The organism is Rhizobium sp. 10PS4 (assembly GCF_032464805.1).
GTDB lineage: Bacteria > Pseudomonadota > Alphaproteobacteria > Rhizobiales > Rhizobiaceae > Rhizobium > Rhizobium laguerreae.
In genome coordinates, this window is sequence record NZ_JAWDIW010000017.1 from 57672 (window position 1) to 147211 (window position 89540).

Consider the following 89540-nt stretch of genomic DNA (forward strand, 5'->3'; position numbering starts at 1 on the left):
ACCCCGCAGCCTGGCGGAAGAACATCAGCACGCGGCCGTTCGGCGCCCAGGTCGGGCCCTCATTGTGGAAGCCGGTCGTCAGGATGCGCTCGCCCGAACCATCCGGCTTCATCACGCCGATCGAGAACTTGCCGCCGGCCTGTTTGGTGAAGGCGATGAGATCGCCGCGCGGCGACCAGACCGGCGTCGAATAGGAGCCGTCGCCGAAGGAAATGCGGGTCTGGCCCGAGCCATCGGCGTTCATCACGTAGATCTGCGGCTTTCCGCCGCGGTCGCTTTCGAAACTGACGCGTGCGCCGTCAGGCGAATAGGAGGGCGACGTGTCGATCGCCGCCGTCGAGGTCAACCGCGTCGTCGTGCGCGAGCGCAGGTCCATCGTATAGATGTTGGAATTGGCATCCTGCTGCAGGCTCATGATCACCTTCTGACCATCCGGCGAAAAGCGCGGCGAGAAGGTCATGCCGGGGAAATTGCCGACGACCTCGCGTTGCCCGGTTTCCAGCTGCAGCAGATAGACTCGCGGCTGCTGGTTGGCAAAGGACATGTAGGTGACTTCCTGCCGGCTCGGCGAGAAGCGCGGCGTCAGCACGAGATCGCTGCCATCCGTCAGCATTCGCACGTTGAAGCCGTCCTGATCCATGATCGCCAGCTGGCGCTTGCGCTGCTGCTTGGTGCCGGATTCGGAGACGAAGACGACGCGCGTGTCGAAATAACCTTCCTCACCGGTGATCTGCTTGTAGATCGCATCGGCGATGATGTGAGCCACACGGCGCCAGTTCTCCGGCTGCGTATAGAATTGCTGACCGGTCATCTGCTGTCCGGCAAATGTATCCCATAGGCGGAATTCGGCACGAAGGCGGCCATCCGCTTCCTTGGTAACCCGGCCGGTGACCAACGCCTGGGCATTGATGACCTTCCAGTCCTCGAAGCGCGGCGAAGCGTCGGGATTAGAGATCTTCTCGATGAAGGCGGTTTTGTTGATGGGTGCGAAGAGACCGGACCGCTGCAAGTCGGCGGCGATGACTTGCGAGACCTGCGCGCCCATGTCGCCCTGGAAATCAGTCACCGCGATCGGAAGCGGCTGGATATTACCCTTGTTGATATTGATCTCGACAAGCGCGTTCGCCGGAGTCGTAAAGACTGCGGCCCCGACTAGACCGGCAACGACCATCAGGGCGCGGATGAGGGAACACTTGACCATATCAAAACAAGCCTTTCAGCACTTTATAGGTTCAGTTGGCTGACATCGAAGTTCAAAACAACTTCCTTCCAGACATCGTATTTGTCTTTTGGAAGCATCGTGTAAGGAGCTGCACGGACAATTGCGCGAAGAGCTGCGTCGGTAATGATTTTACGTGTCCTTTCGCTGCCACCGCTGACCTCCGCATCGGGAGTTCCGATAATGCGACCGTTCCTATCGAGGCGCACACGGAACCTTAGATGAACGCTGGCGGCGTCCTTCAGGTCCGCAGGGAGGGCAAAACGATTTGTGATGGCATTTCGCATCCCATCGATAACGGGCACACTTAAAATTTTTGCTTTTGAGTCAGTTTTTTCCCGACTCATCGTCTCCGCATGTCCATCAGGCGGCAGTGAGAAAGCAGCCATTAACATCGCCAGCGCCCCGATAGACTTCGCGAAATGGGATAAGCTGCTCAGCATCTAGATTCCAAAATCGCTTGCGTCGAAGGTGAGAAGCATCTCGTTCCAGCCGTTCTCGCCCTCATACTTATCTGCTGGTAAGTTCTTGAGGGGAGATGATTTCATAACAGCGCGATAAACGCTGCTCTTAAGAGCCTGACGAGTCGACTCCGGCCCACCTGTCGCAATGACCTCTGGATCACCAACGACATTTCCGGCCTGATCAAGCTGGAAACGAACCTGAAGATGAACATCGCCCGCGCCCGCCAGCCCCTGAACAGACGACCAATTACCGGAGATCTGACCACGTACGGCGTCAACCTCGCTCTGGCTAAGTTTGGCTCCGCCATTGCTCTTCTTGTTCCCCAGCGATGCTTCTTGCGTCGAGCGCTTGGCCCCACCGGCGGAAGGATCGGCCTTGTTGAGCAGCGCGGAGATTTCATCCGCGTTGAAGTCGCTCTTCATCGATGAAGCCGATTTCGCCACTTCCTGCTTCTTGTCCGCCTTCTTCTTGTCCGCCGGTGTGTCGGCGGTCTTCGGCTGATCCGCAGTCTTTTCCGGCGGCTTTTCGACGGGCTTCTGCGGTTCCAGCGGCTTCACCTGCGGCTTGGCGACGGGGGTCGGCACGTTGTCCGGCAATGCTTCCGCATCCGGCTTCGGCGGCTCCTCCGGCTTGGCCTGTTCTTCCGGCGGTTTTTCCTCCGGCTTCGGCGGCGTCACTTCGACAGGCTTCGGTGGCGGAATGGAAGCGACCTCCTTCGGCTGCTCTACTTCCGTTTCCTCCTTGACGATCTCCTTCACGTCATTCGGCTTAGGATCGATCTTCGGCATCGGCTTGTCGCTCGAATTCGCCGCCGCCGCTTCGGTATTGCTGGGCTTGGCGTTCGGGACCGGAGGCGTTTTCAGGTCGACATTGTTGTCGCCGGCATTTTCGGCGGGCTGTGCGATCGGCGGCCGCGTCGTTGGTACGGGCGCGGAAGTCTCCTTCTTCGGAGCTTTCTTGTCGCCTTGCTGCATCTGGGTAATGGATTCCACCGGCACCAGATCGACCGGCATCGCCTCGAAATCCTCTACCTTGAAGGATTCAGGGGCGCCGAGCGATACCATCGCCCAGGTGAGCACCAGGCCGTGCAAAACAGCAGATGTGATGACACTGGCCTTCATTTTGAGCGCTATTGGTCCTTCTTCTGCTGCGTCACGAGGCCGATATTCTTGAAGCCTGCGCCCTGAATACGGGCCATGACGTCGGCGATGACGCCATAAGGCGCGGTCGCGTCGCCGCGCACGAAGATACGTTCGTTATAGCCGGTAGTGGCGATCGCCTCGAGCTTGGCGGCGATCTCCGCGGCCGGGATCGGCGTTTCCTGCAGGAACACCTCGCCGTCGTTCTTGACGGAGATGGTGATCGGCTGCGTCTCGGAATTCAGCGCCTTGGCCTGCGTTTCCGGCAGGTCGATCGGCACGCCGACGGTCATCATCGGTGCCGCGACCATGAAGATGATCAAAAGCACCAGCATGACGTCGACGAGCGGCGTCACGTTGATTTCGGAAATCACGGCCCTATTCCGACCGCCGCGACGACGGCGTCCGCCGCCTCCGCCGCCATTGCCTCCAACAGCCATACCCATGTCAGAATACTCCGTTGCTTACTGAGCGGCAGCGCGTGGCTGCAGTTTCTCGTCGATCTGGCGCGAAAGTATGGCGGAGAATTCATCCGCGAAACCTTCCATGCGGCCCGAGAGCTTGCCGGCATCGGCAGAGAACTTGTTGTAGGCGATAACTGCCGGTATAGCGGCGACGAGGCCGATCGCGGTGGCAAGTAGCGCTTCGGCGATACCGGGCGCGACGACCGCAAGGTTGGTCGACTTCGAACCAGCAATCGCCTGGAACGAGGTCATGATGCCGACGACCGTGCCGAAGAGACCGATGAACGGACCGGCCGAGCCGATGGTCGCGAGCGATCCAAGACGGGCGCCGAGAAATTCGGTCTCACGAGCGAGCGTCACGTCCATCGCACGGTCGATACGCATCTGCAGGCCGATCGGCGAGCGGGCGCCGCGTTCGAAGGATTTCTTCCACTCGCGCATGGCGGCGACGAAGATGGCCGCGAGCCCTGTATTGTTGCGTTCCGACAGCGAGCGGTAGAGTTCTTCCAGCGACTGGCCCGACCAGAACACCTGCTCGAACTTGTCGAACTGGCGCCGCGCGCGGCCATAGGCCAGGTATTTGTCGATGACGATCGCCCACGTCCACACCGAGGCCGCGATGAGCCCGAGCATGACGAGCTTGACGACGATGCCGGCCTGCATGAAAAGCGACCAGAGGCTGACGTCCGTCGTTGCTGCTGCCAATCCTACTTGTTCCATTGGTCCAAAATCCCCGAATCCAAACGCCCGGTGCTGGACCGGGCGGCACAAACTGATCTCGCAAGAAGTGTCCGGCGGCCGCCGCCCAAAGCCCTGGTCAAACTTCCAAGCTCATCTTCCGCCTTCTTGCCGTCAAATTTGGTCAAAGGAAGGCGTGCACCGCACAAACCCCGACTTTCCCAGTAAGACACTATTATGGTTAATAGATCGTTAGTGCCGGACTGTGACAGTAAGCCTGTGTTTGGAAGATTTCGTTCCATGGACTACTTGACCGGAGCAAGGTCCGGCTGTCGAAAGAGCGCTCATCCTGCGGCGCGGGAATTCCTTCACATAAAACTCAAGTTCTGACAAGACCTGAATTTCATGCGATTCTGACTACAACGGCGTGCTGCCCTCCAGGAATTTCACCGCCAGCGTTTCCGGCAGCCGCCTCGGCCGCCCCCGGGCGTTGATGACGGCGATGATCACCTTGGCGGCGATCAGCAGCGTTTCGCCCGAGCGGATCTGCTGATTGAGCACCATCTTGGCGCCGCCGGCTTTTTCCGTATGCGTCAGGATCGTCAGCACATCGTCCATGCGCGCCGGGCTCTTGAAGTCGATCTCCATGCGGTGGACGACGAAAACCAGCCCCTCCTCGTCGGCGCTGACGAGTTCGCGCTGCTCGACGCCGAGGCAGCGCAGATAATCGGTGCGGCCGCGCTCCAGGAAATGCAGGTAGCGGGCGTGATAGACCAGGCCGGAGAAGTCCGTATCTTCATAATAAACCCGCTGGACGAGGCGGTGTCCGGCCTCCGTCAGCTCTCCCGAAATGGAAAAAGGGCGTTCCGTCATAATTTTCTCCAAACTCAGGTGCCCTGTTTGGCGCAACGCTTCCAGACAGGCAAGCATTGAATGCCAGACCGGCAAGCATTGAATGATTGTCACAATTCCTAACTATTCCCGATAATGAGCGACCAATCAGGAGACGATGCGATGAAGATTGCGGTTATGGGCGGAGACGGTTTCATTGGTTGGCCAACGTCGCTGCATCTCTCCGATGCCGGGCACGACATCCATATCCTCGACAATCTCTCGCGCCGCTGGATCGACACCGAACTCGGCGTGCAGTCGCTGACGCCGATGGATTCGATCCAGGAGCGCACACGCATCTGGCATGCCGAAACCGGACGCCGCATCCACTTCAATCTGATCGATCTCGCCAAGGATTACGAACTCCTGAAGAACTGGCTTTCCGAACATCGCCCGGATGCCGTCATCCATTTCGCCGAACAGCGGGCCGCGCCCTATTCGATGAAGAGCGACCGCCACAAGAACTACACGGTCAACAACAATGTCAGCGCCACGCACAACCTGCTGAACGCGCTGACGGAGCTCAATCTCGATACCCATCTCATCCATCTCGGCACCATGGGCGTCTACGGCTATTCGACGGTCGGGGCGGCGATCCCAGAGGGTTACCTGCCGGTCGGCATCGAGACCGCAGGCGGCGAGACGGTCAGCCAGGAGATCCTCTATCCCTCCAATCCCGGCTCGATCTATCACATGACCAAGTGCCTGGATCAGCTTCTCTTCCAGTTCTACGCGCGGAATGACGGCCTGAGGATCACCGATCTGCACCAGGGCATCGTCTGGGGCACACATACCGAGCAGACGCGACGCCACGCGCAGCTGATCAACCGTTTCGACTACGACGGCGATTATGGCACGGTGCTGAACCGCTTCCTCATCCAGGCGGCGATCGGCTATCCGCTGACGGTGCACGGCACCGGCGGCCAGACCCGCGCCTTCATCCACATCCAGGATTCGGTGCGCTGCATCGAGCTGGCATTGAAAAACCCGCCGGCCCGCGGCGCCCGCGTCGAGATCTTCAACCAGATGACGGAAACCCACCGGGTGCGCGACCTCGCCGAGATGATCGCCCGGATGAGCGGCGCCAAGATTGCCTGGCTGCCCAACCCGCGCAAGGAAGCCGCAGAGAACGAGCTGATCGTCCGCAACGAAAAATTCCGCGATCTCGGCCTCGAGCCGATCACGCTGGAAGCCGGCCTGCTCGGCGAGATCGTCGACGTCGCGAAGAAATTCGCCTATCGCGTCGACCGCTCGCGCGTGCCGGCCGTCTCCGCCTGGACCAAGGACATCGCCGCGACGATCAATCACGATCCGGAAGGCAAGCGGCTGAAGTCGGTTTCATGAGTGCTGAGAGATGACGAAGGCTAGGAAGGTCGCGGCTTGCTCCCTCTTCTCCCCAGCGGGGGTCCGAAGGACGGGTAGCAACGCTTTGCCGTCTCTCCTTCGCCGGAGCAAGATATATCGGGGCAGCGGAATCCGATGAACCCCTCCTCCGTCTTCGCCTATGTCACACTGGTCACCAATGCCGATTACGCCATGGGCGCGACCGCGCTTGCCCGCTCCTTGCGCCGAACCGACACTGGGGCTGACATTGTCATTCTCCACACCGGCGGCGTCGATGCTGCTGCCCTTTTGCCCCTGAAAGCGCTCGGCTGCCGCCTGATCGAGGTCGAGCACCTGCCGCTCTCTGCGGCCTTCAACGAGCGCCACGCCCGCGGTCAGCTCCATTCGACAGCTCCTTTCACCAAGGGCCGCAAGCCGGATTTCCATTCGCCGCTCGACAATTTCTGCAAGCTCAGGCTCTGGCAGCTCGTCGAATACCAGCGCTGCGTCTTCATCGACGCCGATGCCCTCGTGCTGAAGAATGTCGACAGGCTCTTCCTCTATCCGGAATTTTCCGCCGCCCCAAATGTCTACGAAAACCTCGCCGACTTCCGCCGGATGAATTCCGGCGTCTTTGTCGCCACGCCTTCGCATGACACGTTCCGGCACATGCTCGAAAGGCTCGACAGGCCGAACGCTTTCTGGCGGCGCACCGATCAGACCTTTCTCGAGACATTCTTCCCGGATTGGCACGGCCTGCCGGTTTATTTCAACATGCTGCAATATGTATGGTTCACCATGCCGGAGCTTTGGGACTGGAAGAGCATTTCGATCCTGCACTACCAGTATGAAAAACCGTGGGAAAAGGATCATCCCAAGGCAGCGCGACTACAACCTTTGATCGATCTGTGGCATCGTTTCCACGATGGCGGCGACGTGCCTGAGATCACGGCGCTGGACAATCCGGAAGGGGCAGCATGAAGGTACTGGTATCGGGTGGAACGGGTCTCGTCGGCCGGTATGTCGTCGAGGAACTGCTGGCCGCCGGATATCAGGTGATCGTCGGCGGGCGTCGCGCGCCGTTGCCCCGCCTCTTCTCCCGCCCGGTCGAGTTCGCAGCGCTTTCGCTCGATCCCGACAAGGATCAGATCGATGTCTTCGATGACGCCTATTTCTTCGTCCACGCCGCTTTCAGTCATGTTCCGGGCAAATATCGCGGCGGCGAGGGCGACGATCCGAAGACATTCCACAGGTTGAACCTCGACGGCACCGTCCGGCTTTTCGAAGCCGCCAAACGCGCCGGCACGCGCCGCTGCGTCTTCCTGTCCAGCCGCGCCGCCTACGGCGAACATCCCGAGGCAATCGAACTGGCGGAGACGATGCTGGCCAAGCCCGAAACACTCTACGGCCAGGTCAAGCTCGATGCCGAACGCGCGCTTGCCCATCTCTCCACGCCGGGTTTTGCCGGCGTAAGCTTGAGGGCAACCGGCGTCTATGGCGATCTCTCGCCGAACAAATGGGACGGCCTCATCGCCGATTACCTCGCCGGCCGGCCGGTTGCTGCCCGCCTGGGAACGGAAGTTCACGGCCGTGACCTCGGACGGGCGGTGAGACTGATGCTGGAGACGGAAAGCACTCGCATCTCCGGCGAGGTCTTCAACGTCTCGGACATGTCAGTCGACACGCGCGATATCCTTTCACCCATCCGCCGCGAGACGGGCTGTCGGCACGCGCTGCCGGCCCCTGCCGATAGCGCCGCACTCAATCCCATGAACACTGCGAAAATCCGTGCGTTCGGCTGGACGCCCGGCGGAGCGCCTCTGTTCGACGAGACGATGCAGCGGCTGGCCGCTGCGCTGCCTAAATCCCCAAGACACAGGTCCACGCAAGTCTGACGTTGCAGAATGCGCCCGAATCGCAATCGGGGCCCGAATTAAAAATCGGGGAATTGTTCATGCAGGTCGCAACCACGTCTGCCTCCATCATCTTGCGCGGCGCGTCTTCGACAGCAGCCATTACAGCCGCCGGAAGCGAGACCGATCAGGGCGTGCTGAAGCTGCAGCGCGCCACCCAGGCGCTGCAGCAGCTGCGCCAGACCTTGGCGAACTCGGGAGACGAGGCCAAGGCGAAGGCACAACGCAAGCTCGAAGAGGCAAAACAGCAGCTGGAGATGCTGCGCAGCTCCAACATGGCGCCTGAGGTGGTCGCCCGGCTGGCCGCCGAACTGGCGCGCAAGGTCGGCACCGCCGCCTCCGAATTCGCATCATCAGTCGCGACCGGCAGCCCGGCAACGGCTGTTCCGGTGGATGCAACCACGGGCGCTGAGGCCGTCGCAACGAGCGGGGCCGCTGCTGCGCTGACGGATACTTCGGGAGAAACTGCGGCCGGCGAGACCGGCTCGCAGGAACCGGACGCTGCCGCCAACGCCCGCAAGGCCTATGCGAGCGTCGCCGAGGATGCCCCGAAATTTTCAGGCATTTCGGCCGATGATCGCGAAACGATGGAAGAGTTCAAGGCGGTGGTGCGCGAACTCAAGCAAGTGCTCGAAAAGGCGATGCGCGAGTTGCGGCAGCAGGACCGGCAGGCCGGGGCCAATATGGCAGGCTTCTCCATCGCCACGGCGACAATACCGACAAGCATCGTTGTCTGACCACCGCTGCCGCCGGCGGCCGAGGCGTGAAACCGTCGCATCCGGCATTTGCATCGGACATCCTGCCGTCTATGCTCGGGTAAATCTCTCAGAACCGGCAGATCCAATGACCGCGAAAGAATTGAAAGCGCAGCTGCGCGACGAACGGCTGTCCGCCCGCGACGCTATCCCCGCCGAGAAACGCGCCTCCAAAAGCCTAGCAATGGCCGACCATGCCGGCGAGGCCGTCGGTTTTGCGCTGGATACGATCGTCTCCGGCTTCCTGCCGATCCGTTCGGAAGCCGATCTCAGGCCGCTGATGGCGCGCTTTGCCGTGCGCGGTGCGCGGCTCTGCGTACCGGCGATCCTCGATCGGCAGACGATCGTCTTTCGCGAGCTGGCGGAAGGTGCGCCCCTCGTCGATACCGGTTTCGGCACGGTCGGCCCCGGCTCAGATGCCGCCATTCTTGATCCCGAGATCATGCTGGTGCCGCTTTCGGCCTTCGATGCCCGCGGCCACCGCATCGGCTACGGCGCCGGCCACTACGACCGCGCCATCAGCCGGCTAAAGCAAAAAGGCCTGCATCCAAAGCTGATCGGCATTGCATTCGACTGCCAGGAAGTGGCACATGTGCCCGACGAGCCGCACGACATAAGCCTGGATGCCATCCTGACAGAAAGCGGCCTTCGCTTTTTTGCCTCTTGGATTGGATAGGGAATGCGGCTGCTTTTTCTGGGTGACATGGTCGGCAAGACGGGACGCACGGCGGTCTGGGACCGCCTCCCCGGCCTGATCTCCGACCTCAAGCTCGATTTTGTCATCGTCAACGGCGAGAACGCCGCCGGCGGCTTCGGCATCACCGAGGACATCTTTCTGGAAACGATCAATGCCGGCGCCGACGTGGTGACGACAGGCAATCATGTCTGGGACCAGAAGGAAGCCGTCGCTTTTGCCGGCCGCCACGATCAATTCCTGCGGCCGGCCAACTATCCGCAAGGCACGCCCGGCCGCGGCTCCGGCCTCTTCTATGCCAGGAACGGCGCGCGCGTGCTCGTCGCCAACGTCATGGGCCGGGTCTTCATGCATCCCGAACTCGACGACCCCTTCAAATCGGCGGAAGTCATCCTCGACGCCTGCCCGCTGAAGGAGCAGGCCGATGCGATCATCTTCGATTTCCATGCGGAGGCGACCAGCGAGAAGCAGTGCTTCGGCCATTTCGTCGACGGCCGTGCCAGTTTCGTCGTCGGCACCCACACACATGTGCCGACCGCCGACGCACAGATCCTGAACGGCGGCACCGCCTATATGTCGGACGCCGGCATGTGCGGCGACTACGACTCCTCCCTCGGCATGGACAAGGAGGAGCCGCTCAATCGCTTCATCTCCAAGATGCCGAAGGGCCGCATGGAAGCCGCGAACGGCCCCGCGACGATCTGCGGCGTCGGCGTGGAGATCTCGGATACGACGGGGCTTGCCGAAAAGATCGCGCCGCTCCGGCTCGGACCGCGGCTGGCCGAGACGGTGCCGGAGTTCTGGCGATAGAGCATGACGCCGAAAAGTGTGAGCGGTTTTCGGGCGACATAATGCTCTAACTCTTTAATTTAGAATAGCCACGCCGCTAACACGCAATTGTGAGCATCCTCCGTCTGGACCACCGTGACCTCATGCCGCATCCTCCCGCCACAAAGTGAAAGCGCCGGAGGGGTGGCATGAAGCCGCGATATCTTGTCCTCGCTATCGCATACCTTGCGGCCTTCGCCGCGCCGAATCTTGCCGGGGCACAAGAGCAGCGGCCACCGGTCAGCCAGTGCCAGGCGATCGCGCAAACCATCCCCAAAGTGACCTTCGCAAGCTTTTCCGGCGCCCCGCCGCTGGTGCCTGCCGTCTCCGAGGGCGAGGACGTCAAACTGACCTTCCTCGGCCATTCGACCTTCGAGATCGATACGCCCGGCGGCATCGTTATCGCAACCGACTATAATGGCTGGTACAGGCCGGCAACGCCGCCCGATGTCGTGACCATGAACAAGGCGCACACGACCCACTATACCCTGACCCCCGATCCCGGCATCAAACATGTGCTGCATGGGTGGAGCGACGTTCCGGGCGAGAAGGCCGATATCAATCTCGTCGTCGGCGATGCCTATATCCGCAACGTCCCCACGGATATCCGCTTCAGCTACGGCCTCGGCGGCGCGCATGAGAACGGCAATTCCATCTTCATCTTCGAGATCGCCGGCCTCTGCATTGGCCATCTCGGCCACCTGCATTATGAGCTGACGGATGCCCATTATACCGAGATCGGCCGCCTCGACGTCGTCATGGTCCCGGTCGATGGCGGCTTGACCATGGGCGCCGACAGCATGAGCCGCGTCATCAAACGGCTACGCTCGTCGCTGATCCTGCCCATGCACCGGCGCGGCCCGCCGGTCGAAACCTTCGTCTCGATGTTCGGCAAGGATTTCGACGTCGCCAACGCACCCGATGACAGCATCACCGTTTCGATGCGCACGCTGCCGAAAAAGCCGCTGATCTATGTCTTCAATGGCGTGCGGTAGTAAAAAGGCCCGGCGGCGCCGGGCCTCGCGCATCAGGCGAACTGCAGATGGCGCTTGATGCCGACATCCGGCATCTTGTCGTCGTCGAGATTGGCCTTGGCGATCTCCCAGCCGAATTTCAGCTTGTTACCTGTGGAAACCCAGATCTCGGCATCGTCGACATGGAGGGAAAGCATGGTGAGCTTGGGGTCCTTCTTGCCGCCGTCATACCAGGCTGCGACGATCGAACTCCAATATTCCTCGATCTTGGAAGGGTCGGGGCGCACGTCGATCACGCCGGCAAGACAGGCGTGATAATCGTGATCCTTGCCGATGACGCAGAAATGCGCGCGGCTGCCAGGCTTGATGACGCGCACGATGTCGGCGTCGGTCTTGGTGTAGAACCAGATGGTATTGGTGGTGGGATCGGCATGCGGCGCCATCGGCTGCATGTGCATATCCAGTCCGGAAATTCCGAGCATGCCGGCATGAACATCGTTGACCTGATCCCAGAGCTGACGTGCTGGATGTTCCTGCGCCTCGCTGAGACTTGCCATGACCGTTCCTTTCCCTTGGATGGAGTTCGGTTGAAACGTCATCCTCTCACCTTTGTTCCGAACTGCTTTTTCCTTGAACGGGTGCCGTTTCGCTCTTATAAGGCGGCCCATTCCGAACAATGAGACGTGAACAGGGGTGCCATGGCTGGCCATTCACAGTTTAAAAACATCATGCACCGCAAAGGCCGTCAGGATGCCGTGCGGTCGAAAATGTTCTCCAAGCTTGCGCGCGAAATCACCGTTGCCGCAAAGGCCGGCCTGCCCGACCCGACGATGAACGCCCGCCTTCGCCTAGCGATCCAGAACGCCAAGGCCCAGTCCATGCCGAAGGACAATATCGACCGCGCCATCAAGAAGGCAGCCGGTGCCGACGGCGAAAATTATGATGAAGTCCGCTATGAAGGTTATGGCCCCGGCGGCACGGCGATCATCGTCGAAGCCCTGACCGACAACCGCAACCGCACCGCCTCCAACGTCCGCTCGAGCTTCACCAAGGCCGGCGGCGCTCTCGGCGAAACCGGCTCCGTTTCCTTCTCCTTCGACCATGTCGGCGAAATCACCTACAAGCTTTCCGTCGGCGATGGCGACAAGGTGATGGAAGCCGCGATCGAAGCTGGCGCTGACGACGTCGAGTCCGACGAAGACGGCCACTACATCACCTGCGCCTTCGAAGCCCTCGGCGAAGTGGCAAAAGCGCTGGAATCGAGCCTCGGCGAAGCCGAAACCGTCAAGGCCGTCTGGCGTGCCCAGAACAACGTGCCGATAGACGAGGAAAAAGCCCAGTCGCTGCTGAAACTCATCGACAGCCTGGAAGACGATGACGACGTGCAGAACGTCTATTCCAACTTCGAGGTCTCGGAAGAAGTGCTGGCGAAGCTCTCGGCCTGAATTTCCTCAGACGATCGTCGATGGAAAACCCGGCCGTGACGCCGGGTTTTTAGTGCCAGTGAATGTCCGCGTGCATAAGATGCCCGAGGCGCCGCCGGAAACCCTATGCGGCGGCCCGCATGAAATTTCCGAGCCCTGCAAAAAGCTCCACGGATTTCAGCCGCGCCTCGATGTCGTGGATCGGCATCGAGATGATCACCTCGTCGGCCTGCGTTTCCCGCAGAAACTCCGTCAATTTCGACTCCGCCGTCTTCGGCGAGCCCACCACGGCATAACGCAGCGTGTGTTCGACATTCATCTTCTCCATCGGCGACCAGAAGCCCTCCATGTCGGTCACCGGACGCGGGAACGGGCCGCGGACATTGCGGCGCAGATTGACGAACTGCTGCTCTGCGGAGGTGAAATGGTAGCGCGCCTCCTCGTCCGTCGCCGCCACCGCACCCATCACGCCGACCATCACATGGGGTTTGTCGAGCGTCGCCGAGGGCTGGAAGCGGTCGCGGTAGATCGCGATCGCATCGAGCAGCATGTCGGGTGCGAAATGCGAAGCAAAGGCATAGGGAAGCCCCAGCATGCCGGCAAGCTGGGCACTGTAGAGGCTGGAGCCGAGCAGCCAGATCGGGATATGTGAGCCATTGCCGGGAACCGCGAGGATCGCCTGGTTCTCGACCGGCGTATCGAGAAGTTGCTGCAGTTCCACAACGTCGTTGGGGAAGCTGTTTGCGCCGGCCTCGAGGTTGCGCCGTAGCGCCTGTGCCGTACGCATGTCCGTTCCCGGTGCGCGCCCGAGGCCGAGATCGATACGGCCGGGGAAGAGCGCCTCCAGCGTGCCGAACTGCTCGGCGATAACAAGCGGCGAATGATTGGGCAGCATGATGCCGCCGGAGCCGATGCGGATGCGCTTGGTCGCAGCGCCGACATGGCAGATGACGACTGATGTGGCAGCGCTGGCGATCCCCGGCATGCCGTGATGTTCGGCAAGCCAGAAGCGCTTGTAACCGAATTCCTCGGCCTTCACAGCCATCCGCGCCGAGCCATCGAGGGACTGGCGCACGGTGCTGCCTTCGGCAACGGGGGAAAGGTCGAGTATGGAGAAGGGAACCATGGGAAACCTGCCGGGCAGTTGAACGATGCCGTCTATGTAGGTTCGCGCCCGCACCATTCCAAACCATGGACGCAAACAAAAAGGCCGCGCGAGCGCGACCCTTCCGTAAGGTCAGAAACGATCGTTTACCGGTGACGGCGCAGCACATGCACCTCGGCGCTCGGCTGGTGGTGGCCGGGCGGCAGCGTGAAATTGCCGAGCTGGCGGTCCATTTCCAGGGCTTCCGTCGCCAGCCGGTGGATCGCCGCCGTCGTCTCTTCGACCATCGAGGCGTTCTGCTGCGTCATCGCGTCGAGTTCGGCAACGGCGTTATTGATCTCGCGCAGCGTATTGGCCTCCTCGCGGGTCGCACTCATGATCTCGTTGATCTGCCCGTTGATCGCCTCGACATGGGCGCCGATGCCCGTCAGGGCAACGCCCGCTTTTTCCACAAGCGTAACGCCGCTTTCGACCTCATGCGTCGATTTCTGCAGCAGGCTGGAAATCTCCTTGGCCGCACTCGACGAACGCTGGGCCAGCTCGCGCACTTCCATGGCGACGACGGCAAAGCCCTTGCCGGATTCGCCGGCGCGCGCCGCCTCGACACCGGCATTGAGCGCCAGGAGGTTGGTCTGGAAGGCGATGTCGTCGATGACGGAGATGATCGTGTTGATCTGGCGCGAAGAGACCTGGATTGCCTCCATCGCTGCGATCGTCTCGCGCATGATCTGGCCTGAGCCGGTCGTCTCCTTCTTGGCGTCGCGGGCGATGCGCTCGGCCTGCTCGGCTCGCTCGATCTGCCGGCGGACCGACTGTGTGATGGCGCTGATCGCATTCGCCGTCTCGGTGATCGAGCCGGCCTGGCGCTCGGTGCGCCCGGCAAGTTCGTCGGCGCCGGTGCGCATCTCCTCTGAGCCGGCGCGCACCGCCATCGAGTTGCCGCCGATGGCGGTCATGGTTTCGCTGAGCGTCGCCAGCGCCTCGTTGAAATTGACGCGCAGGCTTTCAAGCTCGTTCGGGAAGCGGGTATCGATCTGATAGGCGAGATCGCCGTTCGCCAGATGATGCAGGCCCTCGTCAATCGCCTCGACCACCTGCTGCAGCGTCTTCGCCTCGGCCTCGCGCTCGGCCAGATTCTGCTGGCGGTCCTGCTCGGCCTGCAGGCGCGTCTCTTCGCTGGCGGCTTCGAGTTCACGGCTTTCGATCAGCGAGTGGCGAAAGCGGTCGAGCGCATTGGCCATCGTGCCGATCTCGTCCTTGCGGTTCAGGCTGCCGATCTCGCTGTCGAGCTTGCCGTCGGCGACATCGCGGGTGACGCCGGCAAGCCGCGCAAGCGGCGAAAACAGCAAATTGGTGACGAGCCCGGTCGTGACCGCCATGACGACGAGCACGCCGATGCCGATCATCGTCAGCAGGGTGGCGATCTCGATCGAGCCGGCATTGAGCTCGCTCAACAGCACACTTTCGACCACGAGGAAGCGGTCGCCGCGATAGTCGATGCCGCGGACATAGGCGCGGGCCGCTCCGTCCGCCCGGTCGAAATCGGCAACCGTCATCGCCGAACTGGCAAGCGCGCTCTTGATGAAGGTGAAGGGCGTCGCATCGAGCGTCGCAAGTTTGCCGCTTCCGTCGAGGCCGATGGCGGAACCATCGCCGGAGACGATCGCCGCTCGCGCCGTGCTGCCCTGGACGATGCCCTTGGCGAGGATGCCGGTGACGATATCGTCGCGCACCTTGAAGAGGATGATACCCTTGGCCGCCCCAAGCTTGACGATCGGCACGGCATAGAAAATCGCCGACTTGCCGCTGCCGGCATCGACGCGAAGGCCGGAAAAGCCTGTCGGCGCGGCGTCATCGGTCGCCTTGGCGGTATTCTCGATCGCCTTGGCGAAAGCGATGCCGGCGCCGGTCGCCTTCCAGGCGTCCGACTTCAGATTTTCGGCGAAATCGTCTTCCTTCTTATAGGAATAGAGCACGGTACCCTCGAGATCGACGATCAGCAGATCGCTGAAGGCGGTATCCTCGAGGTCGCGGGCGACTTCGCCCTGCGTCTTCTCGTGGCTCGAATAATAAAAGCCGCTCGGCCCTTCCGGCTTGATGAGCTTCTCGCGCTGGTCGGCGGGGTTGGGATTGCCCGCTATGAAAACCTTCTTCAGCTCGGCCCGGGCGTCGCCCGCGGTCTTCTCGATGGTCTTCCAGCCGCTCTTCAGATTGGTGATCGACATCTGCAGCGCCTCGATGCGCGCGATGGAATTGGCCTGGTTTTCAAGCTGCGTCAGCTGGTCCTGCAGCATGTCGCCGCGAAAGATCAGCACGCTTTCCTTGGCCTTCAGCGCCTGCTCGTCGGAAATGCGGCTGCTGGCGAAATAGGCAAGCACATCGATGACCGCGATCGACAGCACGGTCAGCAGAATGAATGTGGCGATGACCTTAAAGGACAGGGATTGGAATCTCCGAGCCATGTACGACGAACCCCTTCTGAACGCGCCTGCCAAGCGCGGGCACGCACCGCAGCCTGATCAACTGGCCTATAAACAGAACATCGGGGCTTAAATCCTCGCGAAAAGAAGCCCCTCTCGTATTCGATGACCAGAATTCAGGCATCTGTTTTAATTCGCGGTAAATGGCAGGGCCGAAATCCGGGAATGTTTTTGTTTTGTTCACATATCAATGGCAGTTATTTCGCAATCGCTATAGGTTGAACCATGCAAAATACGATTCGCATCGTCGGTATCGATCCCGGGCTTCGCCGCACCGGCTGGGGAATCATCGAGACATCAGGCAATTCCCTGCGGTTTGTGGCATCCGGAACCGTGACTTCCGATGGCGACATGGACCTTGCCTCCCGCCTTTGCCAATTGCATGACGGCTTGGCGGAGATCGTCCACAGCTATAAGCCGGATGAGGCGGCCGTCGAACAGACCTTCGTCAACAAGGATGCAGTGGCGACCCTGAAGCTTGGTCAGGCCCGCGGCATTGCCATGCTGGTACCGGCGCGCGCCGGGCTGCCGGTCTCCGAATATGCCCCGAACGCCGTGAAGAAGGCCGTCATCGGCGTCGGCCATGGCGAAAAGCAACAGATACACATGATGTTGAAGATCCTGATGCCGAAGGTCGAATTCAAGGGCAACGACGCCGCCGACGCCTTGGCGATCGCCATCTGCCATGCGCATAATCGCGGCAGCAACCGGATGCGGCAGGCATTGGCCGGATAGCTTGTTCTTGACTTGTTCCATCGGTAAGGATAATTCTTACTATGAAGGAGCAACAAGATGCGTGTTACGTCCAAAGGGCAGGTCACCATTCCTCGTGATCTCAGGGAACTTGTCGGCATCGAGGCCAATAGCGAGGTCATTTTCTCGATAGAGGGCGGCAAGCTCGTTCTTTCGCCGAAGAACGGCAAGCAGGAGATCGAGGATCGGGGCCGCCTGGATCGTTTCATACAGACGATCCGTCGTCTCGAGGGCACGGGCGATCAGGAGATCGATGCCGAAGACCTTATGTCGATGACCCGTGATCGCTGATGGCCACACTTGTCGATACGAACATACTTGTCGATCTGGCCGTGGTCGGTTCGGACTGGCACGGTTGGTCGCGTCGAAGGATGCTTGACGTCTTCAAAGACGGTCCTGTCCTCATAAACCCGATCATCTATTCCGAATTTTCCGTTCGGTACGACGACGTGGACGAAGTCGATCGACTGCTGCCGCAGGATGAATTCCGCCGCGAGAATCTGCCTTGGCCGGCTGCATTCGCCGCTGCTGCGGCCTTCCGACTTTACCGTCGCGCCGGCGGTGGGCGCGAACGGATACTGCCCGATTTCTTCATCGGCGCGCATGCGGTGATAAGGGGCTACAGAATTTTGACCCGCGATCCCAGCGGATACCGCTCCTATTTCCCCTCCGTTGACCTTATAACCCCCGAAACGCATCCTTGAGAGACCGCGACCCATGATCGGCAAGCTGAAAGGCACCATAGACGAGATCGGCGAAGACTATGTGCTCGTCGACGTGCACGGCGTTTGCTACGTCGCCCATTGCTCGGCCCGCACCCTGTCCAAGCTCGGCTCGGCCGGCGAGGCCTGCGTGCTGTTCATCGAGACCTATGTGCGCGAGGACCAGTTGAAGCTCTTCGGTTTTATGACGGCGCTGGAGCGGGAATGGTTCAACCTGCTCCAGAGCGTCCAAGGCGTCGGCGCCAAGGTGGCGCTCGCCGTGCTCTCGACGCTGACGCCAGGCGAACTTGCCAATGCGATCGCCCTGCAGGACCGCGCCGCCGTCTCGCGTGCGCCAGGCGTCGGTCCCAAAGTGGCGATGCGCCTCGTCACCGAACTCAAGAACCGGGCGCCGGCCTTTGCCGGCGAAGCGATCAATATCGCCCTCAAGCAGGAACTCGGCGAAGGGGTCGCGGCCGCGCCTGTCGCCGATGCGGTTTCTGCGCTGACCAACCTCGGCTATTCCCGCGACCAGGCGGCAAATGCGATTGCCGCGGCAATGAAAACCGCAGGCGACGGCGCCGACAGCGCCAAGCTGATCAGGCTTGGATTGAAGGAATTGGGGCGGTGATCTCCTTGAATATATCGCAATTCCTTACTAAACTCGAATGGTAAGGAGATCCGCATGAATATCTACTACGGTACGATGACATCGAAGGGCCAGACAACAATCCCGGCTGAAGTTCGTGAATTGCTGAATCTGAAGTCCGGCGACAGGATCCGCTACATCAACCGCGATGGCGAAATCATCATGAAAGCCAAAAACAAACGCGCCATCGACCTTGCAGGCAAGTTTCACGATCCGAACCGACCGACGATCACTTTGACGCAAATGGACGAGGCGATTGGGGAAGCCATCGCCGATCACGTGACTAGTGCAAGATGATTGGCCTCGACACCAATATTATGCTGCGCTTCCTCCTGAAGGACGATGTCGTCCAGACGGAGAAGGTCACAACGCTCTTCGCGAGCCTGTCCGATACGGCACCCGGCTATATCAGTTGCATCACGCTGATGGAATGCGCGTGGTTCTTGAGACAACGGATCAAGCTGAAGAGAGAACAGATCATGGAGGCGATTTCGGACTTGTTGGACTCGGCCGACCTGATCCTTGAAGATGAAAGAGTAGTCGAGGAGACGCTCGCAATCATGGTGCGGACGAATGCAGAATTCGCAGATGTCTTCATCGCCCTTCGTAATCGTGATGCGGGCTGCGTGACAACCAGGACATTCGATGCCCAAGCCGCAAAAACCATACCTGGAATGGAACTTTTGACATGAGCGAATCCGCCCGCCTGATATCGCCGGAAAAGCGGGGCGAAGACCTTGATATCACGTTGCGCCCGCAATCGCTGGACGAGTTCACCGGCCAGGCGGAGGCGCGCGCCAATCTCAAGGTCTTCATCGAGGCGGCGAAAAACCGCGGCGAAGCGCTGGACCATGTGCTCTTCGTCGGGCCGCCCGGCCTCGGCAAGACGACGCTGGCGCAGATCATGGCCAAAGAGCTCGGCGTCAACTTTCGCTCGACGTCGGGCCCGGTTATCGCCAAGGCCGGCGATCTCGCTGCCCTGCTCACCAATCTCGAGGAGCGTGATGTACTCTTCATCGACGAAATCCATCGCCTCAATCCGGCCGTCGAGGAAATCCTCTATCCGGCCATGGAAGATTTCCAGCTCGACCTGATCATCGGGGAAGGCCCTGCCGCTCGCTCGGTGAAGATCGACCTGTCAAAATTTACGCTGGTGGCGGCCACCACCCGCCTCGGCCTGTTGACGACGCCGCTACGCGACCGTTTCGGCATTCCGGTGCGCCTGAGCTTCTACACCGTCGAGGAGCTGGAACTGATCGTGCGCCGTGGCGCGCGGCTGATGAACCTGCCGATCACCGAGGAGGGCGCCCGCGAAATCGCAAGACGCGCCCGCGGCACCCCGCGCATCGCCGGCCGGCTGCTGCGGCGCGTGCGCGACTTCGCCGAGGTGGCAAGAGCGGAAGCCGTCACCCGCGAGATCGCCGACGAGGCGCTGACCCGCCTGCTGGTCGACAATGTCGGCTTCGATCAGCTCGACAAACGTTACCTCAACATGATTGCCGTCAATTTCGGCGGCGGCCCGGTCGGCATCGAAACCATCGCCGCCGGCCTTTCGGAGCCGCGCGACGCGATTGAAGATATCATCGAGCCCTACATGATCCAACAGGGTTTCATCCAGCGCACGCCACGCGGCCGTGTTCTGACCGCAATCGCGTGGAAACATCTGGGAATGCAACCGCCCAAGGATATGGAGGCTGCGCAGTTCCGGCTGTTCCAGGAGGACAACTGAGTGATCACCCGCCGCGGATTTTTCAAGGTTCTGGGCGGCGGTGTCGCAGGCGTCATGTCGCTCGGTGGCTATGCCTTCGCCTATGAACCGCTCGCGCGGCTCGCCATCACCCGCTATCGGCTGACGCCGCCCGGATGGACGCCAGGGCTCAAGCTGCGCGTCGTTGCGCTCGCCGATCTCCATGCCTGTGAACCCTGGATGTCGGCAAGCCGCATTGCCGCGATCTGCCACAGGGCGAATGAACTCGAAGGCGACGTCACCGTCCTGCTCGGCGATTACGCCGCCGGCATGAACATGGTGACGCAGTACGTGCATTCGAGCCAATGGTCGAAGGCGCTCGCCACCTTGCAGGCCCCTCTCGGCGTCCATGCGGTCATGGGCAACCATGATTGGTGGGAAGATAGGACCGCCCAGAAGAACGGCGGGATGGAAACATTCGGACATCGGGCTCTCGCCGACGTCGGCATCCCGGTCTATGGCAACCGCGCCGTTCGGCTCGAAAAGGATGGTCGCGGCTTCTGGCTGGCAGGCCTCGAAGATCAGCTGGCGCTGCTGCCCGGCAGGAAATGGCGTCGCACGCAGATGCGCGGCCTCGACGATCTCGAGGGAACGATGGCTCAGGTTACGGACGATGCGCCCGTCATTCTGCTCGCTCATGAGCCCGATATCTTTCCACGCGTGCCCGAGCGTGTCTCGCTGACGCTATCGGGCCACACCCATGGCGGACAGATCCGCCTCCTCGGCCGTTCGCCGATCGTCCCCTCGCGTTACGGCAACCGCTATGCCTATGGCCATATGATCGAGGAGGGGCGTAATATCATCGTTTCCGGCGGCCTCGGCTGCTCCATCGCACCGGTGCGCTTCGGCGTGCCGCCGGAAATTGTCGTCATCGATCTTGGATAAGAATGGCATGGCCAAGCGCACTCTCATCCGCCTGAATGCGGGCGGTGAGCGTTTCAACTATCGCATCGCCGGCCTCGGCTTTCGCGACGGCCACGTGCTCGTCCATCGCGCCGTGCATGAGCCCTTCTGGACCTTTCCAGGCGGCAGGGCGGAAATCGGTGAGACGTCGGAGGAAACGCTCAAACGGGAGATGGTGGAGGAACTGGGCGTTGAGGTGACCGTCCATCGGCTGCTGTGGATCGTCGAGAACTTCTTCCGCTACGAACAGCGCGACTGGCATGAACTCGGTCTCTATTACTTGATGGACCTCCCGCCGGAATTCCCCTTTTTGTCCGGCGAGATCATCCATCGGGTCGAGGACGGCGATAACCATCTCGAGTTCAAATGGGTGCCGGCAACGCGTAATGCCCTGTGCGCACTCGACATCCCGCCCTATTTCATCGCCGATGAAATCGAAAACCTTCCCGTTGTGCCACGTCATCTCGTCTGGCGGGACGGCGATCTCGACGGCAAAGACTGATGTTACGGCGCCCGGTGCTGTAGCCAAAAGCGCTTAAAGAGGAGATGCGCCGATGCCGACCTTCGATCCTCTCAGGCCATTCCGCAAACTTGCCTATAACAACGCCCTTGCCAACCGCCGGCTGCTTCAGGCCTGCGCGACATTGAAGCCCGGCGAATTCGAAGCGCCGCGCACCAGCTTCTTCCCCTCGATCAAGGAAACCGTGAACCATATCATCACGGTCGACTGGTTCTATGTCGACGGCCTGGAAGGCGGCACGCTCGGGCTCAAGGCCTTCGAGGTAGACGAACCATTCGATGACGTTTCCTCGCTGGCAGAAGCGCAGGCGAAGGTCGATCAGCGCCTGACGGCGCTTTGCGAGGCCCTGACGCCGGAGAGGCTCACCTCGACCATCAGCCTCCATCGCGGCGACCGCATCCAGGAGGAGCGGATGGAGGACGTGCTCGCCCACCTCTTCCAGCATCAGACCCATCATCGCGGACAGGTGCATGCGATGCTCTCCGGCACCAGCGTCGCTCCGCCGCAACTCGACGAATTCATTGTTGCCGACGATGCCCGATTCCGCGGCAGCGAACTCGCCGCGCTCGGCTGGAGCGAAGAAACGCTGATGCGTTAGCGCCGGGGCGAGCGCTTTAAGTCTCTATCTGATGCCTGTCGTGGTCCCAAAACCGCCGCACAGTTTTGAGCGACATGCACTAATTCTGCAGCCGCCTCTTCAGCCCGTCGATGATCGTCTTGGTCAGCAAGTCGTAATTTTCGTCGAAGTGATGATCGCCGGGCAGCTCGATGACCTCGGCGCCGCTATCCCTAACCGCCGGACAGGCGACATCGTCATCGTCGTCCTTGCCGTAGATGCATTGCACGAGCTTCGGATCGATGTTCTTCAGATCGCCGACGGGATCGCCTCCCGCCCCTTCCGTCTTCTGGCCGAGCCAGCCGAGAACGGAGATGACGTAGTCCACTTGGTGCGAAAGCGACAGCAGCGACAATTGCGCCACCGCCGACTTTTCGGCTGGCTTGAGCAGCTGGTAGGTGGCGGGCACGACATCGGCACCGAAGGAATAGCCGACGAGCAGCACATGCTTCACCTTCCACTGCTTGCGGTAGAAATCGATGATCTTCGAAAGATCGGCAGCGGTCTCCTCCGGCTTGCGCTCGGACCAGAAATAGTGGAGCGAATCGACGCCGACGACCGGAATACCCTCCTTCTGCAGCGTGCCGCCGACCTCCTTGTCGATGTCGCGCCAGCCGCCGTCGCCGGAATAGATCACCGCCATCGTATCGAAGGCCGGCGTTGCCTCGAGCACCGCCAGCGGCAGGCCGAGCGGGTTGCCGAAAGCGCCGGAGGCGGTGACGAGATCGTCGAGCGTATCGGCAAACGCCGTCTGCGCGTCGTCGGTGGAATCGCGGATCTCGATCTCGTCATGGGCCTTCTTCAGCGCCTCGGCATGCGCCCGGCCATCCTTGTTGGCATCAGGCGTGAAGACGGTAATGATCGGGTCCGGCAGGATGCCGTCGCTGAGGCCATAGATGGTGCGTTCGCCGACCACCTGCTTCGACGCCGGCGTGCAAAGCTCCTTGGCAAGCGGAATGCCGGCGACCGGATTAACGGCAAGTGTCTGGCCGATCGTCGCATCCGGTGTTTGCGCCGCGATCGCCAGCGCCAAGGCCCCGCCCTCGCCGATGCCGGCGACGATCGGCAGGTGATAGGCGCTGTTGCCGGTCGCGCGCTGCACTTGCTGGCTCAGCGATTCGATGTCCGAGACCATATAGATGCAGCCGTCGTTGAGGCTGACGTCGTAGCGGCTGAGCGCCTGGATATAGGATGGAAAGTCGACGCCGATGACGACGGCGCCTTCGGCGACCAACCTGTCGGCTTCGCCCTTCTCATAGTCGCCCCAGCCGGCCGCATCCGAGATCAGCATCACCGTGCCCTTCACCTCCCCCTCCGGCAGGAAGATGTGCGGCGACAGAATGAGCCCGGTTTCGAAGCTCTGCGTGGTTTCCTCGGCGGCATCAGCCGGTGCGGCCGCGAGCATGCAGGCGCATGCCGTGGCAAGAAGGATTGTCCTGATCATTTTCTCACTACCCCTTTCAATCCGCCCCCAATCAGAAATGTCGCGTCCATCAACGCGATCATCGGATTGCCTCCTCCGGAGACTGCAAGATAGCGCGGTTGCCAATGCGGATGAAACTTGGATTTGAATGCCCGAAGGCCTTTGAAGTTATAAAAGCGCTCGCCGTGTTCGAAAACGGTGCTGCCAATGCGGTCCCAGACAGGCGCCGCCTCGCGTTTCGACATGCCGGAGAGCGGCGCCATGCCGAGATTGAAGTGGGTGAAACCCTGCCCGCGCAGATATTCCATGATCTGCACGAAGAGAAAGTCCATCGAGCCCTTCGGCGCGTCCGGCGAGAAACGCATGAGATCGATCGTGCCCTCCTGTCTGGATTCGGTCACGAGTATATTGGCGAAAGCGACGATCCTGCCGTCCTTTTTCAGGATGCCGACCGGCTGCGACGAAACATAATCGGAATCGAAGGCGCCGAGCGAAAAGCCCTTTTCCTTGGCATTGTGATGCTCGAGCCAGGCCGTCGAAACGGCGGCAAGGTCATCGATGACCGAAGACACGTCCTGCGGTTCGACGACGGCGAATTGCAGCCCGTCGCGCTGGGCGCGGCTTGCCGTCTGGCGAAGGTTCGCCCATTTGCCGCCTTTCATCTCGAAGGTCCTGAGATCGGCCACCGCCAGTTCGCCGAGCTTGAAGGCGCGCAGGCCGGCATCAGCGCAATGGGACAGCAGCGCCGGCGATATCTGGTAGAACACAGCCCGGCAGCCGGCGGCACGCGCTGCTTCGACGAAACGCCAGACGAGTTCCTGCACGGCACGATGGTCGCCGACCGGATCGAACAGCGCGATCCAGGAGCGGCCCTGCCGGCCATACATGATGAAGGCATCGCCGTTTTCGGAGAACATGATGCTCTTGTCGCCCATGCGCACCAGATTGGCGTCCGCATTGTCCTGCTTCATGACGATCTCGACGGCACGCACCAGCGCCTCGTCCGTCGCCGGTTCCGGCCGGAAGCTTGCCGGACGGAGCAGGCTGAAGACGGCGATCGCCGACGAGATGATGGTGATGCCGAGCACGGCGCGCAGCCCGCGCGGCGCCTCGGCGGTGAATTCGAACTGCCACCAGAGCTGGTTGCTGTATTCGACGTCGCGATAGACGAAGAGCAGGATGACAACGGCGCCGACGACGATCACGGCGATCGCCATCAGCCAGGACGCCGTCAGCGCCTGGTTGAGCAGCGAGGCCTGGCGGGTAAAGAGCCGGCGGCTGACGAAGAGCCCGAAGATGAGGAAGGCGAGAAAAGCGGCTTCGACGAGCGCGACCGCCTTCAGCAGCGACAAAGTCAACGCGGCAAGCGCCGAGAACACGGCCACCCACCAGGCGCCATCGAGCCGCTGGCCGAGGCCGCGCGCGGCGACAACGAGGGCCAGCCCCAGCAGGCTGGAGAGAAAATGCGCTCCTTCGACCATCGGCAGTGGCAGATAGTTGGAGAGGAATTCGAGGTTCTGGTCCGGCGTCGGCGTGACGCTTGAAAACACCAGCATGACGCCGAGCAGCAGTGCGAGAGCCGACAGCAGCTGCGGCATCAGCCGCCCGCCGATGCGCCGCATGCTGGAGGCGGCCGGATGGTCGACGAAGCGCCGCAGCTCCGCCGCCGAGACCGCGAGCACGGCGATCAGCAGCGGCAGCACATGGTAGACCAGCCGGTAGAGCACCAGCGATCCGAGCACGGCATCGATGTTCACCGCGCTGCCGAGCGAGGCGATGATCACGGTCTCGAACACGCCGAGCCCGGCCGGAACGTGACTGAGCACGCCGAGACCGACGGCGATCGTATAGACGGCGAGGAAGACCGGCCAGCCGATGGCCGTCTGCGGCAGCAGCACATACAGTACCGACGCCGAGGCGGCGATATCGAAAGCGGTGACGAGGAACTGCCGCGACCAGGTACGCGAATCCGGCAGGCGGATTGCCACAGGCCCAAGATCGAGCACGCGCCCGTCACGGCCGATAATCATCACCGCGCCCAGAATGGCGACGATCGAACCGGCGATCAACCGCAGGAGGAAGGCGCTGACCCCGATCAGCGGACCGATCTCGTCGGCGATGACGATGAGGGCGATCGCCGCAACGCCCGCGAGCCCGAGACCGAAGGACAGCGTGACGAAGGCGATGATGCGGCCGATATCCTCCGGCGAGAGCCCGAGGCGGGTATAGGCGCGGTAGCGGATCGCACCACCCGAAAGCGCGCCGAAACCGGCGGTATTGCCGACGGCATAGGCACTGAACGCCGTCAGCGCCACATGCGGAAAGGGCAGCTTCTTGCCGATGTACTCGATGGCGTTGAGATCGTAGAAGATCAGCGCGAGGAAACTGAGCGCCGTGAAGAACAACGCAAGCAGGATCGCGCTCGGCCTGGTGGCGGCCAGCGCACCGACGACGTCGTCATAGCGCACCTCGTTGGTGAGCTGCATGATCGCGTAACCGACGAGGCAGAAGACCACGAGTGACGCGGCTGCCAACAGCGGTGTTCTGTACCGTCTGAAGAGCCCGCCGAAAGAAAACCCGTCCGTTTCTTCAATCTCTTCCAAATCGCCGTGCCCCGACATTCGCGTACCTACTGTGACTGCCAGCTGGGCGGGTATCATTTCAGATGACGTAACATGAGAGGCATATAAGCTCTATGAAGCCATGCCGCCGCTACCCCAGCCCTGCCGCCTGCGCCTCAATCATCCTCAATTGGGGCGAATTTGCGCAGACGAGCGTCGCGGCACATTGCATTTTCGTAAGCTTCAGCAGAGCCTTGCCCTCAACGAGATTCGAGACGCGGGAGAACGGTTCGATATGCAAGATGGCCCGGCCTTCGTAATACTTGCCCTCGGACGTCTGCTGCTGGGCGGCCTCTATGTCGCTGGCGGCATTCATCATTTTTTCGTTATCGTGCCGCTGACCGACGCGATCGAAGCTCGCGGCGTCCCTTTTGCGAAAGGAGTGCTGGTCTTGGGCAGCATGTTCCAGATCGTCGCCGGCATCCTGCTGATGCTCGGCCTGTTCGTCGCGGCAGCGGCATTCGGTCTCATTCTCTTCACGCTGGCGGCCACCGTCATGCTGCTGAATTTCTGGGACATGCAGGGAACGGCGCGCGACAGCGCGATCAATACCTGGAAGACAAACATGGCGATCATCGGCGGTCTGCTGATCGCAGCCGCCGGCGCGATGTAAGGCGGTTCATGCCGCCGGCTCGGCGCCTGCCCGTGCATGCGCGGCGTAGCGCGCGACGGCAGCATCCGCCTCCGTCGCGGTCGCCCGCTACCTGCACCGTCGGCTCGGCTATGACGGCGCGCGCTACAGCGCCACGCGTCTTTCGAGAGCCGCAGGACGCTGTAGCACTTTCGATTGTTTCAGGATTTCGCGGCCGGCTTTTCCACATGGCCGCCGAAGCCCGCGCGCATCGCCGACAGCACCTTATTGGCGAATTCGTCATTGTCGCGCGAGGAGAAACGGCCGTAGAGCGCAGCACTCAGCACCGGCGTCGGCACGCTTTCGTCAATTGCCGCCATGATGGTCCAGCGGCCTTCGCCGCTGTCCGAAACCCGGCCCGCATATTTGGCCAGTGCCGGATCGGCATGCAGCGCATCGGCTGTGAGATCGAGCAGCCAGGAGGTGATGACGCTGCCGCGGCGCCAGACTTCGGCGACATCCTGCAGGTTGAAGTCGTATTGGAAATGTTCCGGATGGGCGAGCGGCGCGGTTTCCGCATCCGCCTCGTGCGAGGCAGCGCCGATATTGGCATGTTTCAGAATATTGATACCTTCGGCATAGGCAGCCATCAGGCCGTATTCGATGCCGTTATGCACCATCTTGACGAAATGACCGGCACCATGCGGGCCACAATGCAGGTAACCCTGTTCCGCGGTGCTGACCGCGGCCGCTTCGGGGCTCCGGTTCGGCGAGGCTTCGGTCTTGCCGACGCCGGGCGCCAGCGTCGCGAAGATTGGGGAAAGGTGTTCGACGATGCCCTTCTCGCCGCCGATCATCAGGCAATAACCGCGCTCAAGGCCGAAGACGCCACCGCTGGTGCCGACATCGACATAGTGGATGCCCTTGGTGATGAGGTCGGCGCCGCGGCGGATATCGTCATGATAATAGGAGTTGCCGCCGTCGATGACGATATCGCCATTCTCAAGCAACGGCACCAGGCTCGCCAGTACCTTGTCGACGATCGCCGCCGGCAGCATCAGCCAGATCGCGCGCGGATGGGCGAGCTTCGAGACGAATTCCGCGAGCGAAGCACTGCCGGTCGCGCCGAGGCCTGCGAGCTCGGCAACGCTTTCCGGCCTTGCGTCGTAGACAACGCATTCGTGACCGCCTCGCATCAAGCGCTGGACCATATAATTGCCCATGCGGCCCAAACCAACCATGCCAAGCTGCATAATGAATCTCCTGGAAACCGAAATGAAGTATCGAATCCGGAAATTAGCACCCGCGGTGTGACAGGCAAGCGAAGTCTCGGTCATATTGACGAATGCGACTATTGCGCCTCGCGCACCAGATGCACGATACCAGCCGGATTGACGATCCAGGCGCCGCGCAGATCCTCCGGCAACGCCTCGATCGGATCGCAGCGAATGACACCGGCCCTTTCGAGATGCGCGGCAGCCCTCTCGAGATCCGGTGTCATCAACTCCAGCCAGAGCTCGGCCTGGCTCATCGCCGGCACCTCGTCGATCCAGAGCCGGATCGGCCCGAGAGCGAACAGCGCCGCATCCCCTTCGCCGATCTGCTTGAGGCCGATGACATCGCGATAGAAGTCGACCGTCGCCTGATACTGGTGCGGCGGCACCTTCATCGCAATATCGACGCCGCCATAAAGAAGTTCCGTCATGAGCTTTCTCCTCAAACGTCCGGCGCGCTGGCCGGCTCGCCCTTCATTTCGCTGAGGAACATGCCCTCGCGCAGATTGATGCCATATTCGACGAAGGCCTTCATGCTGCAGAGCATCTGCGTCCAGCCTTCGCAGTTGAGATAGGTGCCGCGCCGGCCGGCCTCGTCCTCGCGCCAGCCGCTCTCCGCAATCGTCACCAGCGTGCCACCATCCTCCAGCGCCTTGAAGTCCATCTCCACCAGCGTCTTGTACGTCGCCTTGTCTTCGCCAGTGCCGCCATCCCAGCGCAGCACGATGCGGCTTTCCGGCACCAGATCGACGACCTCGACCGGCGCATCTTTCCACCAGGTCACCGTCGTGCCCTTCACGAGCGGCGCGCTCGCTCCGCCGATCGTGGTGAAATAGCTGCTGAGTTTCTTCGGGTTGACGACGGCGTCGAAAACCTCGGCGACGGGGCGGCCGATACGGCCGGAAACGCGGATTCCAAGAGACATGACACTTCTCCTCTTCTCCAGTGGGTCTGTTCCATTGTGTTTGGCGCCATTATGTTATAAAAACATAACATGTCAAGCGAATCAACCGACGACCCCGTTTTCAAGGCGCTGGCGCATCATCGCCGCCGCGAAATCCTCGATCTGCTCAAGGACGGCCCTCGAACCACAGGGGCCCTTTGCGAGATGTTTCCGGAGATGGATCGCTGTACGGTGATGCAGCATCTGAAGGTACTGGAAGAGGCTGACCTGCTCATTGCCAGGAAGGAAGGCCGCGAGCGCTGGAACCATCTGAACAGCCTGCCGATCAAACACATCTATGACCGTTGGATCAGCGCCTATGCCGGCCATTCCCTGTCGATTCTCGACCGGCTGAAGGGCGACCTCGAGGGCCAGTCCGAATGATGATCCAGCCGCCCCACAGCTTGCCGGTCGGTCAGCCGAAGCCTTATGCTGGCGAAAACGGCACGGGATCAGGCAGATGACGATATCGGGGGCCGGCATACGCCGCATGCGGCTGCTGCGCAGCATGAAGCAGGAACATCTCGCCGAACTCCTCGGCGTCAACCAGGCGACGGTCTCGCGCTGGGAGCGCGATCAACTCGCTCTCTCGCCCGAACAGGCCATCAAGCTGGAACGGATTTTCGCCTCCCCGCAACATGCAGCAGTCGACGCGGCGCTGAAGCGGCTGGTCGAGGATTCCGTCCGGCCGGTGCATCTGATCTGCGACCGCACCCACCGGCTGCTCTCCGCCTCTCGCCCACGACAGGCGGAGTGGCGGGCGCCGCTCGGCGCCTTTCTCGGCCGTTCTCTGTTCTCTTATGCCTCCGCCGAAATCGCCGCCGCCGAGCAGTCGCTAAAGGAGCGCGGCTGGCATGAGGGCAGGCTCTCGTCGCTGACCCTCGATACCGGCGCCAACGGCAATGCGCTGCTGCCGATCGCAGCCGGCCGCGTGACCTGGGAACGGATCATGCTTTCCGATGGCAGCGCCGGCCGCCTTGTTACGACCATCGGCTAAGCCTCAAGCTTTCCTCCACGCCCATGCATAATTTATGCGTTGTCCGGAGACGTCAGTCTTTATAGCGTCCGCCGCCGAACGGTCAGGGGACGAAGTGATGACGATATTGGTAACGGGAAGTGCCGGCCATCTCGGCGAGGCGCTGATGCGAACTTTGAGGGCGGAAAGCCGCTGGGTGCGCGGTATCGATATCAAGCCCTCGGCTTTTACCGACATGGTCGGCTCGATCAATGATCGCGCCTTCGTCAGGCAGACGATGTCAGGCATCAGCCACGTCATCCATGCCGCGACGCTGCACAAGCCGCATGTGGCAACCCACGACAATTACGATTTCCTCGAGACCAATATCGCCGGCACACTGAACCTGCTCGAAGAAGCCGTCGCCGCAGGCGTTGTCAGCGTCGTCTTCACCAGCACCACCAGTACCTTCGGTGCAGCACTGACCCCGGCTGCCGGCAAACCGGCGGCATGGGTGACCGAGGACGTGCTTCCCGTCGCGAAAAACATCTACGGCGTGACGAAACTCGCCGCCGAAGGTTTGTGCGAACTCTTCGCCCGCAAATTCGGCCTGCCGGTGGTCATTCTCAGAACGTCGCGCTTCTTCCCCGAAAACGACGACGATCCTGACATTCGCAACAGCTATTCGGCAGAGAATGCCCAGGCCAACGAGCTTCTTCACCGCCGCGTCGATATCAGCGACGTGGTCGGCGCCCATCTGCTGGCGCTCGAAAAGGCGCCGGCAATCGGCTTTGGCCGCTACATCATCTCCGCCACGACGCCGTTTTCGGCAAGTGATCTCGCCGCGATCCGGCGCGATGCGCCTCACGTCGTCGAACGACTGTTCCCAGGTGCAGGCGCCCTTTACGCATCACGCGGCTGGAAAATGTTCCCGACACTCGACCGCGTCTACGTCAACGAACGCGCAAGGCGGGAGCTCGGCTGGCAGCCGCGATATGATTTCCGTTTCGTGCTTGATTGCCTGCGCGACAACAGGGAGTGGCGAAGCCCTTTGGCGCTGAATGTCGGCTCCAAGGGCTATCACGACGAGGTCTTCGCCGAAGGACCTTACCCGGTATGCCAAGGACAAGACGACGATCGCCGCTGAGAGCGAAATCGTTGCTCTTTCCGACAAGAACCTTCCTGATGCTCGCTGTCGATCCCGCGTCTTCGCTGAAAATAGAAGGAAAGGGTGCGATCCACGACCACCGATGGATGTTTACGATCCTGGGTGCCTACAAACGTAGGTGGGCGCCGTGTGTCCAGGCCCACGGGCCTGGCCAGGGACAGCTCCCTTTGGATCGAGTATGGCCCCAGGGATTGTGGTTCCTGTCGAGAGGCGCAGACCGCATGGCGATATATAAGGTCGTTTGTGCTGGCGCGCCAGTGGCGACGGAAGGCGGCCCCTATTTAATTGAGATCAATTGAGTTCGGGGGCCGGCCGGCCGTTCAGCTTGTCGGTGATGCCGCGGATGCGGCTCGAAACCTCACTGAGCGCCGCGGCTAGGTTTTCCTCGGTGCGGGCGGTCGCTGCAAGCACCGTATCGCGGTTGCCGCGCAGCGTCTCGAGCTCGGCTTCCAATCCGGCGACGCGGCGCGTCAGTTCGGAAATTTCATCCACAACCATGATGCCGGCCATGACGGTGATCCTGAGATCGCCGATTTCCCCGAACTGATCCTTGAGATGGCCGACATAGCCGTCGAAGCGGTTGGCGAGATCGGTCAGGTGATCCTCCTGCCCTTCTTCGCAGGCCATGCGATAGGCCTTGCCGTCGATCGTAACCGTCACCTGCGCCATGCGAAACTCTCTCTCATCAGCGATCCAGAACCGCGCGGATCGTTTCCATGGCCGTCACCAGCCGCCGCGAGACCTCGCGATTGACCTCTTCCAGCCGGTTGGCGCGGAATTCGGCCTGGTCGAGCTCCTGCGCCAGCCGGGAGCGATCGGCATGCACGCGCCGCACCTCGCCCTCGATCTCGCCCTGCTCGCGCTGGCGCTCGACGCGCATGTCGACGGCGTTTTCGAGGCTCGATATCGCCTGTCTCAATTCGTTGAGCGCTGCTTCCATGGTTTTGCCTGTGGGCATCATGTCTTTCCGATTCCCGCGCAGGATCCGCGAATCGGCACGCCGCGCCGATCCTGCGTTTTCAAAAGGATATGCCGCTCGTAAACGGCCCGTCAATAAATCCTGTCACTTGCCCACCGGCCTATCCTGTGGATGAGCGTTTTACACATGTCCGCCACATCAGATTCGTCATTTGTACAATCGCGCGATCAAATGTCAAAAATCGCCGCTGCACGCCCGGATTTGGCCTGCCATTTATTGACTTGCCCGTCCCAACTGCTATGTCTCTGCCGCTTTCACTCGATGGTCTTGGAGGCTCGAGGCCATCCCCCGACACCCGGAACTTGCGGAAAAGCCATGACCTCTCCCGAACAACACGACCGGATGGCGAATGCGATCCGTTTTCTCGCCATGGACGCCGTTGAAAAGGCGAACTCCGGCCACCCGGGCATGCCGATGGGCATGGCTGACGTGGCGACGGTCCTGTTCACCAAATATCTGAGGTTCGATCCGAAGAAGCCGCACTGGCCGAACCGCGATCGCTTCGTGCTGTCGGCCGGCCATGGCTCGATGCTGCTCTATTCGCTGCTGTATCTGACCGGCTATCCCGATATGACGATCGAGGATCTGAAGCAGTTCCGTCAGCTCGGCTCGAAAACCGCCGGCCATCCGGAATACGGTCATGCCACAGGCATCGAAACGACGACCGGTCCGCTCGGCCAGGGTATCGCCAATTCCGTCGGCATGGCGATTGCCGAACGCAAGCTGCGCGAGGAGTTCGGCTCCGATCTCCAGGATCACTATACCTATGCGATCTGCGGCGACGGCTGCCTGATGGAAGGCATCAGCCACGAAGCCATCGCGCTCGCCGGCCACCTGAAGCTCAACAAGCTCGTCCTGTTCTGGGATAACAACTCGATCACAATCGACGGCGCCGTCTCGCTGTCGGATTCCACCGACCAGGTCGCCCGCTTCAAGGCGGTACACTGGAACACGATCGAGATCGACGGTCACGATCAGGCCGCCATCGCCGACGCGATCGAAGCGGCCCACAAGTCCGACCGCCCGACCTTCATCGCCTGCAAGACGATCATCGGCTTTGGCGCCCCGAACAAGCAGGGCACCCACAAGGTTCATGGCAACCCGCTCGGCGCCGAGGAAATCGCCGCCACCCGCAAGGCGCTGAACTGGGAATCCGAAGCCTTCGTCATCCCGTCTGATGTGCTCGACAGCTGGCGTGCAGCCGGCGCTCGCTCGGCCGACCTCGTCAAGTCCTGGGAAGACGGTCTTGCCAAGGCTCCGGCCAGGGCCGAGTTCACCCGCCGCATGGCAGGCGATCTGCCGGAAGGCTTCGACGCCGCGATCAGCGCATACAAGAAGAAGCTCGCCGAGACCAAGCCGACGGTTGCGACCCGCAAGGCTTCGGAAGACGCGCTCGAGGTCATCAACGGCTTCCTGCCGGAAACGCTCGGCGGCTCCGCCGACTTGACGCCGTCGAACAACACCAAGACCAGCCAGATGCATTCGATCACCCCGACGGATTTCGCCGGTCGTTACATGCATTGGGGCATCCGCGAGCATGGCATGGCGTCTGCTATGAACGGCATTGCGCTGCATGGCGGCCTCATCCCCTATAGCGGCGGCTTCCTGATCTTCTCGGATTATTGCCGCCCGCCCATCCGCCTTGCTTCGCTGATGGGCATCCGCGTCATTCACGTCCTGACGCATGACTCGATCGGCGTCGGCGAAGACGGCCCGACGCACCAGCCGGTCGAGCAGCTCGCCGGTCTGCGCGCCATCCCGAACCTGATGGTCTTCCGTCCGGCCGACGCCACGGAAACGGCGGAATGCTGGCAGATCGCCATCAAGACGCACAACCGTCCCTCGGGCCTTGCTCTGACGCGCCAGAACCTCACGCCGTCCCGCACCGAATACAGCGAAAAGAACCTCTGCGAACAGGGCGCCTACACGCTGGCCGGCAATGCCGACGCCAAGGTGACGATCTTCGCCTCCGGCTCGGAAGTCGAAATCGCCGTTGCGGCGCGTACGGCACTCGAAGCCAAGGGCGTCACCGTCCGCGTCGTATCGGTTCCCTGCACGGAACTGTTCTTCGAGCAGCCGGAAGCCTATCGCAAGGAAATTCTCGGCAACTCGCCGGTCAAGATCGCCGTCGAAGCCGCCGTTCGCGAAGGCTGGGATGCGTTCATTGGACCGGAAGGTACCTTCATCGGCATGAAGAGCTTCGGCGCTTCCGGCCCGGTCAAGGAAGTTTACAAGCATTTCGGCATCACCGCCGACGCCGTCGTTGCGGCCGCCGAAGCAAAGCTTTAATGAGGGCGCCTTGAGGCGCTCTCCATCTCCTCAATTCCAAGCCCTCGCTATCGGGCCCTACTCTATCGGGAGTGAATGAACATGACAGTCAAGGTTGCCATCAACGGTTTCGGCCGCATCGGCCGCAACGTCCTTCGCGCCATCGTCGAATCCGGCCGCACCGACATCGAAGTCGTCGCCATCAACGATCTCGGCCCGGTTGAAACCAACGCCCACCTGCTGCGCTACGACTCGATCCACGGCCGCTTCCCGGCAACGGTGAAGGTCGAGGGCGACACGATCATCGTCGGCAACGGCAAGCCGATCAAGGTCACGGCGATCAAGGATCCGGCAACGCTCCCGCACCGCGAACTCGGCGTCGACATCGCGATGGAATGCACCGGCATCTTCACCGCCCGCGACAAGGCTGCCGCTCACCTGACGGCCGGCGCCAAGCGCGTCATCGTCTCGGCGCCTGCCGATGGTGCCGACCTCACCGTCGTCTTCGGCGTCAACCATGACCAGCTCACCAAGGAGCACTTGGTCATCTCCAACGCGTCCTGCACCACCAACTGCCTGGTACCGGTCGTGAAGGTTCTCGACGACGCCGTCGGCATCGACCACGGCTTCATGACGACCATCCACTCCTACACCGGCGACCAGCCGACGCTCGACACGATGCACAAGGATCTGTATCGCGCCCGCGCGGCCGCCCTTTCCATGATCCCGACCTCGACGGGTGCAGCCAAGGCAGTCGGCCTCGTTCTGCCGCATCTGAAAGGCAAGCTCGACGGCACCTCGATCCGCGTTCCGACCCCGAACGTTTCGGTCGTCGACTTCAAGTTCGTCTCCAAGAAGGCGACCAGCGTTGGCGAAATCAACGAAGCCATCATGGCTGCTGCCAACGGCAAGCTGAAGGGCATCCTCGGCTACACCGACGAGCCGCTCGTCTCCCGTGACTTCAACCACGACAGCCACTCCTCGATCCTCGCAACCGATCAGACCAAGGTCATGGAAGGCAACTTCGTGCGCGTCCTGTCCTGGTACGACAACGAGTGGGGCTTCTCCAGCCGCATGTCCGACACGGCAGTCGCTTTCGCCAAGCTCATCTGAGCGCTCTTGAGGCATCGACATGCAAGCGGCCCGGGAAACCGGGCCGCTTTTTGTTGCCGTGCCTCCAAACGAAGCCAGCCTTCCCGCACTGGCATCTTTTCGCCCCTTGCCCGGGTGAGATCTGTTAGAATACGTCGCCCTGGACATTCCAAAATGCCCAGTTTCCTCACGCCGCATCGGCCACCGGCCAGGTACGGAACGCCAATACCGTGCGTCAGCACTGTCGCCCGCATGAAAATGAGAGAGATGGATGGATTACTTTACCGTTGAAATCGCCGGCCGCGCCATTGCCAGTTTTCGCTCGGAAAATCACGAGGAAGCGACGCATTTCTTCGAGGCGGAAGACTTTCGCGACGATTTGACCGTCCTGGAATCCGAAGGCCAGCCTCTTTGGGACCGCAAAGCGACCCTGAGCCTGCGCAAGGCAACGGCCGAGGAAGCAAGCGAAGTCGAGCACGCCTATGAATTCGACGACGATCCCGAACGGACCATCGAGGACGAGTTCGTCGTTTTCCTGGTCCCGGTCGCGGATCTGACCGACGAGGGCGAGGACACAGAAGACTGAGCGCCGATCCGCACCGGCTTCGCTGCACGGGTTGGCAATCCGCTGGCCAAGCGTGCTAGATTGAAGAAATACGCAGCGCTGCACAATGGCTAATGAGCCAAGGGAGGTGATAAATGGCAGAGGCACAAAAGCGCTTGTCCCATACCACTCTCAAACGGCGGCAGCGGTTTCACCCCAAGCGGGACGTCAGACCTGCCGTGCTGGCAAAGGCCAATCGTCTGGTCATCTCGGCTGCCGCGTTCATTGGCCTCTCGTTTCTCGCCATCGTCATACTTCAGGCAGTGTTGGGATAGCAGAGCAAGGGCCGGCCGGCCGCTTCCGGCACAAACGACAGCCGGCGGCTCTCGCTGGCCGGCCGGCATTTCCACCCGATATCGAAATATCTCAGCGCTCATTTTCCCCTCTCCGCATCCGCGCGTGCAATCCAGTCTTCCCGTGATTGGACAAGGCAAACGGGCCGCGTGAAAGGAGGAGCGTGTCTTATGTTGTTGCCATTCGCAGATACCGGCAGGAAAAATCCGAGCCTGTCTCTTTTGCCCTGCTCTCGCCTGATTTTCCTATACATTCTTTATAGAGACTTTCTCCCGTAGCATTCCGTGTCGGTTGGCCGTCCGGCAGCTCAGCAGCATGAAGCAGCATCGCGACGAGGTTAAGCCGCAAGGCCTACCCTTCTTTGACGTTTTGCCGTTTACTGACGGATCGCCGCGCGTGACGGAGGGGTTGAATAAAGGCGGATCGGCCGGGGCGGCTGTGTTCGCAAAGCAGTCGATGGAAAGGGGTGGGCATGGAAGCGTTCTATATCGTGGTGCTGGTTTCGACGGCACTCGTGCTTCTTGCCGCTTTTTCGAGCCTGCTCGCCTTCCGCTTCGGCGCCCCCCTGCTGCTGCTCTTCCTGATGATCGGCCTTGCCGCCGGCGTCGATGGCCTCGGCATCGAGTTCAGCAACAATTATCTCGCCTATATTCTCGGCTCCATCGCGCTGGCCGTCATCCTGTTCGATTCCGGCTTCGGCACGCCGATACAGGCCTTCCGGCTGGCGGCCGTGCCCTCTCTGGCGCTCGCCTCGGTTGGCGTGCTGATCACCGCCTCGCTCTTTGCCTTCGCCGCCATGTGGCTTTTGAATTTCACCTGGCTGGAAGGACTGCTGCTCGGCTCGATCGTCGCATCGACGGATGCCGCCGCCGTCTTCTTCCTGTTGCGCATCGGCGGCATCAACATCCGCGACAAGGTGCGCTCGACGCTGGAAGTCGAATCCGGCACCAACGACCCGATGGCGATCTTTCTCACCATCGCCCTCGTCGAGGTGCTGGCGAGCGGCGAGCGCTATGCCGGCATCAATATCGGCATGCTCGCCATGTTCGTGCAGCAGATGGGCCTCGGCGTCATTCTCGGCCTGCTCGGCGGCATGATGATCGTGCTGATCGTCAGCAAGCTCGATACCGATCGCGGCCTGACACCGATCTTCGTGCTGGCGCTCGCTCTTCTCGTCTTCTCCTTCACCGGCGCGGTTGGCGGCAGCGGCTTCCTCGCCGTCTATGTTGCCGGCATCTACGCCGGAAACCGCAAGATGCAGGCGATCGGCACCATCAAGCGCTTCCAGGACGGCATGACCTGGCTGGCGCAGATCATCATGTTCCTGGTGCTCGGCCTGCTCGCCACGCCGTCGCAATTCCCTGCCATCATCGTGCCGGCCATCCTGCTCGCCCTCTTCCTGATCTTCGTTGCCCGGCCGTTGGCGATCTGGCTGTCGCTGCTTCCCTTCGATTACACGCAGCAGGAAATCGGCTTCGTTGCCTGGGTCGGCCTGCGCGGCGCCGTCTCCATCCTGCTTGCCATCATGCCGATCCTCGGTGGGCTTGAGAACGGCCAGATCTATTTCAACACCGCCTTCATCATCGTGCTGGTCTCGCTGCTCCTCCAGGGCTGGACGATCAAACCCGTCGCCAAGAAGCTCGGGCTGATCATTCCGCCGCGCATCGGCGCCGTCGACAAGGTCGAGGTCGACCTGCCGGGCGCGGCCAACCACGAACTGCTCTCCTACCGCGTCATCAAGGATAGCCCGGTGCTGCGCGGCGAGCGCATTCCGCGCTGGGCGACCCCGTCGCTCGTCATCCGCGACGGCAAGTCGATGCGCTATCAATATGCCGGGCGGCTGCGCGAGCACGATCTCGTCTACCTCTTCATCGTGCCGAGCTATTCCCGCCTCCTCGACCGGCTCTTCGCCAGCCGGGCGCCTGTCGATGACGACGATGCCGAATTCTTCGGGGCCTTCGCGCTCTCTCCCGCCCGCCCCGCCGCCGATCTCGACGCCGCCTATGGCCCCGGCCTGCTCAACGAATCCGAAAAGGGCCTGACGATCGCCGAATTGATGCGACAGCGTCTCGGCGGCAAGGCCGATTATGCCGACCGCGTCCGCCTCGGCTCGATCATCCTCATCGTCCGCGATCTCGACGAGCACGATCACATCACCTCCGTCGGCATGTCGCTCGAAGCAGTCGAACCGGCAATTACGCTGCCGATCTTCCTCAATCTCAAGGACATCATCCAGCGCATCCGCGACCGGCTGAACGGACGCCGGAAGCGGGAAACCGCGGCCTCCGAAAGCACGCTGAAACCGCCGGCCGGACGCGACGAAGGCACACGCGAAAACGGCCGCTGAACGCCTTGCGTCTCGAATGATCCTTGCTATGTTCGGCGCAACTTTCGCCAACCACGACAGGATCCTCCCCATGCCTTCTTTCAAGACCCTCGACGATCTCACAGACATCCGCGGCAAGCGCGTTCTCGTCCGCGTCGACCTCAACGTCCCGGTGAAAGACGGCAAGGTCACCGATGTGACGCGCATCGAGCGTGTGGCGCCGACGATCCTCGAATTGTCCGAAAAGGGTGCCAAGGTGATCCTGCTGGCCCATTTTGGCCGGCCGAAGGATGGCCCTTCGCCGGATCTGTCGCTGTCGCTGATCGCCCCTTCCGTCGAGGAAGTGCTTGATCATGCCGTGCTGACGGCCTCCGACTGCATCGGCGAAGCCGCCGCCTCCGCCGTTGCCGCGATGAATGACGGCGATATCCTGCTTCTGGAAAACACCCGCTTCCACAAGGGCGAGGAAAACAACGACCCCGATTTCACCAAGGCGCTTGCCGCCAACGGCGACATCTACGTCAACGACGCCTTTTCGGCCGCCCACCGCGCCCATGCCTCGACCGAGGGTCTTGCCCACCACCTGCCGGCCTATGCCGGCCGCACCATGCAGGCCGAGCTGGAAGCACTGGAAAAGGGCCTCGGTGATCCCGCTCGCCCTGTCGTCGCGATCGTCGGCGGCGCCAAGGTCTCCACCAAGATCGACCTGTTGATGAACCTCGTGAAGAAGGTCGATGCGCTCGTCATCGGCGGCGGCATGGCCAATACCTTCATCGCCGCCCGCGGCACCAATGTCGGCAAGTCGCTCTGCGAACATGATCTCGCCGAAACCGCCAAGCAGATCATGATCGAGGCGGCCACCGCCGGCTGCGCCATTATCCTGCCCGAGGATGGCGTGATCGCCCGCGAGTTCAAGGCGGGCGCCGCCAACGAGACGGTCGGTATCAACGCCATTCCTGCCGATGCCATGGTGCTCGATGTCGGCCCGAAATCCGTTGAGGCCATCAATGCCTGGATCGAGCGCGCCGCAACCCTGGTCTGGAACGGCCCGCTCGGCGCCTTCGAGATCGAACCCTTTGATACCGCGACGGTCGCTGCCGCGAAATACGCCGCTGGGCGCACCGTAGCCGGCAAGCTCACCTCCGTTGCCGGCGGCGGCGATACCGTCTCGGCGCTCAACCATGCTGGCGTTGCCGACGATTTCACCTATGTCTCGACCGCCGGCGGCGCCTTCCTCGAATGGATGGAAGGCAAAGAGCTTCCCGGCGTCGCCGTCCTCAACGCCGCCGGATAGTCGGCGCGACTGATTCCGCAGATTTTACATGTGGATAGACCGTGGAAGAAAAGCAGCTTCCGCGGTCTTTTGCTCAGAGGATGAAAAAAATCCCAAATTTTCAAACGATTGAATTGAATTCAATCGTTTCAATGACTTAGCCTTCCATTTTCCTCGCTATAAACTTCTGTTATCCGCGTTCTATATTCCTCAAGTGCCGATGTTTATTGTTGTGGAGAGAACGAAATGAGCGAACGACTGGAAGACATTGCAGTGCAGATGGTTACGGGCGGCCGGGGGCTGCTCGCCGCCGATGAATCGACCTCCACCATCAAGAAGCGTTTCGACACGATCAACCTCGACTCGACCGAAACGAGCCGGCGGGACTACCGGGAGATGCTCTTCCGCTCCGACGAGGCGATGAAGAAATATATCTCGGGCGTCATCCTTTTCGAAGAGACGTTGTTCCAGAAGGCCGCGGACGGCACGCCTTTCGTCGATATCATCCGCGCCGCCGGTGCCATCCCCGGCATCAAGGTCGATACCGGGGCCAAGCCGATGGCCAAATATCCCGCTGAAACCATTACCGAAGGCCTCGACGGCCTCGGCGAGCGCCTCGCCAGATATTATGAAGCCGGCGCCCGCTTCGCCAAGTGGCGCGGCGTCATCGCCATCTCGTCAACCTTGCCGACCCGCGGTTCCGTCCGCGCCAACGCTCAGGCGCTTGCTCGTTATGCCGCACTTTGCCAAGAAGCCGGGATCGTTCCGATCGTCGAGCCGGAATGCCTGATGGACGGAAAGCCGGGCGACCACAATATTGACCGCTGCGCCGAAGTGACCGAATCCACGCTGCGCATCGTTTTTGAGGAACTGGCCGATGCCCGTGTCAACCTCGAAGGCATGATCCTGAAGCCGAACATGGTGATCGACGGCAAGAACGCCCGCAAGGCCTCGGTCGCCGAAGTTGCCGAACGCACCGTCAAGGTGCTGAAGGCGACCGTTCCGCCCGCTGTTCCCGGCATCGCCTTCCTCTCCGGCGGCCAGACGACCGAAGAAGCGACAGCCCATCTTTCGGCGATCAATGCCAGCGGCGACCTGCCCTGGTTCGTCACCTTCTCCTACGGCCGCGCCCTGCAGGACAGCGCGCTCAGAGCCTGGAACGGCAAGCAGGAAAACGTCGCTGCCGGCCAACGCGAATTCACCCACCGCGCCGAGATGAACAGCCTGGCCGCCAAGGGCAACTGGAAGAAAGACCTGGAAAAGGCCGCCTGAGCTTTTGGAGCTTAGGATTTGGGGAGGTGACGGCAAACGCAGCGTCGCTGTTCTTGCTCTTTCCTCCCCTCCCTCATTCCTGTGCTCGTCACAGGAATCCAGTGCGCCCAAGTCCTTGGGCGCGGGAGAATTCTTTCCTTGTATGAGAGTCAATCACGGCGCGGACGCGCCGTGGCTGGATTCCTGTGACAAGCACAGGAATGAGGGAATCCGGAGAGGCGCCATCCTTTCCCATCCGACGAACCGCCAGGGAAATTGCGTAAAAACTCAGCCCAGCGCGCAAGACATCCACCCTCATTGTCACGGCGACAAGAAACCACTTCGTTCCCTCGAAAACCGTGATTACTCATAGCGCCCTGTCACAACAGGAGCCGCCATGAACACCCTCTCCTACGTCACCGTCGATGTCTTCACCTCCACCCGCTTCGAGGGCAATCCGCTTGCCGTCATCTCCGATACGCGCGGTCTGAGCGATGCGGCGATGCAAAAGATCGCTACCGAGTTCAATTATTCCGAAGTCACCTTCGTCCTGCCGCCGGAAAACCCGCAAAATTCCGCCCGCGTGCGCATCTTCACCCCGACGATGGAAATACCCTTTGCCGGCCATCCGAACGTCGGCACCGCCTATGTGCTCGGCCAGCAGGCGGAGATTTTCGGCAAGCCGGTCGGCGATACGCTGCGTTTCGAAGAAAAGGCCGGCATCGTCGAAATCAGCCTGAAACGCAGCGGCGGAAAGGTTGCTGCTGCCGCCATCCGCGCGCCGCAGCCGCTGACGATCGGCGACACCATCGCCGCGGAAACCATCGCCGGCTGCGTCTCGCTCGATCCCGGTGTCATCGTCAGCACCACCCATGCCCCGGTCTTTGCATCCGTCGGCCTGAATTTCGCCGTTGCAGAAGTGAACGGGCTCGAGGCGCTGGCCGCCGTCCGCCCAAACCTTGCCGGGTTCCAGGCAGCTGCCGGCCGCCAGGCGACCAGCGGCCACGACTTCTCGCTCTTCCTCTATGTGAGGAGAGCCGAAAATCCATGGAATATTCGCGCCCGCATGTTCGCGCCCCTCGACAATGTGCCCGAGGATCCGGCAACGGGCAGCGCTTCAGCCGCGCTTGGCGCCTATCTCGTCTCGCTTGCGCTGGAGGCCGATATGAAAGTCCGCATCACCATTGAACAGGGCGTCGAAATGGGCCGCCGCAGCGTCATCACCCTTGATGTCGTGAAATCCGACGGCATCGTCACCGATGTCGTCATCTCGGGGGGCTGCGTTTCCGTCATGCGCGGCGAAATTAGCTTGCAAGACTGACGGTCGCAGCCCGGACAGTACCCCTGCGTTCCACGTAATCCGGGGTTACATCAGGAAATCGCGCGAAAGCAGAGCCACTGCCCATACGGCGAAAGCGATCAGCGCGAGCTTCCAGAAATCCATTCGCCGCCTGAGGCCGGGAAGCCCGAGCGGTTTGATCACTTGTATCGCCATGGCAAGGATGAGCAGCAAGGCTATCAGCTTTGTCATGCTTTATTTTTTCCGTTTTTCGGAATGTCACAGGACGGACATTTTTCCGCGCGAACAAGAGGATCGCGACACGCCGTAAAGATATTCCGGGGCACAATCAATCATCTTGAGGCTGGGCTGACGCAGGTCCTGCCTTATGTCATTGCAAATCGCTAAGACCGAGTCTGGGGAAATGAAGAGAAATCTGCTGTCCGTCGCCGCGCTGCTCTTTGGCACGCTCTTCCTTTTCATGGGCAACGGCCTGCAGGGCATCCTGCTTCCGGTGCGCGGCAATCTCGAAGGCTACGCAACGACGACGCTTGGCCTGCTCGGCACCTCATGGGCCGGGGGCTTCGTCATCGGCTGCCTGGTTGCGCCGAAGATCGTGCGCCGCGTCGGCCATGTGCGTGCCTTTTCCGGCTTCATCTCGGTCATCGCCATCATTGCGCTGGTCAGCGGCATCATCATCGATCCGATCTGGTGGGTGGTCCTGCGCGCCGTCACCGGCTTCTCCACCGCCGGCACGTCGATGATCATCGAAAGCTGGCTGAATGAGCGCGCCAGCAACGAGAGCCGCGGCATGATCTTCTCGCTCTATATCGGCATCACCCTCATCGGCGTCGTCGGCGGCCAGATGATGATCCCGCTCGAGGATGTGCGCACTCCGGTGCTGTTCATGATCTGCGGCATCTTCTATTGCATCGCCATGCTGCCGACGACGCTGTCGACCGCCGCTTCGCCGCAGCCGTTGAAGGCGGTGCGCCTCGACCTGCCGGCGCTCTATCGCAACTCGCCGGTCTCCTGCCTCGGCATCTTGCTCGTCGGCATCGCCAACGGTGCCTACGGCACGCTCGGCGCCGTCTTCGGCGCCGGCGCCGGCCTCTCCGACACCAGCATCGCCGTCATGATGAGCGCCACCATCTTCGCCGGGGCCGTGATGCAGCTGCCGGCCGGCCGGCTTTCCGATCGCATCGACCGGCGTTACGTGCTCGCTGCCATGTCGGGGATCGCCGCCCTTGCCGGCCTGCTGATCTTCCTGCTCCACCCGACGTCCCCCGCCTTGCTGATCGGGCTCGTCGTCCTTTACGGCGCCGTGGCGAATACGCTCTATCCGATCGCCGTCGCCCACGCGAACGACTTCGCGGCATCGGAGGATTTCGTCAAGGTCTCTGGCGGCCTGCTGCTGCTCTATGGCATCGGCACGGTGATCGGCCCGACGCTCAGCGGTCCCGTCATGTCGGCGATCACACCACATGCGCTTTTCCTCGTCACCGCCATCGCCCATGTGCTGATCACCGTTTATGCCATCATCAGGAGCCGCATCCGCGCCGCGGTCCCCGCCAGCGACCGCGACGCCTACACGACGATCCCGACCGGCACCTCGGCGATCCTGACACCGCAAAGCATGTCGCTTGCCGATCGCGGCGCCGGCAAACCTCCCGAAGCCGAAAAGTCTCCCGAAAGCGACGATCCTGCTGTAAAGTTTGGTTAGGCAGCGAACGGAGGACGAACCATGAGCTTCATCGATGATGACCGGCCGCAGAAGAAAGTCGCCCACGAGATCGGCGCCGATCTCTCCATGCTTTCGGTCGACGAATTGAAGGCGCGGGTGGAATTGCTGAAGACGGAGATCGCCCGTCTTGAGGCCGAGGCCGCCCGCAAAGCCTCCGGGCGGCAGGCGGCGGAAAGCTTCTTCCGCTCGTGATCCGATAAAAACCCCGAAAAACAAGGCTATAGGCGGATAAAATAACACGCCTCAAGTCTTAATCTGGCACAATGTTAATAAAATATTAAGCTTTATAAGGTATTACTGTATTCATCCGGATTTCCTCTGGATCTCAGACAGTTTTCCAAGCGGTGAATTGGTCTGATTTTTCTCCCTGTTTTACCTTGAGAGCCGCGTTTGCGGCTCTTCTTTTTCCTATGGCCGGCGCACTTCCACGAAACTGTGGAGATTAACCCTTTCTTAAGAAACGGCTTGCGCATTTGGGCTAATGATACCATCTTAAAGTCATAAAGACCGGCCCTGGAAACTTTTACGTCGGTGCCGGCGTTACCTGAATATATGTAGCTGCGTGCGAACAGGGACTATAGCGATGTCGGAAGTTGGATTGAACACGATCAGTTTTGCAGGCCGCGCCGCTGCATCCTCGCAGTTCAAGGCACTTTATGCGGAAGGCATGTCGCTGGTCGAAGAGACTGCCGCCTATCTCGACGGTCAGGGCCGCGCCGCTTCCAAGGTTCTGCCGCGGATGGCTTCGGTTCTCTACGCCGCGGAATCGATGCGTCTCACCACCCGCCTGATGCAGATGGCCTCCTGGCTGCTGTTGCAGCGCGCCGTCAACAATGGCGAAATGTCCCGTGACCAGGTGCTGGCTGAAAAGAACAAGGTTCGCCTCGACGGCTTCAACGTCGACCGCGCCGCACCCGGCTGGGGCGACCTGCCAGAATCCTTCCGCGACCTCGTCGAACGCTCGCTGCGTCTGCAGAACCGCATTGCCCTGCTTGACCGCGAGATCTACCGCCCGTCCGAAGCGGTGATTGTTCATGACAATCAGAACAGCGTCCAGGCCCAGCTTTCCCTGTTGCAGACCGCCTTCGGCAACAACTGACCGGACTTGCAAGAATTCGAATACAAACCGGCTGCGTCTTACGCGGCCGGTTTTTTCGTTTTGCCGCTCAACACCGGCATCCTTGGAGCGTCCTTTGCACGTCCGAAAAGACGCGCGGCGCTGTAAGCTATTGCGAACGCAAAAAAGCCCGGCGAAACCGGGCTCTTCAAATTCCGTCGAGCAAAAGCGATTAGAGGCCGAGGCCGCCGAAACGCTTGTTGAACTTGGAGACGCGGCCACCGCGGTCCATGAGCTGCTGGTTGCCGCCCGTCCAGGCCGGATGCGACTTGGAATCGATTTCGAGGTTCATGACAGCGCCTTCCGAACCCCAGGTCGAGCGGGTTTCGTACTCAGTGCCATCGGTCATGACCACCTTGATCATGTGATATTCGGGATGGATGCCTGCCTTCATAACAATCTTCCTGCGATACCGGAGTTCAATTTGCCGCATGCAGTTGCGGCCAACGAACCGATTGAATAAATGAAGCCGCAGTCGGATGGCTACGGCTTCCCATTAGGATGCGGTGCCTATACATGAAGGACGCCTAGATAACAAGAGCCAACAGGCCGCATTGCGCGGGTCCTGCGGGCGATCGGAGACGATTTGGCAAAGCAGGCACGGGCTGAGGAAAACAAGACGCGATCGCTGCGATCGCTCGGCAGGCTGACGCCCTATGTCATGCGTTATCGCGGCCTGGTGGCCGGTGCGCTGATGTCGCTGGCGCTTGCCGCCATCACCTCGCTGGCGCTGCCGCTCGCCGTGCGTCGCATGATCGATCACGGCTTCACCCAGTCCGACGGCCGCTTCATCAACAGCTACTTCGCCATGCTGATGGTCATGGCCATCGTGCTCGCGGTCGCCAGCGCGCTGCGCTATTATTTCGTCATCACCATCGGCGAGCGCATCGTCGCCGATCTTCGCCGCGACGTCTTTTCCCATGTGACCAGGCTGTCACCCTCCTTCTTCGACGTCAACCAATCCGGCGAGATCGTCTCGCGGCTGACCGCCGATACGACGCAGATCAAGTCCGCCGTCGGCGCCACCGCCTCGGTAGCGCTGAGGAACTTCATCCTCTGTATCGGCGCCATGGGCATGATGATCGTCACCTCGCCGAAGCTTTCGAGCCTCGTTATCGGAGCGATCCCATTGATCGTCTTCCCGCTCGTCGCCTTCGGCCGCTCGGTGCGCAAGCGCTCGCGTGCCGCCCAGGATACGCTGGCTCATGCCTCCGCCTTCGCCAACGAGACGATTGGCGCAACCCGCACCGTCCAGGCCTTCAACGGCGAGGATGCCGCAGCGACGCGCTACGGCACCGCCGTCGAATCTGCCTATGAGGCGGCCCGCGCCGCCATCCGCTCGCGCGCACTGCTAACCGGAATCGCCATCACGCTGATCTTCGGCAGCGTTGTCGCCGTGCTCTGGTTCGGCGCCCACAGCGTGCTTGCCGGCACGCTTTCGGCCGGCACGCTCGGCCAGTTCCTGCTCTATGCCGTCATCTCCGCCGGTTCGCTGGGTGCGCTGTCGGAGGTCTGGGGTGAACTCTCGCAGGCAGCCGGTGCTGCAGACCGGCTGACCGAGCTTCTCGACGAGGTCTCGCCGATTACAGCCCCCGCCAGCCCTGAGCCGCTTCCGTCGCCCAGCCGTGGCCGTGTCGAATTTTCCGGCGTGCACTTTGCCTATCCCTCGCGCCCCGGCAAATCGGCGCTGTATGGCTTAAGCTTTGCGATCACGCCAGGTGAGACCGTCGCCATCGTCGGCCCTTCCGGTGCCGGCAAGAGCACCGTATTCTCGCTGCTGCTGCGCTTCTACGATCCGCAGCAGGGCAGCGTGAAGATCGACGGTGTCGACGCGCAGCTGACAACGCCTGATGAACTGCGCCAGCGCATCGCCATCGTGCCGCAGGACGTCACCATCTTTGCCGCCTCGATCCATGACAACATCGCCTTCGGCCGTCCCGGCGCCTCGCGTGACGAGGTCCGCGCCGCAGCCCTTGCCGCGCAGGCCGACGAATTCATCGCCCGGCTGGACCAGGGCTATGAGACCGAGGTCGGCGAACGCGGCATCACGCTCTCCGGCGGCCAGCGCCAACGCATCGCCATTGCCCGCGCCATCCTGAAGAACGCGCCCGTGCTGCTGCTTGACGAGGCAACCTCCGCGCTTGACGCCGAAAGCGAGACGCTGGTGCAAAAGGCGCTTGACGGTCTGGTGGACGGCCGCACGACGCTCGTCATCGCCCATCGCCTGGCAACGGTGCTGAAAGCCGACCGCATTCTCGTCATGGATCAGGGCCGGGTCGTCGAGGAGGGCACGCATCAGAGCCTGATCCGCCATGGCGGCATCTATGCGCGGCTGGCGCGGCTGCAATTCGACGCCGCCAACGAGGATGTGCTCGCTGCCGCGAAATAGCCGGCGCGCACTTCTCCCGCCAACAGCGACTAAAGTTTGAACCCGCCGCGCTTCTCTGCGGTTGTCTTTCGCGCGTCCTGCCCTAAGCTCTTCATTCCCCGGGTGGGGATATTGCTGCTGAAATCCTTGGGAGGAGATAGGAATGGCGCTTTCCGATATGACGCGACGTGCGGGCCTTGCGCTCGGTTTCGGTATGCTTGCGGCCATTGCCGCCGGCGCCTCTGCCACCGCTGCGGATTTTCCCGATCGCGCGATCACCATGGTCGTGCCCTTCGCGGCCGGCGGCTCGACCGATGTCGTCGCCCGCATCGTCGCGCAGAAGATGTCGGAGGATCTCGGCCAACAGGTGATCGTCCAGAACGTCGCCGGCGCCGGCGGCAATCTCGGCGCCGGTAACGTCGCCCGCGCCGAACCGGACGGCTACACCATCCTGATGGGCACGGTCGCGACCCATGCCCTCAATCCGCTGATCCTGAAATCGACGCCATATGACGCCGAAAAGGATTTCGCACCGATCTCGCTGCTTGTCGTCGTGCCGAATGTGCTGGTCGTCAATCCGGAACTGCCCGCAAAGACCGTGCAGGAACTGGTCGCCCTGCTGAAGGCCGAACCCGACAAATACAGCTACGCCTCATCGGGCAACGGCACGCCTTTGCATCTTTCCGGCGAACTCTTCAAGTCCATGGCCGGCGTCAGCATGCAGCACATCCCCTATAAGGGTGCCGGTCCGGCATTGAACGACGTCATCGGCAACCAGGTGCCGATCATGTTCGACAACCTGCCCTCCTCGTCGAGCCACATCAAGGCCGGCACTTTGCGGGCGCTGGCGGTGACCACGGCCGAGCGCGCGCCCTCCTTCGCCGACGTACCGACCGTCGCCGAGTCAGGCATTCCAGGTTACGAGACCTATACTTGGAACGCGCTTTTCGCCCCGGCCAAGACGCCGAGCGAGGTCGTGACGCGCCTCAATGCCTCGGCTAAAAAGGCGCTCGCCGACCCAGCCGTCGCGGAACGGATGAAAGAATTCAGCGCCACCATCGTCGGCTCAACGCCGGAGGAACTCGCCGCCCATGTGAAGGCCGAACTCGCCAAATGGGGACCGGTCGTCAAGGGCGCGAACATCCAGATGGAGTGACCCAGACTGTATGGGCGCCGGCGCCCTCATTCGCTTGCGTCCAATGGAAACGGTGACGATTGGACGCTAAGCAACCCAATCCTGATTAAGGCAGTGGAAAAGCTCGCCATTTTGATCTAGCTTCCGCTAAGCTGATGGTTGCAATTCAGCGTTTTGGGATTTCGGGAGACATCTATGTATAAATTCGAAGTCTATAAGGATAAGGGCGGGGAGTTCCGCTTCCGCTTCAAAGCATCGAACGGGGAAGCCATGTTCTCCTCCGAGGGCTACAAGGCCAAGGCGTCCGCCATGAGTGCCATCGAATCGATCAAGAAGAACACGCCAAGCGCCGAGATCGTCGATCAGACGAAGGCCGAATCCTGAGCAGACCGGCAGCGGCGGCGTAATTGCCGCCCTGCCCTTTCGCGCCCGTAAGCAGCGCCGGTGCCTTTGAGCCCGGCCCGCTTGCTTGCGATTTTCGGCGCCATTTTTCTTTTTCGCGTATTTTTTTTGAAAGCCATGTCGAAAAGACCGGTGGCCGCGCCTCATTGTTTTGGAACGGCTCCGCCGCTCCGCCGGGCTTCACGGCTTTCGGGATATCGGTCCCCGATGCCGGCATGCCCGGATCAACGTCAGCAACGAGATCAGGAGTTTTCCATGCAATATGCTCTCATCATTCGCGAAGCCGCCGAGGATTTCGCCCGCCGCAGCGATCCCGCCTATCGCGACGGCTGGGTCGCCTACAGCCAGGCGCTCGCTCAGGCAGGGGTCATGACTGGCGGCGCCGGGCTGACAGGCCCGGAGACCGGCACGATCGTGCGCCGCAAAGGCGAGGACCACGATGTGCAGGACGGCCCCTATCCGGACGGCAAGGAACAGCTTGGCGGCTTCTATCTGATCGACGTCCCCGACATGGACACTGCGCTCGAATGGGCAACCCGGGTTCCGATCTCCGACAAGGGTTCGGTCGAGGTGCGCCCGCGCCTGCAGATGTGAGGTGGTCATGCCGCCCGATGCCGGACGCGCTGCCGAAAAGGTGGCGCGTCAGTCCTACGGCAAACTGATCGCCTTTCTCGCCGCCCGCTCGCGCGACGTGCCGGCGGCAGAAGATGCATTGTCGGAAGCGCTGGCTTCGGCGCTTCGCGTCTGGCCGGAGCGCGGCATTCCTGGCAATCCGGAAGCCTGGCTGCTGGTGGCTGCCCGCCGCAACCTCATGCAGGCTGCTCGCCACCGCACTGTCGAGGCCAATGCACAAACGACGATATCGGTCGCCTTCGAGGAGGCGGAAGAACGCATGAATGCGGCCGGCAGTGCCGTCTTTCCCGATGAGCGGCTCAAACTGCTCTTCGCCTGCACCCATCCCGCCATCGACAGCTCCGTGCATACGGCGCTGATGCTGCAGACCGTTCTCGGCATCGAGGCGAGAACCATCGCACGGACCTTCGTCGTTTCGCCGGAAACAATGAGCCAGCGGCTGGTGCGAGCCAAGGTGAAGATCCGCGATGCCGGCATTCCCTTCGCCGTTCCGCCTCGCCCCGCCTTGCCCGGGCGGCTCGCCACGGTGCTTTCGGCGATCTACGCGGCCTACGGTCTTGGCTGGGACGGTCTCGACGGCGAGGAAGAGCGCCATTCGCTCGCCGGCGAGGCGATCTGGCTCGGCCGCGCGCTTCTGGCGGTGCTGCCGGATGAACCGGAAGCGATCGGCCTGCTGTCGCTGATGCTCCACTGCGAAGCCCGCCGCAACGCCCGGCGCGACGATAGCGGCCGATATGTGCCGCTGGACGAGCAGGACGCGGCCGCGTGGAACGCGATCATGATTGCCGAGGCGGATGCACTGCTGCGCAAGGCCAGCGGCTTCGATCGTTTCGGCCCCTTCCAGTGCCAGGCGGCGATCCAATCCGTGCATGCAGCGCGCCGGCTGTCGGGAGCGACCGACTGGCAGGCGCTGACGACACTCTACGCAGCGCTGGTGATGATGAAGCCGACGCTGGGTGCGCGTGTCAGCCAGGCTGCGGTGATCGGCAGGGCCCTGAGCGCCGCTGCCGGCCTGGAGCGGCTCGACAAGCTCGATCCGCGCGACATCGCAAGCTACCAGCCCTACTGGGCGGTGCGTGCCTTTCTCCTGACCCAGGCCGGCGATGATACCGCGGCAGCCGATGCCTATATGACAGCCATCGGCCTTAGCGACAGCCCCGCCGTGCGCGATTTTCTCACCGGCCGACTAAAGGAAGCGCGGCAGGCGATATCAAGTTAATCATTTCTCGGTCAGCTTCAGCTCGATGCGGCGGTTGGTAGAGCGCGCATCCGGCGTATCGCCAGGCGCGATCGGCTGGAATTCGCCGAAGCCTGCGGCAACCAGCCGGTCGGCCGGCACGCCCTGTGCGATCAGGAATTTCACAACCGAAATCGCGCGCGCCGAGGAGAGTTCCCAATTGTCGCGATAGCGGCCCGTTCCGCCAAGCGGCACATTGTCGGTATGGCCATCGACGCGCAGCACCCAGTTGATCTCGGGCGGAATTTCCTTGGCGAGATCGAGAAGGGCGGTAGCAAGCTTCGCCATCTCGGTCTGCCCCTCCGGGTTGAGATCGGCACCGCCCGAGGGAAACAGCACCTCCGACTGGAAGACGAACCGATCGCCGACGATGCGGATATTCTCGCGGTCCGAAAGGATCTCACGCAACCGGCCGAAGAAGTCGGAACGGTAGCGGTTCAACTCTTGAACGCGCGCGGCGAGCGCCACATTGAGGCGGCTGCCGAGATCGGCGATCTTGGTCTGCGAGACTCGATCTTTCTCCTCCGAGGCCTGAAGGGCTGCTTCGACGGCGGCAATCTGGCTGCGAAGCGCTGCGATCTGCTGGTTCAGCAGTTCGACTTGGCTGAGCGCCCGCTCGCTCACCTGCTTCTGCTCGTCGAGCTCCTGCGTCATCGAGCCGATCCGCTTCTGCGCCGCATCTTGACCACCCGAACCGGCATTCAGCAGCGCCTGCAGCCGCGACCGGTCACCTTCGGCGGTGGCAAGCGAGGCCTGCAGATTGGCGACCGAATCCTGGAGATCCTGGTTGCTGCCCTTTTCGAGCGCGAGAAGCTGAGTCAGCTCGTTGATCTGGCTGTTGAGACGACTGAGCACCTCATCGCGTCCGCTAATCTCGCGGCTGAGGATGAATTGCCCGACGACAAAGACCGTCAGCAGGAACATGATGGAAATGAGCAGCGTCGACAGTGCGTCGACGAAACCCGGCCAGTAATCCACCGTGCGTTCGCGGCGCCGGTTGCGGGCAAGAGCCATGGCTTACTTGCCCTCGCTCTTTTCTGCCTGGCTGGCGCGGTCGCGCAAGCGCTCGCCCCTCTCGCCGCCGCGCTCCTGCACGCCGATGCGTTCGGCAAGCCGGTCGAGCGTGCGACGCATCGCCTTGGCCTCGTCCTGCTGCGCCTCGATCCAGTCGCGCAGCATCTGCTGCTCGTTGCGCATGTTCTTGACGAGGCCCTGAATGCCTTCGGCAAGGCTTGCCATGGCGGCGACGGAGCGCTGGCTGCCGGCGCCGCCCTCTTCGGAGACCTTACGCAGATAATCGGAGAGCGCGCGCATGTCGTCCGAGGAAGCGCCGGCAACGGCGTCGAGAGCCGGCGCAAGATCGGAGCCGACATCCGTGACCGAGGACAGCCAGTTTTCCAGTTCCATGTAGAAGCGGTTCTGCGCGCGGCCCGCCTGCAGGTCGAGAAAGCCGAGAATGAGCGAACCGGAAAGGCCGAGCAGCGAGGAGGAGAAGGCCTGGCCCATGCCCGAAAGCGGCGTGGAAAGCCCTTCCTTCAGCGCCGAGAGCACGTCTCCAGTACCGTTCGAGCCGGCATCGAGGGACTGGATGACAATGCTGATCGAACCGATCGTGCCGATGAGGCCCCAGAACGTGCCGAGCAGGCCGAGGAAGACCAAGAGGCCGATCAGGTAGCGCGAAACGTCGCGCGATTCGTCGAGGCGGGTGGCGATCGAATCGAGAATCGAACGCAGCGCTGTCGTCGACAGTGCCAGTGAGGACTTGCGGCTGCCGAGCAGCGCCCGCATTGGCGCAAGCAGCCGCGGATTGCGGTTGACCTTGTCGGCGCTGCCGGCGGCGCGGAAGGAATTAAACCAGCGCACCTCGGGTCGAAGCGCCAGTACATGATTGAAAACAAGAATGATTCCGACCGCGAGAACGCCGAGGATCAGGCCGTTGAGGCCCGGATTGTGCATGAAGGCGGTCTGCGTCTGCCGGAAGAGGATGGCGGCGATAAAACCGACGATGACGAGGAAAAGCAGCATCGTCCAGAGGAAGGGCATGGGGCTCGAAAGCCTGTAGGCATAAGTGCCCGCCGTCTTTTCGGTGGAGCCGATCTCCGCCACATTCACATTTTCCATAGGTTACGCAGCCTCCGGATTCCCTGCTGGCGGAGACTAGAACAACATTGTGCCGAATTGAAGTATGCCGGGGAGAAAACCGTGACTTTACAACAGCCAGATTTTCGTTCGGTCACTTGGCGGGAACCGGCCGCTTGACGACTTCGATCAGCGCCTTGTGGATAATCTCGTTGCCGGCGACGATTGTGCCGCTCTCCAGCATCGTTGCGCCACCGTCCCAGTCGGTGGCGAAACCGCCGGCTTCGCGGATGAGCAGGATGCCGGCCGCCATGTCCCACGGCGCAAGCTCGGCCTCCCAGAAACCGTCGAAACGTCCGGCCGCGACATAGGCGAGGTCGAGGGTCGGCGAGCCCAGGCGCCGGATGCCCGCCACTTCGCCCATCACGTGGCGAAGCTCGACCAGGAACTTGCCGTGATTGCGCTTGCCGAGCGCCGGCACGCCGCAGCCGATGACGCAATCCGACAGCGCCCGGCGCGCGGCGACGCGCAGGCGCCGGTCGTTAAGGAAGGCGCCGCCGCCGCGCTCGGCGGTATAGAGTTCGTCGGTCGCCGGATTGAAGACGACGGCTGCAACGATCTCGCCATTGCGTTCGAGCGCGATCGAGACAGCGAAGGCCGGGATGCCATGCAAAAAGTTCGTCGTGCCGTCGAGCGGGTCGACGATCCAGCGATGCGCGCCGTCGGTGCCCTTGATTTCCTCGCTTTCCTCGCCGAGGAAGCCATAGGTCGGACGCGCCTTGAGCAGCTCTTCCTTGACGATCTTTTCGGCCTTGCGATCGGCGGTGGAAACGAAGTCGCCCGGTCCCTTCACGGAAACCTGCAGGTTCTGCACTTCGCCGAAATCACGTCCCAGCGACTTTCCTGCCTTGAGGGCAGCCTGAACCATGACATTGAGAAGAGCTGAACGGGCCATCGGCGCATTTTTCCTTGGGACTGATACGGGGCGCGCGCGCTGCCAGGGGCGGGAAGTGTCCCTGAACATGCATGACAGGCAGCGCTGCAAAGATTGGCGGCCTCAAGACCACAAAATCAGGGAAATTTCAAGGGGAGGCGTGCATGGCTGCCCTGCGGTGCCGGAAACCGGCGACATTGCTCCGTTTCATCGAAATCGATCTCAGAACTTCTGCTGCGTTATCAGCACTTCGCGAGCGATCTGATCGAGCGGCAGAATACGGTCGACGCCGCCCTTGGCGATCGCCTCCTTCGGCATGCCGAAAACAACGGAACTCGCCTCGTCCTGCGCCACCGTGTAGGCGCCGGCCTGGTGCATTTCCAGCATGCCGCGCGCGCCGTCGTCGCCCATGCCGGTCATGATGATCCCCATGGCGTTCGAGCCGGCCGAGCGCGCCGCCGAGCGGAAGAGCACGTCGACGGAAGGCCGGTGTCGAGACACCAGCGGCCCGGTCTTGACGCTCACATAGTAGCGCGCACCCTGGCGCTCGAGCAGCATGTGCTTGTCGCCTGGCGCGATCAGCACATGACCGCGCAGCACCGGATTGCCATCGACGGCTTCCTTGACCTCGACCTCGCAGAGCCCGTTCAGCCGCTTGGCGAACGCGGCGGTGAATTTCTCCGGCATATGCTGAACGATCACCATGCCAGGTGCATTGGCGGGTAGTTCCTCCAGGAACTCGCGCAGTGCTTCGGTGCCGCCGGTGGAGGCGCCGACGCAGACGACCATCTCGGTCGTCTTCGCCATGGCCCGCCCCGTCGGTGGCGGCAGCATCACATCGGCCGTCAGCTTCTTGGCCGGCCCTTCCACTGAGGCGGAGCGAATGGTTCCGGCGGCGCGGCGGACGTTGGAAAGCCGTGCATGCGAGGCGCTCTTGACGACTTCGCGAATGCGCATCGCATCGTCGGAAAGGCTGTCGGCGGCGCCGATCTTCGATTTCAGGATGACGTCGACGGCACCTGCCTCCAGCGCCTGGAGCAGCGTTTCCGAACCCGCTTCCGTCAGCGACGAACACATCACGACGGGGATCGGCCGCTGCGACATCAGCTTGCGCAGGAAGGTGATGCCATCCATGCGCGGCATCTCCACATCGAGCGTGATGACATCGGGGATCTCTTCCTGCAACTTCCGCGCCGCCATGAAGGGGTCGGATGCGACCGCCATGATCTCGATATCGGGATCCTGCTCCAGCACATGGGTCAGCGTCTGGCGGATGCTGGCGGAATCGTCGATGATGAGAACGCGGATTTTCTTAGCCATGAGTGCCCCTAATGCATGCCGTCCAGAAGTGCGCAGCGGTTTTGGGATGACGCGATGCGCTTTAGATACGCTGAAACACCGTATTCGAGACCTGCTTCAACGGCAGATCGAAGCCGGTGATCGATTCGGAGTGACCGATGAACATGTAGCCGCCCTTGGCCAGGCAGGCGCAGAGGCGGTTGAGCACACCGGCCTGGGTCTGCTTGTCGAAGTAGATTAGCACGTTGCGGCAGAAGATGACGTGCATCGGTTCACCGATCGGATATTTCTCGTCCATCAGGTTCATGCGGGCAAAACCGATCTTGCTGCGCAGTTTCGGCGTAATGCGCACCTCCCGCCGACCCGGCTGCTTGGCCGTCAGCACGTATTTGCGCTGCAGATCGCGCGGCACGGGTGCGATCAAGTCTTCCGGATAGATGCCGCGGCGCGCCGTCTGCAGCACGTCGGTGGAAAGATCGGTCGCCAGTACACTGTAGGAGACGTCGTTGCGGCATTCGGCGAATTCCGCCAGCACCATCGCCATCGTGTAGGGTTCCGCCCCCGTCGAGCAGGCCGCACTCCAGGTGCGGATGGTCCGCACGCCGCTATTGGCGATCGCCGGCAACGCCACGCTCTGCAGATAGTCGAAATGCTTGGCTTCGCGGAAGAAGTCGGTCTTGTTGGTCGTCACCACGTCGATCAGGTAGACGGTTTCCTGGGCGAGGCCATCCTCATTGAACAGGAAGTCGCAATAGTCGTCGAAGGTCGCGTGGTTGGTTGCGCGAAGGCGGCGCCTCAGCCGCCCTTCGAGCATCGTCAGCTTGGTCGGCGGCATCTTGATGCCGCTATAGTCGTAGATGAACCGGGCAAGCTTGTCGAAATTGCGCTTGCTGATCCGGTCGCCCGGCAATTGGGTTTCCACCGCTGCTGCCATACTCATAGAATGCAGTACTCCGAATTGATGCGCGGATCAGGCCGCCGATTGCAGTACCGAGGCGTCCTCGCGCGACAGCAAGCGTGCAAGATCGATGATGACGACGAAGCCGTGTTCACGGCGAAAGACGCCGGCGATATAGTCCGAGCGCCAGCGCACGCCGATATCGGGCGCCGCCTCAATCTGCTCGCGCCGGAACGGCGTGACCTCGAAGACCCGGTCGGCGACGAGGCCGAGGGTCAGAAGCCGGCTTTCCATCGGCACGTCGAGGACGAGCACCCGCGTATGCGGCGTCGGCACGGTCTTCGTCATGCCGAGCTTCAAGCGAAGATCGATCGTCGGCACGCCCTGCCCGCGCACGTCGCGCAGACCGAGCAAATAGTCAGGACCATTCGGAATCTTGAAGGCCTCCGCATAGTCGAGGATTTCCCGCACCACCTCAACCGGCACGGCGAAGATCTCCTCGCCGAGGCTGAAGGTCACGAATTGCGCTTCCAGGGAGGTCGTGGCCATGATCATGCGCTTTCCTTGAATTCGGCGTCCCCATCATCGGGACCGCCCATGGAGAGATCGAGAGCGAAGCCTTTCGCCCGCGCCTGCTGACCGGCGACGCTGTTGGCGGCTGGTTTTTTGGCCCCCGGCTTGCGGGCGGTGGCCGGAGCCGGACTGCGCACCGTCATCCTGGCAGCTGGCGTGCGGTCACGGCGGCCGCCCGCCATATCGACCTTGAAGAAGGCGATCGACGTCTGCAATTCCTCGGCCTGGGAGGCGAGCTCTTCCGAGGTTGCGGACATCTGCTCGGAGGCGCCGGCATTCTGCTGCGTCACCTTGTCGAGCTGCTGGATCGCTTCGTTGATCTGCGAGGCGCCGATATCCTGTTCGCGGCAGGCAGCGCTGATCTCGGAGACCAACTCCGCCGTCTTGCGGATGTCGGGCACTAGGCGGCCGAGCATGTCGCCCGCTTCCTGGGCGGCTTTGACAGTATCACCGGACATCGCGCCGATTTCCGCAGCCGCCGACTGGCTGCGCTCGGCAAGCTTGCGCACCTCGGAGGCAACGACCGCGAAGCCCTTGCCGTGCTCGCCGGCACGTGCCGCTTCCACGGCGGCATTGAGGGCAAGAAGGTCTGTCTGGCGGGCGATCTCCTGGACGATGCCGATCTTCTGGGCGATCGTGCGCATCGCATCGACGGCGCGGGAGACGGCTTCGCCGCTCGCTTCGGCATCCTTGGCCGACTGGCGGGCGATCTTCTCGGTCTGGGCGGCGTTATCTGCGTTCTGCTTGATGTTGGAGGCCATCTCTTCCATCGAGGCGGATGCTTCTTCGGCGGACGCGGCCTGTTCCGTGGCGCCCTGCGACACCTGCTCGGAGCTCGAGGACAGTTCCTGGCTGCCGGCCGAGACGTTTTCGGCAGCTGAGATCGCATCGGCGACGACGCCGCGCAGGCGCTCGACCATCTGCTCCAGCGCGATGCCGAGCATATCCTTCTCCGAAAGGGGCTTCGGAGAGACAGTCAGGTCGCCGTTCGAGATCTGGTTGGCGATCGTTGCGGTGGTGCGCAAGTTCGCCGTCATCCGGCTCATCGAATGGACGAGATCGCGGATTTCGTCGTTGCTCTTGTGCTCGATGTTCTGTTCGAGATCGCCGATGCTGACGGCATCGGCAAGGTTGACGGCCCGCTTTAGGCCGCGCGAAATGTTGAGCAGGATCCAGATTGCGGCCGCCGACGAGACGATGATCAAACCGATCGTCATCATGACAAGCAGATTGCGCGACTGGGCATATTGATCGTTGGTGGCGGCATCGGTTTCGGTGACATTGCCGGTCACCGTGTCGTTCAACTTGGTGAGGATGCCGAGAAGCTGGGTCGTCACCTGCTGGCCTTCGCCCATCGAGATGGCGCCGGCCTGAGTGTTGGACTCCGTCGTGTTCTGCGCGGCGAGACCGGCGACGCGATCCTGCAGCGCTGTCCACTTGCCGTAGAGATCGCCGAACTGACCCATGCCATTCCTGATATCAGGGTCTTCCGAAGCAGCAAGGCGAGCCTGCAATGTCTTGATCTGCTCGCGCTGCTGCGAGATCTCATCGACATAACCGGCGATCTTGGTCGGATCGGTGTTGATGATCGCATCCTTTTCGGCGCGGATCGAGCGCATCACGGCATCGGAGAGATCGCCGGAATCACGCAGATTGGCGACCGGACCGGCAACCATGATCGAGATCTCGCTGTTCAGCGACGAGAGATTGTAGATCGAGAGACCGGCCATGGCACAGGTCAGGAGAACGATGAAACCGAACACCAGGCTCAGTTTGAGTTTGATCGTGAAGCGCATTCCAAAACCCCTTTAGGACTGCAGCGGATATCCCGCGAATTGACACATTGTGCCGCCGTGAAAACGCTTCATGCGTAACCGGCCGAGCCGGTGTGTCCCGGCGCGTCCATGCACCGGCCATAACGGGGCCGCTGTTGTCGCGGCCCCAATGCCTGCCTGCCGGTAAGCGCTTATGCGCTTTCCCGGAAATCATCATCGGCCGTATCCGGCCCTCCCATCGACATGTCGAGGGCAAACCCCTTCGCGCGGGCCTGCTGGCCCGCGACGCTGTTGGCGGGAGCCGTCTTGCCGGCAGGTTTGCGCGCTGCGGCCGGAGCGGGGCTGCGGACGGTGAGTTTTGCAGCCGGCGCGCGCTCGCGGCGCCCGCCCGCCATATCGACCTTGAAGAAGGCGATCGACGTCTGCAGCTCCTCGGCCTGGGCAGCGAGCTCTTCCGAGGTTGCCGACATCTGCTCGGAGGCGCCGGCATTCTGCTGCGTCACCTTGTCGAGCTGCTGGATCGCCTCGTTGATCTGCGAGGCGCCGATATCCTGTTCGCGGCAGGCAGCGCTGATCTCGGAGACCAGCTCCGCCGTCTTGCGGATGTCGGGCACCAGGCGGCCGAGCATGTCGCCGGCATCGGCTGCGGCCTTGACCGTATCGCTCGACATCGAGCTGATTTCGGCAGCTGCCGACTGGCTGCGTTCGGCAAGCTTGCGCACTTCCGAGGCGACGACCGCAAAACCCTTGCCATGTTCGCCGGCACGAGCAGCTTCGACGGCAGCGTTGAGCGCCAAGAGATCGGTCTGGCGGGCGATTTCCTGGACAATGCCGATCTTCTGGGCAATCGTGCGCATCGCGTCGACTGCACGCGTCACCGCTTCACCGCTGGCTTCCGCGTCCTTGGCCGACTGGCGGGCGATCTTCTCGGTCTGGGCAGCGTTATCGGCGTTCTGCTTGATGTTGGCGGCCATCTGCTCCATCGAGGCAGAAGCCTCCTCCGCCGAAGCGGCCTGTTCGGTGGCGCCCTGCGATACCTGTTCCGAACTCGCCGAAAGTTCCTGGCTGCCGGAAGAGACATTGTCGGCGGCCGACAACGCGTCGGCGACGACGCCGCGCAGGCGTTCGATCATGGTATTGACGTTGCCCAGAAGTTCACCGATTTCGTCATGGCTGGTGATATCGGCCATCTTCGTCAGATCGCCTTCCGACACTTCGCGAACCACGGTGTTTGCACGGCTGAGGCCTTTGCTGATCGTGCTGGCGATCCAGAACGCGGTGAAGGCAGCAATCAGCAGGGCAACGGCGGCGACCGCAACCATCATTGTGCGCGTCGTCGTGTACTGCGCTTCGGCGCCGTCGTCGGCTGCCTTCATGCGCTGCTTTTCAAGTGCCAGGATTTCGCTGAGCGTCGAGTCGATGTCGTTGGCAGCGACCCGAGCCGTCGTCATGGAGATGGCATTCGCGCCCTCGGCATTGCCGGCCTTCATATATTCGCGGATCTGATCGTCGGCTGCCGTGAAGGTCTTGGAAAGTTCGGCGATACGCGCCCAGCGCGCCTTGCCCTCTTCCGTGGCCAGCTCCAACACCTGGCTGAAGGCGTCGTTGAGGTCCTTGCGGGCCTGATCGCCCTTGGCGACTGCGCCGGCCGTCTCGTCCGCGGTGCGGGCGGCGAGCAGGTTCTTCTGCTGGCGGATCTCCTCAAGCTGGGCAATGTTGATCTGCTGCGCGAGATCGAGGCGGGCTGCCGGACCGGAGAGAAGCTTATCGATCGTCTCGTTCAGCGATCCAAGGCTGAAGATACCGTAAGCGGCGGTGCCTACGAGCATCAGAATGATGAAGGTGAACGCGGTCACCAGTTTCGTCTTGATTGTCAGTCGCATCGTCAAAACCCCTCGTTAAATTCATCCAGCGTCAATTGACGGCTCCCGCCGCATCTTGCCTCGATGAAAAGATCGCCTGCAGATTGGGGAGAATGATGAATTCTCCGCCCCTCTTCACCAGGCAGTTGATGTAATCGGCGCGCCAGCGCATGCCGACGCTCGGTGGCGCCTCGCTGGCGGACTTTGCAAGCGTCGTCACCTCGTTCACTTTGTCGGTCCTGAGGCCGACGAGTGTCTGCTCGCCCTGCAGATCGATTTCGATGACGATGAAGCGACTGTCGATCGTCGCCTCTGCTGCTTCCATCCCGAAGGCGAGACGCAGATCGGCGAGCGGAATGACTTTGCCGCGAAAGTTGATGACGCTGGCGACGAAGGGCTGGCTGCCCGGCACCGCGGTCTCGGGAAGCAGGTCCAGGATTTCCTGGACGATGACCGCTTCCAGCGCGAAGGTTTCGCCGTTGAGATCGAAGGTCAGGACCTCGACTTCCTCGGCATAGCTCCAGTGATTGTCGAATCGTTTGGCTGTTGCTGCTGTTGCGCTCATCCTGCCACCCGCAATTGCGCCTCCTGTTGCTGACCCGCGGCAACCAGGTGCCCGACGTCGAGAATGAGGGCGACGCTGCCGTCGCCGAGAATGGTCGCGCCCGAGAAGGTCGCGACGTTGTTGTGCAGTTTCGACATCGACTTGATGACAGTCTGGTGGTCGCCGATGATCTGGTCGACGACGAGGCCGACACGCTCCGTGCCGGTCGAGATGACGACGACCTTCTGGTGCACGTCGGGCTTGGTGCCGGTGCGGAAGAGATCGCGCAGGCGCAGGAACGGCACCAGGCTGTCGCGCAGCGAGATGAAGCTGCGACCGCGCGAGCGGAGATCTTCCTCGAGCGACAGTTCGAGGCATTCCTCGACCGCCGAGAGCGGAATGACGTAGCGGCCGGAGCCGACGCGTACCAGCAGGCCGTCGATAATGGCGAGCGTCAGCGGGATGCGCAGGGATACCTCCGAACCCTGCCCCGGGACGCTGGCGATATCGATCGCACCGCGGAGCGCTTCGACCGTCTTCTTGACGACGTCCATGCCGACGCCGCGGCCGGACAGATTAGTGATCGCCGCCGCCGTCGAGAAGCCGGGAGCAAAGATCAATTGCAGCAGCTCGGAGTCGGAAAGCGGCTGGCCGGGCTGAATGAGGCCGGAGGATTCCGCCTTGGCGCGAACGCGTTCGCGATTGATGCCGCGGCCGTCGTCCTTGATCGAGATGATCACCTCGCCGCCGACCTGACGGGCAGAAAGCGTCACCGTACCGGCTTCGCTCTTGCCGGAAGCAAGCCGGTCAGCCGGCGTTTCGAGGCCGTGATCGATTGAGTTGCGCACCAGATGCACCAGCGGATCGGCCAGACGCTCAATGACGGTTTTGTCGACTTCGGTGCTCTCGCCCTCCGTCACCAGCTCGATCACCTTGCCGGTTTCGCGAGCGAGATCGTGAACGAGGCGGCGGAAACGGGAGAAGAGGGTGGCGACCGGCACCATGCGCAGCACCATCATCGTGTCGCGCAATTCGCCGGAGAGACGTTCGATTTCTTCCGAGACGGAGCGCAGTGCGATGTCGGCGCTGGCGCTCGCGAGCTGGCTGAGGCGCGATTGCGCGATGACGAGCTCTCCGACGCGGTCCATCAGTTCGTCGAGACGTTCGGCCGGAACGCGGACATTCTCGGCCGCCTTCGCCTGGCTGACGGCGGCAGGCGCCTCGCGCTTGGCCGGAACCGCCTCCACAGGACGGAACTCCGGGACGGCGGCCGGCTGAACGGGCGCCGCCGATGCCGCGGCGATAGGCGCAGGTGCAGCCTTTTCCTCGACCGGAGCGGCGGTTGCCGCTGCCGACGCGTCGATCTCCTCAACGCTGAGTTCCATGTCATCGAGCACGAAGATGAAGACGTCGTCGATCGCCGAGCGGTCCTGTTCGCTGGTCAGCGTCACGTCCCAGGAAATGTGGAGTTCCGTCGGAGCCAGCGCGTCGAGGGGCGGAATGGCCGAGGTGTCGGCGCGCACGGTGCATTCGCCGAGATCGCGCAGCTCGTCCAGCAGGCCGAGCGGGTTGGTGCCGTTGGCCATCGAATTGGCGGGCAGGCTGAAGCGGACGCGCCAGCTGTTCTTCTTCTTCTTCGCCGCTGCGTCGCGCACGGCTGCGGGTACGGAAACAGCGGCCGGCGCTGCTTCCTTGCCGCCGACGGCAGCTTGCAGCTGCGCCAGAAGTTTATGCCCGATATCGCCGTGATCGGCGTCCGGCTGGTCGACCAGGGCCCGCATGTGGTCCTGGGCGGCGAGAACGGCGGCGACGAGTTCGCTGGTCGCCGCGACCTCGCCCTTGCGGACACGGTCGAAGGCCGTTTCGCAATGATGGGTGAAGGCGGCAAGCGCCTCGAAACCGAACATCGCGCCGGAGCCCTTGAGCGTGTGGAGGCCGCGGAACACGGCGTCGACGAGATCCTTGTTGTCGAGCTGGTGGGTCAGGTCGAGAAGACCGGCCTCGATCGCTTCGAGGCATTCGGCGGCTTCGGTGCGGAATACGGCAACCGGATCGAGCGTACTCATCGTCCGAGAACCTTCTTCACGATCTTCACCAGGCTTTCCGGGTCGAACGGCTTGGTCAGCCAGCCTGTGGCGCCGGCGGCCTTGGCACGCGCCTTGAGATCGGCGTCCGATTCCGTCGTCAGGAAGATGATCGGAACACCGGCCTGCGCCGGCAGCTTGCGCAGTTCCTCGATCATCGTCAGCCCGTCCATGACAGGCATGTTGAGATCGGTCACGATCAGATCGAAGCTGCTTCCCTTAGCCGTCGCCAGGCCCTCTGCCCCGTTGACCGCCTCGGTGACGCTATAGCCGGCATTGGTCAGCGTGACCTTGGTGGTCAGACGGATGCTGGCGGAATCGTCGACAGTCAGGATATTTGCACTCATAACGTCACCTCTTTATGCAACCAGAAATTTGCGTCTTCGTGATCGAAGGATTCGATGAAACCTGCGCGTTCAAGTACCTTCAGGACAGAGCCGCTGGCTGGCGAAGAAAGTTTGAACGTCTTTCCCTTGGCTTTTGCTTGGCGGCGCGAGGATTCGATGAGTTGAACGAAACTCAGATCCGCTTCCGCGCCTTCGGGAATGCTGACGATGATTGTATCATTGCTGCGAAATTCATCAGTAACCTTTGAATATAGTTCGGGAATGTTGCGAATATTGAGCACGTCCGGCAAAATTATAGATTCGTAATATTGTTTTTGAGTATCCAATGCAGCCTCCTGGGCCAGGGAAATACTTGATGACCCTAAAAGGACTCTCACGGCAGCGTTAATGCAGAGTAAACAGCGGTTGTAGGAAACTGCCGTATAGCGCGTTCCGCGACTCCCAATTCTCATCCGGGATAAGTTATATTTTTTCCTCAAAATTTAGAAATAAATAAAGTAAAAACAGCATGTTGAACTACCCCGCGCGACAGTGACGCTTTCACCGGCACCCCATCGACATCTTTCGTTAATCACAACGCTGGCGAGTCCCGGCGCGTTTACCGGACGTTTCCATCCTGCTCGTAAAAATAGAGTCGAATTGCCTGTATTTTGAGAAAAGGTATAAAATTGGCATACGCTCTGGCACCATCGAACGCTGTAGCCTACACGTCAGGGCGGGACATCAGCCAGACCTTGGAATCTGCTCGTAGCGAGGTCGAGGAACGTTTCCTCGAAGGCGGCACCGTGTTGCTGTCGGTGATGGATGTCCTCAACCGTCTGTTGAACTCGCTCGAGAGTGTCACCACGGCGCTCGATAACAAGGAGGCGAGCGACACCAGCGCCGATCTCCGCGCCACGGTGGAGAGCCTGATGGCGCTGCCCGTCACCGAGGAAAACCGGCAGCAGGCGCTGGTCTCGCTGGCGCATACCGGCAGGGAACTGCGCAAGCACGTCGCCGACATGCAGGAGACGATGCGTTATCTGAGAACCTTCGCGGTCACCGTGAAGATCACCGGTGCCGGCCTTGCCGAATTCGCCGGCTTCGCCCAGGAGATCCTGGAGCGCATCTATTCCGGCACCGATGAGGTCAATCGTTTCGCCACGCACCTCGACAGTCTCGACAAGGAGGTCAAGCTCGCCGCCTCCTTTGGCGCCGGTGTTTCCAAGAGCTATGCCGATACTGTTCCGGCCGTCGCCGGAGCCCTGCGCGATGATGCCGCCAAGATCGCCGGACACCGCAAGGATCTCGGCGTCATCGCCCGCGAGGTCGGCGCAATTGCTCGCGCCGTCCAGGGCAAGGTCGCCTCGACGCTGTCCGCCCTGCAGATCGGCGATATCACCCGCCAGCGCATCGAGCATGTGCAGGCTACCTTTTCGCTGCTTGAAGATTTCTTTGCCGGCGAAGATGGCGCCAGACTCGACGCCGGCGCGCGCCAGCGCCTCCAGAACGTCATTCACCATCTGACAGCGGCGCAGATGAGCGACATGTGCGCAAATTTCCAGCGGGAGTCTGAAAACGTCGTCAAGACTATCGCGAGTTTCGACCACGACATGCGGGAGATTCTCAAGCTGCGCGATCAGATGAGCGGTCAGAGTGGCGAGGCCGGCGGCAACTTCATGCGCGCGCTGGAATCCAGCGTTTCGGCCGCCCATGAAATCGTCAAGCAGGTCGATACGGCAAGCCGCCAGGCCGACCAGGTGAGCCAGTCGACGATCGGTACGGCAGCCAAGCTCTCCGAAGCGATCGGCAACATCCGCGCCGTCAAGACCGACATTCACTATATGGCGTTGAATACCAACCTGCGCTGCAGCCGGCTCGGCGAGGAAGGCAGGTCGATCAACGTCGTCACCGCCGAGTTGCGTATCTTCGCCGGCAAGCTCGACGATTCCGCCGACGCCATCGTCAACGGCCTGCCGGCGCTCGAAGCTGCGGCCGGGCGCGTCGCCCCCGCCACGGATGCCGGAGCCGGCAATCTCGGAGAAAGCCTGACGTCGGCCGTCGGCAACATCCGCTCTGCAGCCAACGTGATGGAAAACGAGCTGAAGGTGCTCGCCGAGAATGGTCGCGAGGTCGCCACCAAGATCAGCCTGCTGATCGGCAAGCTCGATTTCCAGCATAATCTGGGGGAAGTCCTTGCCGGCTGCGCCGATATGCTCGAAGGCGTCGTCGGCACCGATGTCGCCGATATCTCCGATCTCGCAGAGACGATCGCACCGCTCGACCGCAAGATCTTCAAACACTATACGATGGTCCAGGAGCGCAGCATTCATCGCGGCATCATTCCGGCGAGCGAGGACAGCACCTCCGCTCCCGCCGAAACCGCCAAAGCCAAAAACGATGAAGACCTCTTCGCCGATGCGCTTTTTTAGGTTGGACCGCTACAGTGCCGCACGTCTTTTCAGACGCGCGAAGGATGCTGTAGCCGCATGATGCCTAAATCGATTCAGATTTAAGGGACTATGCAGGAGCCCGTCCGCCTCGTCGGCCGGGTCGCCAAGCGGCCGCTATCGCCGCCGAAACTTGTTGGCGGCGTCGATCGCCGCCTTCTGCTGGGTGTCCTCGATGCCGAGGTAGAAATCCTCGAGCGCCGGATCGGCGAGCCCGGCCCGGCGCGACAGCACGTACCACTTCGCCGCCTCGATCGGATTGGGCGCCGTGCCGATCGCGTTGATATAGAGATGGGCGAGCTTGTTCTGCGCGGCGACATTGCCGCCATTGGCGGCAAGTTTCAGCCATTCGAAGCCCTTGACGTAATCCTTTGGCCCGCCGACGCCGTTGACGAACCAGATACCGAGATCGAGCTGGGCCGTGTCGAAGCCGGCGCGCGCGGCGCGTACCATCCATTCGCGGGCGAGCTTCTTCTTTTCTTCCGGCAGGTCCTTCAGCGTCGCATAGATCTGCGCCACGGCGTATTGCGAATCGGCAATGCCCTGCTCGGCCGATTTCTCATAGAATGGCAGCGCCAGCTTCAGTCCCTTTTCGCCGGGATTGTCGGCGATGAGAAGCTGTGCCCAGTTGAATTCCGCCGAAGGATTGCCGGCCTCGGCCGCCTTGTGCATGTAGTCGTCGGCCTTGACCTTGTCACGCGGCACGCCCTCGCCTTCCATCAGGATCAGCGCATATTTGAACATCGCCGCCGCGTCGCCGCCTTCGGCCGCCTTGCCGTACCAAAAGGCAGCGTTCTTCACGTCCTTCTTGACGCCGAGGCCCTGCGAGAGGATTTCGCCGATCAGCGTCTGCGCCGCCGGATCGCCGAGCTGGGCGCGCGGCAGCGCCTTGTCCATTGCCGTCAGGTAATAACCGCGCTGGAAGGCGCCGTAAGCCTCGTCGATCGGCCCCTTGTAATCCTTCTCCGGCGGCAGGTCCGGCAGCTTCGCGCCCATGCGGTCGAATACCCCGACACCATCGGAGGGTTGCACGCCCGGGCTGGAAGGCCGGTCGGTGCGGAAGGTCGAAGCCGGTCCCGTACCCGGCTGACTGATGACGCTGTCCGGCACCTGCGCCATGGCAACATTCGGCCCGGCCGCAAGGAAGGCGGCCATACCGGCGAGGAAATATTTCAAAAGACGGGCGGGCGGGATCGGCATGAGCGCGATTTCAATCCTCAAACCGTGGCGCTTTTTCGTCAAGCAACGCATTGATCTCGGCAACGATAGCCGGCGCCCGGGCGGGCTCGGCGAAAACCGCCAGCCGCATCGCCACGAACTCCGCTCCGGTCTCGGCGACGGCGAGCGCCGAGGCTGGATCGGTGCCGCCCATGACGATGCAGGGGATCTCGATCATCGAGGCCCACCATTCGCCGAGCGCCAGGTTCTTCGGATGCGCCTCCGGCTTGATGTCCCCGTCGAGCTTGCCGAAGAAGATATAGTCCGGCCTGACTTCGCCGATCTCCAGCGCATGGTGCCGGTCAGCTGCGTTGCCGCCGCCGACGATCAGCTTCGGCGCATGTTTGTCGATCGCTTCCGAAAGGGCCTCCGCATTGCCGGAAAGGTGCAGGCCGTCGGCCTTCGCCCGGCCTGCGACACGGCTGTCGCCTGCAATCAGCGCGGCGGCGCCAGCGTGCTGGATCAACGGCACCAGCTTTTCGGCATGTTTCTGGAAGGTGCCGTCGTCGAGCCCGTATTGCGGCACGATCACCGAGGCGACATCACCACCCTTCAGCGCGTCGGCGACGATCCTTGCCTGTTCATCGGCATCGGCGATATCGGCTACGATGAGCACAAGGCGGCAGCGGTTTTCCGGTTCGGTCATGGGGTCTTTCCGTTTCTGCGATTCCCCTTGGAAATGAGGGATCCGCACTCGTCTTGTGTGAGTAGTTCCGTTAGACGAGGCTTGCAAGAGGAGGACGTCGAAAGCATGCCGCAGGATTTGTCATTCTACTACGCCGCCGTGCCCGCCGTTCTGCTGGTAGGCCTCGCAAAAGGCGGCATGGGCGACGCTTTGTCGCTGATCGGCTTGCCCTTCCTCGCCCTCGTCGTCTCGCCGGTGGAGGCGGCCGCCATCCTGCTCCCGATCCTGGTTTTCATGGACATGATTTCGCTTGTCATCTGGCGCAAGCATGGCGACTGGACGACGCTGAAGATCATGCTGCCGGGCGCCGTCTTCGGCATCGCGCTGGGCTGGGCAACCTCGGCGCTGGTTCCGGGCAACATGCTGCGCATCGTCATCGGCGCGGTGACCATCCTCTTCTGCCTGCGCTATTTCTGGAGCAATTTTGGCCCGGGCGCCGGCAAGGTGATCCCGCCGCGCAACCAGCGGCCGGTGGCCGCCAGCCTCTGGGGCACATTTTCCGGTTACGGCAGCTTCGTCGCCCATGCCGGCGGCGCGCCGTTCCAGATCTATGCCCTGCCGCTCAAATTGCAGCCACGCGAATATACCGGCACCAGCGTGCGCTTCTTCGCGATCCTCAACGCCATCAAGCTGATCCCCTATTTCGCGCTCGGCCAGCTCGGCACCCAGAATCTTGCGACCTCGGCAACGCTTCTGCCCTTCGCCCCGCTCGCCACCATTGCCGGCGCCTGGTGCGTGCGCCGCATGAAGCCACAGATCTTCTACCCCTTCATGTATGCAATGGCGCTGATCGCCGCCTTACTGATCGTGCGCGAGGGCCTTGGCTGGTAAAAGGCCCAGCGCCGCACGTCTCTTCAGACGCGCAAAGGACGCTGTAGCGCTTTGAATTCCTAGATCGATCTCGAATTAAGGAGTTTTGCAGCAGCACGCTGCAATGCACAATTTCCTTGCTGGTGCCGCCGGTTTGACGTAGCGTTCCCGCCATGTCGAACACGGACCCTTTCTCTGCGATTGCCGATCCGAACCGGCGGTTTCTGCTGGAGGAATTGCGTCGCGCGCCACGGACGGTCAACGAGCTCGCCGAAGGCCTGCCGATCAGCCGTCCTGCTGTTTCGCAGCACCTGAAGGCGCTTCTCGACAGCAATCTCGTTTCCGTGACCTCGGAAGGCACCAAACGCATCTATGCAGTCAATAACCGTGGCTTCGACAAGCTCAATTTGTGGCTGGATCAGTTCTGGGCCTGATGCATGTTCCCGTAAGATCTGGGGATACGATGCGAATCATAAGGATGCGATGTGAGACGTGACAGACGCAAAAGCGCCAGCCACGATGCCGGATGCATCGGACTGGCGCAAATATGGTGTCAAATCACCGGTTCTTGCAAATTTTTGGTGGAATGGATGGATTTACCTTGTTGCGCAAGATGATCGCCCGGCGACCCTTGGGAAGATTAGTGGACGGATGACTTAAGACGCTGAATCTCGTCCTTGATGCGCAGCTTGCGGCGCTTGCATTCGGCAAGTTCCGTATCGGAAATAGAGGGAGATGTTCTGAGCGCGTGCAACTCCTCCTCGAGAGCGACATGCTTTTTCTGGAGTGACTCAAGATGAGCTTGAACAGTCATATGACCCTTCCTTCCTCTTACCCTCCCCGGCCAACATCGTCGGGGATCAAGGTGTCAACGGGCGGGACTGTGACATATTTTTGACGGCTTGTCGAAGGCCAAAAGATGAAGACTGCATGGCAATTTCATGATCAAGACTAACTAGCCGTTACCTGTATTTGGTGATAGGAGCTTGCGGAAATCATCGCCAGATCGGACAAGGTCCAAGGACGATAAACGGGGAATGTATATGGCCGATCAGGAACAGGCGGAAATCAGGCTCATAGTGGCGCGCCTGCGCCAGGAGCACGAGGATTTCGACGCCGCGATCAACGCCATGATTCAGACCGGATGCGATGCTCTGCGGATCCAGCGCATGAAAAAGAAAAAGCTCGTTATCAAGGACAGGCTCTCCAAGCTGGAAGATCAGATCATCCCTGACATCATCGCCTGAGAGGGAATAGCAGCAACGATGACAGACAGACCACCCGTCGCCATCATCATGGGCAGCCAGTCCGACTGGGAGACCATGAAAAACGCCGCCGACACGCTGGAGGCGCTGGAAATTCCCTATGACGCGCGCATCATTTCGGCGCACCGCACAGTCGACCGGCTGGTCAATTTCGCCAAGGGCGCACGTGCGGAGGGCTTCAAGGTCATCATCGCCGGCGCCGGCGGCGCCGCCCACCTGCCGGGTATGACCGCCGCGATGACGCCGCTGCCGGTCTTCGGCGTACCGGTCCAGTCAAAAGCCCTGTCCGGCCAGGACAGCCTCCTTTCCATTGTGCAGATGCCGGCCGGTATTCCTGTCGGTACGCTTGCCATCGGCAAGGCCGGCGCGGTCAACGCCGCCCTTCTCGCCGCCGCCGTGCTTGCCCTTTCCGACGAAGAAATCGCCGACCGGCTCGACGAATGGCGCGAGCGCCAGAGTGCTGCCGTCGCCGAATACCCGATGGACGATCTATGACGGCGAGAACGATCGGCATTATCGGCGGCGGCCAACTCGGCCGCATGCTGGCCATTGCCGCCGCCAGGTTGAATTTTCGCACGGTCATCCTCGAGCCGCAGGCGGACTGTCCGGCCGCCCAGCTCGCCAACCGGCAGATTACCGCCGCCTATGACGATCCGGCGGCACTGACCGAACTCGCCGATATCTGCGACGTCGTCACATACGAATTCGAGAACGTGCCCGTCGTAGCCGCCGAAACGCTCTCGGTGAGTGTGTCCGTCTATCCGCCGCCGAAGGCGCTGGAAGCAGCTCAGGACCGCCTCGTCGAAAAGCGCTTTCTCAATGGCTGCGGCATATCAACTGCCCGCTTCCACACGATCGACAGCCAAACCGACCTCGAGACGGCACTGAAGGATTTCGGCGGCCAGGGCGTGCTGAAGACCCGCCGTCTCGGTTATGACGGCAAGGGCCAGAAGGTTTTCCGCTCGACCGCAGACAGCCCGGATGGCGCCTATGCAGCACTTGGCGGCGTGCCGCTCATCCTCGAAAGCTTCGTCGCCTTCGAGCGTGAGGTCTCGATCATCGCCGCTCGCGCCACCGACGGTACGGTCGTCTGCTTCGATCCCGCCGAGAATGTGCACCGCAACGGCATTCTCCACACCTCGACGGTTCCCGCTGCGATCTCTGCGCCGGCGGCGGACGCCGCGCGGCAATCGGCCGAGAAAATCCTTGCTGCATTGAACTATGTCGGCGTCATCGGCATCGAATTCTTCGTGCTTGCCGATGGCGGTCTGGTCGCCAACGAGATGGCGCCGCGTGTCCACAACTCCGGTCACTGGACGGAAGCCGCCTGCGTCGTCAGCCAGTTCGAGCAGCATATCCGCGCCGTCGCCGGCCTGCCGCTCGGCAATGCCGAGCGCCATTCCGACTGCGTCATGCAGAACCTGATCGGCGACGATATCCTTGCCGTTCCCGACTGGCTGCGGCGCCCCGATACGCTGGTTCATCTCTATGGCAAGACCGAGTGGCGCCCCGGCCGCAAGATGGGCCATGTCACCACCCTGACGCCGAAATCGCCGGTTTTGGCCTGAGAAAACACCCCTGCGCCTTGGGAAAAACACCTTCATGTGGTTGACACGGAAAAGGTGACGGGGTATCTGCTCCCCACCTAAACAGCGCGCCCGATGGCGCGCTTTTGATTGTTAAAGATACGGGCGAATGTGAATTCCCCCATAGAGATCGCGGATCAGAAAAATGAAGATCAAGAATTCGCTCAAGTCGCTCAAGGCTCGTCACCGTGACAACCGTCTGGTTCGCCGCAAGGGCCGCATGTACATCATCAACAAGCTGAACCCGCGCTTCAAGGCTCGTCAGGGCTGATTTCGCGCGTCCGGATCGCCCTGCCGCGTGAGCTTGCGCCGGCAGATATATCCGGTGGGTCGCTGCGGTGATCACGTCAAATTTGTTTGATCTTCGGCGCTGGCGGGCTAATATGTCCGCCATGCGCTTTTTTGCTTTGACATCAGCGGCGCTGCCGCTCGCCCTCATTCTGCTCACCTCCTCCTTTCCGGCGACCGCCGCGGAAAAGCCGGCCGCCGCGGCGAAAAAGGACGTCATCGTCGAGCAGGCGGATACTAACAATTCGCCGAAGCAGCACCTCGACCAGCTCTTCAGCCAATTGAAGCGTGAACGCGATCCCGAAAAGGCCAGCGGCATCGCCAATGAAATCCGCATGGAATGGAACGATTCCGGTAGCGCCACCGTCAATCTGCTGATGCAGTGGGCCGACAAGGCGATCGAGGAAAAGCGCAATCCCGCGGCCCTCGATTTCCTCGATGAGGCGATCGCGCTGAAGCCCGATTATGCCGAAAGCTGGAACCGCCGCGCCACGCTGAATTTCGTCATGGGAAATTATCGCAAGTCGATGTCCGATATCGAACGTGTGCTCGATCTCGAGCCGCGCCATTTCGGCGCTCTCTCCGGCATGGCGGCGATCCTCAGCAATTCCGGCAACGACCAGCTGACCTTGAAGGCGTGGGAGCGTTTTCTCGATATCTATCCCGCCGAACGCACCGCCCAGGAACAGGCCAACACGCTTGCGGAAAAACTTGCCGGCAACCGCATCTGATTCCCGGTCAGCGATCTTGACGTCGGATCACGCTGCACAATTTTAGAATAGAGAGGGAACGATGTGGCGGTTGTCCGCCGCAGGACGTCCCGCAATTATCGCTCGTTGAGATCATGCTTGCAGAAGTTTCCGCTCTTCTCGCCCCGCTCGCCGCAGCCATCGGTTATTCCACTTATAAGGCGCGGCAATTCGAACACGCCTATCCGAATATTGGCGAACTGACGGATGTCGGCGGTTACTGCATGAATGCCGTCCACGTCGCGCGTCCCGAAAATGCGGATCTGCCGGCGCTGGTCTTCATTCACGGCGCCAGCGGCAATCTGCTCGATCAGGTCGTTGCCTTCCGCGCCGCACTCGAAGGCCGGGCGGAAATGCTCTTCGTCGATCGCCCCGGTCATGGCTATTCCGAACGCGGCGGCCCTGAGAACGCCGTCCCCTCCGGCCAGGCCGATGCGATCGCCAGACTGATGGAGAAGCGCGGCATCGAGAAGGCGATCATCATCGGCCATTCCTTCGGCGGCGCGATCACCGCCGCCTTTGGCCTGCGCCATCCTGACAAGACTGCCGGCCTGCTCTTCCTCGCGCCCGCCACCCATCCCTGGCCGGGCGGCATCGACTGGTACTATCATGTGGCGACCGTGCCGATCGTCGGTTGGCTCTTCAACCATGCGATCGTCGTGCCGCTTGGGCTCAGCCGGCTGGAGCGCGGCACGCTGAATGTCTTCCGTCCCAATCCTCGCCCGGCCGACTACATCGAAAAAACAGGTCCGTCGCTGGTGCTGCGTCCCAGCGCCTTCCACAACAATGCCGCCGATTTCAAAAGACTGCTCGACTATGTGAAGGAGCAGTCGCTGCTTTATTCGCAGATCACCGCGCCGACCGTCATCATAACGGGCGACCGCGACGAGATCGTTTGGGAACACCTGCATTCGCGCGGCCTTGCCCGCGATATATCAGGCTCCGAGCTCATTACCGTCAGCGGCGTCGGCCACAAGCCGGATTACCTCGCAACCGATGTCGCCGTCGCCGCCATGGAGAAGATATCAGGTAAGCCGCGCGACCTGCAGGCGATCGCCCGCAAGGCCGAAGAGAGGCTTGCCGCCACCTCACGCGATCGGACGGTCGCAACCGCGCCGTCGCTGGCGCCTGCAGCGCCGCGTGTCTTTTCCGACGCACAAAGGATCCTGTAGCACGTTGAATTGTATAACTATGCGGCCCAGGGCCGCATGTCCTTCGACCGGCGGCCTGACGCCAACCCAGCCGGCGAAGATAAAGCTCATCTCGATACGCCGCTCGATAACGCCGACACCAACCGGAAACTCGCCGAACTGCTGACGCTTTGGGTTTTGTTTTGACGCATGTCGTTGTCGCAAACCGCTGCATAAGTTTGCATGACATGCTTTAAAGCCAACCCCTTGCATTGCCTCGGGCCCAGGCAGTCCCATATGTTTTTCCATCATGTCCATAGGAGGGGAAATCATGGGCCGTCTGCATATCGGGATGATCTCCGTCATATCAGCATTGTCGCTGAGCCTGACCTCGGCTTTTGCCGCCTCGCCTGCGCCCGTCGAAGCCGAACACGGCATGGTCGTCACCGCCCAACATCTGGCGACCGATGTCGGCGTCGAGGTGCTGAAAGGTGGCGGCAACGCTGTCGATGCAGCGGTCGCCGTCGGTTACGCGCTGGCGGTCGTCTATCCCTCGGCCGGCAATCTTGGCGGCGGCGGCTTCATGACCATCCGCCTGAAGGATGGCACTAAGACCTTCCTCGATTTCCGCGAACGCGCGCCGCTTGCCGCCACCAAGACCATGTATCTCGACGCCAAGGGCGATATCGTGCCGCGTGCCAGCCTCGACGGTTATCTTGCCGTCGGCGTACCCGGCTCCGTCATGGGCTTCGAGACCGCGCGCGAGAAATACGGCAGCAAGTCGCGCGAAGAACTGATCGCGCCGGCGCTCCGCTTCGCCAGGGAAGGCTTCACGCTGGAACAGGGCGACGCCGCAAGTTTCGCCGCCTACGCCAAGCGCCTCGCCAAAGATGAAGCCGCGGCAAAGATCTTCCTGAAAGCGGACGGCAAACCTTATGCATCAGGCGAAAAACTCCAGCAGCCGGATCTTGCCACAGTCCTTGCAGGCATTTCCGAAAAAGGTCCCGACGCCTTCTACAAGTCGGCACCCGCCGAGGCGATCGTCAAGGCGAGCCAGGCCAAGGGCGGCATCCTCGCCAAGGAGGATTTTGAGCAATATGCCGTGCGCGAGCTGAAGCCGATCGAGTGCAATTACCGCGGCTACGACATCATCTCCTCGCCGCCGCCGTCTTCCGGCGGCGTCATCATCTGCGAGATCCTCAACGTTCTGGAAGGATATCCGCTTTCCTATCTCGGCTATAACTCGGCCGAAACCGTGCACATCATGGTCGAGGCGATGCGCTATGCCTATGTCGACCGCAATGCTGCACTCGGCGATCCCGATTTCGTTGAGAACCCGATCACAAAGCTGCTCGACAAGAAGTATGCTTTGGAGATCGCCGCCAAGATCGACCCTTACAAGGCCGGCACCTCGGCGAACCTGAAGCCGCTCGGCGGCAAGGAAAGCACCGAGACCACGCATTATTCGATCATCGACGACGAGGGCAATGCGGTCGCCGTCACCTATACACTGAATGGCTCCTTCGGTGCCGCGGTCGTAGCGCCCGGCACCGGTGTGCTGCTCAACAACGAGATGGACGATTTCACCTCCAAGCCCGGCGTGCCGAACCTCTACGGACTGGTGCAGGGCGAGGCCAATGCCATCGCCCCGAAGAAGACGCCGCTCTCCTCGATGAGCCCGACGATCGTTACCCGGGACGGCAAGCCTTTCATGGTCATCGGCAGCCCCGGCGGCTCGCGCATTATTACGATAACGCTGGAAGCAATCCTCAATGTCGTCGATTTCGGCATGGATATCAGTCAGGCGGTCAACGCCCCGCGTCTCCACCACCAATGGCAGCCCGACAAGGTCTTTCTCGAACCTTATGCACTTTCGCCGGATACGGAAAAGACACTCGCCGCCATGGGCTACAGTTTCGATGGCGGCAATGACACGCCGCAATGGGGCCAGGCCGCCGGCATCCTCGTCGGCGGCAAGAGCCTTGCCGCCATCGCTAAGGGCGGCGGCGCCCGGTATAACGGCGCCATGGACAGCCGCGCAACGGAAGGGTCTGCAAGCGGCTACTGACGCTTCGGGATCGCCTGATCAAACGGTCGGCGGAAGCGCAACGCGGCTCGAGAAGCAGCGGTGGCACCATTCATGTTACCGTGACAAAGTCGCCGTTCACAATTGGCCTGCCGCGCCCTATGCATGGGCGAACCCGCAAGCAGAAAGATTCCCGAATGGCCAGCATTGAAATGATTGTCGCAGCCCGCGCCCGTCTGCGCGGTCATGCAAGGCGCACGCCGCTTCTCTCCTCTCCTTTTTTGAATGAGATCGCCGGCCGGCGTCTGTTCGTGAAAGCGGAATGTCTGCAGCATTCCGGCTCGTTCAAGTTTCGCGGCGGCTGGTCGGCCGTCTCCGGCCTCGATGCTGCGGTGCGTTCGAAGGGCGTCATCGCCTTCTCCTCCGGCAACCACGCCCAGGGCGTTGCGCTTGCGGCCAAGCTGCACAATATCCCCTCCGTCATCATCATGCCGAGCGATGCGCCGAAGCTGAAGATTGCCAACACCCGCGCCTTCGGCGCCGAAGTGGTGCTCTACGACCGCGTCAATGAGGATCGCGACGAGATCGGCGCCAGGCTTTCGGCCGAGCGCGGCCTGACGCTGATCAAGCCCTTCGACGAACCGCTGGTCATCGCCGGTCAGGGCACGACCGGTCTCGAAATCTCCGAACAGGCGGAAGAGGAAGGCGTGACATCAGCCGAAGTTCTCGTTCCCTGCGGCGGCGGCGGATTGACCTCAGGCATTGCGCTCGCCCTCGAAGCGAGCGCCCCCGGCTTTCGCGTCCGCCCCTGCGAGCCCAAGGATTTCGACGACACCACCCGCTCGCTCGCCTCCGGCAAGATCGAACGCAACACGTCGGTATCAGGCTCGATCTGCGATGCAATCGTCACGCCGCAACCCGGCAATATCACTTTCCCGATCCTCAAGCGTCTCGCCGGCGCCGGCATCGTCGTCACCGACGAGGAGGCACTGCACGCCATGGCGCTCGCCTTCACACGGCTGAAGATCGTCGTCGAGCCCGGCGGCGCCGTGGCGCTTGCCGCCGCCCTCTTCCATGGCGACGCCCTGGAAAGCGACACGATCGTCGCCGTCACCTCGGGCGGCAATGTCGATGCCGATATCTTCGCCATGGCTCTGGAACGGTTCGGCTAAATATCGTTGCAAATGAACGCCGTTGACCATCCGCAGCAGTAGCAGCGGATGGTTTCTATCTTTTAAGGTCAGGCGATCTTGTAGCGTTTCGCCGGCACGCTGCGAGACAGGTTCGGCATCAGCGCCTCGCGCGCCTGCTCATAGGCGGCAAGCAGACCGGCATCCTCGAGCGACGGAATGGTCGCGAATTCGCCCTGCCCGAGGCCTGCGAGCGACGCATCGACCATATCCTCCGCCGACATCACGATCTCATTGGGCAGGTGTTCGACTGGCGTGCCGGCAATGCCCCAGAATTCCGTTGCCGTGGCACCGGGCAGAACTGCCTGGATGCGAATGTTCTTCTCCGCCAGCTCATGCTTCAGCGATTGGCTGAAGGCGAGCACGAAGGCTTTCGTACCGCCATAAACGCCGTTCAAGAGTTCCGGTGCGATCGCGACAATAGACGCAATGTTAATGATCGTACCGCCGCCACGCGCAACGAAGCCAGGAACAGCGGCATAGGTCAGCCGCATCAGCGCCGTGACGTTGAGTTCGATCATTTCCTGCATCTTGTCGACATCGGCGGCAAGCAGCGGCGCCGTCCCGCCGAAACCGGCATTGTTGACGAGAAGCGTGATGCTCCGATCTTCCTTCAGCACGCGTTCGACGCGAGCTAGGCCGGCCCTGTTGCCGAGATCGGCGACGACAGTCTCGACGGTCCGTCCGGTCTCATCACTCAACCGACTTGCCAGCGCCTGCAGCCGCTCGCCGTTGCGGGCGACGATGATGAGATCGTAACCCTGCTTCGCCAGCCTGTGGGCATAGATCGCGCCGATGCCCGAGGATGCGCCGGTTACCAGAGCCGTGCCCTTATGTTCCTGTGTCATGATCCGTCTCCATGAATACGCCGGCCCGATGCCCTGCGCTTGAGGAGAGTTTTACGTCCGATTGCGAATGTCTCAAATGTCATATATACCACCTTTCAGGACATAATCATTTCAGGACGCGATGGTCATGCAGCACGTCGGCTTTCTTCTCTATCCCGGCTTCCAGATCATGAGCCTGGCTGCCGTCTCGGCCTTCGAGTTCGCCAATATCGAACTCGAGGAAAAGGTTTACGAGGTCCACTATCTCTCCGAACATGGCGGGCCAATTGCCAACTCGCTTGGCATGGCGATGGAGACGGAGGCCTTTGGGGACCTAGCCCTCGACACGCTGATCGTGGCGGGAGCGCCCGGCATCAGGCTGCCGAATGCGGCGGAAACCGACTTCGTCCGCACCGCCTTGCCCGCCACACGTCGCCTGGCGTCGATCTGCACCGGCGCCTTCTTTCTTGCCGAAGCCGGCATCCTTGACGGACGCCGCGCAACGACGCACTGGTATGTCTCGCGCGAACTGCAAAGCCGCTATCCCAAAATAAAGATGGAGGAAGACCGGATCTTCATCATCGACGGTTCCGTCTGGACGTCCGCCGGCATGACGGCCGGTCTCGATCTGGCTTTGGCGATGGTCGAGAAGGATCACGGTATTGAAGTGGCGCGCGCCGTTGCCCGCATGCTTGTCGTCTATCACCGCCGCGCCGGTGGCCAGTCACAATTTTCCGCCCTTCTGGAACTGGAGCCCAAATCGGACCGCATCCAGAAGGCGCTCGCCCACGCCCGTAGCAATCTGAAATCGGCGCTTTCAGTCGAGGCGTTGGCGGAAGCGGCCCATCTTAGCCCCCGCCAGTTCAGCCGCGCCTTCCGCGCTGAAACCGGCCAATCGCCGGCCAAGGCCGTCGAGAACCTGCGGTTGGAAGCGGCCCGGCTGATGATGGAGCAGGGCCGCCACCCGATCGATGTCGTTGCCCGCGAAACAGGCTTTGCCGATCGCGAGCGCATGCGCCGCGCCTTTCTTCGCGCTTTCGGCCAGCCGCCGCAGGCAATTCGGCGCGCCGCCCTGCAGGAGCTGCAGATGTGATACATCCAGCCTGCGACGGCAGGACGCATCCTGTTCTCGTTACCGCTCTTGAAGCGCCCGGCGGATCGCCGTCTCGACCGGCGAATAGGCGCCGTCCTCCCGTTCGAGCCGAAGTGGTTCGGAAGGTGCAAGGCCCGGCTGCGCCATGAAACGGGGCTGCTTGCCGCGGTGCATCTGCGCTGCATGGATGAGGAACGGATGGCACAGATAGACCGTGCCAGCCCGTCCTGTCGCCAACGCCAGCGGCCGCTCCTCCCCGACATGCTCCAGCCAGAGGTGCGCCATCCCTGCATCGCCCGCCGGTTCCAGAAGGCGGGCGATATCCTTGTGCGAACCGACGCGAATGCGGGTCGGCGCGTCCTCCTCCCCGACATCTGAGAACAGGAAGAGCATCAACAGCGCCCGGCCGCGCGAGGTGATGTTCACCCGCCAGGCGGAAAAGTCCCGCTGCTCATCCGGATTGGAATCCTCGCCGGGATAGCTGAGGTCGACATGCCAACCGGCATCGCCTGGATCATCGCGATGGGGAAAGCGCACCGGGAAACTGCCAAGCCCATTGCGCGGCACCCAGCGTCCTTTGCCGACGAGCTGGTCGAAGGCCGAATGCAATACCTGCATGTTGACGGCTTTCTCGAAAGGCCCGCCGCCATAACCGGCAAGCCGCACGACGGGCTGCGTCCACGTCCTTGGATCATCCGCATCGAAAGGAATATCGCGCCACATGATGGCACGAGCTTCCATGGCCAATTCGCGGGGAAAAGCGTCGTCGATCCTGACGAAACCGTCATCGATGAATCGCTCGATCTGCGCGGCACTCAGTGCCGGCGGGTAAACATCTGCTGTCATGAAACATCTCTCTATCGCCAAACCTGCTGGCTCTTTCCTTGGCCAGATGCAGGGTGGTTACAGTTCACGGCAACGCACAGCCACGAAGGCTGTCAGCGGCCGCATCTTCTGATGCCCGAAGGCAGAGCCCTTAGAGGCTCAAGAAGAAGACCGAAGCGATATTGAGGGTGAACATCTTCATAGCAGTTCGAGGCTACAGGCTTGCGCCCGAGGGGTCAATCCGGAGATGTCAAGCCGACACCTCGCGTAGCGCGCCATGCACCGACTGAAGCACGAGCTCGGCAAGCCGGGCGGCAGCCGGCTGCGGTTCGGCTTCCGCCCGATGCAGGACCAGACCGACCTTCGGCAAATCCGGCAGGCCGATCGTCTCCGGCGCCAGCGGCCGGACCTTCGCCGGCAGGCCGATCGGCGTGCGGATGGTGAGGCCGAGGCCTGCCGCTGTCGCGGCCCAGAGACCGCCGAGACTGGGACTGACGAAGGCGAGCCGCCAGGAAATGCCCGCCTCATCAAGTGCCTTGGTCGCTGCATTCCTCAGCAGGCACGGCGCCTCCAGCGAAGCGAGTGGCATCGGCTCGCCGCTTACGGCTTGCCAGCACGGCTGCCCCTCGGCAGGTCCGATCCAGCGCATCGGCACTTCGCCGACCCGCTCGCAATGCGCCGTCAGCGTGCCATCGCTCCAGGCAAGCGCCAGATCAAGCTTGCCCGAAGTGACGCGCTCGAGCAGCTCGGCATTGCGCACCACCCGCGCTTCAATGCGGACCTTCGGATGAGCGCGCGCAAAGCGGCCGAGCACATCAGGCAGCAGGCTCTCACCGAAATCCTCCTGCAGGCCGAGCCGCACCCAGCCTTCCAGCTCGACGCTGTTGACGGCTGCTGCCGCCTCGTCGTTGAGTTCCAACAGCCGCCTGGCATAACCGAGCATCGTCTCGCCGGCATCGGTCAACGCCAGCCCGCGCCCCGCCTTGCGGAAGATCGGCGTACCCGCCTGCTCCTCCAGCTTCTTCAGCTGCGCGCTGACTGCAGAGGTCGAACGGCCGAGCCGCTCGGCCGCCTTGGCGAAATTGCCGAGTTCCATGCCGGTCGAAAAGGTTCGAAGCACGTCGAGATCGAAGATCGTCCGTCGCATTGCATTATCCCGATTTTCAGGACCGTTTATCCATAAAATTCTGATTTTCAGCATCATCGTGCCGTGCGATGGTTCTGCTGTCAAGGCCGACCGCGGTCTGAACCATGGAGATCCCGATGCCCTTCGTTCGCATTTCCCTTCACAAAGGCAAGTCGCCGGACTACCTCATGGCACTGGCCGACAGCATCCAGCGCGCCCTGGTCGAGACCTTCGACGTGACCGAAAACGACCGCTTCCAGGCCATTCATCAGCATGACGGGAACGAATTGATCTTCGACCGCAGCTATCTCGCCGGCCCGCGCTCGGACGACTTCGTCTATATCTCGATCACGATCGGCAGGCCTCGCACCGTCGAGATGAAGGCGGCGCTCTATCGGCGGCTCGCCGATCTCTTGGCGCAGTCACCGGGCCTCCGGCCCGAGGACGTGATGATCGTCATCAGCACCAGTACACCGGAAGACTGGTCCTTCGGCAATGGCATTGCCCAGATGACCGACCCCGACTGGCGGCTTCGTGCAATCGGAGATCGGCAATGATTGCCATGCAGTACAGCTTCACCCTGCCAGCCGATTACGACATGTCGATCATCGACCGCCGCATCCGCGACAAGGGACCGTTGCTCGACGGCTTTCCCAATCTCGGTTTCAAGGCCTATCTCAAAGCGCGCAAAAGTGAATTTGGCAGTCGCGAAAACCTCTACGCGCCCTTCTACCTCTGGCAGACGCCGGAAGGGGTAAGTGACTTCCTTTGCGGTCCTGGGTTTGAGGCGTTAACAGGCGCCTTCGGCTGGCCGCAGGTCAAAACCTGGATCGTCTGGCAGGCGGAAATCTCGCATGATATCGCCGCAGCCAAGTTCGCCACCTGCGATATCCAGCAGACGGAACCCTATGCGCCGCTCATCGATCTCCGCGGGGCCAACAGCGCAGAGGCCGATGCCGATATGGCAACAGGCGCGCTCGCCTCCGTCTCCGGCTTCGAACCGACGACATGGACGCGAATACGCTTCAAGCTATGGCGCGAGGTTCCGGAAATCGGCGAGCATACGCAGGCTTATCACGTTGGCCACCTGTCCCTGCCTGGACCCTGAACTCAGACGGTTGCCCGGCGATAGAAGGCCAGCGAGCCGGCAAGCGCCAGCAGCGCGCCACCGCAGGCCCGCTCCAGCCACATGGCGCCGGAGGTTTTAAGGAAACGCACGGCCTGCGAACCGAAGAAGGCGTAGCCGAACATGATGAGGAAATCGAGCGCGGCAAAGACCAGCGCGAGCAGCATATATTGCGTCGCCTGCGGCATGGTTGGATCGATGAACTGCGGCAGGAAGGCCGAGAAGAACAGGTAGCCCTTGGGATTGGTCGCCGCGACCATGAAGCTCTTCAACCCGATCGAGAAGGGCGAAGTCGCGCCCGCAGGCGCTCCGGACTTCAACGCCGCATCGATCGTGCCCTTCGAGCGCAGCAACATGATGCCGAGAAAAGCGAGATAGGCGGCACCCGCCCATTTCAGCATCGAGAACCAGAATTCCGATGCAGCGAGCAGCGCACCGAGCCCGATCGCGACGGCGCCGATCAGCACGAAATCGGACAGCACCGCGCCGATCATGCCGGCAACTGCCCGGCGCAGGCCATGCCGAGAACCGTTGGTCAGCGCCAACAACACGGTTGGCCCGGGCGTCGCGATGCCGACAAAAGAAACGGCTGCAAAAGCCAGAAGCGTGACGATATCCATGATGCTCCTCCGAACCCGGAGCATGTCCAGCTCCAGGGAGCGAAACTTGCATGCGTCGCCAAGCTTGGCAATGCCAGTCCGTCAACGAAAAAGCCCGCCGCCTCTTCACGCAGCGGACTTTCGAAGGCATGCGATTGGATCAGACGCCGCTCTGGCCGTCGGAGCCGATATAGGCGATGCGGATCATGTTGGTGGCGCCGGGCGTGCCGAGCGGCACACCGGCTGAGATGATGATGCGGTCGCCCGGCTTGCCGAAGCCTTCGTCCGCGACGATGCGGCAGGCGCGGTTGACCATGTCGTCGAGATCGGTCGCGTCATGGGTGACGACGCAATGCAGGCCCCAGACGACGGCAAGACGGCGCGCCGTCTTGATGATCGGCGACAGCGCCAGGATCGGCACTTGCGGACGCTCGCGCGAGGCACGAAGGCCTGTCGTGCCCGACGAGGTGTAACAGACGATCGCCGACAGCTTCAGCGTTTCGGCGATCTGACGGGCGGCAAGCGAGATCGCATCGGCGCCGGTCGCTTCCGGCTGGGCACGCTGGGCATAGATGATGCCGGGATAATGCGGCTCACGCTCGATGGCGGTGGCAATCGACGCCATCGTCGTGACGGCTTCGACGGGATAATCGCCCGAGGCCGATTCGGCCGAGAGCATGACGGCATCCGCACCTTCGAAGACGGCGGTCGCGACGTCGGAAACTTCGGCGCGTGTCGGCACCGGCGCAGAGATCATCGATTCCAGCATCTGCGTGGCAACGACCACCGGCTTGCCCGAACGGCGGCAGGCACGGATCAGCTGCTTCTGGATGCCGGGAACCGATTCGAGCGGCATTTCGACGCCGAGATCGCCACGGGCGACCATCAATGCGTCTGACAGTTCGATGATTTCCTCGATGCGCTCGAGAGCCTGCGGCTTTTCGATCTTTGACATCAGGCCGACGCGGCCACGGGCGATCTTGCGCACTTCGGCAAGGTCGTCGGGACGCTGGACGAAGGAAAGCGCCACCCAGTCGACATCGTCGGTGGCAAGCACGGCGTCGAGGTCGGCGCGGTCCTTGTCCGTCAGCGCGCCAACGCCGAGCAGCGTGTCGGGAAGGCTGACGCCCTTGCGGTCGGAGATGCGCGTGCCCGAAATAACAGTCGTGACGATGCTCTTGCCGTCGCATTTTTCTGCGCGCAGCGCGAGCTTGCCGTCGTCGATCAGCAGACGATGGCCGGGCTGTACCGATTCCAGGATTTCGGGATGCGGCAGATAGACGCGGTTCTGATCGCCGAGCGCTTCGTTGTTGTCGAGGGTGAAGGTCTGGCCGGGCCTCAGGTCCACCTTGCCGTCGACGAACTTGCCGACACGCAGTTTCGGTCCCTGCAGGTCGGCGAGAATGCCGATCGGCCGGCCGGAGCGCGCTTCGACCGAGCGGATGCGCTGGATGAGCGTACGCATCATGTCGTGGCTCGCATGGCTCATATTGATGCGGAAGACATCCGCACCGGCCTGGTGCAGCTTCTCGATCATCGATTCCTCGGAGGAGGCTGGCCCGAGGGTGGCGAGGATTTTAACTTTGCGATTACGCTTCATCAATTCTGGCTTTCTTGCGTCCCTGGGGTGTCGGAGAGTTGAACCATCCAGCTACCCTGGCGGCCCGTATCATATTCCTTGAATCCCATTTTCTGGTAACCGCGGGCATAACAATCCTGCACACCCGCGATCTTGAATTCGTTTTCCGCAACGCACATCTGCACGTCACCCGTCCATCGTCCACCCCGGGCGGCGTCCTCTGCGTAGAGGTAATAATAGCGCGACTGCAATTCTCCCTCGATCAGCGTGGCGCAGGTCGTTGCCGGCACCTGCCACCAACCCTCCGTCACCCAGCCATCCTTGGCCCGGTATCCGATCGCGACGCCGACGAGATTCTGCGTTCCGTTGCAGACGCGAAAATCAGCGCGTGCGGCATCTGCGATGAAAAACGGCATGGCGGCTGCAAGAGCGAACAGAGCGAGACGGACCAGCGGTCCGGACCGCGTGAGGAAACTTGGCGCGGCTTGGATCAACACGGCTCCCAAATAGCTCCACGGTTATTCGTATCCGTGTCTTCTTGCGCCGCCGTCAAGCGAAAGTCAACGCAATGCTAATCGATTATATTTCCTTTCATAACCCATCCGTCGAGGGTCCGGTTCAACCTCTCCCTCGTGCCGCGCTTGAACCCGCCGCAGGCGCATGCGATCACTGCGCCCGACGGCGCAAATGACGAACGGCAATTCCTGATGGACGACTTCCAATCCTTCGAAATCCTATCCGGCAAACATGACAAAGGCATGGTGATCCTCGCAGATCACGCGATGAACCGCCTTCCCGCGCGATATGGCCGGCTCGGACTGCCCGACGCGGCCTTCGCCCGCCACATCGCCTATGACATCGGCATCGAGGGCCTGACGCGGCAGCTTTCGGAAAAACTCGGCGTTCCCGCCGTGCTCGGCGGCTTTTCGCGCCTGCTGATCGATCCGAATCGCGGCGAAGACGATCCGACGCTAATCATGAAGATCTCCGACGGCGCCGTCGTATCAGGCAATCATCCGATCACGCCGCAGGAATGGGACTACCGCATCGAAACCTTCCATCGCCCCTATCACCATGCCGTCGCCGCAACGATCGACAGCGTGGCGAATGCCACCGGCAGGGCGCCGCTGGTGCTGTCGCTGCACTCCTTCACGCCGGCCTGGAAAGGCATTCCCCGTCCCTGGCACGCCGCCGTACTCTGGGATAGCGACCATCGCGCCGTCGGCCCGCTGCTCGAGATGCTGCGCGCCGATCCCGATCTCGCCGTTGGCGACAACGAACCCTATGACGGCGCGCTGAAGGGCGATACCATGTACCGCCATTGCATGATCACAGGCATTCCGCATGCGCTGCTCGAGGTGCGCCAGGACCTGATCGGAGACGAGACCGGCATATCAGCATGGGCCGAACGCCTGGCGCCGATCTTTGCGGCGATGAATGCCGATCCCGCCTTGCACGGATACGACGTTCATCTGTCGCGCTCCGGCCCCTATTGAACGAAGGCCCCCATTTAACGAAAGGCCTCACTTTAACGAAAGGAAGCGAGATGACCGCGCTCAGCAAGGAACAACAGACCGAATTCGAAGCTGCCGCCTTCCGCCGCCTCGTCGCACATCTTCGCGAACGCAGCGACGTTCAGAACATCGATCTGATGAATCTGGCCGGCTTCTGCCGCAACTGCCTGTCGAACTGGTATCGCGAAGCCGCCGAGGCCGAAGGTGTCCCGGTTACCAGGGACGAATCGCGCGAGATGGTCTATGGCATGCCCTATGAGGACTGGAAGAATCTTCACCAGAACGAGGCCTCGCCAGTGCAAAAGACTGCTTTTGAACTGAACAATCCACACAAATAGCTTGGCTGGCCGCGAACAGGCTTGACCGTGGCGCCGCTTCGCGGCAGTCACTGGCATCCAAAATTGATCACCGAAAAACCAGGAGAACACGATGTCTGATGCTCATGGCGTCGCCCGCGATCAGCTTCGCGCTTTCATCGAGCGCATTGAACGGCTGGAAGAAGAAAAGAAGACCATCGCCGTCGACATCAAGGACGCCTATGGCGAGGCCAAGGGAATGGGCTGCTAAACCCCCGTGAATCGTAGTTTATACGTGTAGAATCAATGATTTGAAAGCAAAATACACGGCCGCGACGATATGCGCAAGCGCCTTCGACGGCCGGACCGACAAAGAGGAATTCAAAGCAAATGAGCGAGATCGAAACCAGCACCGAGAACGTCGCCGCCGCGGAGTTGCGCGCATTCATCGAGCGCATCGAGCGCCTTGAGGAGGAGAAGCAGACCATCGCCGACGACATCAAGGACGTGTTCGGGGAGGCGAAGGGCCGGGGTTACGATACAAAGGCGATGAAGACGATTATCCGGCTAAGGAAAAAAGACGCCAACGAGCGCATGGAGGAGGAGTCGATCCTGCAGACCTACATGAACGCTCTCGGCATGGAGTAACGATAGAACCGATGTCCGGAAGCGGCTGCTCGCTCAGCCGGTCGCTCTTCGTCGTCAGCGGCACGATGCAAAGGATTCAGCGGGCAGTCCATGGCAGGCGCATAGGCGCGCGGCCACCTCCGATGCCTGGGCGATGGTAGGCGGGCTTGCGCGGGTGCCTATCCTGAAAGGTTTGCTGAGTCCTTGACGTGCGCTCATCACGCCGCATTCCTTTCGACTGGAAGCGACGCCGGAGCATCGAACTGCAGCTCCGCAAGCCTTGCGTATGCGCCGCCCTGGCGAACGAGCGACGGATGCGTCCCTTCTTCGACTATTCGGCCTTCGTCCATGACGAGGATGCGATCAGCCTTGAGGACGGTGGCAAGCCGGTGTGCGATGACGATCGTCGTGCGATTCTCCATAAGCTCGTCGAGTCCCTTCTGCACCAGCATCTCGCTTTCGGCGTCGAGTGATGACGTGGCTTCGTCGAGAAGAAGGATCGGAGCGTCCTTCAGGACAGCTCTTGCGATCGCGATTCTCTGGCGCTGCCCGCCAGACAATGTAAGACCGCGCTCGCCTACGACCGTGCCGTATCCGTTGGGAAGAGCGGAGACAAAGTCATGCGCCTGCGCCCTGGCGGCGGCGGCCTCTATTTCTTCCGGGATGGCCTCCGGCCGGCCGATCGCTATGTTCTCCTTGATGGAGGAGGCGAAAATCGTGATGTCCTGAGGGACGATGGCCATCTGTTGCCGCACTTCTTCCGGAGAGAGAGTAGCGACGTCGCGACCGTCGATTGCGATCTTTCCATCGCCTACGCCGTAGAAGCCGAGAAGGACGGAGAATAGCGTGCTTTTACCAGAGCCCGATGCTCCGACCACGGCCACGGTTTCGCCCGGAGAGACCCGCATCGACAGTCCCCGCAAGACTTCACGATCTGGCGCACCCGGATAGGCGAAGCGCACGTCCTCGAATTCGATCCGACCCGCGACGGGCGTTCGCAGCGGCAGCGTCGCACCTGCTTCTGGCCGCCCGTCCTCTTCGTCCATCAGTTCGAATAGCCTGCCGGCCGCACCTGCCGCCTGTGCGAGCTCGCCCCAGACCTCCGAAAGCGAACCGAGCGATCCTGCCGCGATCACCGCGTAAAGAAGGAATTGCCCGAGATCTCCTGCGGTCATCGCGCCGGACAGCAGGTTCTGCGCTCCGATCCAAAGCACGCCGACGACGCTCGCAAAAACGAGGGCGATCGCGAAAGCCGTGAGGAAGGCTCTCGAGCGCGCGGCGCTCACCGAACTGGCATATGACGCCTCGATTTCGCGGACGTATTTGCGTTGAGCGGCTTCCTCACCGTTGAAGGCTTGTATAGTCCGGCTTCCTGCGACGATCTCGCTTGCAAAGGCCGACGCCTCGGCGAGCGCGTCCTGTGCGGACCTGGATTTTTGCCGGACTGACCGACCGAACACCACCAGGGGCACGACAATGAGCGGGATTGCTCCGACCGTGATTGAGGACAGGCCGGGACTTGTCACGAACATCATGGCAAGGGCGCCGACGCAGAGAATGGAGTTCCGAAGCGCGACGGAGGCAGCAAGGCTCACGGCGGACTTGATCTGCGCCGCATCGGCGGTGAGCCGCGACGAGACTTCGCCGGAGCGGTTCGCATCGAAGAAGCTTGCAGGAAGACGAACGACCTTTTGAAAGACCTGGAGACGAAGATCGCAGACCAGCCGCTCGCCAAGCGCGGCGACGAAATAGTATCTACAGGCGCTTGCGACGGCGAGAGCGATCGCCAGCACGACGAGCATGAGGAAGTAGTGGTCGACGAATGCGCCGTCGGTGCGGGCGAAACCCCGATCTATCAGACGCCGGACCGCTGTCGGCAGCGCGAGGGAGATGAGAGCGGCGGCCGTAAGGGAGACGACGGCGCCGGCCGCCAGCCACCGGTGGGCGCGCAGAAGAGGCGTCAGCTTTCCAAGTCCCGCTAGCGACCTGCGGGAGCGGTCTTCTCTCGCTGCGCCGAGGTCCGTAGCCTCCGTGCAACATGCAGGCGTATCGGCGAGGCGGTCGTGCTTGGCAATCATCAATGCCGTGAACTCCTGGTTTGCATCGACTGGTCTTTTCACCCCAATTCAGTGGTCAGTCTTTGATCGCGATCAACAACGGAGCGATCTTGATCTACTGGACTTCCTGCGTCGACCCGCACTGTGGCAGCGATGATATATGCCGAGAAACACGCCGGATCCGCTTTGGGAAATCGTCTGTCAGCATCACCGCTCTTCATCGATCCGGCGGAAAGCGCCTCGCCGAATACCGCCGGTTCCGGGGCCGTCTTGCGAGCGGCCCGTTCAATCGCCGCATGTATCGGCGTATCGCCAAGGGGTCACCTTGTCGGTTCGCGTCGGCATCTCACGGCCGAGATCTCCGCTATCTCAGGTCGATAGGTAGAGACGTTGAGCCCGATTGTTGGGACGCAGAGGAGCGATCATCGAAAAATCAGGCGACGTGCCTTGCCAGCGCGCAGCGCGACCAGAGCGAATGCAGCGCCTCGACCAGATGGGCGATATCGGCGTCGGAATGCAGCGGCGTCGGCGTAATGCGCAGGCGCTCGGTCTTCTTCGGCACTGTCGGATAGTTGATCGGCTGGACATAGACGCCGCAATTGTCGAGCAGCAGGTCGGAGATCCACTTGCACTTGGCCGCATCGCCGACCAGCACCGGCACGATATGGCTCGGATTGGGCATATGCGGAATGCCGCGCTGGTCGAGCAGTGCTCTCAGCTTGCGCACCCGGTCCTGATGGCGGGCGCGCTCGAACTGGCTGACCTTCAGATGCTGGATCGAGGCGACGGCGCCGGCGGCAAGTGCTGGCGGCAGCGCCGTCGTGAAGATGAAGCCGGAGGCAAACGAGCGGATGAAATCGCAAAGCGCCGTCGACGCGGCGATGTAGCCGCCCATCACTCCA

98 protein-coding genes and 1 other RNA gene (1 of these 99 only partly in view) are annotated in these 89540 nt (G+C 61.8%); 57 read left to right on the forward strand and 42 right to left on the reverse strand.

Annotation, left to right across the window (positions count from 1 at the left end):
• The 6 genes from tolB to ybgC all read right to left on the reverse strand — a co-directional run.
• Positions 1-1201: the 5' portion of a Tol-Pal system beta propeller repeat protein TolB gene (gene tolB / locus RWJ89_RS28525; RefSeq protein ID WP_065281168.1), read on the reverse strand. The gene continues 107 nt to the left of window position 1, outside the view; the window shows 1201 of its 1308 coding nt (coding positions 1-1201); its start codon is at positions 1199-1201; its stop codon lies beyond the left edge, outside the window.
• 23 nt (positions 1202-1224) lie between these two features.
• A complete protein-coding gene (locus RWJ89_RS28530) occupies positions 1225-1662 on the reverse strand; it encodes a cell envelope integrity protein TolA (RefSeq protein ID WP_168284236.1) in 438 nt (145 codons plus the stop codon).
• Positions 1663-2805 carry a hypothetical protein gene (locus RWJ89_RS28535; RefSeq protein ID WP_168284237.1) on the reverse strand — a complete coding sequence of 381 codons (1143 nt, stop codon included), beginning with the start codon at positions 2803-2805 and terminating at the stop codon, positions 1663-1665.
• Positions 2806-2813: 8 nt separating this feature from the next.
• Entirely contained in the window at positions 2814-3269 is a 456-nt protein-coding gene (gene tolR / locus RWJ89_RS28540; RefSeq protein ID WP_003542730.1) for a protein TolR, read from the reverse strand.
• A gap of 18 nt (positions 3270-3287) precedes the next feature.
• Positions 3288-4007, reverse strand: a complete 720-nt coding sequence (gene tolQ / locus RWJ89_RS28545) for a protein TolQ (protein WP_003542733.1) — start codon at positions 4005-4007, stop codon at positions 3288-3290.
• Between the two features lie 375 nt (positions 4008-4382).
• Positions 4383-4838: a tol-pal system-associated acyl-CoA thioesterase gene (gene ybgC / locus RWJ89_RS28550; protein ID WP_012758853.1), complete on the reverse strand. Its 456-nt coding sequence runs from the start codon at positions 4836-4838 to the stop codon at positions 4383-4385.
• A 141-nt stretch (positions 4839-4979) separates the two neighbouring features.
• On the opposite strand from ybgC, the gene RWJ89_RS28555 reads away from it, so the two are divergent.
• The 7 genes from RWJ89_RS28555 (at position 4980) to RWJ89_RS28585 (ending at position 11364) form a co-directional block, all read left to right on the forward strand.
• On the forward strand, positions 4980-6200 hold the full coding sequence (locus tag RWJ89_RS28555; RefSeq protein WP_020051523.1) for an NAD-dependent epimerase/dehydratase family protein: 1221 nt from the start codon (positions 4980-4982) through the stop codon (positions 6198-6200).
• Positions 6201-6335: 135 nt separating this feature from the next.
• Entirely contained in the window at positions 6336-7160 is an 825-nt protein-coding gene (locus RWJ89_RS28560) for a glycosyltransferase (RefSeq protein ID WP_020051524.1), read from the forward strand.
• Complete coding sequence (locus RWJ89_RS28565; RefSeq protein ID WP_316031829.1) at positions 7157-8074, forward strand: NAD-dependent epimerase/dehydratase family protein; 918 nt, start codon at positions 7157-7159, stop codon at positions 8072-8074. Before RWJ89_RS28560 ends, RWJ89_RS28565 begins: the two co-directional genes overlap by 4 nt.
• Positions 8075-8133: 59 nt before the next feature.
• The gene (locus tag RWJ89_RS28570; RefSeq protein ID WP_316031830.1) at positions 8134-8829 is read left to right on the forward strand and encodes a hypothetical protein; all 696 of its coding nucleotides are present in this window, start codon (positions 8134-8136) and stop codon (positions 8827-8829) included.
• Between the two features lie 106 nt (positions 8830-8935).
• Positions 8936-9523: a 5-formyltetrahydrofolate cyclo-ligase gene (locus RWJ89_RS28575; RefSeq protein ID WP_020051527.1), complete on the forward strand. Its 588-nt coding sequence runs from the start codon at positions 8936-8938 to the stop codon at positions 9521-9523.
• A 3-nt stretch (positions 9524-9526) separates the two neighbouring features.
• Positions 9527-10351, forward strand: coding sequence for a TIGR00282 family metallophosphoesterase (locus RWJ89_RS28580; protein WP_020051528.1), 825 nt, complete (start codon positions 9527-9529; stop codon positions 10349-10351).
• Between the two features lie 167 nt (positions 10352-10518).
• Complete coding sequence (locus tag RWJ89_RS28585) at positions 10519-11364, forward strand: MBL fold metallo-hydrolase (protein ID WP_020051529.1); 846 nt, start codon at positions 10519-10521, stop codon at positions 11362-11364.
• A 32-nt stretch (positions 11365-11396) separates the two neighbouring features.
• Here RWJ89_RS28585 and RWJ89_RS28590 read toward each other — a convergent pair whose 3' ends face one another.
• Complete coding sequence (locus RWJ89_RS28590) at positions 11397-11900, reverse strand: pyridoxamine 5'-phosphate oxidase family protein (protein ID WP_168284244.1); 504 nt, start codon at positions 11898-11900, stop codon at positions 11397-11399.
• 141 nt (positions 11901-12041) lie between these two features.
• Here RWJ89_RS28590 and RWJ89_RS28595 point away from each other — a divergent pair, with 141 nt between their 5' ends.
• Entirely contained in the window at positions 12042-12788 is a 747-nt protein-coding gene (locus tag RWJ89_RS28595) for a YebC/PmpR family DNA-binding transcriptional regulator (RefSeq protein ID WP_168284245.1), read from the forward strand.
• A 103-nt stretch (positions 12789-12891) separates the two neighbouring features.
• Here RWJ89_RS28595 and RWJ89_RS28600 read toward each other — a convergent pair whose 3' ends face one another.
• Positions 12892-13893: an LLM class flavin-dependent oxidoreductase gene (locus RWJ89_RS28600; protein ID WP_316031831.1), complete on the reverse strand. Its 1002-nt coding sequence runs from the start codon at positions 13891-13893 to the stop codon at positions 12892-12894.
• Between the two features lie 125 nt (positions 13894-14018).
• The gene (locus tag RWJ89_RS28605) at positions 14019-16334 is read right to left on the reverse strand and encodes a methyl-accepting chemotaxis protein (RefSeq protein ID WP_168284247.1); all 2316 of its coding nucleotides are present in this window, start codon (positions 16332-16334) and stop codon (positions 14019-14021) included.
• A 243-nt stretch (positions 16335-16577) separates the two neighbouring features.
• On the opposite strand from RWJ89_RS28605, the gene ruvC reads away from it, so the two are divergent.
• Genes ruvC through RWJ89_RS28655 form a run of 10 tightly spaced genes read left to right on the forward strand, consistent with a single transcriptional unit; the run spans position 16578 to position 22223 of the window.
• Positions 16578-17087 (forward strand): crossover junction endodeoxyribonuclease RuvC, encoded by a 510-nt coding sequence (gene ruvC, locus RWJ89_RS28610; protein WP_003542749.1) that lies wholly within the window; start codon positions 16578-16580, stop codon positions 17085-17087.
• Positions 17088-17144: 57 nt separating this feature from the next.
• Positions 17145-17396 (forward strand): AbrB/MazE/SpoVT family DNA-binding domain-containing protein, encoded by a 252-nt coding sequence (locus RWJ89_RS28615; RefSeq protein WP_017961997.1) that lies wholly within the window; start codon positions 17145-17147, stop codon positions 17394-17396.
• The gene (locus RWJ89_RS28620) at positions 17396-17809 is read left to right on the forward strand and encodes a type II toxin-antitoxin system VapC family toxin (RefSeq protein WP_168303056.1); all 414 of its coding nucleotides are present in this window, start codon (positions 17396-17398) and stop codon (positions 17807-17809) included. The genes RWJ89_RS28615 and RWJ89_RS28620 overlap by 1 nt, the downstream gene beginning before the upstream one ends.
• Positions 17810-17822: 13 nt before the next feature.
• Positions 17823-18437 (forward strand): Holliday junction branch migration protein RuvA, encoded by a 615-nt coding sequence (gene ruvA, locus RWJ89_RS28625; protein WP_168303057.1) that lies wholly within the window; start codon positions 17823-17825, stop codon positions 18435-18437.
• A 54-nt stretch (positions 18438-18491) separates the two neighbouring features.
• Positions 18492-18752, forward strand: coding sequence for an AbrB/MazE/SpoVT family DNA-binding domain-containing protein (locus RWJ89_RS28630; RefSeq protein ID WP_017968119.1), 261 nt, complete (start codon positions 18492-18494; stop codon positions 18750-18752).
• Positions 18749-19147: a PIN domain-containing protein gene (locus RWJ89_RS28635; RefSeq protein ID WP_017968120.1), complete on the forward strand. Its 399-nt coding sequence runs from the start codon at positions 18749-18751 to the stop codon at positions 19145-19147. Before RWJ89_RS28630 ends, RWJ89_RS28635 begins: the two co-directional genes overlap by 4 nt.
• A complete protein-coding gene (ruvB, locus tag RWJ89_RS28640; RefSeq protein ID WP_017968121.1) occupies positions 19144-20184 on the forward strand; it encodes a Holliday junction branch migration DNA helicase RuvB in 1041 nt (346 codons plus the stop codon). Before RWJ89_RS28635 ends, ruvB begins: the two co-directional genes overlap by 4 nt.
• Positions 20185-21087: a metallophosphoesterase gene (locus RWJ89_RS28645; protein WP_131665512.1), complete on the forward strand. Its 903-nt coding sequence runs from the start codon at positions 20185-20187 to the stop codon at positions 21085-21087.
• Positions 21088-21094: 7 nt separating this feature from the next.
• The gene (locus tag RWJ89_RS28650; protein ID WP_131665513.1) at positions 21095-21607 is read left to right on the forward strand and encodes an NUDIX hydrolase; all 513 of its coding nucleotides are present in this window, start codon (positions 21095-21097) and stop codon (positions 21605-21607) included.
• 52 nt (positions 21608-21659) lie between these two features.
• Positions 21660-22223 (forward strand): DinB family protein, encoded by a 564-nt coding sequence (locus tag RWJ89_RS28655; protein ID WP_316031832.1) that lies wholly within the window; start codon positions 21660-21662, stop codon positions 22221-22223.
• A gap of 79 nt (positions 22224-22302) precedes the next feature.
• On the opposite strand, the gene RWJ89_RS28660 is transcribed toward RWJ89_RS28655, so the two are convergent.
• Together RWJ89_RS28660 and mprF are read right to left on the reverse strand one after the other, a co-directional pair.
• Positions 22303-23685 carry a virulence factor family protein gene (locus RWJ89_RS28660; RefSeq protein WP_316031833.1) on the reverse strand — a complete coding sequence of 461 codons (1383 nt, stop codon included), beginning with the start codon at positions 23683-23685 and terminating at the stop codon, positions 22303-22305.
• Positions 23682-26285 (reverse strand): bifunctional lysylphosphatidylglycerol flippase/synthetase MprF, encoded by a 2604-nt coding sequence (gene mprF, locus RWJ89_RS28665; protein WP_316031834.1) that lies wholly within the window; start codon positions 26283-26285, stop codon positions 23682-23684. Before mprF ends, RWJ89_RS28660 begins: the two co-directional genes overlap by 4 nt.
• A 235-nt stretch (positions 26286-26520) precedes the next feature.
• Between mprF and RWJ89_RS28670 the strand changes: the two genes are divergently transcribed.
• Positions 26521-26898, forward strand: coding sequence for a DoxX family protein (locus tag RWJ89_RS28670; RefSeq protein WP_316031835.1), 378 nt, complete (start codon positions 26521-26523; stop codon positions 26896-26898).
• Between the two features lie 179 nt (positions 26899-27077).
• Here RWJ89_RS28670 and gnd read toward each other — a convergent pair whose 3' ends face one another.
• From gnd to RWJ89_RS28685, 3 genes are all read right to left on the reverse strand, one after another.
• Positions 27078-28109, reverse strand: a complete 1032-nt coding sequence (gene gnd, locus RWJ89_RS28675) for a phosphogluconate dehydrogenase (NAD(+)-dependent, decarboxylating) (RefSeq protein WP_017962006.1) — start codon at positions 28107-28109, stop codon at positions 27078-27080.
• A gap of 98 nt (positions 28110-28207) precedes the next feature.
• Positions 28208-28561 carry a hypothetical protein gene (locus RWJ89_RS28680; RefSeq protein ID WP_168256339.1) on the reverse strand — a complete coding sequence of 118 codons (354 nt, stop codon included), beginning with the start codon at positions 28559-28561 and terminating at the stop codon, positions 28208-28210.
• Between the two features lie 11 nt (positions 28562-28572).
• A complete protein-coding gene (locus tag RWJ89_RS28685) occupies positions 28573-29055 on the reverse strand; it encodes an SRPBCC domain-containing protein (RefSeq protein WP_020051542.1) in 483 nt (160 codons plus the stop codon).
• A 69-nt stretch (positions 29056-29124) separates the two neighbouring features.
• Between RWJ89_RS28685 and RWJ89_RS28690 the strand changes: the two genes are divergently transcribed.
• The 3 genes from RWJ89_RS28690 to RWJ89_RS28700 all read left to right on the forward strand — a co-directional run bounded on the left by RWJ89_RS28690 (position 29125) and on the right by RWJ89_RS28700 (position 31175).
• Positions 29125-29457 carry an ArsR/SmtB family transcription factor gene (locus RWJ89_RS28690; protein ID WP_168256340.1) on the forward strand — a complete coding sequence of 111 codons (333 nt, stop codon included), beginning with the start codon at positions 29125-29127 and terminating at the stop codon, positions 29455-29457.
• A 76-nt stretch (positions 29458-29533) separates the two neighbouring features.
• On the forward strand, positions 29534-30070 hold the full coding sequence (locus RWJ89_RS28695) for a helix-turn-helix transcriptional regulator (protein ID WP_231284948.1): 537 nt from the start codon (positions 29534-29536) through the stop codon (positions 30068-30070).
• Positions 30071-30167: 97 nt separating this feature from the next.
• Positions 30168-31175: an NAD-dependent epimerase/dehydratase family protein gene (locus tag RWJ89_RS28700; RefSeq protein WP_316031836.1), complete on the forward strand. Its 1008-nt coding sequence runs from the start codon at positions 30168-30170 to the stop codon at positions 31173-31175.
• Positions 31176-31259: 84 nt separating this feature from the next.
• Here the strand turns inward: RWJ89_RS28700 and ssrS are convergent.
• The 3 genes from ssrS to RWJ89_RS28715 all read right to left on the reverse strand — a co-directional run bounded on the left by ssrS (position 31260) and on the right by RWJ89_RS28715 (position 32157).
• Positions 31260-31418, reverse strand: a non-coding RNA gene (gene ssrS, locus RWJ89_RS28705) — 6S RNA.
• A gap of 69 nt (positions 31419-31487) precedes the next feature.
• Positions 31488-31865: a cell division protein ZapA gene (locus RWJ89_RS28710; protein ID WP_316031837.1), complete on the reverse strand. Its 378-nt coding sequence runs from the start codon at positions 31863-31865 to the stop codon at positions 31488-31490.
• A gap of 16 nt (positions 31866-31881) precedes the next feature.
• Complete coding sequence (locus tag RWJ89_RS28715; protein WP_012758879.1) at positions 31882-32157, reverse strand: DUF4164 domain-containing protein; 276 nt, start codon at positions 32155-32157, stop codon at positions 31882-31884.
• Between the two features lie 333 nt (positions 32158-32490).
• Between RWJ89_RS28715 and tkt the strand changes: the two genes are divergently transcribed.
• The 8 genes from tkt (at position 32491) to RWJ89_RS28755 (ending at position 42604) form a co-directional block, all read left to right on the forward strand.
• Positions 32491-34464, forward strand: a complete 1974-nt coding sequence (gene tkt / locus RWJ89_RS28720) for a transketolase (RefSeq protein WP_221996594.1) — start codon at positions 32491-32493, stop codon at positions 34462-34464.
• An 81-nt stretch (positions 34465-34545) separates the two neighbouring features.
• On the forward strand, positions 34546-35556 hold the full coding sequence (gene gap, locus RWJ89_RS28725; protein ID WP_024323244.1) for a type I glyceraldehyde-3-phosphate dehydrogenase: 1011 nt from the start codon (positions 34546-34548) through the stop codon (positions 35554-35556).
• 250 nt (positions 35557-35806) lie between these two features.
• Complete coding sequence (locus tag RWJ89_RS28730) at positions 35807-36121, forward strand: hypothetical protein (protein ID WP_027668246.1); 315 nt, start codon at positions 35807-35809, stop codon at positions 36119-36121.
• A gap of 113 nt (positions 36122-36234) precedes the next feature.
• On the forward strand, positions 36235-36414 hold the full coding sequence (locus RWJ89_RS28735; RefSeq protein WP_020051550.1) for a hypothetical protein: 180 nt from the start codon (positions 36235-36237) through the stop codon (positions 36412-36414).
• A 491-nt stretch (positions 36415-36905) separates the two neighbouring features.
• Positions 36906-38780 (forward strand): potassium/proton antiporter, encoded by a 1875-nt coding sequence (locus tag RWJ89_RS28740; protein WP_221947444.1) that lies wholly within the window; start codon positions 36906-36908, stop codon positions 38778-38780.
• Positions 38781-38850: 70 nt separating this feature from the next.
• Positions 38851-40053 carry a phosphoglycerate kinase gene (locus RWJ89_RS28745; RefSeq protein ID WP_316031838.1) on the forward strand — a complete coding sequence of 401 codons (1203 nt, stop codon included), beginning with the start codon at positions 38851-38853 and terminating at the stop codon, positions 40051-40053.
• A gap of 225 nt (positions 40054-40278) precedes the next feature.
• Complete coding sequence (locus RWJ89_RS28750) at positions 40279-41304, forward strand: class I fructose-bisphosphate aldolase (protein ID WP_003542799.1); 1026 nt, start codon at positions 40279-40281, stop codon at positions 41302-41304.
• 376 nt (positions 41305-41680) lie between these two features.
• Complete coding sequence (locus tag RWJ89_RS28755; protein WP_316031839.1) at positions 41681-42604, forward strand: PhzF family phenazine biosynthesis protein; 924 nt, start codon at positions 41681-41683, stop codon at positions 42602-42604.
• 45 nt (positions 42605-42649) lie between these two features.
• On the opposite strand, the gene RWJ89_RS28760 is transcribed toward RWJ89_RS28755, so the two are convergent.
• On the reverse strand, positions 42650-42814 hold the full coding sequence (locus RWJ89_RS28760; protein WP_003542801.1) for a hypothetical protein: 165 nt from the start codon (positions 42812-42814) through the stop codon (positions 42650-42652).
• A 172-nt stretch (positions 42815-42986) separates the two neighbouring features.
• On the opposite strand from RWJ89_RS28760, the gene RWJ89_RS28765 reads away from it, so the two are divergent.
• From RWJ89_RS28765 to rcdA, 3 genes are all read left to right on the forward strand, one after another.
• Positions 42987-44285 carry an MFS transporter gene (locus RWJ89_RS28765; RefSeq protein WP_316031840.1) on the forward strand — a complete coding sequence of 433 codons (1299 nt, stop codon included), beginning with the start codon at positions 42987-42989 and terminating at the stop codon, positions 44283-44285.
• Positions 44286-44306: 21 nt separating this feature from the next.
• Positions 44307-44498, forward strand: coding sequence for a DUF1192 domain-containing protein (locus RWJ89_RS28770; protein ID WP_003542803.1), 192 nt, complete (start codon positions 44307-44309; stop codon positions 44496-44498).
• 391 nt (positions 44499-44889) lie between these two features.
• Positions 44890-45405 carry a protease adaptor protein RcdA gene (rcdA, locus tag RWJ89_RS28775; RefSeq protein ID WP_003542804.1) on the forward strand — a complete coding sequence of 172 codons (516 nt, stop codon included), beginning with the start codon at positions 44890-44892 and terminating at the stop codon, positions 45403-45405.
• A gap of 190 nt (positions 45406-45595) precedes the next feature.
• Here the strand turns inward: rcdA and rpmE are convergent, their stop codons facing one another.
• Entirely contained in the window at positions 45596-45817 is a 222-nt protein-coding gene (rpmE, locus tag RWJ89_RS28780; protein ID WP_003542805.1) for a 50S ribosomal protein L31, read from the reverse strand.
• Positions 45818-46009: 192 nt separating this feature from the next.
• On the opposite strand from rpmE, the gene RWJ89_RS28785 reads away from it, so the two are divergent.
• From RWJ89_RS28785 to RWJ89_RS28805, 5 genes are all read left to right on the forward strand, one after another.
• A complete protein-coding gene (locus RWJ89_RS28785) occupies positions 46010-47812 on the forward strand; it encodes an ABC transporter transmembrane domain-containing protein (RefSeq protein ID WP_020051557.1) in 1803 nt (600 codons plus the stop codon).
• A 142-nt stretch (positions 47813-47954) separates the two neighbouring features.
• Positions 47955-48947 carry a Bug family tripartite tricarboxylate transporter substrate binding protein gene (locus RWJ89_RS28790; RefSeq protein WP_168284260.1) on the forward strand — a complete coding sequence of 331 codons (993 nt, stop codon included), beginning with the start codon at positions 47955-47957 and terminating at the stop codon, positions 48945-48947.
• 174 nt (positions 48948-49121) lie between these two features.
• On the forward strand, positions 49122-49310 hold the full coding sequence (locus tag RWJ89_RS28795) for a YegP family protein (RefSeq protein ID WP_003542808.1): 189 nt from the start codon (positions 49122-49124) through the stop codon (positions 49308-49310).
• Between the two features lie 273 nt (positions 49311-49583).
• The gene (locus tag RWJ89_RS28800) at positions 49584-49922 is read left to right on the forward strand and encodes a YciI family protein (RefSeq protein ID WP_168284261.1); all 339 of its coding nucleotides are present in this window, start codon (positions 49584-49586) and stop codon (positions 49920-49922) included.
• Between the two features lie 7 nt (positions 49923-49929).
• Positions 49930-51180: an RNA polymerase sigma factor gene (locus tag RWJ89_RS28805; protein ID WP_316029545.1), complete on the forward strand. Its 1251-nt coding sequence runs from the start codon at positions 49930-49932 to the stop codon at positions 51178-51180.
• On the opposite strand, the gene RWJ89_RS28810 is transcribed toward RWJ89_RS28805, so the two are convergent.
• From RWJ89_RS28810 to RWJ89_RS28865, 12 genes are all read right to left on the reverse strand, one after another.
• A complete protein-coding gene (locus tag RWJ89_RS28810) occupies positions 51181-52212 on the reverse strand; it encodes a peptidoglycan -binding protein (protein WP_131665530.1) in 1032 nt (343 codons plus the stop codon). It abuts the gene before it with no gap.
• Positions 52213-52215: 3 nt separating this feature from the next.
• Positions 52216-53319: a MotA/TolQ/ExbB proton channel family protein gene (locus RWJ89_RS28815; RefSeq protein ID WP_077979543.1), complete on the reverse strand. Its 1104-nt coding sequence runs from the start codon at positions 53317-53319 to the stop codon at positions 52216-52218.
• 112 nt (positions 53320-53431) lie between these two features.
• Positions 53432-54232: an inositol monophosphatase family protein gene (locus RWJ89_RS28820; protein WP_029871935.1), complete on the reverse strand. Its 801-nt coding sequence runs from the start codon at positions 54230-54232 to the stop codon at positions 53432-53434.
• Between the two features lie 201 nt (positions 54233-54433).
• The gene (locus RWJ89_RS28825; protein WP_168284264.1) at positions 54434-55531 is read right to left on the reverse strand and encodes a protein-glutamate methylesterase/protein-glutamine glutaminase; all 1098 of its coding nucleotides are present in this window, start codon (positions 55529-55531) and stop codon (positions 54434-54436) included.
• 61 nt (positions 55532-55592) lie between these two features.
• Complete coding sequence (locus tag RWJ89_RS28830) at positions 55593-56450, reverse strand: CheR family methyltransferase (RefSeq protein WP_316031841.1); 858 nt, start codon at positions 56448-56450, stop codon at positions 55593-55595.
• A gap of 30 nt (positions 56451-56480) precedes the next feature.
• A complete protein-coding gene (locus tag RWJ89_RS28835; RefSeq protein ID WP_316031842.1) occupies positions 56481-56963 on the reverse strand; it encodes a chemotaxis protein CheW in 483 nt (160 codons plus the stop codon).
• A complete protein-coding gene (locus RWJ89_RS28840; RefSeq protein WP_168284265.1) occupies positions 56960-58777 on the reverse strand; it encodes a methyl-accepting chemotaxis protein in 1818 nt (605 codons plus the stop codon). Before RWJ89_RS28840 ends, RWJ89_RS28835 begins: the two co-directional genes overlap by 4 nt.
• A 170-nt stretch (positions 58778-58947) precedes the next feature.
• The gene (locus RWJ89_RS28845) at positions 58948-60639 is read right to left on the reverse strand and encodes a methyl-accepting chemotaxis protein (RefSeq protein WP_168284266.1); all 1692 of its coding nucleotides are present in this window, start codon (positions 60637-60639) and stop codon (positions 58948-58950) included.
• Between the two features lie 31 nt (positions 60640-60670).
• Complete coding sequence (locus RWJ89_RS28850; RefSeq protein WP_316031843.1) at positions 60671-61183, reverse strand: chemotaxis protein CheW; 513 nt, start codon at positions 61181-61183, stop codon at positions 60671-60673.
• Positions 61180-63228 carry a chemotaxis protein CheA gene (locus RWJ89_RS28855; protein ID WP_316031844.1) on the reverse strand — a complete coding sequence of 683 codons (2049 nt, stop codon included), beginning with the start codon at positions 63226-63228 and terminating at the stop codon, positions 61180-61182. The genes RWJ89_RS28850 and RWJ89_RS28855 overlap by 4 nt, the downstream gene beginning before the upstream one ends.
• On the reverse strand, positions 63225-63593 hold the full coding sequence (locus tag RWJ89_RS28860) for a response regulator (RefSeq protein ID WP_003552634.1): 369 nt from the start codon (positions 63591-63593) through the stop codon (positions 63225-63227). The genes RWJ89_RS28855 and RWJ89_RS28860 overlap by 4 nt, the downstream gene beginning before the upstream one ends.
• On the reverse strand, positions 63590-63919 hold the full coding sequence (locus tag RWJ89_RS28865; protein WP_077979537.1) for an STAS domain-containing protein: 330 nt from the start codon (positions 63917-63919) through the stop codon (positions 63590-63592). The genes RWJ89_RS28860 and RWJ89_RS28865 overlap by 4 nt, the downstream gene beginning before the upstream one ends.
• Positions 63920-64261: 342 nt before the next feature.
• Here RWJ89_RS28865 and RWJ89_RS28870 point away from each other — a divergent pair, with 342 nt between their 5' ends.
• Positions 64262-66004, forward strand: a complete 1743-nt coding sequence (locus RWJ89_RS28870; protein ID WP_316031845.1) for a chemotaxis protein — start codon at positions 64262-64264, stop codon at positions 66002-66004.
• Positions 66005-66139: 135 nt separating this feature from the next.
• On the opposite strand, the gene RWJ89_RS28875 is transcribed toward RWJ89_RS28870, so the two are convergent.
• Positions 66140-67222 (reverse strand): tetratricopeptide repeat protein, encoded by a 1083-nt coding sequence (locus RWJ89_RS28875; protein WP_077979535.1) that lies wholly within the window; start codon positions 67220-67222, stop codon positions 66140-66142.
• Between the two features lie 10 nt (positions 67223-67232).
• Positions 67233-67886: a thiamine phosphate synthase gene (locus RWJ89_RS28880; RefSeq protein ID WP_131665537.1), complete on the reverse strand. Its 654-nt coding sequence runs from the start codon at positions 67884-67886 to the stop codon at positions 67233-67235.
• Positions 67887-67991: 105 nt separating this feature from the next.
• On the opposite strand from RWJ89_RS28880, the gene RWJ89_RS28885 reads away from it, so the two are divergent.
• Together RWJ89_RS28885 and RWJ89_RS28890 are read left to right on the forward strand one after the other, a co-directional pair.
• The gene (locus tag RWJ89_RS28885) at positions 67992-68756 is read left to right on the forward strand and encodes a sulfite exporter TauE/SafE family protein (protein ID WP_131665538.1); all 765 of its coding nucleotides are present in this window, start codon (positions 67992-67994) and stop codon (positions 68754-68756) included.
• Between the two features lie 152 nt (positions 68757-68908).
• The gene (locus RWJ89_RS28890; protein ID WP_003552646.1) at positions 68909-69169 is read left to right on the forward strand and encodes an ArsR/SmtB family transcription factor; all 261 of its coding nucleotides are present in this window, start codon (positions 68909-68911) and stop codon (positions 69167-69169) included.
• A 206-nt stretch (positions 69170-69375) separates the two neighbouring features.
• On the opposite strand, the gene RWJ89_RS28895 is transcribed toward RWJ89_RS28890, so the two are convergent.
• Complete coding sequence (locus RWJ89_RS28895; RefSeq protein ID WP_003542831.1) at positions 69376-69549, reverse strand: YdcH family protein; 174 nt, start codon at positions 69547-69549, stop codon at positions 69376-69378.
• Positions 69550-69778: 229 nt separating this feature from the next.
• On the opposite strand from RWJ89_RS28895, the gene RWJ89_RS28900 reads away from it, so the two are divergent.
• From RWJ89_RS28900 to RWJ89_RS28940, 9 genes are all read left to right on the forward strand, one after another.
• The gene (locus RWJ89_RS28900) at positions 69779-69982 is read left to right on the forward strand and encodes a YdcH family protein (protein ID WP_003542832.1); all 204 of its coding nucleotides are present in this window, start codon (positions 69779-69781) and stop codon (positions 69980-69982) included.
• Positions 69983-70000: 18 nt separating this feature from the next.
• Positions 70001-70495 carry a 5-(carboxyamino)imidazole ribonucleotide mutase gene (gene purE / locus RWJ89_RS28905; protein ID WP_011653459.1) on the forward strand — a complete coding sequence of 165 codons (495 nt, stop codon included), beginning with the start codon at positions 70001-70003 and terminating at the stop codon, positions 70493-70495.
• Positions 70492-71568 (forward strand): 5-(carboxyamino)imidazole ribonucleotide synthase, encoded by a 1077-nt coding sequence (locus RWJ89_RS28910; RefSeq protein WP_131665539.1) that lies wholly within the window; start codon positions 70492-70494, stop codon positions 71566-71568. Before purE ends, RWJ89_RS28910 begins: the two co-directional genes overlap by 4 nt.
• A gap of 163 nt (positions 71569-71731) precedes the next feature.
• Complete coding sequence (ykgO, locus tag RWJ89_RS28915; protein ID WP_003542835.1) at positions 71732-71857, forward strand: type B 50S ribosomal protein L36; 126 nt, start codon at positions 71732-71734, stop codon at positions 71855-71857.
• A gap of 112 nt (positions 71858-71969) precedes the next feature.
• Positions 71970-72605, forward strand: a complete 636-nt coding sequence (locus RWJ89_RS28920) for a hypothetical protein (protein WP_316031846.1) — start codon at positions 71970-71972, stop codon at positions 72603-72605.
• 113 nt (positions 72606-72718) lie between these two features.
• Complete coding sequence (locus RWJ89_RS28925) at positions 72719-73795, forward strand: alpha/beta fold hydrolase (protein WP_168256356.1); 1077 nt, start codon at positions 72719-72721, stop codon at positions 73793-73795.
• 9 nt (positions 73796-73804) lie between these two features.
• The gene (locus tag RWJ89_RS28930; RefSeq protein WP_165940298.1) at positions 73805-73960 is read left to right on the forward strand and encodes a hypothetical protein; all 156 of its coding nucleotides are present in this window, start codon (positions 73805-73807) and stop codon (positions 73958-73960) included.
• A 124-nt stretch (positions 73961-74084) separates the two neighbouring features.
• Entirely contained in the window at positions 74085-75821 is a 1737-nt protein-coding gene (gene ggt / locus RWJ89_RS28935; protein ID WP_132612272.1) for a gamma-glutamyltransferase, read from the forward strand.
• A gap of 155 nt (positions 75822-75976) precedes the next feature.
• Positions 75977-76951, forward strand: coding sequence for a threonine ammonia-lyase (locus RWJ89_RS28940; RefSeq protein WP_077979529.1), 975 nt, complete (start codon positions 75977-75979; stop codon positions 76949-76951).
• Positions 76952-77019: 68 nt separating this feature from the next.
• On the opposite strand, the gene RWJ89_RS28945 is transcribed toward RWJ89_RS28940, so the two are convergent.
• On the reverse strand, positions 77020-77817 hold the full coding sequence (locus RWJ89_RS28945; RefSeq protein ID WP_077979528.1) for an SDR family NAD(P)-dependent oxidoreductase: 798 nt from the start codon (positions 77815-77817) through the stop codon (positions 77020-77022).
• A 127-nt stretch (positions 77818-77944) separates the two neighbouring features.
• Here RWJ89_RS28945 and RWJ89_RS28950 point away from each other — a divergent pair, with 127 nt between their 5' ends.
• A complete protein-coding gene (locus tag RWJ89_RS28950; RefSeq protein WP_316031847.1) occupies positions 77945-78889 on the forward strand; it encodes a GlxA family transcriptional regulator in 945 nt (314 codons plus the stop codon).
• Positions 78890-78928: 39 nt separating this feature from the next.
• Here the strand turns inward: RWJ89_RS28950 and RWJ89_RS28955 are convergent, their stop codons facing one another.
• Both RWJ89_RS28955 and RWJ89_RS28960 read right to left on the reverse strand, forming a co-directional pair.
• A complete protein-coding gene (locus RWJ89_RS28955; protein ID WP_132612276.1) occupies positions 78929-79735 on the reverse strand; it encodes a phytanoyl-CoA dioxygenase family protein in 807 nt (268 codons plus the stop codon).
• A 229-nt stretch (positions 79736-79964) separates the two neighbouring features.
• Positions 79965-80861, reverse strand: coding sequence for a LysR substrate-binding domain-containing protein (locus RWJ89_RS28960; protein ID WP_132612278.1), 897 nt, complete (start codon positions 80859-80861; stop codon positions 79965-79967).
• A 116-nt stretch (positions 80862-80977) separates the two neighbouring features.
• Between RWJ89_RS28960 and RWJ89_RS28965 the strand changes: the two genes are divergently transcribed.
• The gene (locus tag RWJ89_RS28965) at positions 80978-81397 is read left to right on the forward strand and encodes a tautomerase family protein (protein WP_132612280.1); all 420 of its coding nucleotides are present in this window, start codon (positions 80978-80980) and stop codon (positions 81395-81397) included.
• Positions 81394-81948, forward strand: a complete 555-nt coding sequence (locus RWJ89_RS28970) for a DUF4865 family protein (RefSeq protein ID WP_316031848.1) — start codon at positions 81394-81396, stop codon at positions 81946-81948. The genes RWJ89_RS28965 and RWJ89_RS28970 overlap by 4 nt, the downstream gene beginning before the upstream one ends.
• A 2-nt stretch (positions 81949-81950) precedes the next feature.
• Here RWJ89_RS28970 and RWJ89_RS28975 read toward each other — a convergent pair whose 3' ends face one another.
• From RWJ89_RS28975 to RWJ89_RS28985, 3 genes are all read right to left on the reverse strand, one after another.
• On the reverse strand, positions 81951-82586 hold the full coding sequence (locus tag RWJ89_RS28975; protein WP_011653474.1) for a LysE family translocator: 636 nt from the start codon (positions 82584-82586) through the stop codon (positions 81951-81953).
• Between the two features lie 139 nt (positions 82587-82725).
• A complete protein-coding gene (pyk, locus tag RWJ89_RS28980; RefSeq protein ID WP_020051592.1) occupies positions 82726-84165 on the reverse strand; it encodes a pyruvate kinase in 1440 nt (479 codons plus the stop codon).
• On the reverse strand, positions 84165-84650 hold the full coding sequence (locus RWJ89_RS28985; protein ID WP_020051593.1) for a DUF1036 domain-containing protein: 486 nt from the start codon (positions 84648-84650) through the stop codon (positions 84165-84167). Before RWJ89_RS28985 ends, pyk begins: the two co-directional genes overlap by 1 nt.
• Positions 84651-84851: 201 nt before the next feature.
• Between RWJ89_RS28985 and RWJ89_RS28990 the strand changes: the two genes are divergently transcribed.
• The 4 genes from RWJ89_RS28990 to RWJ89_RS29005 all read left to right on the forward strand — a co-directional run bounded on the left by RWJ89_RS28990 (position 84852) and on the right by RWJ89_RS29005 (position 86602).
• Positions 84852-85640, forward strand: coding sequence for an N-formylglutamate amidohydrolase (locus RWJ89_RS28990; protein ID WP_131665562.1), 789 nt, complete (start codon positions 84852-84854; stop codon positions 85638-85640).
• Between the two features lie 50 nt (positions 85641-85690).
• Positions 85691-85996, forward strand: coding sequence for a DUF1244 domain-containing protein (locus RWJ89_RS28995; protein WP_168284276.1), 306 nt, complete (start codon positions 85691-85693; stop codon positions 85994-85996).
• 91 nt (positions 85997-86087) lie between these two features.
• Positions 86088-86225: a GapR family DNA-binding domain-containing protein gene (locus tag RWJ89_RS29000; RefSeq protein WP_376775303.1), complete on the forward strand. Its 138-nt coding sequence runs from the start codon at positions 86088-86090 to the stop codon at positions 86223-86225.
• A gap of 119 nt (positions 86226-86344) precedes the next feature.
• Positions 86345-86602, forward strand: coding sequence for a DUF2312 domain-containing protein (locus tag RWJ89_RS29005; protein ID WP_131665551.1), 258 nt, complete (start codon positions 86345-86347; stop codon positions 86600-86602).
• Positions 86603-86799: 197 nt separating this feature from the next.
• Here the strand turns inward: RWJ89_RS29005 and RWJ89_RS29010 are convergent, their stop codons facing one another.
• Entirely contained in the window at positions 86800-88659 is a 1860-nt protein-coding gene (locus RWJ89_RS29010; protein WP_131665552.1) for an ABC transporter transmembrane domain-containing protein, read from the reverse strand.
• A gap of 412 nt (positions 88660-89071) precedes the next feature.
• A partial coding sequence (locus RWJ89_RS29015; protein ID WP_316031849.1) for an aminotransferase class I/II-fold pyridoxal phosphate-dependent enzyme occupies positions 89072-89540 on the reverse strand: 469 nt, incomplete at its 5' end.

What these genes read in the sequence shown, in the direction of transcription:
- RWJ89_RS28730 (WP_027668246.1), top strand. Translation starts at nt 35,807, where the DNA reads ATGGATTACTTTACCGTTGAAATCGCCGGCCGCGCCATTGCCAGTTTT.
- RWJ89_RS28600 (WP_316031831.1), bottom strand. Translation starts at nt 13,893, where the DNA reads ATGGTTCCCTTCTCCATACTCGACCTTTCCCCCGTTGCCGAAGGCAGC.
- RWJ89_RS28840 (WP_168284265.1), bottom strand. Translation starts at nt 58,777, where the DNA reads ATGCGCTTCACGATCAAACTCAAACTGAGCCTGGTGTTCGGTTTCATC.
- RWJ89_RS28860 (WP_003552634.1), bottom strand. Translation starts at nt 63,593, where the DNA reads ATGAGTGCAAATATCCTGACTGTCGACGATTCCGCCAGCATCCGTCTG.
- RWJ89_RS28965 (WP_132612280.1), top strand. Translation starts at nt 80,978, where the DNA reads ATGCCCTTCGTTCGCATTTCCCTTCACAAAGGCAAGTCGCCGGACTAC.
- ruvB (WP_017968121.1), top strand. Translation starts at nt 19,144, where the DNA reads ATGAGCGAATCCGCCCGCCTGATATCGCCGGAAAAGCGGGGCGAAGAC.
- RWJ89_RS28940 (WP_077979529.1), top strand. Translation starts at nt 75,977, where the DNA reads ATGGCCAGCATTGAAATGATTGTCGCAGCCCGCGCCCGTCTGCGCGGT.
- RWJ89_RS28715 (WP_012758879.1), bottom strand. Translation starts at nt 32,157, where the DNA reads ATGATGCCCACAGGCAAAACCATGGAAGCAGCGCTCAACGAATTGAGA.
- RWJ89_RS28605 (WP_168284247.1), bottom strand. Translation starts at nt 16,334, where the DNA reads ATGGCTCGGAGATTCCAATCCCTGTCCTTTAAGGTCATCGCCACATTC.
- RWJ89_RS28890 (WP_003552646.1), top strand. Translation starts at nt 68,909, where the DNA reads ATGTCGAACACGGACCCTTTCTCTGCGATTGCCGATCCGAACCGGCGG.
- RWJ89_RS28760 (WP_003542801.1), bottom strand. Translation starts at nt 42,814, where the DNA reads ATGACAAAGCTGATAGCCTTGCTGCTCATCCTTGCCATGGCGATACAA.
- RWJ89_RS29000 (WP_376775303.1), top strand. Translation starts at nt 86,088, where the DNA reads ATGTCTGATGCTCATGGCGTCGCCCGCGATCAGCTTCGCGCTTTCATC.
- RWJ89_RS28685 (WP_020051542.1), bottom strand. Translation starts at nt 29,055, where the DNA reads ATGTCTCTTGGAATCCGCGTTTCCGGCCGTATCGGCCGCCCCGTCGCC.
- RWJ89_RS28560 (WP_020051524.1), top strand. Translation starts at nt 6,336, where the DNA reads ATGAACCCCTCCTCCGTCTTCGCCTATGTCACACTGGTCACCAATGCC.
- RWJ89_RS28580 (WP_020051528.1), top strand. Translation starts at nt 9,527, where the DNA reads ATGCGGCTGCTTTTTCTGGGTGACATGGTCGGCAAGACGGGACGCACG.
- ggt (WP_132612272.1), top strand. Translation starts at nt 74,085, where the DNA reads ATGGGCCGTCTGCATATCGGGATGATCTCCGTCATATCAGCATTGTCG.
- RWJ89_RS28855 (WP_316031844.1), bottom strand. Translation starts at nt 63,228, where the DNA reads ATGAGTACGCTCGATCCGGTTGCCGTATTCCGCACCGAAGCCGCCGAA.
- RWJ89_RS28620 (WP_168303056.1), top strand. Translation starts at nt 17,396, where the DNA reads ATGGCCACACTTGTCGATACGAACATACTTGTCGATCTGGCCGTGGTC.
- RWJ89_RS28755 (WP_316031839.1), top strand. Translation starts at nt 41,681, where the DNA reads ATGAACACCCTCTCCTACGTCACCGTCGATGTCTTCACCTCCACCCGC.
- RWJ89_RS28845 (WP_168284266.1), bottom strand. Translation starts at nt 60,639, where the DNA reads ATGCGACTGACAATCAAGACGAAACTGGTGACCGCGTTCACCTTCATC.
- RWJ89_RS28880 (WP_131665537.1), bottom strand. Translation starts at nt 67,886, where the DNA reads ATGACCGAACCGGAAAACCGCTGCCGCCTTGTGCTCATCGTAGCCGAT.
- RWJ89_RS28925 (WP_168256356.1), top strand. Translation starts at nt 72,719, where the DNA reads ATGCTTGCAGAAGTTTCCGCTCTTCTCGCCCCGCTCGCCGCAGCCATC.
- RWJ89_RS28820 (WP_029871935.1), bottom strand. Translation starts at nt 54,232, where the DNA reads ATGGCCCGTTCAGCTCTTCTCAATGTCATGGTTCAGGCTGCCCTCAAG.
- RWJ89_RS28815 (WP_077979543.1), bottom strand. Translation starts at nt 53,319, where the DNA reads ATGGAAAATGTGAATGTGGCGGAGATCGGCTCCACCGAAAAGACGGCG.
- ruvC (WP_003542749.1), top strand. Translation starts at nt 16,578, where the DNA reads ATGCAAAATACGATTCGCATCGTCGGTATCGATCCCGGGCTTCGCCGC.
- RWJ89_RS28875 (WP_077979535.1), bottom strand. Translation starts at nt 67,222, where the DNA reads ATGCCGATCCCGCCCGCCCGTCTTTTGAAATATTTCCTCGCCGGTATG.
- RWJ89_RS28770 (WP_003542803.1), top strand. Translation starts at nt 44,307, where the DNA reads ATGAGCTTCATCGATGATGACCGGCCGCAGAAGAAAGTCGCCCACGAG.
- rpmE (WP_003542805.1), bottom strand. Translation starts at nt 45,817, where the DNA reads ATGAAGGCAGGCATCCATCCCGAATATCACATGATCAAGGTGGTCATG.
- RWJ89_RS28555 (WP_020051523.1), top strand. Translation starts at nt 4,980, where the DNA reads ATGAAGATTGCGGTTATGGGCGGAGACGGTTTCATTGGTTGGCCAACG.
- RWJ89_RS28790 (WP_168284260.1), top strand. Translation starts at nt 47,955, where the DNA reads ATGGCGCTTTCCGATATGACGCGACGTGCGGGCCTTGCGCTCGGTTTC.
- RWJ89_RS28585 (WP_020051529.1), top strand. Translation starts at nt 10,519, where the DNA reads ATGAAGCCGCGATATCTTGTCCTCGCTATCGCATACCTTGCGGCCTTC.
- RWJ89_RS28655 (WP_316031832.1), top strand. Translation starts at nt 21,660, where the DNA reads ATGCCGACCTTCGATCCTCTCAGGCCATTCCGCAAACTTGCCTATAAC.
- RWJ89_RS28565 (WP_316031829.1), top strand. Translation starts at nt 7,157, where the DNA reads ATGAAGGTACTGGTATCGGGTGGAACGGGTCTCGTCGGCCGGTATGTC.
- RWJ89_RS28710 (WP_316031837.1), bottom strand. Translation starts at nt 31,865, where the DNA reads ATGGCGCAGGTGACGGTTACGATCGACGGCAAGGCCTATCGCATGGCC.
- ykgO (WP_003542835.1), top strand. Translation starts at nt 71,732, where the DNA reads ATGAAGATCAAGAATTCGCTCAAGTCGCTCAAGGCTCGTCACCGTGAC.
- RWJ89_RS28570 (WP_316031830.1), top strand. Translation starts at nt 8,134, where the DNA reads ATGCAGGTCGCAACCACGTCTGCCTCCATCATCTTGCGCGGCGCGTCT.
- RWJ89_RS28895 (WP_003542831.1), bottom strand. Translation starts at nt 69,549, where the DNA reads ATGACTGTTCAAGCTCATCTTGAGTCACTCCAGAAAAAGCATGTCGCT.
- RWJ89_RS28800 (WP_168284261.1), top strand. Translation starts at nt 49,584, where the DNA reads ATGCAATATGCTCTCATCATTCGCGAAGCCGCCGAGGATTTCGCCCGC.
- RWJ89_RS28700 (WP_316031836.1), top strand. Translation starts at nt 30,168, where the DNA reads ATGACGATATTGGTAACGGGAAGTGCCGGCCATCTCGGCGAGGCGCTG.
- RWJ89_RS28810 (WP_131665530.1), bottom strand. Translation starts at nt 52,212, where the DNA reads ATGGCTCTTGCCCGCAACCGGCGCCGCGAACGCACGGTGGATTACTGG.
- RWJ89_RS28575 (WP_020051527.1), top strand. Translation starts at nt 8,936, where the DNA reads ATGACCGCGAAAGAATTGAAAGCGCAGCTGCGCGACGAACGGCTGTCC.
- RWJ89_RS28795 (WP_003542808.1), top strand. Translation starts at nt 49,122, where the DNA reads ATGTATAAATTCGAAGTCTATAAGGATAAGGGCGGGGAGTTCCGCTTC.
- RWJ89_RS28670 (WP_316031835.1), top strand. Translation starts at nt 26,521, where the DNA reads ATGCAAGATGGCCCGGCCTTCGTAATACTTGCCCTCGGACGTCTGCTG.
- pyk (WP_020051592.1), bottom strand. Translation starts at nt 84,165, where the DNA reads ATGAAGCGTAATCGCAAAGTTAAAATCCTCGCCACCCTCGGGCCAGCC.
- RWJ89_RS28990 (WP_131665562.1), top strand. Translation starts at nt 84,852, where the DNA reads ATGGACGACTTCCAATCCTTCGAAATCCTATCCGGCAAACATGACAAA.
- RWJ89_RS28995 (WP_168284276.1), top strand. Translation starts at nt 85,691, where the DNA reads ATGACCGCGCTCAGCAAGGAACAACAGACCGAATTCGAAGCTGCCGCC.
- rcdA (WP_003542804.1), top strand. Translation starts at nt 44,890, where the DNA reads ATGTCGGAAGTTGGATTGAACACGATCAGTTTTGCAGGCCGCGCCGCT.
- RWJ89_RS28900 (WP_003542832.1), top strand. Translation starts at nt 69,779, where the DNA reads ATGGCCGATCAGGAACAGGCGGAAATCAGGCTCATAGTGGCGCGCCTG.
- tkt (WP_221996594.1), top strand. Translation starts at nt 32,491, where the DNA reads ATGACCTCTCCCGAACAACACGACCGGATGGCGAATGCGATCCGTTTT.
- mprF (WP_316031834.1), bottom strand. Translation starts at nt 26,285, where the DNA reads ATGTCGGGGCACGGCGATTTGGAAGAGATTGAAGAAACGGACGGGTTT.
- RWJ89_RS28945 (WP_077979528.1), bottom strand. Translation starts at nt 77,817, where the DNA reads ATGACACAGGAACATAAGGGCACGGCTCTGGTAACCGGCGCATCCTCG.
- purE (WP_011653459.1), top strand. Translation starts at nt 70,001, where the DNA reads ATGACAGACAGACCACCCGTCGCCATCATCATGGGCAGCCAGTCCGAC.
- RWJ89_RS29010 (WP_131665552.1), bottom strand. Translation starts at nt 88,659, where the DNA reads ATGATTGCCAAGCACGACCGCCTCGCCGATACGCCTGCATGTTGCACG.
- RWJ89_RS28680 (WP_168256339.1), bottom strand. Translation starts at nt 28,561, where the DNA reads ATGACGGAACTTCTTTATGGCGGCGTCGATATTGCGATGAAGGTGCCG.
- RWJ89_RS28955 (WP_132612276.1), bottom strand. Translation starts at nt 79,735, where the DNA reads ATGACAGCAGATGTTTACCCGCCGGCACTGAGTGCCGCGCAGATCGAG.
- RWJ89_RS28695 (WP_231284948.1), top strand. Translation starts at nt 29,534, where the DNA reads ATGACGATATCGGGGGCCGGCATACGCCGCATGCGGCTGCTGCGCAGC.
- RWJ89_RS28735 (WP_020051550.1), top strand. Translation starts at nt 36,235, where the DNA reads ATGGCAGAGGCACAAAAGCGCTTGTCCCATACCACTCTCAAACGGCGG.
- RWJ89_RS28885 (WP_131665538.1), top strand. Translation starts at nt 67,992, where the DNA reads ATGCCGCAGGATTTGTCATTCTACTACGCCGCCGTGCCCGCCGTTCTG.
- tolR (WP_003542730.1), bottom strand. Translation starts at nt 3,269, where the DNA reads ATGGGTATGGCTGTTGGAGGCAATGGCGGCGGAGGCGGCGGACGCCGT.
- RWJ89_RS28630 (WP_017968119.1), top strand. Translation starts at nt 18,492, where the DNA reads ATGAATATCTACTACGGTACGATGACATCGAAGGGCCAGACAACAATC.
- tolQ (WP_003542733.1), bottom strand. Translation starts at nt 4,007, where the DNA reads ATGGAACAAGTAGGATTGGCAGCAGCAACGACGGACGTCAGCCTCTGG.
- RWJ89_RS28650 (WP_131665513.1), top strand. Translation starts at nt 21,095, where the DNA reads ATGGCCAAGCGCACTCTCATCCGCCTGAATGCGGGCGGTGAGCGTTTC.
- gap (WP_024323244.1), top strand. Translation starts at nt 34,546, where the DNA reads ATGACAGTCAAGGTTGCCATCAACGGTTTCGGCCGCATCGGCCGCAAC.
- RWJ89_RS28805 (WP_316029545.1), top strand. Translation starts at nt 49,930, where the DNA reads ATGCCGCCCGATGCCGGACGCGCTGCCGAAAAGGTGGCGCGTCAGTCC.
- RWJ89_RS28745 (WP_316031838.1), top strand. Translation starts at nt 38,851, where the DNA reads ATGCCTTCTTTCAAGACCCTCGACGATCTCACAGACATCCGCGGCAAG.
- RWJ89_RS28960 (WP_132612278.1), bottom strand. Translation starts at nt 80,861, where the DNA reads ATGCGACGGACGATCTTCGATCTCGACGTGCTTCGAACCTTTTCGACC.
- RWJ89_RS28910 (WP_131665539.1), top strand. Translation starts at nt 70,492, where the DNA reads ATGACGGCGAGAACGATCGGCATTATCGGCGGCGGCCAACTCGGCCGC.
- RWJ89_RS29005 (WP_131665551.1), top strand. Translation starts at nt 86,345, where the DNA reads ATGAGCGAGATCGAAACCAGCACCGAGAACGTCGCCGCCGCGGAGTTG.
- RWJ89_RS28830 (WP_316031841.1), bottom strand. Translation starts at nt 56,450, where the DNA reads ATGAGTATGGCAGCAGCGGTGGAAACCCAATTGCCGGGCGACCGGATC.
- RWJ89_RS28535 (WP_168284237.1), bottom strand. Translation starts at nt 2,805, where the DNA reads ATGAAGGCCAGTGTCATCACATCTGCTGTTTTGCACGGCCTGGTGCTC.
- RWJ89_RS28530 (WP_168284236.1), bottom strand. Translation starts at nt 1,662, where the DNA reads ATGCTGAGCAGCTTATCCCATTTCGCGAAGTCTATCGGGGCGCTGGCG.
- RWJ89_RS28920 (WP_316031846.1), top strand. Translation starts at nt 71,970, where the DNA reads ATGTCCGCCATGCGCTTTTTTGCTTTGACATCAGCGGCGCTGCCGCTC.
- RWJ89_RS28690 (WP_168256340.1), top strand. Translation starts at nt 29,125, where the DNA reads ATGTCAAGCGAATCAACCGACGACCCCGTTTTCAAGGCGCTGGCGCAT.
- RWJ89_RS28975 (WP_011653474.1), bottom strand. Translation starts at nt 82,586, where the DNA reads ATGGATATCGTCACGCTTCTGGCTTTTGCAGCCGTTTCTTTTGTCGGC.
- RWJ89_RS28590 (WP_168284244.1), bottom strand. Translation starts at nt 11,900, where the DNA reads ATGGCAAGTCTCAGCGAGGCGCAGGAACATCCAGCACGTCAGCTCTGG.
- RWJ89_RS28850 (WP_316031843.1), bottom strand. Translation starts at nt 61,183, where the DNA reads ATGAGCGCAACAGCAGCAACAGCCAAACGATTCGACAATCACTGGAGC.
- RWJ89_RS28660 (WP_316031833.1), bottom strand. Translation starts at nt 23,685, where the DNA reads ATGATCAGGACAATCCTTCTTGCCACGGCATGCGCCTGCATGCTCGCG.
- RWJ89_RS28825 (WP_168284264.1), bottom strand. Translation starts at nt 55,531, where the DNA reads ATGGCTAAGAAAATCCGCGTTCTCATCATCGACGATTCCGCCAGCATC.
- RWJ89_RS28750 (WP_003542799.1), top strand. Translation starts at nt 40,279, where the DNA reads ATGAGCGAACGACTGGAAGACATTGCAGTGCAGATGGTTACGGGCGGC.
- RWJ89_RS28835 (WP_316031842.1), bottom strand. Translation starts at nt 56,963, where the DNA reads ATGATCATGGCCACGACCTCCCTGGAAGCGCAATTCGTGACCTTCAGC.
- RWJ89_RS28950 (WP_316031847.1), top strand. Translation starts at nt 77,945, where the DNA reads ATGCAGCACGTCGGCTTTCTTCTCTATCCCGGCTTCCAGATCATGAGC.
- RWJ89_RS28740 (WP_221947444.1), top strand. Translation starts at nt 36,906, where the DNA reads ATGGAAGCGTTCTATATCGTGGTGCTGGTTTCGACGGCACTCGTGCTT.
- RWJ89_RS28615 (WP_017961997.1), top strand. Translation starts at nt 17,145, where the DNA reads ATGCGTGTTACGTCCAAAGGGCAGGTCACCATTCCTCGTGATCTCAGG.
- RWJ89_RS28765 (WP_316031840.1), top strand. Translation starts at nt 42,987, where the DNA reads ATGAAGAGAAATCTGCTGTCCGTCGCCGCGCTGCTCTTTGGCACGCTC.
- RWJ89_RS28970 (WP_316031848.1), top strand. Translation starts at nt 81,394, where the DNA reads ATGATTGCCATGCAGTACAGCTTCACCCTGCCAGCCGATTACGACATG.
- ruvA (WP_168303057.1), top strand. Translation starts at nt 17,823, where the DNA reads ATGATCGGCAAGCTGAAAGGCACCATAGACGAGATCGGCGAAGACTAT.
- ybgC (WP_012758853.1), bottom strand. Translation starts at nt 4,838, where the DNA reads ATGACGGAACGCCCTTTTTCCATTTCGGGAGAGCTGACGGAGGCCGGA.
- RWJ89_RS28595 (WP_168284245.1), top strand. Translation starts at nt 12,042, where the DNA reads ATGGCTGGCCATTCACAGTTTAAAAACATCATGCACCGCAAAGGCCGT.
- RWJ89_RS28635 (WP_017968120.1), top strand. Translation starts at nt 18,749, where the DNA reads ATGATTGGCCTCGACACCAATATTATGCTGCGCTTCCTCCTGAAGGAC.
- gnd (WP_017962006.1), bottom strand. Translation starts at nt 28,109, where the DNA reads ATGCAGCTTGGCATGGTTGGTTTGGGCCGCATGGGCAATTATATGGTC.